Source organism: Acinetobacter sedimenti (genome assembly GCF_022601685.1).
Lineage (GTDB): Bacteria > Pseudomonadota > Gammaproteobacteria > Pseudomonadales > Moraxellaceae > Acinetobacter > Acinetobacter sedimenti.
The window spans coordinates 57,672-173,014 of the sequence record NZ_JAKUML010000003.1; the positions used below are offsets into that span (position 1 = coordinate 57,672).

Sequence of the window (115,343 nt, forward strand, 5' to 3'; positions counted from 1 at the left end):
TAGGCTACAATTTTAGTGAAAATGTATCAGGCTTTTCCGAATATGTGTATCGCAAACAAGAAAGCCAACATTATGAGTCAATGATCAATACTGGTGTGATGTGGATGGTTAATGACCGTTTTCAGCTTGATGCGATGATTGGTTATAGCTTTAATCAGCAAAATCCACGCTTTACTGCGGGATTAGGATTTGGTTATTTATTTTAAGCATTTGAGATAAGAATGCTTAGATGACTTTGAAAAGAACATTGATAAAACATATTTCAATGTTCTTTTTTACTTTGCAGTATTGTTTTTTTTCAAGGAATAAGAAATTGTCGGCACTTCGGAGTTTTCTTTTTTTTCTGATCACGTGTATGTCACTCTTTGTGACTACACACAGTTTTGCTGAAGAAAAATTCCTACCTGCCGAGCAGGCTTTTCCACTGCAAGTACGTTCAATCAGTGAATCAGAAATCCAATTGCAATGGACGATTTCTCCAAAATATTACCTCTATCAACATCAGTTCGCTGTCGATATAAAAAAACAAAAAAATGCGCAAGTCGAAAAAGTAAAAGTCGATCTTCCACCTGCCGAAGATAAACATGATGAATATTATGGTGATACCAAGGTTTATCATGATGCGGTGTCTTTCAAGATACAAGCTGAACCAAATTCGACCTACCATGTAAGGTTTCAAGGCTGTGCAGAAGCAGGTTTGTGTTATCCGATCAGTCAAAGCACTTTTCAAACTGATGCAATGGGCTTGGTATCACTCGATCAAGAAAAGCCATCAGCTCAACAGCCGTCATTGTTTGAGCAATCAAATCAAGGTGGTTTACTCAGCACAGTAACGCAAAATGACTCAAGCCAAGATGCTTCCAAAAGCGACCTAGTCAATGATGAAAGTGCGAATATTCAGACCGTAGCAGAAGATGAGCAATGGACAGCACGACTACATGATCAGAATGTCTTTTGGAGTATTTTAATCTTCTTAGGATTGGGGTGTTTATTAGCATTTACACCGTGCTCTTTGCCGATGTTGCCGATTCTATCTAGTTTGCTGATTCGTGAGCATGTAGGGGTGCGAGCAGGAGCGATTAGCATTGTCTTTGTTTTGGCGATGGCATCTGTCTATGCCTTGCTTGGCGTGTTGGCGGCGAGCGCCGGAAGTAACTTACAACGATGGTTACAACAGCCTGCGGTATTAATTGCCTTTGCTACAGTGTTTGTGATTTTTGCATTGAATCTGTTTGGTGTATTTGAGCTCAAACTTCCACAAAAATGGTCAAATCATCTCGATCAATTACAAGGGCGACAAAAGGGTGGCACATTATTGGGTGCAGCTTTGATGGGCGTGTTGTCTGCATTGTTGGTTGGACCATGTATGACGGCACCGCTCGCAGGCACGCTTCTCTATATTTCCCAATCACAAAACCTCATTATCGGTGCTGTTTTATTATTTAGCCTCGGTGTGGGAATGGGGATTCCATTGATCATTCTGAGTCTGATTGGTCAGAAAGCGATGCCAAAACCTGGGCAATGGATGCATCGGATTCGACATGTTTTTGCGTGGGTCATGCTCGGTTTGGCGCTATATTTTGTACGACCATTATTAAGCGCTGAGCTGTTCTATATATTGATGCTTATTTTGACGCTTTTGGTGAGTGCTTATCTGCTTTACTTGATTTGGGAGAGTAAAGCGAAAATTAGACTATTATTTATAGCGACTTTGATTGCGGTGCTTGGTTTTGGAGTATGGCAAGCACAGACACTCTATCGTCTATACACGACCGCAGAAATGAATTGGCAAGTGGTGAAAAATAAAACACAGTTTGAGCAGGCACTCGAAGATGCAAAAGCAACTGGTCAGCCAATCATCGTTGATTTGTATGCGGACTGGTGCATTGCCTGTCAGCCGATTGAACGTAATATTTGGACGAATCCAGATGTTCAGCAATCATTAAAAAATGTGCAAAAAATCAAACTCGACTTATCTGAGTTTGATGCAAGCCATCAAGTGATTTTGAATGAATGGCAGATGCTTGGTCCACCAACGGTTTTATTTATTTCATCGAATGGGCAAGAGTTACGACCGCAGAGATTGACAGGGAGCTTTAACCAACAGGAATTGCTACAGCGTCTTCAGTCTGATCAGATAGTACAATAAGATTGCGTCCGAGTCGTTTTGCTTGATACATCGCCTCATCAGCTTGTTTGATTGCTTGTCGCATACTTTGATTGTGGCAGACTACGGTTACTCCGAAACTTGCAGTGATATTGATATATTTTTGTTGGTCAGTACTAATCGCAAGCTGTTGAATAGATTGTTGACAGCGTTTTGCGAGTTGCATGATGATATTTTTATCGGCATCTTTCGCTAGAATAATAAACTCTTCACCACCATAGCGCCCGAGGATATCGGTCTGACGGACATTTGATTGTAATGCGGCTGCAACTTCAGTAAGTACCTCATCTCCCATGAGGTGTCCATACTCATCATTGATCCGCTTAAAATGATCTAAATCTAAAATGATAATGCCGTAGCAGAGGTTCTTTTGTAATTCTAGCTTATTCGCAATATTCACAAGTTGTTGATTAATGTTACGACGGTTATTCACTTTAGTCAGTGGATCAATCAGGCTCAGAGATTTAAAAGACTCCTCACGGTGACGCCATTGATGAAGCACGAGGCTAAACATTGCAAAGCAAACTGCGACTACAGGTACGCCAAAATACAGCATGCTTAAACACCAAAATGAGTTGCTATACGGCGAGTTGTGCATACCGGGAAAATCGAAGAGCGGTGCGTAGCTAATCTTTCCTTCGAGGGTAATAGTAACTAAATAAAAAATAATACCAATTGCTACGATAACCACAGGATAGATCACTTTGGCTTCAAACATCAGTAAACCAAGCGCAATCACACTAATCAGAACAACTGCTGTGGCGGGGCTCATGACACCAGCAATATAGGCATCCCATAATAAGAAAAGCGCAAAAGTGCCAGTACATAAATAAATAAGAAAGAGATGCCAGCGCTTTTTTTGTGCTAAATATGCGCAAAGCACGGCTAAGAGCATATAAATAAATATGTATACAAAATTGACATATAAGCTTAATTTTAAAAATGGCAAATTTACATACTGATGTAGACTTGGCGAAGCGATAACAAATATTTTCCAAAATAACCAGATCGAGTGAACACCACATGCTAAACAGAGCATGAGCATACATCTTTGGATAGGGTTCCAATTGATGATCGGTGTGGAGCGCATCAAGGTGAGTGTACCTTGATACGATGATCTGCCAAACATTTGTTATACTTCCTGCAAATAGCTTAAATTTTATAATGAATATTAGGAGGCGCTTAGTAAAGCATGACTATCGAGTTACATTCTTTAACATTACCGACTGTTTAAAAAAACGTCAACCTTAATTTATTTTATTAGATAATATTTTAATGGATAGTATTCTGTAAGCGTATGAAAATATCCATTATTTACTGCGCTTACAAATCTGAAGTTGCTGTCCTTTTAAGGTCGAATGTCCGCCAATCCAAAACGGTCGATTGCTTTCTCCATGACCAAACCAATCTGCTTGAAAAAGTGGGATTACAAGCGAATCACAGTGCTCTGCAAAAATATTCATTAAATCGTGTGGCACATTCTTTTGAGGGCATTGATGAAAATCCCCCATCACAATCGCTTTAAGTTTGGTTGTATCAATACTTTGCAATAGCTGAACGAGTAAACGCTCCAGCCGATAAAATGGCTCGCCGACATCTTCTAATAAAAGAATACTGTCTTGTTTTAACTCCAATGCCCATGGTGTGCCTTGTACACTACATAGCGTTGCAAGATTGCCGCCGAGAACCACGCCTTTGATTTCGGTCGCCTGTTGAGAAAACGTATTATAAGGGCTCACAGTATATTGTTGAGGCATTTCCCCAAGCATTGGGTGCAGTAATGCCAATACTTCTTGTGCGTCTTTTGAAATTGGCATGACTTCATTGAGGTTTTTACTGGCAATTTCTTGGAAAACTGGGGCATGTAAGGCATGACCACCTTGCATCGCAATATAGTTAAGTAGCACGGTACTGTCAGAATAACCAATCAAAGGTTTACCCAGTAGCCAAGTGTCAAGATGCGGTAAAAGCTGTGCTGAACCTGTGCCACCACGTCCGAACCAAATCGCATCAATGGACGGCTCAAGACACGCTTGCTTGAGATCTTCAAGGCGTTCTGCGACCGAACCTGCAAGATAACGATGCGAGGCGAAAATATTGTTTGAGAGTTCAATATCTACATCAAGGTCTTGCATTTGTTGCTGTGCAAAAAGGATTTGATCTTGATCGACACATGCACTTGGTGCAATCACTTTGATTTTCATCATCGCTACTCAGTAATGGATTGGTGCAGTGTGCCATATTTTATTGGCTAAAAGGTATTTAGTTAAAGATTCATCCGGAAGTGTTATGGCGAAAATAGTAGTTTGCTTTGCTGATAAAAAAACTCACGATCATGGTGCAATGAGTATAAAAAGCGTCTAAAAAGCAACCTAAAGTAGAGAAACATCAAAAACAGAAATATAAAAATGGCTAATTTTAGAAGGTTTACAAAAAAGATGACTGCAAAGTTTATGTGTTTTAAATTTTCATTAACTTATTAAATATCTATAAAAAACAATTGTTAAAGCTGATTTTGAAAGGTGTTGTATGGCATTTCAACTTTTTCACCTACAAGAAGGGTGATCCTGACCATTGACAAAATATTCTAAGATTTAAAATTATTATTTGCATTTAAGTTATTGAAAATAAATAAGAAAAAATTAAATTTTTGAATATATTTGACACAAATGTTTAAAGTGTTCCAAAAAAACGACTTCATTGAAATTTTATATATGGTATTTTTTATCGAAATAAAGGGTGGCAATTGCCAATTAAATCATATTAAAATCGCAAACCAAATATGAATATGGGGGAAGTATCCTGTACTTATCCAGTATGGTTGATACTTTGACTAAGCAAAATTAGCTTGAGGAACGCTCATGCAGATCGGAATCCCAACCGAAACCATCACGAGTGAAAACCGTGTGGCAGCGACACCAGAAACAGTAAAAAAGTTGACTTCAGCAGGTCATACCGTAGTTGTACAACGTGGAGCAGGTGTAAAAGCTGCTTATGTTGACAGTGCGTATGAACAAGCAGGCGCAACCATTACCGACAATGCTTATCAAGGCAGCCAATTGATTTTGAAAATCCGTGCACCACAAGGTGACGAGATTGCACAAATCGAATCAGGCGCAAGTGTTGTTGCATCTTTTGACCCGTACCGTAATCCAGAGCTTGATCGTTTTGCAACGCAAAACGTGTCTGCGTTTGCGCTTGAGTTATTGCCACGTACATTATCACGTGCGCAAAACATGGACGTATTGTCTTCTCAAGCCAACTTGTCAGGTTATAAGTCTGTATTGCTTGCGGCGGCTGAATACCAACGTATGTTCCCAATGTTGATGACTGCGGCAGGTACAGTAAAACCTGCTCGTGTTGTAATCATGGGTGTAGGTGTTGCTGGCCTGCAAGCCATTGCAACTGCGAAGCGTCTTGGTGCCGTTGTTGAAGCGACTGATTTGCGCCCAACAGCAAAAGAGCAAGTAGAATCACTTGGTGGAAAATGGTTAGACGTGCCAATGTCGCCAGAAGAACAAGCTCGTGCCGATGAAGCTGCGAAGAACGGTTATGGTTGGACACCAGGTGAGCAGTACATCAAAGATCAAGCAGCAGTGGTGGATAAGGCTGTAGCGAACGCTGATATCGTGATTACCACAGCATTGTTACCAGGTCGTAATGCGCCTCGTTTGGTTCATGGCGCAACGGTTGCCAAAATGAAACCAGGTTCAGTGATTCTAGACATGGCAGTGGAAACTGGCGGTAACGTCGAAGGTTCTGTAGTGAATGAAACAGTGACTACGGACAATGGTGTGAAGATTTTGGGTATTCCAAATATTCCATCAACTGTATCGACTGAAGCATCTGCGCTGTATGCACGTAATATTTTGAATTTTATTGATACTTTGTTTGATGAAAACAAAAACATCAAAATCGATCTTGACGATGAAATTCAAAAAGCATTATTGGTTACACATGGCGGCGAAGTGCTGCTCAAACGTGGTTAAGGAGAGCTCTCATGGTTGAAACGATTACAATTTTCGTCCTTGCCATCTTCGTAGGTTACTACGTCGTTTGGGGTGTTACGCCTGCTTTGCATACACCGTTGATGGCGGTCACCAATGCCTTGTCATCGATCATTATCGTTGGTGCAATGATTCAAACTGTCGGTCTACCTGCGATCGGTGTTGATGGTACAGTGGCATTTCAAAGTATTAATGCAGTGAGCATCTTAGGTGCGATTGCGGTATTTCTTGCAAGTATTAACATTTTTGGTGGCTTCGCAGTGACTGCACGTATGCTAGAAATGTTTAAACCAAAGCAAAAGAAGAAAGAGGGCTAATCCATGGAATTTATTCGAGAGTATGCGGATTGGTTCTACCTGATTGGTGCCGTCCTATTTATTTTGACTTTGCGTGGTTTGTCGGGTCCTAAGACTGCGATTCAAGGGAATCGCTACGGGATGATCGCAATGGCGATCGCTGTATTGACCACATTCTTTGTTGCAGATAATCCAGTAATTTGGATGATCGTTGGCGCAATGGTGCTTGGTGGTATCGTTGGTATTGCTCGTGCTCGATCAGTGCCGATGACACAAATGCCCGAAACGGTTGCTTTAATGCACTCATTGGTCGGTTTGGCTGCGGTATTGATTGCCATTGCTGCGATCTTGCATAACAACAAACTGCTTGAAATCGGTGCAGACGCATTGACTGCAAACAACATTAATTTCCACGCAATGAGCAAAGTGCATTTGTTCGAATTGTTTGTGGGTTGTTTTGTTGGTGCGATTACCTTTACTGCGTCAGTCTTTGCTTATGGTAAATTGGCTGCGAAGAAATGGGCAAAAACCATTTCAGGTGCATGGGTAAAACCTGTCCAAGCAATCATCTTTATTGCGATGTTGGCGTGCGGTTTCTACTTCTTTAGCACAGGCAATATGAATGCATTCTGGGCAATGACTGCATTGGCGTTAGTCTTCGGTTGGGTGTGGATTGCACCAGTCGGTGGCGGTGATATGCCAGTGGTTGTATCGCTATTGAACTCATTCTCTGGTTGGGCTGCGGCAGGTATTGGTTTTACATTAGAAAACAATATGTTGATCGTTGCAGGCTCACTGGTTGGTTCATCAGGTGCGATTCTGTCTTACATCATGTGTAAAGCAATGAACCGCTCAATCATCAATGTACTCTTTGGTGGTGCAATGGGTGGTGCGGTAGCGGCTTCTGCGGACCAAGGTGAACAAGTCCAACGTAACTATCGTTCAGGCTCAGCAGATGATGCAGGCTTCTTGATGTCGAATGCGGATAGCGTGGTGATCGTACCGGGCTATGGTATGGCGCAAGGTCGTGCACAAAACGCAGTGAAAGAATTGTGTGAAATTCTAAAAGAGCAAGGTGTAAAAGTACGTTTTGCGATTCACCCTGTAGCAGGTCGTATGCCTGGTCATATGAACGTCTTGCTTGCAGAAGCTGATGTAGCTTATGAAGACATCTTGGAAATGGACGAGATCAACTCTGATTTTCCTGCGACTGATGTGGTGCTGGTTATTGGTGCGAACGACGTTGTAAACCCATCTGCAAAAGACGATCCAAGCTCACCGATCTACGGTATGCCGATTCTTGAAGCACATAGAGCACGTACGATCATGGTGATCAAGCGTTCGATGGCGACAGGTTATGCAGGTTTGGACAATGACTTGTTCTATAACGAAAAAACCATGATGATCTTCGGTGATGCCAAGAAAGTTGTTGAAGATATGACTAAAGCAATCAATGGTACAGGTCACTAAGCCGAATCCAAAGATTAAATCTTTATTGATTGCGTATTAAAAAACCACCTTCGGGTGGTTTTTTTATTGACACAGTAAAATCTGGCTGAATGGGCAATGTCATGATTAAAGATATGGGCTAACCATTTCCATCGACTGCATATACAGACGTTCAGCCAAGCCTTTATTTGTGGCATGACGAGATTGCCAATTTGGCATATGTGCACTGACATATTCGCCGTTTTTATTTTCCCACTCTACACTAATCGCCATGTCTTCGATAAGCTTAGCAGGTATAGATGTTGGTACTAAACCAAGTTGTAATGCTTTATGTGCCAAAGTTGGAAGCTCACGATAAATATCAGAATCTACGCCGCCGGGATGTAGAGCATTGTTGGTAATCGTGCTTCCCGCCAACTGGCGAGCTAATTCATGGCTAAAGAGTAAATTGGCAAGTTTCGACTGTCCGTAGAAGTACAAAGGGTTATACAGTCCTTCGCCGTGAAAGGTCTTTGGTTTGATATTGCCCATCCAATGTGCAATTGATGCAAGATGAATAATCCGAGCTTTGGGTGCATTAGATAATACGGGTAGTAGCTTATGAGTGAATAGGAAATGCCCTAGATAATTCACACCAAATTGTTGTTCAAAACCATCTTGGGTAAGTTGTTTTGATTTGGCGAACAACCCTGCATTATTGATTAATACATCCAGTGCGCCATACTGCTCGGCGATATCATTTGCAGACTGCTGAACTGATTCAAGACTGTTGAGGTCAAGCGTTACGATGTCAACCTGACCTTGTCCGAGCGTTTGGAGTCGCACTTGAGCAGTTTTAGCTTTATCGGCATTTCTGCACGCTAGAATGACATGCTGATCTTGTTTGACGAGACGTTCAGCTGTTGCGTAGCCGATACCAGTATTGGCACCTGTGATGAGAATTTTCAAGAGCGACTCCATGGTAAAAAATAGGAATATTATTGTTTTGCCTGAGCGAGCATATAGTGCAACAAATCTGACAATCATTCATGTCAAATTCGATAAAATATGTGAAAAAATGTTTAATTATAAAATTGAAATATAAATATCAAAGTGTGATAAAAGGCACGAAAATAATAGTTTATGTAAAATAAATTCAAGCATATGATTTTTATGAAATAATTCCACCAAAGTTGGCATTAAGCTTGCATTTGCATTTTCCATATTTATTTTAATCTGGGGTTTTTAATGAAAAAGTATCTCTCATTGATCTTATTACTTTTTCCAATTTTGGTTCATGCGGAAAATGAAGTGCAAATCTCTAATGCTGAACTAAAACTCATGATTGATAGTGCGTGGGTTGTACTATGCGGTGTGCTTGTATTCTTTATGCAGGCAGGTTTTGCGCTAATCGAAAGCGGTACAGTACGTAGTAAAAATACCGTCAATGTCTTGATGAAAAACTACATAGATGCCTGTGTGGGTGGTCTAGTTTTTTGGCTCATCGGCTTCGGTTTAATGTTTGGTGTGAATCCAACTGGTTGGGTTGGTTTAAGCCATTTTGCACCAAATAGCTTGGACGGTTGGCACTGGACGATGTTGTTTTTCCAAATGATGTTTGCAGCAACGGCAACTACCATTGCCAGTGGTGCAATGGCTGAGCGGATTCATTTCATCGGCTATATCGTTTGCACCATATTTGTCAGTGCACTGATCTATCCAATCTTCGGTAGTTGGGCGTGGGGAAGCTTATTTGAAGGTGCGGGTTGGCTCAAGTCGATGGGCTTTATCGACTTTGCAGGCTCAACAGTGGTGCATTCGATCGGTGGTTGGGTGGCATTGGCAGGGGTGATCATTCTTGGACCACGCTTAGGGCGGTTTGGTCGTGATGGCAAACCGCATCATATTCCAGGACATAACCTTTCATTGGTGGCGCTTGGTGGCTTTATTTTATGGCTATCGTGGTTTGGATTTAACGCAGGCTCAACCGTCGCAGCAGATGTGAGCATCGGTAAAATCGCACTGAATACACACCTTGCTGCATGCGCAAGTGCGGTGGCATATATGTTGTTGGCACTAATCCGTGGCAAAGCCATTTTGCTGACCATGACCATTAACGCTTCACTGGGTGGTTTGGTTGCGATCACTGCAGGCTGTGCCACGATGTCGCCATTATTCTCAATCATCACAGGTTTGGTTGCTGGTGTTGTTGTGACATTTTTACCGATGCTTCTTGAGAAGTTAAAAATTGATGATGCAGTCGATGCTTTCACCGTCCATACAGGTTGTGGTATTTGGGGGACGTTGGCGGCAGGTTATTTCCTAGAAACAGATATGTTTAACCTCTCTCAACTTGGTGTGCAAGCAATCGGCGTAGGTGCGGCAGCAGTGTGGGGCTTTGGTACAGCGTTGGTGATGTTTTGGGTCATGGACAAAGTGCTTGGTGGACTGCGTGTGTCGAAACAGCATGAGCAACGTGGCTTGGACTATACCGAACATGCGGAATTGTCCTACCCAGAATTTCAACAAGATGTGCTTGCAGATTTAGACGAAATCACCAAGCGACATTAATTGTTGAGCCTTTTTAAAAGCGTAAATCAGATCAATTGCAAAAGTGTGGATGATCAAACGCCATTCACACTGCATCGAATTAGGAATTGGAAAAATGGGTTGGACTATGACTTTGGATAATGATCAGCGTAGTATCGTGCAGCGTATACTCGCCAAATATTTGGATGGACAGGCTCTCGATCAGGCGGTGGAATTGTGGCGCTATCAATACAGCAAAAAACCTTTGCAAGAGTTGAATTATTTTGTTTTTGAAATTGCAAATAGTTCAGAGTTGCGCAGTAGCCGAAAGCAGATTGTGCATGATCTTCAACATGGCTTAGAACTTGACGTACAGCAAAATTTAAACCATGAGCCAATCCCGCAGTCCTCGCCACAAAAAACTCTAGCCACTGTATCTAGTAATAATACTCAGCCTCATCACGATGGAATAATTAAGACTGCAGATCAAATCGCAATCAACGAATTATTTCAGCAGTTACTTCAATCCTTGAAAGGGCAAAGTGAATTGATTGTCGTGCTACAAGAGCATCTGCAAGGTAGTCAAATCACACCGCAATATCAGCATGCGTTTATTCATTATGTGCAAACAGGAGAAGGCTTGGTTGAGCAGTTTTATCTCAAGGACGTATTACGTCAGGTGATTAATACCTTGTATACGGTGATGTGTGATTATTTTGGACCGATGAAATCAGATCGCTATATGGCGCAAGCCGTGGCACAGATTGATCAGCAGTATCCTGCAGTGATGATTAAGCAGTATTTGTAATTAACTTTTCAAGTGATTGGAAGCTTAGCTTGCCAATAAGTTGAAATTCAAAATTTGGATTTTCAAATAAAAAAAGCGACGAACTGATTAAAGTGTCGTCGCTTTTAGATACTGAAAGCTAAAATAAATAACTGCTTAGCTAAACTGTTCTGTAACAGCTTCAGTGCGCCATAGGCTTTCAAGATCGTAAAACTTACGTGCGGTTGGTAACATCACGTGTACCACAACGATGCCAAGATCAATCAAAATCCACTCGGCATCACGCTCACCTTCAACGCCGATCGGGCGGAAGCCAGCTTTTCTTGCTTCTTCTGCGACATTGTCGGCAAGTGCTTTGACGTGACGAGTTGATGTGCCACTCGCAATAACGATGGCATCAGATACACTGCTGATAGTTGAAACATCGAATTGAATAATATCTTTTGCTTTGACATCAAGTAGTGCATCTTGCACGACTTGTAAACAACTTTGAACTTGTGAAGATTTGGAAGTGAGAGAGTCAACAACATTGTTTGATGTGGGCGACGGTTCGATATTCATGGGTGATGAAAAATCCTGAAATTGAGTCACTATCCACTATAAGGGCATTGCGGTGAAAAATCAATTCAACAATATTGACTATTAATTCAACATTTATTCATCTTTTTGATAAGCCATCATGCTGATCGAGCGCGAATCAGCATGATGTGTAAAATTTTTAAACTCTCTAACTTCAATACTTCATGCAGTTTTTGAAGTTTTTTGAGATTCACTATTGTTGATCACTTAAGCCTTAAAAGCACAAAAATCGCTTTCGCAAGCGAAAGCGATTTTTGTGTGGCACTTGGAGGGCTGTCGCCCTCCAAACCTCCCTTCTTAAAATCAATAACTTAAAAATTGCCCGAAGTATAATAAATCAAATCTCGTCTTGCACCGCCTGTATCGCCGTCAAGGCAATTGTAAACACAATATCATCGACCAATGCACCACGAGAGAGATCGTTCACAGGCTTGTTTAGACCTTGCAACATTGGTCCAACGCTCACCACGTTGGCAGCACGTTGTACGGCTTTGTAGGTGGTGTTACCTGTATTTAAATCAGGGAAAATAAATACGTTGGCTTGACCTGCAACTTTAGAATCAGGCGCTTTTTGCTTGCCGACACTTTCTACCGAAGCGGCATCGTATTGCAATGGTCCATCAATCAATAAGTCTGGGCGACGTTGCTTGGCGATTTCAGTCGCTTCACGCACTTTATCTACATCTGCGCCTGTACCTGAGTCGCCTGTAGAGTAGCTTATCATGGCGATACGAGGCTCAATGCCAAACGATTTTGCCGAGATTGCAGACTGAATGGCAATCTCTGCCAATTGCTCTGCATTTGGATCAGGATTAATCGCACAGTCACCGTAAACAAAGACTTCATCAGGTAACAACATAAAGAAAATTGACGACACGAGGGTATAATCAGGCGCAGTTTTAATCAACTGAAATGCAGGGCGTACTGTATTGGCAGTGGTATGGATTGCACCTGAAACCAAGCCATCGACTTCACCGAGTGCTAACATCATTGTGCCAAGAACGACGGTATCTTCAAGCTGTTGTGCTGCTTGTAGGGCATTGAGTTTGCCTTTGCGTCGCTCCACCATTGGATCGACATATTTGTCACGAATGGTATCAGGATCAATGATTTTGAGATCATCGGGTAAAGTGACGCCACGTGCTTTGGCAACTTCTTGCACTTCTTCGGGCTTGGCGAGCAGTACGCACTGTGCAATGCCACGTGTCTGGCAGATCGCAGCAGCTTCTACGGTGCGAGGCTCTGAGCCTTCGGGTAACACAATGGTCTTTTTCGCAGCAATGGACTTCTGTACCAATTCATGACGGAACGCAGATGGCGAAAGGCGACTTTTGGTCTTGGCTGTGGTTGTCGTACTTAGCCAATCAAAATCAATATGACTCGACACAAAGCGAGTCACTTGCTCGGCACGTGAAGTATCAGTGATTGGAATTTCATTGTCGATATGATCAATCATTGCCAAAGTTTGTAGGCTATCCATATCAGTGCGCATTACAGGTAGACCTGTGCGTAAAACTTTTTGCGAAAGCGTCGGTAAAGTGACATCTTGCATTTTGCTGTCAGTGAAAATCACCCCTGCAAGCGGAATGTCACTCAGTGCTGCCACGCCACATGCCAGTGCTACATCAGTACGATCGGCAGAAGTGACGATAAGTTCACCTGCTTTAAAGCGTTCTAGTTCATGGTCAATACGACGATGAATCAGCGCAGTATTTTGCACACGACGTTGTTCGGCTTCGCCTTCATTGAGCCACTGCGCTTGAATGGCATTGGCAATGTCTAAGGTGCGAGGAACACTCAAAGTTGAGCTAAATGGAATCATACCGATAATGGGTAATTTTTCACTACCGAGTAGTGGTGAAAATTTTTGTAATTCTGCGCTAAATGTTTTGATTTCATCTGTGAGGCGTAGCGTTTGATCAGTCGTGAGTGGAATCTGCGCCGTATCAGGTGCTAAGCCTCTGGTACGCATAAATAAAATGCCAGCGGTACGAGTCGAAGCATTGCCACCAAATGGGTTGAGGTGGTTTTCTATATTTTCAGCAGTTTGTTCAGCATTATTGATGTCTGCACCACTCACTAGAATCACCTGTGCATCAAGTGCTTGTGCCAGTGCGACATTGAGCTGTGTGGTGTAGCTTTGATTTGGATTGGGGACTAAGCCTTCGACGATCACCACTTCATGATCTTTGGCGACTTGACGGTGAAGGCTTACGGCTTCTTCGAGCAGTTCATCCATTTCACCGATACTGACCATATGTTGGGTTTTTTTATAATCAATCGGTGGTACTTGGTGGCGTTGATATAGACTAGAAATAATGGTTGAAGTGCGACTTTCATTTTTACTTTTTTCTTGTGCAAAGGGTTTTAAAAAGTTGGCTTTGACTCCGATGCAATCAAAGGCGTGGATCATGCCTAAACAAGCAGAAGTCAATCCGATGCCTTCTGCTGTTGGAACGAGTAAAAATGTTTTCATGCGGTGTATCCTAATATTTTTTTCATGTCTAAGGTTGTTTTAAATCAAATTAAAACACATTTTCACCCAATGCAATTTGACGGGTTTCATTGGCAATGCGACCTTCTTCATCGGTCGGAATCACCCAAATTTGAGGACCTGTGTCGTCGTCAATACGAATCTCTTTGGCGCGTGTAGCATTATTTTCGGCATTTAAACTCAAGCCAAAGTGCGGTAGCGAGCGAATCACTTTTTCACGGATAAAGCCTGAGTTCTCACCAATACCACCTGTGAAAATCAAACCGTCAAGCTTCGGTAGGGCACAACTCATCGCAGCCATTGATTTCGCCAAACGATAAACAAAAACATCAATGGCGATTTGAGCATCTTCATTGCCTGACTCGGCTGCTTCAACCAGTGTGCGCATGTCATTGGACAAATTGGATAAACCGAGCAAACCACTTTGTTTATTCAGCACTTGGTCGATTTTGGCAATGTCCCAACCGAGATTGATATTTAAGAAGAGGTGCAAGCTTGGATCAACATCACCGCTACGTGTGCCCATTACCAAACCTTCGAGTGGTGTTAAACCCATACTGGTATCAAGGCTTTTCCCATTCCATACTGCACAAGTTGAGCAACCATTACCGAGATGGGCAACGACCCAACCACCTTGATTTTTTTGACCTGCAAGCGTTGATGCACGTTCACTGACATAGGCATGACTTGTACCATGGAAGCCATAACGGCGGATGCCATGCTCTTGGTAAAGATCACGTGGTAGCGCATAGAGGTGTGCCTTCTTTGGCATGGTCTGGTGAAATGCTGTATCAAATACAGCGACTTGCGGAAGGTCAGGGTACAGCTTCATCGTCGCATCAATACCAATCAAATTGGCAGGATTGTGCAATGGAGCAAGATTGGAAATATTTTTAATATCTTGAATGACTTGATCGTTAATGACCTGTGCTTGCGTCATCGTTCCGCCATGTACTACACGGTGTCCAATCGCATCAAATTTGAAGTGGCTGATACGTTTCATCGCAACTTCTAAGGCTTGCGCATGATCGGCTTGCCCGAGTTCTACTTCAAATTTTTCTTGGCGGTTTTCTTGCGCATTATAGGTCAGCCCTGAAATACGAGCGTTAGGTGTGCCCAAATTTTCAGCCAAACCATAAAGACGATAATCATAATCTTGAAGAATTAGCGCATATTTGATGGAAGAAGAACCGCAATTGATGACGAGAATATTTGACACGAGCAAATCCTGATTGATTTAAAACATTGTTATTGATTTACAAAACTTTCACATTCGATCACGTAGTCATCGAACTTTAATCCTGCTACAGCGTTAACCTCACTCGCAGTACTATTTGTACATCTTCGTTTGGTTGCCTTGTATCAGAAATAAATTTCTTCGACTATATAATGAATTGGGAGTTTGGTGGGCAATAATCAGCTTTGAATTGTATATATTTTTTAACGACTTAAATTATGCTGTTTGATGTGTCCTTTGAAATAAAAAACAGCCGACATATCAGTCAGCTGTTTTGTTTCTTTTTTCAAGAATAAGGTGCGTTATTGACGAATTTGTCCATCGCCGAACACGATCCACTTCTGTGAAGTTAATCCTTCTAAACCGACTGGACCACGAGCATGGATTTTATCGGTTGAGATACCAATCTCTGCGCCCAAGCCATATTCAAAACCATCGGCGAAGCGAGTTGAGGCATTGACCATCACTGAGCTTGAATCGACTTCAGCGATAAACTTACGAGCTTTGGTGTAGTTCTCTGTCACGATTGCCTCAGTATGATGTGAGCTATACGTGTTGATATGTTCAATCGCTTCATCAAGATTTGACATCACTTTAATGGCTAAGATTGGTCCTAGATATTCGGTGTACCAATCTTCCTCTGTCGCAACAGTGATGTGATCGCCCAAGATTTTACGAGTGATTTCACAGCCACGAAGTTCGACGTTTTTCTCCGCATACAGCTCTGCTATACGAGGTAAAAACTCCTCGGCGATTGGTGCATCAACCAGTAAAGTTTCCATCGCATTACATACGCCATAACGATGTGTTTTTGCATTGAGCGCAATTGGTAAAGCTTTTTGCAAATCTGCTTCACGCTCAACAAAGACGTGACAGTTGCCATCCAAGTGCTTAATCACAGGAATGCGAGCTTCTTCGGTAATGCGAGCAATGAGCCCTTTACCTCCACGAGGTACGATTACATCGACATACTCAGTCATTGTGATCAAGTGACCAACAGCTGCACGATCAGGTGTATCAATCACTTGAATCGCATGTTCAGGTAGTCCAGCAACGTTCAAACCATGTTGAATCGCTTGAGCAATTGCTTTATTGGATTCTAAAGCTTCTGAGCCACCACGCAAAATAATCGCATTACCTGATTTTAAAGCGAGTGAGGCAGCTTCTAAGGTGACATTCGGGCGAGATTCATAAATCATCCCAATCACACCAAGCGGTACACGCATTTTACCTAGTTGAATTCCCGACGGACGGTAAGCCAAATCGGTAATGACGCCGATCGGGTCTGTAAGGTTGATGACGTCTTTTAAGCCAACAAGCATCGCTTTGAAGCGTGCGGGGGTAAGCTCAAGTCGATCCAATAGTGCGCTATCGAGTTGCTTTTGATGTCCGTTATCGACATCGACTTTATTGGCAGCCAAAATCTTTTGTTGGCTATCCTCTAAAGCGGTGTAAATTGCTGATAATGCATTGTTTTTGGCATCTGTTGCAAGGCTTGCCAACTGGCGTGAAGCCTGACGTGCTTGCTGACCGACTTGGGTCATATATGCCTGTATTGAATCACTCATAACTTACCTAAAGTTGTTAAAAAAGAATGCCTATTCCATCGGCTGAATAGTCATTGTACAAACCTATGGCAAAGATTACAAAGTGCATATTGGTAGAAATCTTTGTAATCGCCGTCAAAAAAACGAAACAATTTAGATATTGATTATGTTATAGTAAAATGAAATATAAAACCGCAATCTGCAATTCTATTGAAATATGGATATTTATCAATGGTTTATGTTGGCGGATAATGAACAAAAATAGACCTAAATTTACGCTGAGATGGCGTTAATTGAAGGGGAATAACGTGTGTGCACTGTCGCACATATGTGTCAGGAGGGCGCAATGAACAGTATTGCTAAGGATACGGCAAAAACGCAAATGGAAATGAATCCCGATGAATTTTTTCAAGAATATCATCGAGATGTGTTTAAGCAAGCACCGATTGAATTTTGGCTAGACGGTTGGAAGATCGAATATCTTGCAATTGCAGATCCAAAAACCAAATACAACACGCCAATTATTATCATTGGTGGTGCTTTTCAAAACTTTAATTCCTACAAATATTGTGTTGAGCAACTATTCCATAGTGGTCCTGTGATTTTGATTGACCTGCCTTCGATGGGTTCAAATCAACAAATCTATAACCGCAATACAGGTGCCTCAGCTGCAACTTTAGAGCTTGCGGATTTATCATTCATGCTTGGGCAGTGGATGGATGCAATGGGCATCAAGAACATCTCTGTAATGGGTATGTCACTCGGTTCGGTTGTGGCTTCACATTTTGCCGATCAGCGCCCTGAACTCGTTGATCGTATGATCTTGATGGGTGTGATGCAAAAGACTCGTCCGAGTTGGCGCATGATCATGGAAGAATCTTTAAAACTCATGCAGGAAGGTCGTATGCAGGAGTTTGGTCAGGCGGTGATTTTATATTTGGTCAATCATGCAAAATTTGACAAAACGAGAATGTCGCCAACAGCAAAGCGTTTATTCTTTCAACAAATGGCAGAATTTACAGCGACAGAACAACTCCGTTACGAGATCAATTGTAATCGGTTGCTCCGCTTGAAAAATGTCCCGATTCCAACTTGCAAAGTATTAGTCGCAGCAGGGCAGTACGATAGTTTTACTTTACCTTTTGAAAATGCGCAATTTGCTTTGCAATGCCCAAATATGGAGTTTGCATTAATTGCCAATGCAGACCATGTGCCACAGCTTCAACGTCGTAAAGAAACCATGCAATTGTTTAGTACGTATATGCGTGGTGAGCCGATTCAAGAGTTGGACGGCATTATTCCGATGAGCCGTGCGCAAATGCACTTGATGGAACGTCGTGGTGAAGAGCGGATTATTGTTCAGCAACCCAATACTATCATGACGCATCGTCACTCTGAGCTTCAGGCGAATGTCAAAATCGTCAATATCAACTTCTTTGGTGTGTTGATCGAAGTCCAAGAGCCAAATAAGACACAAGAAGTTGGGCGGTATTCAAGAGATATGTCATTGCATCTACGAGATGAGCAAGGTGAATTTACCATTGAATGTTTGATCTTTGAAATGAAGCAAAATCGCCTGCGCATTCTATTTAAGCATGGTAGCTTTGATGTGGCGGATCGTTTGTTGCAATATGTACAAACACAAAAAGAAGCTTTGCTCAAGCACTAACTCAATCTTAAAAATTCAATAGCAGAAACAACTTGTATTGTTTCTGCTTTTTTATTTATAAACTTGAATTCTCGATAGTTGCTTGTACAAACCAAACAAAATCACCTATATGCGCTTCTACTTCAGTTTTATCGGATTGACTTGGTTGTTCGATATAAACCTTTTCATAGCCACAATCTTTAAAGAAATCTTTCACTTCCTGCGGTGAAGTAAAATGGAAACTAAATGCACTGCGAGAAAGAAAACGTAGTAGCTGACTACTTTTCCATACCACTTGCGCAAAACGATGATTCACAGGTTCAGGGCAAAGGTCAGTCAAATAGTAAAACTTCGGAAAGGCTTTACCATGATCCGCCAAAGCACCCCATAATTGTGCCAACATGTCTTTATTAAAATAATTGACTAAACCTTCGCTGATCACAACAACAGGTTTATTGCTATCGAGCTTTTCAAATAGCTTACGAATTTCAGGCGTAAATAAATCGACTGCCATCACTTCAGCATCAGCTTGTCCTGCTTTGTCGAGCGCATCTCGTTTGGCTTTTGCCATATCAGGTAGATCCACTTCGATGTAGCGAAGTTCGGGGAATTTGCGTCGAAAGCTCCAACCACGAGGGGAAAGACCAGCTGCGATTTCAATAACCTGAATGTCAGGCTGTGCTTCGATGAGTTTTAATAATGCTTCGTCGATCAAAACATGGCGCTGCGTCAATGTTCTACGAATACTTCCACCGATAAAACGCTCTGACCATACTTCGAGTGGGTGAAGTAATGTCGTCAACCATTTGCCTTTTTTTGTGGCAAAAGCAGGATGAGAGATACCCATCAAATACCACATGTAGCCTGTATAGTGTGCGGTAAAAGAAATATGACGATGTTCCGAAAGCTGTTGTTCGCTCATAGCAGTTCCAGTTTGCTTAAAATTGAGTTGCTTTAAATCTTGTTGTTTTATGCCAAGTTGCAAATACAAGCTTGTTGCATGATACGATGATTGGCGTCCTTGCCAATGTAAAGCTTTTAGGTAAATTGTTCAATTTCATTTTTTACCGAAAAGGCTGTTGCTTTTTGCCAAATTGCGTTAAATGTAATCCGATTTTAAATCAGTTGCTGAATTTGATCTTTTGCAGTTTGCCATGTTTTACCTAGCGCAATCTGCGTGTCAATTTTCCACTGTTCAGATTTTGCTTGCTCAGTATTGAGCGCAGGAATTTTGCCACGCATGCGTTCTAATCGAGCTTGATTTGGCCGTGCTAAGGTTTGAATGCCATCTAATGCAATACATGCCGCTTGACGGTCATTGCAGACCAATCCCATATCACAACCTGCTTGCAATGCAGCTTGAATACGTGCATCAGCACCACCTGCAACGCAAGCAGCTTGCATAGATAAATCATCGGAGAACAACACGCCATCAAAACCAAACTGGCCACGTAATATTTGTTGTATCCAAAATGGTGAAAAACCTGCAGGATTTGGATCGACGTTTTCATAGATCACATGCGCAGGCATGATCGCATCAAGTGATGGCATGAGTGCTTTAAAAGTCGTCATATCATTCGCTTCAATCTCGGCAAATGAGCGTGAGTCGATCGCCGCGGCAATGTGTGAATCTGCTTTGACAGAGCCATGTCCTGGGAAGTGCTTTCCTGTGGTTGCCATGCCTGCATCTTTCATCCCCTGCATAAACGCATCAGCTAGCAAAATGATAATTTCAGGATTCTCTGCAAAAGCACGATCACCGATGACATCACTAATATCATTAATATCCAAAACAGGTGCAAAACTAAAATCAATCCCCACAGCCAAGACTTCTGTTGCCATCAACCACGCAGTTGTTTTTGCTAAAGCAATCGCTTGTTCAGGTTGTTCTAGATAAAGTTCGCCGAGTCTGCCCATCGCAGGGAGTGCACTAAAGCCTTGTGCTTCTTTTAAGCGACGCACTCGACCGCCTTCTTGATCGACGGCAATCAAAATGTCAGGGCGGATTTGGCGCATATGATCGGTCAATGCGCGCACTTGCACAGGAGATTCGATATTGCGAGCAAACAAAATCATGCCACCAACTTGAGGCGCTTGTAAGAGTTCGATATCTTCTTGAGTTAGGGTGGTGCCTTCAATATCAAGCATCAATGCGCCAATGGTCATGGTGGTTGTGTCCTAGTATTTGGTCAATTCATTGTGATAGATTAAACGGTGTAAATCATCAGAAAACAATGTGTAAAAAACAAAAAAATTATGCAATGTTTTTTTACATTTACGATATGGATAGTATGTTAAAACTAAGTCACTTGCTTTTGCAAATATAGCTTTTGTAAATATTGGGTTTGCAAATTATCACTGCAAACTTCATTATAGAATTCTATATTTAATGACACGTGAAGTGTCTGCATTGCAAATAGAAGAATTGATGGTGTACACGGCGATCATGCCAAGAGGAATACGAATTATATTATGAAACTACAACATCTTGCTTGTGCGGTAGCGCTTGCCACTGGTGGCTTATTCTTTACTCATGTTGTGACCCAAGCGATAGCAGCGACGGAAACCACAACCGTTCAAGGCGTGATTCAACCGACCCAAGAGCAGGCGTTGGTTGCACGTCAAATGGCGACATTGGTAGATCGTCAACATTATTTGCCAATGCGACTGGATACCAAAACTTCTAATAAAATCTTTGATATGTATATCGACAGTCTAGATCCAGACCATGCACTATTTTTACAAAGTGAAGTCGATCAACTTCGTCAGCAATATGCTTCAGGCTTTGGTTTGGCATTAAAAACAGGTAATTTGAAACCTGCATACGATATTCATGCAATGTATCGAGAGCGTGTCAAAGGCTACTACGACTTCATGTTGGCAGAGCTGAAAAAACCACAAAACTTAAAACAGCCTAATGAAACCATCAATACAGATCGTGAAGAAGCGCCATTTTTTAACACCCAAGCAGAGCAACAAGCCTATTGGAAAAAGGTGATCGTTTCTCAGCTGATTACGCTTACGATTACTAAAGAAGAAGAAGCCGCAAAGCAAAAAGCCTTAAAAGACAATCCTGAGCTTGCAGCAGGTGAAAACCTTGCGCCACCAGAAGATTTAACTCCAGTAGAAACTTTGACCAAGCGTTATACACGTCAGCTTGAACGTATCACTCGTCTAAAAAGTGATGATGTATTAGATCGTACTTTGAATGCAATGCTTGCAACTTATGATCCGCATAGCAACTATTATCCACCTGTCGATGCGATGGAGTTGAATCGTCAGACTACACTTCAGCTCGAAGGGATTGGCGTCACGATTCGCCCTGAACGTGGCAATGAAGACTACACCAAGATCGAAACCTTAGTCGAAGGTGGTCCTGCGAGTAAAACAGGGCAAGTCCGTTCTGGTGATCGCATCTTGGGTGTGGCACAAGAAGGCGAGTCGATGGTCGATGTAGTCGGTTGGTCGAGCCAAGAGCTTGTTGGTATCATTCGTGGTAAGCGTGGGACTAAAGTGACTTTAAAATTAGTCGCAGCAGGAGCACCATCGAGCCAAGCACGCCTTGTCACGATTACTCGTGATGTGATCCAAGAAGAAGATTCGGGATTACGTACTCGTGTGGTCGAAGTCAACTATCAAGGGAAAAAGCAAAAAATCGGCGTGATTGAGATTCCATCTTTTTACTTAAACTATCGTGCACGTCGTGAGGGTGGAAACTATCGTAGTGTGTCAGAAGATACAGCGAATGCCTTGATTAGCCTGTCGAAGAAAAAGGTCGCAGGGATTATTGTTGATTTGCGTAATAACCCTGGTGGCTCATTGGAAGAAGTGGCGAAAATGCTTGGACAAGTCATCAAAGATGGTCCAGTGGTACAAATCCGTGATGGTAACGGCAACGTCAATATCTTTGAAGATACCGATGGTGGAGAGCAACTCTACGGTGGGCCTTTGGCAGTCATGGTCAACTTGGCTTCTGCATCTGCCAGTGAAATCTATTCTGCGGCAATTCAGGATTATGGTCGTGGCATCGTGATCGGTAGTACCACTACAGGTAAAGGCACAGCACAGATTCAATTGGATAGCCTTGCCTATGGTCAGGCGACTTTGACACAGCGTAAATTCTACCGTGTTACAGGTGGTAGTACGCAAAATAAAGGCGTAGTTCCAGATATTAAACTGATTGATATTTATTTCGAGCAGTTTGGTGAACGTGAATCGAAGAATCCGCTTGAATGGGACACCATTCCAACGGCAGCATTTAAGCGTGAAGGGATGGTTCAACCGTATATTCAAAGTTTACAGCAAGCATCTGATCAACGTCGTGCGACTGATCCACAATTTAAGTATCTAGATACTTATGTGGGCTTGGCGAAAGAAACTGCAGATGAAAAAGTGCTCGCTTTAGACATTGATACCCGTAAAGCCAAGATCCAAGCTTTAGAGGCAAAAACTTTGCAAGCGGAAAACATCCGACGTAAAGAAACTGGACTTGCGCCGTATCCAAACTGGGAAAGCTATCAAGCATCGATCGATGCACGTAGTGAAGCACGTGCCAAGATGAAAGCGGCAAAACGTCCACCACTACCGGAAGAAGAAGCTTTTGTTACCGAATCTGCTAAAATTCTGCTTGATATGATTGTGGCGCAGAAGTCAGGTCAGCAATAGTTTGATGTAAAAAATGCCCTATATAGGGCATTTTTTATAATAACGTAGGCGATTCAGATATCAGTTTTTGAGAAGTTTTCTATGGTTGAAACTAAAATTTCTGAATAAAGAAAAGTTTTTCTTATTGCCAAATTTTGTAAATTGATATAAAAAACTTGCGTTTTAATAGAGGCTTGTGCAACGCTATGGTTGCGTAAGGGGTGAATCATGACGACTGACTATACCGTGTATTGGGTTTTAGGCTTAATTATTTTATTTTTATTGGGCTCAATCTTTGGTCTAAAAGTTAGCCCAAGAGAGAAAGCACTGGGATTGTTACGTGAGCGTGCACGTAAGATGAGTTTGCATCCTCGTTTGATTCCTGCGCCTGAGTGGACGGGGATTGCGAAGGCTTCTGAAACTCGTGCCAGTATGGTGGCGTATTACAGCATTCTTGTGCCTGAAGGGAAATTTCCATTGCTTCGAATGAAAGTCAATGAGCAGACCCTTGAAGTTGTCACAGGTGACCCAAAATTTAATGGGCAGTCCATAGATATAAAAGGTATTTATGCGATTGATATGCAGGCGAATTGTGTCGGTGCATTTTGGGATGAATCTGCTGACTTTGCAGGTGAGAAACTCGAAGCATTTAAGCAATATTTACAACAGTTGGCAACGCAAGCAAGTTAAATATTTTTTTATTTTAGATTAAGATATTTTAACCTTTTATTATTTTTTGAGGACATTGACGAATTATGGCGAGCACAGCGAAATCCACTTCAGCAAGTAAAACTGCGACAAGTGGGGCAAAAGGGCGTTCACTGGTCATTGTGGAATCTCCTGCTAAAGCCAAAACCATTAATAAATATTTAGGCTCGAACTTTATCGTCAAGTCGTCGGTTGGTCACGTCCGTGATTTACCTACAGGGGCGAGCAAATCTAATGATAAAAAAACTGCCGAGAAGAAAACCAGTCGAGCAAAACAAACACCTGAGGATAAAGCACTCAAGGCGCAATCTGCATTAGTCAAGCGCATGGGTGTTGATCCTGAGCATGATTGGATTGCGCAATATGAAGTCCTTCCGGGTAAAGAAAATGTCGTTGCTGACCTGAAAAAACTTGCCAAAGATGCTGATGCAATCTATCTCGCAACGGATTTGGATAGAGAGGGAGAGGCGATTGCGTGGCACTTAAAAGAAGTCATCGGCGGTGATGATAGTCGCTATCATCGTGTGGTGTTTAACGAAATTACCAAGAATGCTATTCAAGAAGCCTTTAAAGTCCCAACACGCTTAGATACCAATCGAGTCAATGCACAGCAAGCACGTCGCTTCCTCGATCGTGTGGTCGGCTTTATGGTGTCGCCATTATTGTGGGAAAAAGTTGCTCGTGGCTTATCCGCAGGGCGAGTGCAGTCTGTGGCAGTCAAACTCGTGGTCGAGCGTGAGCGTGAGATTCGTGCCTTTGTTCCTGAAGAATATTGGCAAATCTTTGCAGATACCTTGCGTAAGAAAGATGACATTCGCCTTGAAGCGGTCAAGCAACATGGCAAAACTTTAAAACTGCAAAACAAGCAACAAACAGATGCAGTTTTAGAAGTTCTAAAAAATGCTGAATTTAAGGTCAGCAATCGTGAGGATAAACCAACTCGAGTCAATCCGAGTGCGCCGTATATCACCTCGACGCTACAACAAGCGGCGAGTACCCGTCTTGGTTTTTCCGTGAAAAAAACCATGATGATGGCACAGCGTCTCTATGAAGGTGGTTTCATTACTTATATGCGTACAGATTCGACGTTCTTGAGTGATGATGCCGTGAATATGGTACGCACCCATATTGAAAGTAGTTATGGTGAAAAATATCTGCCTGCCAAGCCTAATCGTTATGGCAATAAAGCAGGCGCACAAGAAGCGCATGAGGCGATCCGTCCGTCAAATGTGGCATTGGTCGGCGCTGAACTTACGGGTATGGAGCGAGATGCACAACGTCTCTACGATCTGATTTGGCGTCAGTTCGTGGCGTGTCAAATGACACCAGCGGAATATTTATCATCGACGCTTTTGGTTGATGCTAATGGTGTTGAGCTCAAAGCCAAAGGCCGTACTTTAGTATTTGATGGCTTTACCAAAGTGCGTGGTCAGAATAAATCTGATGATGATGTGCTTTTACCTGCGGTAAAAGTCGGTGAAGTTTTAGACTTACAAAAACTCGATCCTTCACAGCACTTTACCAAACCACCTGCACGCTTTACCGAAGCATCATTAGTTAAAGAATTGGAAAAGCGTGGTATTGGTCGCCCATCGACCTATGCAGCGATTATTTCCACCATTCAAGATCGTGGCTATGTGAAACTGGAAAATCGTCGTCTGTTCGCAGAGAAAATGGGCGAGATCGTCACCGATCGCTTGGATGAAAGTTTTAATAATTTAATGAATTATGACTTCACCGCAGATTTAGAAGGTCAACTTGACCGAGTGGCAGTGGGGGAGCGCAATTGGAAAGAGCTGTTAGACAGCTTCTACGGTGATTTTAAACAGCGTCTTGATACCGCAGCCAGTGAACAAGGTATGCGTCGTAATGAACCTGTGGAAGTACCGGACGTACATTGTCCGACCTGTGAGCGTCCGATGCAGATTCGCACAGGGACAACTGGTGTGTTCTTGGGTTGTTCAGGTTATAACTTACCTCCGAAAGAGCGTTGCAAAGGCACGGTGAATCTTGCCCCAGTCGAGTCGCTAGCAGTGTTGTCTGATGATGACAATGCCGAAACGGAAGACTTACGTGCCAAGAAGCGTTGTTCGATCTGTGAAACAGCGATGGATAGTTATATTCTTGATGGCGGACGCAAGCTCCACATCTGCGGGAACAATCCAGACTGTGCAGGCTATGAAGTTGAAACTGGCGAATTCAAAGTCAAAGGCTATGATGGCCCAACCATTCCGTGTGATAAATGCGATGCAGAAATGCAATTTAAAACAGGGCGTTTTGGACCGTATTTTGCCTGTACCAACTGTGACAATACCCGTAAAGTCTTGAAGAATGGACAACCTGCACCGCCACGTGCCGATCCAATCAAAATGGAAAACTTACGCTCAACCAAGCATGATGATTTCTTTGTACTTCGTGATGGTGCGGCTGGTCTGTTCTTGGCAGCGAGCAAATTCCCTAAAATCCGTGAAACACGGACGCCAAAAGTCGCTGAAATTCGTACTGTTGCCGATCAGCTCGATGAAAAGTATCAGTATCTCCTCAAAGCGCCTGATACCGATCCAGAGGGCAATGCGACCATCATCAAGTTTAGCCGTAAAAACCAAGCGCAATATATCGCTTCGGAAAATGCGGAAGGCAAGCCAACGAAATGGTCGTTGATCTTTCAAGATGGCAAATGGATTGAAGGGAAATAAGCGACAATTTTTTGAGGATAGTACATGAAGAAACTTGCTGTACTGATTGATGCGGATAATGCGTCTTACAAATCCATTGAAGCGATTATGGAAGAGGTGGCGAAGTACGGTATAGCAAGTGTCAAGCGTGTTTATGGCGACTGGAGTAGTGATACTCTCAAGCATTGGCGTGAAGTATTATTACCGCATGCAATCACACCTGTTCAGCAATTTGCTTATACTTCGGGCAAAGATGCTACGGATATGGGATTGATCATTGATGCGATGGATTTGCTGTATAGCGGTGCTTTAGATGGATTCTGTATCGTCTCGAGTGATAGTGACTTTACGCCTTTAGCGTCAAGAATTCGTGAAAGTGGTTTGCTGGTTTACGGTTTTGGACGTAAGGCGACCAAAGAACCTTTTGTCAAAGCCTGTGATAAGTTTATTTATGTTGAAAATTTAATTGAAGAAAAAGCAGAAATACAGGATGTCAGTTTTAATGCGATCAAAACATCCGAAACAGAGAAAATAACACCCCAAAATGAAAAAAATATTGTTGCTAAAACTGCCCCAACTTCAAATACTCCTGCTCAGCAAACAGTTGTTGATCCTGCAACTTTAAATTTGATTTATCGTGCGGTTAAAGAAAATGCGGATGATAATGGTTGGGCAAATCTTTCTTTGGTTGGACAATATATTTCAGCAATCAAACCAGACTTTGATCCTCGTAATTATGGTCGTGCTAAACTTTCTAGCTTGATTAAACTGTTAAACTTATTTGAAACGAAGATTGATGGCACACAGATGTATTTGCGAAAGCGTAGTTTTAGTACATTTGTCAAAATGATTCAAAATTCAATATTAAAAATTGATGAACAAAATTGGGTGGATATTTCGAAAGTGGTTGAGCAATTGACGCAGTCGGATCCAGATTTTAATATTGAAAATTATGGATATACGGAGTTGGAAGATGCGATTCATGCCATTCATAACGGTTGGCTTGAGTTTTCTGAAAACGGCAAGCAAGTGAGAGTTACTCGAAATATGCCTTGATTAAGAATCAAAGAATGAAAAAAACAAAGCAAAAATCCCCCAACTGGAAAACCCTACGCATTGGCATTCTTTTATTCGTGCTGATCGTCGTGGTAAAAGGTGTATGGCAAGATAATAATCAAGATTGGCGTAAACCAATCTTCGTTGCCTTATATCCAATCAATGGTGATCAAACTGCACATTCCCAAAACTATATCGCCAAGCTAAAAGAACAAGATTATTTACCGATTGTCGGTTATCTTCAGAGTGAAGCGGAAAATTACCAGCAACCTGTGCAGTTTTATTTTAAGCTTGGTCAAGAAGTCAAAGTATTACCACCTGCTTTACCAGAAGGGAAGTCGGTATTCTCGGTGATGCTGTGGAGTTTAAAATTCCGCTACTACACTTGGCAACAACAGCAAGAGTTAGGCATTAAGCCGAATCTGACCTTATTCCTCAAATATTATGATCCTGCGGTACAACGAGAGCTCAAACATTCGACAGCATTACAAAACGGACGCATGGGTATTGTAAATCTGTTTGCCTCGGATAAGCAGAATGCACAGAACCAAATCGTGATTGCGCATGAGATGCTTCATGCTTTTGGTGCGACTGATAAATATGATTTATCCACAGGACAGCCGATTTATCCGCAAGGCTATGGAGATCCACAGCAATCACCTCGCTATCCTCAAAAGACCGCAGAACTCATGGCAGGACAAATCGCACTATCTGAGCAAAAAAGTAAAATGGCGGAGAGTTTCCGTCAAGTGGTGATTAATACGGATACCGCAAAAGAAGTCGGTTGGCTAAAGCCCTAATTGCTTTACTTTGTAGTCGTGTGTTTGCTTAAATTCAATTTTCAATCTGATCAAAACTCTGAGCCGAGCCATGTTTATCAAAGCTATCAAACGCAATTATGACAAAATCGATCAAGACCAAAGCATTGCCGATGAAGATAAGGTTGATGCACTGTTGATGAAATTAGGCGGTGAATATCTCGTGAGCCGAGAGGATCGTGTCTATATCTTCGAAAAAGATGGGCTCAGTGCAAAATTCGATGCAAAGCATGCTCGTGCGTTTCACTTCAAAGAATATATTTGCAAGGACATGAATAAGCTATTTCATGGATTTTAAGAAAAGGTCCATTAAATTAGCTTTTTGCTGTAACGATGACAATTAAAGACCTATTGCTGTCTTGCCACATCACCATTTAAGACTTCAGGCAAGTCCAACACCTTCACATCAATGCTTTCGAGCGCAGTCGGTTTCGCTGTCACTAATGCAAGCCAAGTATTATTTTCTGTAGCGATTACATTGACCACTTGTACATCATTATTCAGATTTTCTGCAACTGCTGGCGTATCCCCTTGACCTTGAATGAGGTGCAACCAATGCTTCGGTTTTGCCTTAAACCACAATCGTGCAATGATTTCCTGACCCAAATAACAACCCTTGTCATAGTCCACACCGCCACGTTGATGTAAACGTAATTCTTGTGGTTGGAAAAGGTGTGACGTATCTTTTGTGATCCACGCTTGACCCTGTTCAATGGCATTTTTTTGCCATGCCTGCACATCGGTTTTTAGACTTTCATCTGTGCTAAACGTAGTTTGACCGTCAATGATCGCAGGGAATATTGCATCACTTGGCTGTAAAGTCGCTTTAGAAAATGCGCCGAATTTTTTTACATGTAAGGCAAATTCTTCTGCCAAATCCTGTGCAATCACAATAAAAATCTGCTCAGCACTGACTCGCTTCAACCACAATCCAAAATGAATTCGACCTTTTAGATCACAGATCGCAGTCGTTTGATAATGGTCGTTTGATAGCTTGCTGACATCAACAGTGACCTGACCTTGTAGGAATTTTTCGGCATCTGCGCCAGTGTATTCGAAGTGAGCAAACTCAAGTGTAGCCAATGACATAGGACATTCTATTTTGATTATGGGAGTGAGCTATATCATCGCTGATTTTGCAAAAAAAATCATCCCGATTTTAAATTGTGAATAATTATTCATAAAATTTGTTTCAAAATGTTTCTAATTCTTCATTTTTCACATTAAGTAAATGAAATATATAAGATTTGGGAAATGGACTTTCGAGAGCGTACAATGGCTATCAAATTATCAAACATTTTATCCATCACAAGTTATCAATGGAACGATACCCAGCTATGAATAATGCATACCGCAAAACTCTGCCAGGCACTTCACTCGATTATTACGATGTACGACAAGCGGTCGAGGACATCAAAACAGGTGCTTACGATTCGCTCCCATATACTTCAAAAGTGCTTGCCGAACAGTTGGTTCGCCGAGCTGAACCTGAACAGCTCACGGCATTTTTAACGCAAATTATCGAAGGTCGTCAGGATTTGGATTTCCCTTGGTATCCTGCCCGTGTGGTGTGCCATGATATTTTGGGACAAACCGCTTTAGTCGATCTTGCAGGCTTGCGTGATGCGATTGCCGAGCAAGGTGGCGATCCGTCAAAAGTCAATCCTGTGGTGCCGACACAGCTCATTGTCGATCACTCGCTGGCTGTGGAATATGGCGGTTTCGACCCTGATGCTTTTGAGAAAAACCGTGCCATTGAAGATCGTCGTAATGAAGACCGTTTTCATTTTATCGAATGGACCAAAACAGCGTTTGAAAATGTCGATGTGATCCCTGCGGGCAACGGCATCATGCACCAAATCAACTTGGAAAAAATGTCGCCAGTGGTGCAAAATCGTGATGGTTTGGCTTATCCAGATACCTGCGTGGGGACAGATTCGCATACGCCGCATACCGATGCGCTCGGTGTGATTTCGATCGGTGTCGGTGGACTGGAAGCGGAAAATGTCATGCTCGGCCGTGCCTCGTGGATGCGTCTACCTGACATTATCGGTGTGGAGTTTGTTGGACAACGTCAAGCAGGCATTACAGCAACTGATATTGTTTTGGCGCTGACAGAATTTTTGCGTAAAGAACGTGTCGTTGGTGCATATTTAGAATTCTTCGGTGAAGGTGCGGACAGCATGTCAGTTGGTGATCGTGCCACGATTTCCAACATGACGCCTGAATACGGCGCAACCGCAGCGATGTTCTACATCGACCAAAACACCATTGATTATCTCACCCTGACAGGTCGTGAAGCTGATCAAGTGAAACTGGTCGAGCAATACGCCAAAGAAATTGGACTGTGGGCATCCGAGATGACACAGGCGAAATATCCTCGTGTGCTCCGTTTTGATCTGTCTAAAGTCACTCGTAATATCGCAGGGCCGTCTAATCCACATGCGCGTGTATCAACTGCTGATTTAAAAGCAAAAGGCATTGCAGGTGTTGTTGAAAATCGTACCGATGGTTTAATGCCAGATGGTGCTGTGATTATTGCTGCAATTACTTCATGTACCAATACATCAAACCCACGTAATACCGTTGCCGCAGGTTTATTGGCACGTAAAGCCAATGAATTGGGCTTAACACGTAAACCTTGGGTGAAATCGTCTTTTGCACCAGGTTCGAAAGCAGCTGCGCTTTATCTTGAAGAAGCAGGTGTATTGACTGATTTAGAAAAACTCGGTTTTGGTATCGTGGCGTACGCATGCACCACCTGTAATGGCATGTCAGGCGCATTAGACCCAGCGATTCAACAAGAAATTATTGACCGTGACTTGTATGCGACTGCGGTACTATCGGGCAATCGTAACTTCGATGGACGTATTCATCCACATGCAAAACAAGCCTTCCTCGCATCTCCACCGTTGGTTGTGGCTTACGCGATTGCAGGAACGATTCGATTTGACATCGAAACGGATTCGCTCGGTAATGACAAAGACGGCAATCCGATTTACCTGAAAGACATTTGGCCGTCAGATGAAGAAATTGATGCGCTGGTCAAAGAAGCGGTAAAACCTGAACAATTCCGTCAAGTCTATATTCCAATGTTTGATCTCGGTGAATCGGAAAAATCAGACAGTCCACTCTACGACTGGCGACCACAAAGTACCTATATCCGCCGTCCACCTTATTGGGAAGGGGCTTTGGCGGCACCACGTACATTGACTAATATGCGTCCGCTTGCGATCTTGCCTGATAACATCACTACTGACCATTTATCTCCATCGAATGCCATCGTGTTGGATTCGGCGGCAGGGGAATATTTGGCGAAAATGGGTGTACCTGAGGAAGACTTCAACTCCTATGCGACGCATCGTGGTGATCACCTGACAGCACAACGTGCGACCTTAGCCAATCCAAAACTCTTCAATGAAATGGTGGTGCGCTCGGACGGCACGATCAAGCAAGGCTCTAAGGCACGTGTTGAACCTGAGGGTGAAGTGATGCGCATGTGGGAAGCGATCGAAACCTATATGAATCGTAAGCAACCGCTGATCATCGTGGCAGGGGCGGACTATGGTCAAGGCTCTAGTCGTGACTGGGCGGCGAAAGGCGTGCGTCTAGCAGGGGTTGAAGCGATCGTGGCGGAAGGCTTTGAGCGGATTCACCGTACCAACTTGGTGGGTATGGGCGTGTTACCGCTTGAGTTCAAAGCGGGCACGGATCGTAAAACCTTAAAGCTAGACGGCACGGAGCTATATAGTGTGATCGGGAATATTGCACCACGTTCGACCTTAACACTGGTGATTGAGCGAGCGACGGATGATGGTAAAAATCAAATCATCGAAGTGCCTGTGACCTGTCGATTGGATACCGAAGAAGAAGTGTCTGTGTATGAAGCGGGTGGTGTGTTGCAACGCTTTGCGCAGGATTTCTTGGAAGGGAATGTGGCTTAACTAAAACTGCAAATTGGATTTTAGCCCTGTCATAAGATGGGGCTTTTTCTAGTTTTGATTCTTATAATTTCCAATAACTTTTATAGTTTTAGGTGCTTGTATTTTTAACATTTCGCACAGTTAAAAATGTTTAAAGCATCAAATTTTCTATCTTTTCCCTCTTTTTAGCAATATTGGATTGTAATGTACCAAGTTGATGAGCAATGTTAAATTGAGTGGGCTTTGCCTTTTTTGGGGAAAATTAAACAATCTATCAATAGTTAATAAAGTTATTGATAAATATTCTTCATTGTATTGTCTAAGGGATAAGTTGGTTTTGACATTGTTATCTTATTTCAGAATTATTTTTTCTTAGGGTAAATAAAATATATTTGTAGATAGTATTCTGCGTCAAAAAAGTGTAATGTTTATTGAGTATTGCTTTTGAGGGATTATGAATGAGAAAAATTCTGAATATTAGTATATCTGCTTTTTTATGTGCGTGTTCGACAACACCAATAACTTCGGTTAGAAATATTCCGCAAATTGAAGACAAGGATTTTCAGTATTATATAGATGCTGATGTACAAGCTAAGTCTAGATTGGATAGTCCAAAGCGAGCTCAAAGAGAAGATAACTGGGAAGAAACTCAGCAGAAAAATTGTCGTATTTTTGCGGCATCCGAATTTAGAAAGCAAGACCCAACCGTTAAATTTTATTGGGATGGCGAGTGTAAAGATGGCTATGCTTATGGTTTAGGTCGAGAGTTTTCTATTGGTAAAAATACTTATATTGAATCCATTGGGCTATATACAGGTGGGAGAGTTATGCCAGAATATTATTATGATTATTTTGAAAAAAATAAGACTATTACATTTCATGGTCAATCAAATTATAATCAATCTCAGTATATGGATTTTAAAAATGTATTATTTTTTAAAATAATGTTGGTTGAAAATAATATGCTAGTAAATACAATGGAGTTGCATGATATAGAAAATAAAAATTTTTATAGAGTAACAAAATTTCCTGACGTTGGTCATATAACTTATGATTATATTAGTGGTGGTGGTTTAAGTATTTCTAATTGGAAGTTGAACGATTCACTGGTTGATTCGTTTAGTTCTATTGGATTTGGTTCTGATAAAATATCTATTTTTGAGTGGGTGAAATATAAAAATCAAACTGGTGAGTTATATGACACAAGAGTTGTACCCAAAAAACTTGTTAGACCACCTAATAATCTGATAAATTTAGTAGATGAGAAGTTGAGCTATTTAGATAAAAAATTAAAAAATCATGATGATGCACAAGTAAAGTTTTTAAATTTATCATTTAAGATGGTAGATATATATACTCAAAAAACTTGTGCATCTGGAAATTATTTGAAAGAGGTAGGAAAACAGAATTATTTTGAAATTTGTTCGCCATATAAATCCTTGAATAGACTAAGTAACCAAATTGAACAAGGTCTAGCTTATGGCAATCAATTAAAAAAACAAAGGCTAGTACAAGTAGAGCAATTTGCTGTTCAAGACAGAATTAATGCTGAAAGATTTCAACAGCAAAAGGCTTCTAGTAAGGCATCTTTTGGAGATGTAATGAATGCTATTTCTCAAGTGGCAAATACTATGGCTGATGGTTATACTCAAAGAGCAAATATGTATAGCAATATGAGTAATAGTTTTAGCCAAATGCCATCAATGAATATACAGCCAATCCGACCACAAAGACAGTCATATAGTATTGTTGGTAATAGTATATATGGCTCAGATGGTTCTTCTTGCACAAAAATTTCAAATATTGTGCAATGTAGATAGGTGAACTTATAAATTATCGATCAATATTGTTTATTCAATAGATAATAAAAGAGTAAGTGGATTACCTCGTTCCATTGCTGTGCGGTGGAATGCCAAACTGTTTCAAGGTAAGACGTAGAAACAAAATCAAAGACTCGTTGTGCCATCAAACGGATTAAACAACTTTACTCCAAAGTCTTTAAAGTCAGCGATAGGTCAAAACACTTTACAATCATATCGCTGTATCACCTCATCATTCGACATCAATATACAATGATGATAGTTAGCTTGGGTAATCAACATTCGATCGAAAGGGTCTTTATGAATGAATGGCAAATCCTTTAAACCCAATGCAGATTGAGCGTTGTAATCTAAATACTCAAAGCCGAGTTGATGGACGAAATCGAGTAAATCACCATCTATCTGTAGTTTGCCAATCGAACACTTAATCATTAACTCCGCAATACTAATGCTACTGACAAATATTTGATTTGCTGAGTTTTCCAAAGCATGGATTTGTTTTTCTGAGAGCTTTTCAGGCGCATGCAAAGCCCATAACAAAATATGTGTATCAATCAATATGCGCATAGCAAAAATCTACGTTGAAACTCAATGGAAAAATGAAATCTAAGGCTCTATCTGCGAATCATAAAAAGCATCTTGTTCATCATCAGTCGTGCTTTTGAACAAATCGTCATCATAATGAATCTGACCTTTGGCAATGCCAAGCTGACGTTTCACTGGCTTTTGATGTGGAATCAGATCAACTAAAGGCAGATTATTTTTGGCAATTGTGATTTTTTCGCCATGATAAACACGTTCGATAATTTGAGATAAATGCGCTTTTGCTTCGGCGAGATTAATAATCATTTGAAAGACCTCAATTGAGACTTTTGAAGTGTTGTTACTATTTTAATCACTGTTGGTCAAGTTGGTCAAGTCGAGTTTAAGGACTAAAAAACCACCAGTTTCCACCAGTGGTTTTCACATATTTAGCGTTCTATATTCAAGTTGCAGTTTAGAAATACCAACCAATATTCAGGTTAAAGCGCGTATCCCAGTCGTCCGCACCTTGCGTACCAATACCGCTACCACCTGCGAAATACATATTTTTCCCTGCGATCACATCGAGATAGGTGTAAATCCCACCTTTGGCAAGCATACAGCCTGTGACATTTTGCATGGATTCATCATTGCCGAGATCGTTGTCCGATGTGCCTTTGATGTGGGTAAAGTCGTTATAGCAAGTTGCAGAGTCAATGAAGCGGTTATTGATCGGGATTTCACGAGAAATATTGAGAATGCCGACACGACCTTTGCTTGCGATATCCGAGGCAAAGTTAAAACCTGAAATGGCAATCGTACCATCTTGAGTACCGATATCTGCAGTTTCGTCATATTCATATTGAATGCCTTGCGCTTTGACTTTCCACAGACCAAATTTTGCTTCGGTGTGTAGCGCAGCAGCATAACGATCGGCTGTTTCAGCGTTATTACTGTTGTAGATACGACCGATTTCACCCGATACGCCGACATTGAAGTTGTCATAGTTTTTAATGAAACGTGCGTTGATTTGACCTGCTTCTTCGTTGGCTGCAAGATTTGTCCCATCACCTACGGTATAGTAACCACCCTTTGCGCCAACGGTTTCATCAGCGACATCGAAAGAGTAGCGATTGAAGTCGCTTGAGGAATATTCTGACTCGTGGAAATAGGCTAAATCAAAACTATAGTCGTCGCCCTGATGTTTCCACTTGATCCCTGTATCGTAGTCATCTTCAAAGCCGAGATAATACGCACCTGAGAACCAAAATGAGTTGCCGATATATGGCGCTACGCCAAAGGGTACAGCGACCACACCGACTTCGACTTGATTTTCGGGATTCACATTGAAGCCGATCAGTGCATGATGGATTGTGTCAAAGTCCTGTCCACGATAGAAACGATATTGTGCATCTAAATACCAATCTTCATATGTTGCATCGACATCTAGCGCAAGTAGTTCTAGATCAAATTCACCATTACGGTTTTTTGAAGTTTGGTCATAATCTTTGATGCCATAGTTGACACGGACAGCACCGCCAATATCTACAGTTGGTTTTTTAACTTCAAGATCGTTTGCATACGTAGGCATACTTGATAGTAAAGCGACTAGAAGTAATGGGATTACCAATGTGGTGAAGTGCTTTCTGAAGTGGAAATGATGTTGTGTGGCAATATTCATTAGCGGATCTTCCTTGACATTGGATTGTCTATAAGTGACTTAATCAGCCTTTGCTTTCCGTAGCACATAGGGCAAAAGTGAAACACCTTACTGCAAAAAATGAACAATACAGCGAATCTAACTATGATAAAAAACAATTGCTTAGATTAGAATATGTGATTAACTTAACATATTGAACTGCACATGAGTAGTTTTGAGGGGTTGGATGGTCAGATCGTCATCAATAGAGATGCGGAAAAAACCTCTAAAAGTAGGCAATGAGGATTTGCGAGGATTGCTTAAACTGTTCATCTCCTTGATAAAAGCGTATAAATAAATATGAACTGTAGCTCACCCCAGGAAAACTTCTCAGAGAAAAATTTATCGCAGGAATATTCACTACAGGAAAACTAGCATGGAAACAATATTAGGCTTATGTATCGGTATTGGCTTGAGCGCCGCCTGTGGCTTTCGAGTATTCGTACCGCTGTTGGTGATGAGCATTGCCACGATTACAGGTTGGTTTGAGCCTGTACAGGGCTTTGAATGGTTGGCGATGCCTGCAGTCTGTGTGGCGCTTGGCTTTGCGACAGTTTGCGAAATCGGGGCGTATTATGTGCCGTGGGTGGATAACTTATTAGATACGATTGCCACGCCTGCTGCGATGATCGCAGGGACATTGGCGACGATGGCGGTCAGTAGTGGCGAGATGTCACAGTTCGCCAGTTGGGCTTCGGCGATTATTGTCGGCGGCGGTACAGCAGGTGTAGTGCAAGCCAGCACAGTGGCGGTGCGTGGTGTATCGACTGCGACGACAGGTGGTATAGGCAATCCAGTGATTGCGACTGGAGAATGGATTGGGGCGATTGTTTTATCAATATTGTCATTGATCACGCCTGTATTGGTGGTGATTTTAGTTTTCTTAATTCTCGTTTTGGTGGTGCGTTGGGTGCGCCGTAAAAAGCGGGAGAATCTTGCAGGGTCAATTTAAATTTAAAAAACGAAGGGCATCCAGTGAATATTAAACTACGTCAATTATTATTAATTATATCAACGGCATTTTTGACTGCACCAGTTGCTTATGCCGAAACGCCACAACCGACAGCTGAACAAGTCAAACTGGTAAAAGATCAGGTTAAATACACAACCTATATTCCCAAGTCTTATGTGCTGTATGAAGCAGTCGAAGGCGATCTAAATAAAGATGGCAAATCAGATGCGGTACTCATCATTAAAGGTACTGATCCTAAACAGTGGGTAGACCATGAATATCGTGGCAAACTCGATCGGAATCGTCGTGGCATTATTATCTTGCTGAACCAAGGTGTTAAAAATCAGAAAACCCAATACAGCAAATATCTGCAAAACCTCGACTGCTTTAGCTCAGAAAATGAAGAGGGTGGCGTGTATTTCGCACCTGAACTTTGGGTGGAGATTAAGAAAGGCTTACTTGATATTCATTATGCACATGGACGCTATGGCTACTGGCGTTATCTCTTCCGTTTGCAAGATCAAGATATGCGCCTCATTGGTTATGATGATTCAAATAATTTTGGACCATATATCAAAAGTGAAACCAGTATTAACTTTTTGACAGGTCGTAAGGTTTATCGGAAAAATATGAATGAGACAGTCGATGATGATGCCGATCCAAAGTTTAAAGAAACATGGCAGAGTTTTGATCTTGAACCAATCTATTTATCTAAAATCAAAGACTTTGATGAGATTGATTTTGGGATTTCTGATGTTGAAAATTAAGACGTTTACAAATCATCATCTTGTGGAGTGAATGATTAAAGGTGAATAAAAATGTCAAAACAAAACAATGAACTCATCGACATATTAAAAACACGTTTTGAGCAAAATATGCAACGCCACCCAAACCTTGATTGGGCAAAAGTTGAAGAAAAACTGCTTGTGCATCCGAAAAAGCTAAAAGCCTTGCAAGCGATGGAAGATACAGACGGCGAGCCTGATGTCATCGGTTTTGATGCAAAAAATAATGAATATCTCTTTGTCGATTGTAGTGTGGAAAGTCCCAAAGGTCGGCGCAGTCTGTGCTATGACGCAGAAGCCTTAGCCGCTCGAAAACAGCATCAACCTGCTGATAGTGCTGTAAATCTTGCCAAGAAAATGGGTATCAATCTACTCACCGAACAACAGTACCGAGATTTACAGCAACTCGGTGAATTTGATCTGAAAACATCGAGTTGGATAGATACACCACAAGCAATTCGTGCGCTTGGTGGTGCGTTATTCTGCGATCGCCGTTATGATCAAGTCTTTACTTATCATAATGGCGCAGAGTCGTATTATGCAGCTCGTGGCTTTCGAGGGATGTTGCGAGTATAAATTGCGGTTATAAAATTGATTGAAAGAATCATAATAAGGGGAACATGATGAAAAAATTAGCCTGTGTATTACTGCTCAGTTTGATGGCGACAAATACCTTTGCCATGCCTGAATATCGTACGGAAATGCAAGAGCGATTGAAGGCATCAAAAAAGCTGAGTTTTGATTTTGAGAGTGGTATTGCTGTAGGGCGAGTGCTCGGTTTGTTTGAAAATTATTTTGGAAATATCAATATCATCTATGATCCAAAAGTTGATCAAGATAAAGAAATCACCATAGACACAGGATTTAATAATGGTTTGGTAACTTTCGAGAAGGTTTTGCATAGGGCAAATTTGCAATATCAAGTCGTTGGTCCAAATACGATTAAGATTTTACCGAAATAAAATCGCATCAAAGCAAGCCAATGCTTTGCGTAATTCTCAAAATACCTACCGTCTAAAAATGCTAAACTGTAGCCATTGATCTACATATTTTGAGAAATAGCCAATCCATGACGATCCAGCGTCTACTCGATGAACTCAATTCTGAACAATATCAAGCGGCAACCACCACAGCGCAGAATGCACTGATCTTGGCGGGTGCAGGCTGTGGCAAGACCAAAACCATTGTCGCTAGAGCGGCTTATCTGATCAGTCAGGGTGTCCCTGCCGAGCAGATTCAGATCATGACCTTTACTCGCCGTGCTGCCAGTGAGATCGTGACTCGGGTCGAGCAATATTTGGGTGTGCAGGCGCAGGGTTTGCGTGCTTCAACTTTTCATACCTTTTGTTTGGGGATTTTACGGCGTTATGCCAAAGCCTTTGGGCTTGGACAGTTCAATGTGATTGATCGTGATGATCAAATGCTGATGTTTCGTCTGCTCAGAGGTAAAGAAAAAAAGAATGAATTACCTAAAGCAACACAACTTCTTGATGTCTATTCATTTGCTCGTAATACCCAAAGCAAATTGAGCGAAGCACTCGTCAAGCAACTGCCTGAAATGCTGGAACAAAAAGAAAAAATTCTCACTATCATGAGAGCTTATGAAACGCAGAAACGTGAACGTGGCTATCTCGACTATGATGACATTTTGGAATATGTGGCGAAATATCTAAACCATTCCGAAGCGTTGGTCGATCAAGTCTTGCACCGTTGCCAATATTTACTCGTCGATGAAATGCAAGATACTAATCCTTTGCAATGGTTATTGCTCAAGCCCTTTATTGGCAAAGCACATCTGTTCTGTGTTGGTGATGATGCGCAGTCGATTTATGGCTTTCGAGGTGCAGATTTTCAGAATATTCATGCTTTTAAAGAGCGTGTGCCTGATGCGAAAGTCATGACTTTGGCTCGCAACTATCGCTCAACGCAAGAAATCCTCGACCTGTCCAATTGGATGTTGAAAATCAGCCCATTGGATTATCAAAAGCAACTGCTTGCCTATCGTGGCGAAGGCATTGCGCCTGCGCTACATACTTTTGCCAATGAGTTCGAAGAAGCCAATTGGATTGCACAAGATTTAAAAACACGCCTTCAACACGGCGCAACGTGGCAACAACACATGATCTTGGTGCGTTCGAGCTTTGCAGGGCGACAGATTGAAAGTGCTTTGGTGGCTTCGGACATTCCTTATCAGTTCATCGGTGGCGTGAAACTGCTTGAATCAGCGCATGTTAAAGATGTGCTGAGTATGCTTCGCATTGTTGCAAACCATAAAGACGAATTGGCGTGGATGCGCTTTCTCACCCTGTGGGATGGTGTGGGTGATGTCGGCGCAAGTCGCCTTGCCAATGACTTTTTACAGCAGGATAATTTGTTAGGCTGTTTGGAAAAATTAAAGAAATTCAGCAAAGTACCTACGCAAATTGCAACGATCTTTCAGCAATTGCTCGATATACAACATCTAGTTAAACAAAGTCTTGAAATGGCATTAAATGCACTGCAAGAGCAATTGGAAAAAAATTATCAAAACAAAGACTGGTCACGTCGTAGCCGAGATTTTGATTTAGTGAAACAACTTGCGGAACGGCATATGAATGTGTCGGCATTTATTGAAGAATATGTGATTGAGCCGATTTCACATAGCGAAGTTCAACGTGCCAAGGATCAAGATGTGGTGACATTAATTACCATTCATTCGGCAAAAGGCACCGAGCGAGAAGTCTGCTATGTGGCGAATGCTTCAGTGGGGCAGTTTCCTCATGCACGTGCCCAAGGTCAGTTCGATGAAGTGGAAGAAGAGCGTCGAGTGCTATATGTGGCACTGACTCGTGCGCAAAATGAGCTGATCGTGACTCGGCAGAATCTATTCACATGGACCAAAGACACGATAGATGCGGAAGGGCGACCAATCGTCGGCTATTTTTTCTCTGATCTGCCGCCAAAACTGTGCCGTGAAACTTTGCATCGTCGTGGTAGCCAACGACAGAAGACGTGGACATTTGAACGGGAAGACAGCTTGGGTAAACCAAAAATCGGCATTGATTTTGATTAAACGATTTGCTTGAGATATCGTGTTGATTGCATTGAAATGGAACAGATTCAAAGTATCTTTCAAGTTTTTTTATCTGAATTCCTTTAAACTATCTGACAATCTCATCGGCATTTAAAATCTTGCTCCCGGTAAAATTATATTTTGGAACACATCATGAAAATCTTAGTACGCAACCTTGAACGCTCAATTACCGAGGTAGAGTTACGTGAGCTGTTTGCACCATTTGGTACGATTGAGTCTGCGGTGATCGTGATGGATGCGGATAGTAAAAAATCCAAAGGCTTTGGCTTTGTCGAAATGCCACATGCTCGTGAAGCAATCAAAGCAATCAAAAGCCTAAATACTTTAAAAGTCAAAGGTATGGGGATCCGTGTCAAGTCCGCAGAAGATGCAGCCAAGGATTAAGCAAATCTTTTGAGCTAATGTGATTTAATCTCAATTTTTAAAATGTGAATATTTTTGAAGGTGTTGCCATGTCCCGAGTCGCTCGTTACCACGCCGATCGTACCAATCAAAAGCTGTACTTTGCCCGTCTATCGTGTCAGCAAGCAGAGCAACTCGAACATGTTCAGCAAATCCAAGCACTACGTGAATCGGCGGTATTTCATTTGCAAGGTGCGGTATTGGCGTTTTTGCAGGAATTGGTGCGTTATTATCGGTTGAATGAAATGCGCCCGACACTGCAAAATGTCGAACAGCACATGGCGGATCGTGGACAAGTATCGCCTGAGATTCAAGTCTTAAAAAAACTGAGCCAAGATGGCTTTTTAGCCGAATTAAATCGTGCCTATCGCATGTGCCAGTATGCACCTGAGCCTGCCGATCCTGAACCAGAAGATGAAACTTCCTCGAATCTCATCATCAAAGTCACACAAAGCCCGCAAGCATGGCTTCCAGATACCAAAATTCTACGTGAATGGCATCGTGATCTGACCCAGTTGATTGATGGTTTTCGTAATGAAATGGTTGAATTTTGAACCGTTCTACATAAAGCACTTGAAATTTATGACGTTTAGTCGCATTAATAGAGTATGGTTATTTTTTATGGCTAAGCAGTCGGTCAACGCTGAATTTGTTGGATCAGTTGTGTGAAGCGTGGATTACGTTGCATTGTAGGAGGTTGCGTATGTCAGTTGAAGAATTACAAAAGCTATTAGGCACCCAAGAGGAAACTGTTCTTGAATTAGTTCAGTTGGATGATGGTGCGCTTGCATTACGTGCGTCAGGCTCAGATCAATCGCCATTGGTGCGCATTGAATTTAATGATGATGTGCGCAAGCTACTCGGTGATAATGCGGGCACAGTTGCACAGCACATGGTGCAGGCGGCGATCTATGGTGTGATGGAACAACAAATGAATAAATGGCATGCCAATGTGGTCGATCAAAAGCCACAACACTATAGTTAATTGTATTGATGTAAAATTGATGTGAAAATATTAGCTGAAAAATTGAAAAGGTGCAGATTGCACCTTTTTTGTTTTTTGGACAGTTCCCTTAAAATGATGAGTTAACTGAAAGATTAATTATCTAAAGAATTAGTGTGTAGTTTGATGCACACGTTCGATATGCGTCAAAATATCTCCAGTGATATTTTTCGCCATTTCTTCTTGAGCAAAATAAACCTGTCCAATGTTTTCTTCACGAAGCACTTTTGCTTCTTCAACACTTTCAGCGCCGACGATGATCTGTAGTTGTGGATTAAGATGTTTAGCAATATTTACAATTTGGTGAATATCTAAAATATCCATCGTGCGGAGCACTAGCAGGCGTGCGTGCATAATGTGCGCTTGAATCAAGACATTTGGATCGGTTGGTTTCCCTGATACCGCAGCAATGCCTTTCTCGCGCAACTTCTCGACTACTTCACGGTTTTGATCGGTGATCACTACTTTTATATTCTGCGCTTGTAATTGATCTGCAATGTGGCGACCTGTCGGTGTGTAGCCAACAATGACCACCTGATCACGCAGATTACTCTGATCAACCTCATCGGGAAGCATAGCGAGTGGATCGCCACTACGCTCAAGTAAGCGTGCCAAATGAGAGCGTTCACGTATCCAGCGTTGGATCGGTTCAATCGCCGTAAAGATAAATGAATTAAGAGAAATAGAAATTAAAGCACCTGCTAAAATCAGATTTTGTGCTTCAAGAGTGAGTAACTTTAACGCCACACCAAGCGTTGCAAGGATAAAGGAGAATTCGCCGATTTGCGCCAAACTTGCGCCAACCGTGAGTGCCGTGTTCAGCGGATAGCGGAAGAACAGCACCAATGCCATCGCTGCGATCGTTTTACCAATCATGATGATGGCAACTACAGCAAGGATATGCAAAGGCTCTTCGATGATAATACGAGGATCAAACAACATCCCCACCGATACGAAGAATAGAATGGCAAAAATCTCACGCAGTGGTTGGGTTTCTTCTTCAGCACGGTGACTAAAGTCGGACTCCTTGACTACCATCCCTGCGAAGAATGCACCAAGCGCCATAGATACGCCAAAGATTGCATAAGAGCCATAAGCTATGGATACGGCTGCAGCAACCACCGTCAAGGTAAATAGCTCACGAGAACCAAGTCGTGCGACAAACTGCATAATCATTGGCACAAGACGTTTACCCACGATGAGCATAAATGCGATAAAGCCAGCAACCTTGAGTAAGGTGATACCAATCGTTAGCCAAATATTTTGACCATTATCTTCGGCTAGACTGACACCGCCAAGTAAGACTGCTGTGGCAGGAAGTAAGACTAAAGCCAACACCATCACCAAGTCTTCAACCAAAAGCCAACCGACAGCAATCTTGCCATTGACCGAGTCGAGCAAACCACGATCGCCCAATGCTTTGAGTAAAACGACAGTACTTGCACATGATAGGCTTAAACCGAAGACCAATGCCGAGCCAAATGACCACCCCCAAAGCATCGTGACAGCAATACCCAAAATGGTTGCCACAGCGATTTGCAATATTGCACCGGGGAGGGCAATCCGTCGTACTTGTATTAAGTCCTTTAGGGAAAAGTGCATGCCAACGCCAAACATCAGGAACATCACACCGAGCTCAGCGAGCTGATTGGCAAGGTGGATGTCGCCCACAACACCCGGTGTATTCGGGCTAATGATAATCCCTGCAATCAAGTAACCAATGAGTGGCGGAAGTCGTAGACGTGCAGCGATATAGCCAAAAATCAAAGCCAAGCCAAAACCAACGGCGAGTAAGATAATCAGGTCTACATCATGTGGCACAGCACGCTCCAAATAATATTGTCAATAGAAATAGATGTTTAAGAGAGATAAAGCATAAATAATGCCAAAATTTATCGCTTAAAGTATAGCAAACAATGCAAATTTCAGGCATAAAAAAACGACTCATCGAGAGTCGTTTTTTATCGAAACTAAAATTATTTGATTTTAGCTTCTTTGAAAATCACGTGTTGACGGATTTTTGGATCAAATTTTTTGATTTCCATTTTTTCCGGCATAGTGCGTTTGTTTTTCGTAGTGGTATAGAAATAACCTGTACCAGCAGTTGAAACTAGGCGAATCTTATCACGCATGGCAATGGCTCCTTAGATCTTTTGACCTTGAGCGCGAAGATCAGCTACAACCTTCTCGATGCCCAATTTGTCGATAATACGCATACCTTTGGTAGAAAGACGAAGACGTACAAAACGCTTCTCAGTTTCTAACCAAAAACGGTGGTGGTGCAGGTTCGGCTCGAACCGGCGCTTGGTTTTGTTGTTTGCGTGCGAAACGTTGTTACCAACGATTGGACGCTTGCCGGTAACTTGGCAAACCTTAGACATGGTGAACTCCATTGATTAAGCCGAACAATAAATGGTTTGTCAGGCTTGTCAGTCAATAAAACTAATAACTCTGGAAAATGAGTAACTCTATAAAATTAGAGTAACTTAAATTTGTAAGGGGCGTTTTATACCAAATTTTAGCTCAAAACACAAGCACGCCCCGAAAAAATAAGACATAAACTGCATTGATAGTTTATGTCTTAATCAATCTTCAAAAATCTGTCATAAATAAAGCGTACTCCCTCCAAAAATGACAGATTGAAAATTTGTGCGGTATTTTAGCGACGCAAAAGTGTTTTGTACATGATCTTGTGAATCGGTTTGTTAAACGGCGGCAAGATCATTTTGAAGGTATATAGCTTCGGTTTTGACATCATTGAGCGTTCGTGTGAGAAGCCAAAGAAGCCTTCTGGACCGTGATATTTGCCCATACCTGATGCACCCACACCACCGAATGGTAAGTCATCTTGCGCAACATGAGTCAATGCTTGGTTGTTACCAAAGTGACCTGAGTGTGTATTTTGCGCCAAGTATTCGGCACGATCTTTGTTGAAGTCAAAATAGTACAAGGCTAATGGACGTGGGCGGTCATTAATAAAGTCAATTACTTCATCAATATTGTCATATTCAAAGATCGGCATGATTGGACCGAAAATCTCATTTTGCATGATTTGCATATCAGGCGTGACATTGGTTAAGAATGTCGGTGCGACTTTGCGTACATCATGCAGAGTTTCGTGTTTTGGGTTGATCTCAATGACTTGTGCGCCATGCGCGGTGGCATCTTCTAAGTAACCTTGTAGGCGACGATATTGCTTATCGTTGATGATCGAGGTGTAGTCTTTATTGTCACGAATCGTTGGGTACATATGTGTGACAAATCTACGGAAACTTTGCACAAACTCAGCTGTCTTGCCACGTGGTAAGAATAGGTAATCTGGTGCAACACATGTCTGACCTGCATTCCATAACTTTCCTGCAACGAGGCGTTGCGCAGCATCTTTGATCGACATTTCAGGATGGACGATGGCAGGTGACTTGCCACCGAGCTCCAATATCACTGGAACAAGGTTTTCTGAGGCAGCACGCATCACTGTTTTGCCAACGTCGGTTGAGCCTGTAAAGATCAACTTATCAAAAGCTAAATGGCTGAACGCATCAGAGATTGCACCACCACCATTAATGACAGAAACCAAATCACTTGGAAAAACTTCTGCCAAAGCTTTTTGCAATAATGCACCAAACTTCGCTGAAGAGCTTGAGATTTTGATCATGGCGTGGTTGCCTGCAGCGAGTGCGCAGATCAATGGTCCAACAGATAATAGAAGCGGATAATTCCACGGCGCAATGATCCCGATCACACCAAGCGGTTGGTATTCTACCCATGCTTTGGCAGGGTGGTGAATGTGTCCAACTTGGCGTTTCGATGGCTTCATCCATTTTTCTAAATTTTTTGAATAATAATGAGTTTGCTCAACACAAGTCAGTACTTCACCAATCTTGGTTTCTGCGACAGCACGATTGCCATAGTCTTGTGAGATTGCTTCGGCAATGTCATCTTGATATTTCAGTAAGACTTCACGTAGATTGGTCAAACGATCAATACGCTCAGCAGCAGTTGGCAATTGATGACGGCGATAAGCACGCTTTTGCTCTGCAAGTATGTCATGCATTTCTTGGATTTTGTCTGATCCAGTGTTACTGAGGCTTTTGTTGAGGCTGTTCATATCTTTGTGGCTATATTGACTATTCGTTGCGCTATTTTTAGAGTAAAAGCTCTAAATAGTCAAGCAATATCCGATAAGCTATGATAGATTGGACTTGTGATGCTGATTTTACGATTCAAATTTTGTACATTTGAATCGCTGTAATAAGGCATCTACAAGGATTGTGCTATATTGCTCGGCGCTTATTTGAGATTTTCTATTACGCTTCTTTTTATCAAATTTTTTTGAATTTAAAAAACTTTGTATTAAAGGATGAATGAAAAATCGAATGATCGGTCGGTGTAGTAGGTTGTAGTGATTTAAATTATCTAGAAAAGATGATGTTGAACGATTAAGGATAAACGGTTGAAAGCGTCTAAAACCAAGGAAAGAATTTTACAGACCAGTTTGGCTCTTTTTAATGAAAAAGGAGAGCGAGCGGTCACGACCAATCATATCGCCTCTGAGCTCGGCATCAGTCCTGGCAATTTGTACTATCATTATCGCAATAAGCAAGAAATCATTCGGGCTTTGTTCGATCAATATCGTCAAGAAACCGTTGATGTGTTGAATATGCCTGAAGGGCGAGATTTGACGAGTAGTGATAAAATTCAATATTTTCAGTCGTTAAGCAAGCAACTGTGGTCGTATCGCTTTTTACACCGTGATATTCATCATCTCATTGAGGCGAATCCCGAATTTCAAAAGCTTTATCCGATCTTTGCCAGTCAAGTGATGAAGCAAGGGCAGAAAATTTATCAGGGTTTTGTCGATGTTGGCTTGATGGAAATGACACCGCCTGAGATCGAAGCACTAATTATCAACTTGTGGATTGTACTTACCAATTGGTCAAATTTCCTCTATATGTCAGGGCATCTAAAAGATGATAAAGATTCTGAACACTTGGTATGGCAAGCCTTGCGTCAGATGGTGTTTTTAGAAGGGCCTTACTTGCGCGGTGAAAGTCGTGAAACTTATGAACAGTTACTCGGCAATATGGGCGACTCAAACTTATTTGCAGTATTGTCTAATTCACCTACAAAAATTGCGGATTCTGACTAAAACACGCATCAATTGCGGATTTGCATGAAAAAAAGCGGTACACTAGCGCAATTTTTAGCATGTTGTGATGTAACTAAGCCATGAATATGTTTACCGAAAATACGGCACGTCTTTTGATTACTTGTGAAGATCGTCCTGGCATCGTACAGGCGGTTTCAAGCTTTCTATATCATCAAGGTGCCAATATTACTGCGCTTGATCAATATGCGACCGAAGCGCAGGGCGGACAATATTTCATGCGTGTTGAGTTTGAGCTCGATCACCTTGCGACTCGACTTGATACATTGACCTCGACTTTTGGAAAAAATGTTGCTGATAAATATGCAATGGAGTGGAAGCTTAATAGCGTCAGTGACGTGAAGAAAGTCGGTATCTTGGTATCCAAAGTTGACCATGCTTTGCTTGAGCTGTTGTGGCGTCATTCTCGTGGTTCATTGCCTTGTGAAATTACCCAAGTTATTTCGAACCATGAAACACTGCGAGATAAAGTTGAACGCTTTGGTATTCCATTCCATGTCGTTCCAGTCGATAAAGATAATAAAGTTGAAGCCTATGCCAAGATCGACGAGATGATGCAAGGCAATGATCTGTTGGTACTTGCACGGTATATGCAGATTCTTAGCGAAGACTTTGTAGAGAAATGGCCACAAAAAATTATTAATATTCACCATTCATTCTTGCCTGCCTTTGTCGGTGCAAATCCATATAAACAGGCACATGAAAAAGGTGTGAAATTGATTGGCGCTACGGCGCACTATGTCACAGCTGATCTTGATCAAGGACCAATCATTGAACAAGATGTGGAGCGTGTGAGCCACGACTACAGTATCGAACAGTTGCGTGAGCTCGGTGAAGATGTAGAGCGTAATGTATTGGCGAGAGCGGTACGTTGGCATCTAGAAGATCGTGTCATTGTCGATGGTAATAAGACGATTGTTTTTGATTAAGTTTTTACACTTTTATCATCACGTTTCTTAGAAATATTTAGAAAAAGCACAGCCGAGGTTGTGTTTTTTTATGCTTGTAAAAAGAGAAAATACAATAAAAAGGTTGAAAATGAAAACACTTCTCATTTATCATTAGGCAACTTTTATTGAAGCAACCGATGGTGAGGATCGCAATCTTACATCGGTTGAATTTTTTGTGACATATATTAGGACATCTTAGATGGGTCAATCATCTATCGGATCTTCTCCCAATCCAAATCAGACACCACCAAGGCAATCTCCGCATAAGCAGAAAGTGATTGGTGTAGTGATCGGTGTGTTGGTATTGCACGTGGGTGTGCTATGGGCGCTTGCCAATATGCCACCGATGCAGCTTAGACCAATCGAACCGACACCGCCTGTAAAGGTTAAGTTTGTGAAGATTGTTGAAAAGCCTGAACCGAAGCCAGAGCCACCGAAACCAAAACCTGAACTGCCGAAGGAAAAACCAAAGCCGAAGAAAGTTCAGATTGCAGAAAAGCCGAAAGAACCGCCGAAGAAGAAAGAGAAAGTCCAACAGGTGAAAGAAAAAGCACCTGATAAAAAGGTAGAGATTCCACCAGCGGAAACAAAAGTGACCACATCTACTTCAGTTAGAGAAACGGTCAAAGAACAGCCGAAAGAAGAGGTGAAAGCGCAGCCTAAAGTAGACACTTCTCCACGAAACTTGGGCGATGCAGCGAGTGTGGCGTGGAAAAGTAAGCCGAAGCCACGACTTAAAGCAAAAGATTTGGAAGATGTGACTAATCCGATGGTAGTTGTTCGTATTGATGTCGATGAAACAGGTCGAATCAAGGCGCAGATCAAGCAATCAAGTGGTAGTCCAAAGGTAGATAAAGAAGTGATTCGTGCTGTACAAGCTGCTCGCTTCCATCCATATACCGAAAATGGTGTCGCAATGCCTTTTTATGCAGAGCAACCATTCCAATTACAGTAAAACAGCCGCAGGGCTAAAGCAAATTAGTTGAATTTAAGGAGTTCCTCATGAACTTTTCAGTGTATTGGCAACATGCAGATGCGGTAAGTAAGACTCTATATTTTATCTTACTTGCGATGTCGATCATCACATGGACATTATTTATCATCCGTGTTTTGGGTACTCGTCAGCTCAAGCAAAATGCCAAGCAACGTATGCAAATAGTTTTGGATAATCTACAAGCACGCTTGACTGGTATTCCATTTGAGCAACGTAAAGCAGCGGCAGAGCAAGCGATCTTGCAACAGATGTCACGTGAAAAAACTGATGCGGATAAAGGTGTATCTGTACTGGGTACGATTGCTTCAATTGCACCATTTGTTGGTTTGTTCGGTACAGTGTGGGGAATTTTCCATGCGCTCGTTGCTGTCGGTAGCAGTGGTCAAGCAGGTCTAGCGCAAGTGGCAACGCCAGTCGGTGAAGCATTGATCATGACAGGTCTAGGTTTGGCTGTAGCGATCCCTGCGGTATTGGCATACAACATCTGTGTACGTCAAAATCGTGCTTTGGCACATGACTTACATGATCATGCACATGGCTTGTTGATCGATACGATCTTGCAAGATAAGAAAACGACACAAACGGCGCAAACAGATACGACCAATACGCAATTTGCTGGAGGTCAAGCATAATGGCATTTTCTTTAGGAGAAGAAAATGATCAAGGCATGACGGAGATGAATCTCATTCCGTTGATCGACATTATGCTAGTGTTGATGATCATTTTCCTTGTAACTGCAACGGTTGCGAATCCGTCGATTCCACTCACCTTGCCAAAAACAACTGCGGAAATCCAAGAGCCACCGCCAAAAGCAATCAATGTCAATATCACAGCTGACAATCAAGTTGCTTGGAATGATCAAGTCATTTCATTAGATGAATTGGCAAAACGCTTGTCGGAAGCTGGTTTAGCAGAACGTAAGCCTGCCGTAATGCTTAAAGCAGATAAAGATGCAAAATATGACACAGTGGCGCAAGTGATGTCACGTGCCAGTGAAGCAGGTCTTGCAGATATCTCATTTGTTAGTGATAACTAATAGATATCAAGCCATATAAAAAACAGGACGCTAAATGCGTCCTGTTTTTTCATCAAGTTTCTAAACTTTTTGAATAAATAGATTACGATCAAAACGATACTGCGGGAAAAACACGCCATCTTTGGCACGTTCGCCTGCACCAATTACCATTACAGGATGTTGTTGGCTATTGAGTCCTAAGATCTTGCGCACCATTGGCTCATCGAAACCTTCCATCATACAACTATCAAAACCATAAGCACGGAAAGCCAATACCAAGTTTTCACAAGCAAGCGCAGTGGTTTTACTCGCCCAAAGTTTTGCATCGGCAGCGTTAAAAGCAGAGACAGGCAATTGCTTATCTAGAGCTCGTGCAGCAGTAAATGCAACTCGCTTAAAGTTGCCTAAGGCATTGAAATAGCCTGTCTTGTAGTTGTAGGGAATGAAGCGATAATATTTCTGTACCGCAGGTGGTGTTTCAGGAAAAGGAAATTCACTCAAGTTGCGCTTTGCCATATCGTCTAGTCGGTCGGTACGTGCCACGCAGACAATCAATTCCGATGCAGTCTTTGCAGCAAGCTGACCTAGACAAGCTTTGACTAAGGCTTTTTTCTTTGAAGGATTTTGCACGACATAGAATGTCCACGGCTGTAAATTCGATGAGTTTGGTGCAAGTAAAGCCAAATCTAAACAAGCATCAAGTACATCTGCAGGAATTGCTTTATCAGTGAACTTACGCACTGAACGGCGACTTTCAACCACTTTACGGAAGTTTTCCACATCAATGTCTTGAGGTGCAGGCTCGAAGTAACGCTTCTTCTCATTGCTTTCTGGGTGGTTAGACAATGGGTCTTGAGTCGATTGTTTTGGCATGAGATATGATCTTCCTAAATGTACGTGACGAATATATTTGGTTATTGGGTCGAGTGATGAAAAAGCAATTATAAAACATTATTAAATCGAATCAGTTTTTAAATAAGTTAGGATACTTCGCCTGCAGTTTAAAAAGTTTTGGTGGAATCGAAAAGTTGCAATAACCTTGCGTTGGATTGCGTGCGTAGAAATTTTGATGATATTCCTCCGCAGTATAGAAGGTTGGTGCAGGGCTTAGCTCAGTTACGATATTTAATCCTTCAGCTTGCAGATTGGCAATTTTCTGTGCGGAGATTTCTTTTTGTTTTTCATCTAAATAAAAAATCACCGAGCGATATTGTGTGCCGACATCATTGCCTTGACGATTCAATGTGGTTGGATCGTGCGTTGCAAAAAACACATCCAATAGCAGATCAAAACTTAATTCGGATTCGTCAAAGTCGATACGTATCACTTCGGCATGACCTGTAGCACCTGTACAGATTTGCTCATAGCTTGGATTGGCACGTTGTCCGCCTGCATAGCCACTTTCGACTTTATGCACGCCTTTGACATGTAAAAAGACCGACTCTGTACACCAAAAGCAGCCACCACCAAAGATTGCTTGTTGCATGTGAATTTTCCCAATTGTTTATTTATTTTAGTTGTAAATGATCTAGGGTGAGAGTGCAAAGTGATTTTGTAAGTACATCCAGAAAAGTTGCAACAGACCTTAATCGCCTTTCGGCAAACCTGAACGAATCATTCGGGAAAAGTTTGCGCTAGATTGATCTTTGCCTTGCTCGAAGTGTTCTACTTTTGGATTGATATGCGCCATGTTCATCCATTCTACAAGGCTGTAACGATGATCAAGTGCATTCTGATCGTAGAGATACGACGGTAATCGTCCTGATAGAATGACCCGATAGTCCACTGGCACAGGGTCGATGTGATTGACCATATCAAAGATGATGGTGGTGCAGTTACTAAACAAGGTATTGTACCAACGTGGCTCAGTGGCGAGGGATTTACCTTGCTCAAGATAAGAGAGGAAAAGTTGTTTTAATTCGGCTTTAGGTAGATTGTTTATCGGGTAAATATATACGCGTTCATGGCGAATATTGCTGCGAGTATAGATAATGTCTTTTTCATCCGCAGGGACAATGGCGAGTTCATATTTACGAAAAAATCCACCAATACTGGAAAAACTTTCATGTTGTTCTTTGCGAATTTCAATGGAAAAAGTCAGATGTTTTAGATTGCCTGTATCATCTTCAAAATCAAAACTCATCAAAGTATGTGCAATATCATTGCCTGCCCAGTAGGACAAAATCAGATTGGCACTTTTGAGTTGTGAAAGGTCGTACTGACGAGTTTGCCAACGCACATTATAGTCGTCCTCACTGCGCCAAACAAAATCACGGACATTGTGAATAGTGATCTGATCGCCATCACGTTGATAGTCCAAAATCTTTGCCACTTCAGGATTCCAAACCCGATCATTGCGTGGTTGCATGTCGAAGTACCACGCTAATGCCATCGAAAAGCACACCAAATAAATTAGAATGTCGGTGCGACGTTGGAATACGGCTTGGCTAAAATAAATCCCTGCGATACTACCAGAGAGCAACAACCAAAAACCGATAATAAAATAAATCGCTAATCGCCCAAACGGCTGATGAATCCACAATGCCAAACACAGCCAAGCACTCGACAGGATAACGAAGAGATAAAAAAAGCTATGGAGCAAAGCGAAGAAAATGCTTTTGCGGAATTTATCGAAGTCGATGTCGTTCATTTTTGATTTAGGCGAATCAAATCAGCAATGCGAGTCTTAGCACAGATTATCTTGACGTAAATACTGTGCAAATTGAAAGGCAATATTATCTTTTGCACTAAGGTGATCACTGGAATGGCTTAACACAAATTGCTCAGGAATCGCAGGGTAGAAGGCATCACCTTGTACATCAAGCGCAACGTGTGTGAGCTCCAAGCGATCGGCAATATCCAAAGTTTGGGTGAAAATCTCACCACCACCGATGATAAATAAAGATTTCTTTTCCACTTGGGCAAGATCAAAACTGGCTTGTTCCAGTGCGCTATCAATCGAATTCGCAATACGTACACCATCGTGTGACCAATTCGAATCACGAGTAATCACCCAGTTAATACGATTTGGAAGCGGACGACCCATCGACTCAAAAGTTTTGCGTCCCATGATCACGATACCGCCTTGCGTCACGTGTTTGAAGTGTTGCAAATCTTCAGAAATATGCCACGGCAATTGGTTTTCTTTACCGATACATTGCTTCTCATCGCAAGCAACGACATGGACGACTTCGATATTTTGATATGCCATAGATTTTATCTCATCTTCCCTAATTTTTATTTCATTTTAACTTTCAGCAAATGAGGCAGAAATTTTATACTGCCACCGCTGCCTTGATCGCAGGGTGTGACTGATAGTCTACAATTTCAATATCTTCAAATTTAAAATCAAAAATATGATCAATTTCAGGATTTAATTTTAACTGGCAAAGCGGTAGTGGTTCACGGGTTAATTGTAATTTTGCTTGTTCAAAATGGTTGCTGTAGAGATGCGTATCGCCACCTGTCCAAACAAAATCACCGACACCGAGCCCACAGACCTGCGCAATCATATGAGTAAGTAGCGCATAGCTTGCGATATTAAACGGTACGCCTAAGAACACATCAGCACTGCGCTGATAGAGCTGACAAGACAATTTCCCATCTTGAACGAAGAATTGAAATAGCGTGTGACATGGTGGCAGTGCTACTTGACTTGCTTCATTCGGATTCCAACCTGACACGATCAGACGGCGAGAGTTTGGATTGGTTTTGATCTCATTTACCAACCAAGAGATTTGGTCAAAACCGTCAGAATTGTAAGAGCCATCTGCCTTTTTCGTTGCGCCAAAATTACGCCATTGATGACCATAGACAGGACCTAATTCGCCCGCAGGTCGTCCAAATCGAGCAGTCTGTTCTGCGGTAGACCATTCATCCCAAATCGACACTTTATTATCTTGCAGATATTGCACATTGGTATCGCCTTTTAAAAACCAAAGCAGTTCGATGACGATCGAGCGGAAATGTACTTTTTTTGTGGTGAGCAGTGGAAAACCTTCAGACAAATCAAAACGCATCTGATGACCAAACACCGAGCGAGTCCCTGTGCCTGTACGGTCGCCTTTATCTCCGCCTGTTTGCAGAATATGGTCAAGAAGGTTGAGATAGGCTTTCATAATCAATCCAATATTTTGATGTCGTAATGCGTTCCAAAAATGACAAATCCACCATTTTACCGATGCAGGCAATGATGAAACATCAACAGAACTTAAGCAGTTTATACTAAAGTTCGGGACTTTTTAAGGGTAAATCGAAGTGATAAAAAAAAGCTCAAATATCATCTATTTGAGCCACATTGATTGGTTCATCTGTCTTTTTAAGAACGTACATTCCAATCATAAATCTTACGTTGATAGGCATACCAATACATCCAAATGCCAATCAAAATCATTGGTAAGCTTAAGAATTGTCCCTTACTCATCCATCCGATGAAGAGTACGCCATTGTCAGGCTCACGGAAGAATTCAATCACAAAGCGAGCCAAGCCATAACCCATGAGGAAGACTGCTGATACCGCCATGCGAGGGCGAGGTTTTGAACTAAACCACCACAATACGATAAACAGAATTAAGCCTTCACACAAAGCTTGATACAACTGAGAAGGGTGACGAACTAAAGCCGATGGATCCGTTGGGAAAATCATGCCAAAAGGATAGTTTGGATTAGTCACTTCACGACCGTATAGCTCAGCTCCGATGAAGTTGCCTAATCGTCCGAACATCAAACCAGTCGGGACACATGGCGCAATGAAGTCTAAAGTTTCAAACCATGCTTTTTGGTATTTTCGGCACCAAAAGATCATCGCCAACATCACACCAATAAAGCCACCGTGGAAGCTCATGCCACCCGTCCAGACTTGGAACAGCCAAATCGGATTGTCTAAAAACTGCTGAAATCCGTAGAACAAGACGTAGCCAACACGACCACCAATCACTACACCGAGTGCCCCGAAAAAGATCAGATCGGACACCATTTCTGAGTTCCAACCCTCACGTCGCTTGGCACGATAAGTTGCCAATCCCCATGCAAATAAAAATGCCAAAAGGTACATCAAACCGTACCAATGGACTTTGACAGGTCCTAAGGATAAGGCAACAGGATCAATGTTTGGATAAGTCAGCATTCGCAGAAATTCCTTTTTGTGAATATGATAAATAAATGATTGCTACCATCATTTTGACAGGAATTGTAAAGGAAAAATATGAAAAATGTTGTACATTCAATGTGTCTAATCGAATCCATTAGAGAAGTTTGAGCAATTATGTGTATTGTGGCATTGGCGTGGCAGAGCATTGACGAGTTTCCGTTATTATTACTTTCCAATCGAGATGAGTTCTATCATCGTCCGACCAAACAGCTTCACTACTGGCAAGATGATCAGCTCTATGCAGGACAAGACTTAGAGCAGGGCGGCACATGGATGGGTATCACGCCATCAGGTCGTTGGGCGGTGGTGACCAATTTTCGAGAAAAGAATGATCAAAAATTTTCTACCTCACGAGGTGATTTAATTCGTGATTTTTTAACATCCAACTTAGCGCCATTGCGTTTTGCACAGCAACTCGAACAAACTCAGAATAATTATGCAGGCTTTAATTTGATCTTGGGTGATCAACGTCAAGCGGTCTATATGAGCAACCGAGGGGAAGCACCGCAAGTCTTGGCTCGTGGCGTCTATGTGGTGTCCAATGGTTTGATGAGTGAACATTGGGAAAAAACTGCATACTTACGAAAACGCTTTACCCAAGAGTTTTTACCACTACTGCAACAACCTAATTTTAAAAATGATTTTGATGTTGGACAGCAAATCTTGCCTGTGGCGTGGGATGTGTTAGAAGATCAACGCAAAATCGAAACGGATAAATTGCCAAATACAGGGATTAGCTTAGAAATGGAAGAATTGCTTTCTTCGAGCTTCATCCAAAGTCCTGTCTACGGCACACGTTGTTCTAACTTTCTACTCATCCAAGAGCAAAAAAATCACAAACAATTTCAATGGTGGGAAAAAACGCAATATGGTGAAAAACTGGGTGAAGTTGTTAAAGTGGATGTGGATTTGAGTTAATCATTTTTTTATGCGTTCAATAAAACCCTCCCTTAAGAAAGGAGAGAGCAACATCAAATTAAAAAAGCACGCGAAATTTAGCGTGCTTTTCTATGGATTTGAACTATTGGGAATTAACCTGCGATCACGCCACCATCATCACGAGTGATCACGACGGTAGCTGAACGTGGACGTGCGGTTGAGTTTGTACGATCGGTTTGCGATGCAGGCCAGTGGCTGGTTGGTGCGTCAAAGCTTGCCGAGCGTTCACCTGGATGTTGCACATTGATAAAGATTGCTTTGTGGTCAGGTGTAGTGGTTACACCTGTGATCTCACATTCTTTAGGACCAGTGAGGAAGCGACGTAGATTGTCATCAGTGACTTGTGCGCCAACGATGGTGGTTTGACCGTTTGAGGTGGTTGCTGTTGTGCCATCACCTACTTCACCCGGTAGCGCCGCCAGCATCATACAGTTTGTGGTATCGGTATATGCACCGTCATCTGTTTGAAGCCATAGTACACCACGTGTATCGAACCACATGCCATCTGGGCTAGAGAGATCGTTTGCATCAGTCAAGCCAGATAAATTGATTGTTGGATCCATTGCCGCTTCTGCGCCGAATAAATAAATATCCCAAGCAAATGATGTTGCCGAGGTCATGTCATCTGCTTCACGGAAACGAATGACGTGACCGTTAATATTACCTGCTAGATCGCCTTCATCAGCATAGTTGCGTGGGTTGGCTGCATCGGTTGCATAGTTATTGCCACGATTAGAGTTGTTGGTGAGGGTGACGTAGACTTCACCATTCATTGGATTGACTGCACACCATTCTGGACGATCCATCTTAGTTGCGCCGACTGCATCGGCAGCAAGACGAGCAAATGTCACCACATCTGCTTGTGAGCCAAATGGATAGATAGTATTTGATTCATCTAAGCCATTTTTGCCATAGGTCAATTCAACCCATTCACCTGTGCCGTCATCATTGAACTTGGCAACATACAAAGTGCCGTTGTTCATGTATTTGTCACCTGCGCTATAGCCACCATTGATGTCGCTATTGCTCCACGTTGCATCAGATACAAACTTGTAGATGTACTCGCCACGTGAGTCATCGCCCATGTAAAAAGCAAGCGGTTGCCCTTCAATGGCACGGCTAGAACGACAGTCTTCATGCGCAAAACGACCGAGTGCAGTACGTTTCACAGGATTTACCGAGCGGTCGAATGGGTCGATTTCAACAATCCAACCAAAGGTATTTGCGCTATTACGGTAATCTTGAGTTGCATCACCTGCGATCACAGATGAATTCCAACGGTCGAAAAGATCTTGCTCATTGGTGCTCGAAATCGCTGATTCCCAACCATAACGAGAAGATGCTTTTTGTTTTAAGCCATAACGATTAAGCGCAACGACTTCTTTGGCACTGCGTAGCGCATCATCGCCATCGTTACGAACGAAGTAGCCAATAAAGTTTTCTTCTGTTGTGAGGTAAGTCCCCCAAGGTGTATAACCATTACCACAGTTGTTATGTGTACCACGTGTCTTGGTACCATTTGATGAATAAGCAGTGCGGACTAAGTCTGAATTTCGTACTGGGCCTGCGATATCCATCTCCGTTGATGCAGTGATACGACGGTTGAAGTCAGAATCTTTTTTGATGGTCACAGCTTGGGTGGTTTCATCTTTTTCAAGGTGAATCACAGATACACCGTGCGAGTTCATTTCACGAAGAACTTCATCTTCTGGACGACGACCTTCAGCATCAACTTGCGGTCCTGCATTGTGCAAGAAAGTTTGGTTGATGTATTCATGATTCATCACCAATAAGCCTTGCTCAGAAACATTGGCATCGTATTTGCCACTTGCCAAACCAAAAAAAGTCATACCATCGTGGCAGTCACCTGAACGAAGCTCAAAGCTTGCACCTGACGGCACGTTATTATCATTCCAAGCAGATTCAGTTGCGTTCAATGGATCACCCAAAGCATACAGCACAGTTGCAGTATAGCCTTCTGGGACAGTCACCCAATCATTCAAATTCTTATCAACTGCTTTAAAGGTCAGGCTTTCAGGGCGTTGGTTGGTTGGTTCTTCTGGTATTGGTTCTTCAGATGAATTGTTGTCGTCATCGCTACAAGCGACAAGGCTTGATGCAAGTGTCAAAGCCACCGTTGCCGATGCAGTTTTTTTAATTAAACTACGACGTGAAATATGATGTTCTAAAATGTCACGAAAGTGAGGATTGTCTGAGTTGTTGTTATCTAACTCTTGGTCTTCGAAGTATGGTGTACGCTCGGTCATGATGATTCCCTGGCAAGTGCATGTTAAGGTAAAAAATGTTTTAGCTTAGGCTACGCAGGGAATATTTCAGTGCGGTGAAGTTTTCTTTACAAAGTGATGAATTGGGAAAAATATATTTATGAAAAATATCTAAAAAAATCAAATTTTTGTAAATTAAAAGTAATATATTTTTTAGGGCGTTTAAGCCGGATTTATATAATCCAACAGTCATCCATGTTGTTAAATTAATCTACCACTTTACGCTTTTCAATCAATTTACCAAACAACAATCCCAATTCAAAAAGCATCCACATCGGAATCGCCAACATCAACATCGAAATCGCATCAGGCGGCGTAGCAAACATTGCCACAAAGAAACAACCGACAATGATAAAACGACGTTTTTCAATCAAATCTTGCGTGCTCACCACACCAATCATGATTAACAATAAGGTCGCGACAGGTATCTCAAAAGTCAGCCCAAACACCACAAAGAGTTTTAAACAAAAGCTGAGATAGCTATTGATATCGGTCATCGGTGCGACGGTTTCGGGAGATACATGGATAAAAAAACCTAAAATCGCAGGTAAAGTAATAAAATAGGCAAAAGCAATCCCGATATAAAACAAGCTGATACTAGCAATAAGTAAAGGGAGAGCAAGTTTCTTTTCACGTTGATACAGCGCAGGTTTGAAAAATGCCCAAATTTGATACAACACATAAGGCATGGCAATCATAAATGCCAAAAAGAAATTCAGCTTAAACGGTGCCATGAATGTCGCTGTCACATCAGTGGCAATCATTGATGAGGTCGAAGGAAGCTGTGCTCGAAGCGGTTCAGACAGCAGTTGATACGTATCATTGGCAAACGGCAATAATGCAAAAAACAGTACCAAAAGCGCAATCACCATTTTGATGAGATGACCACGCAGGATCATTAGATGTTTAGTGATTGGCATACTGTCTAATGCTTCTGCTCTGTTATCTAAACCGATTTGTGAGGTGTTGGTATTGGACTGTGTCATATCGAATACTACATTTTAATGATGATTGGTGTGGTATGGTATGGCTAGGTTGAATGGCTAGACAGCATCTTGATATTCAAAGGTGACGCATTTTGCACGCTGTAGAAACTGCATTTGAAATGGAATATTTAAGCAGTATTCAGTGCAATATTGATATGAACGATCTACAAGTTTATTGGCACTGATTGACGTATTGACCGTTTGTTTAAGCTCAACAATGTCATCACTCACCAGTTCGCCATTACCCACAATAGGTGATTTAAATGGCATCAGTTTTTGATGCTTGGCTTGCTCATATTGTGCTTGCATCTTGGCTTCTAGTTCTTTGATGCGTTGCATTTCTTGTTGCATTTGTGCTTTGAGCTCAGACATCCGTAGTTCACGATCAATGTCATTTTGTACGCTATTGACCGTGCGTTTCAGCTTGCCATACCAACGCCCTGCGAAGCGTGCAGCCTCAGGCAGTTTGTCAGGGCCTAACACGATCAGTGCGACCACAGCAAATAAGAAAAGCTCGGAAATTCCCAAATTAAACATGAGTGTTCTACTTGATTTTGCTACGACAGCGAGTAGCTAAAGTGGTTTAGCTATTTTGCTGTGCTTTAGATTCAGTACGAATCTCTTGTGTAGTCGCTTCGTGCTCGAGAAGTTTTTGTTCGTCGTCGTCACGGACTGATTTTTTAAAATCCTTGACCGCACCACCAACGTCTTTGCCGATATTTTTCAGTTTGGATGTACCGAACAATAAGATGACCACGATTGCGAAAATCAAAACATGCCAAATTGATAAGCCAGCCATGTGACTACTCCATAGTATTCCTCTAATTTGGCACTATGAAAACAGTCTGCGATGACATCAATATGACAGAAATATTGCAGTTTTAAGACAATGGTCTTTGTAGGAATTGATTCTTGTGGAAAAAAGTCGAGTTATTTTTCTTTCGGTTCAGGTGGTGTCATACCAAACTGCAAATAGGCTTGATTGGTGGCAATACGTCCACGTGCGGTACGCATCACATATCCTTGCTGAATCAAATACGGCTCAATCACATCTTCCAATGTACCACTATCTTCCGCCATGGCTGCCGCTAAGGCTTCCACACCCGCAGGACCACCATCGAAACGCTCTAATAGCATAGACAGATAACGACGATCTAAAGTATCTAAGCCATCTTTATCGACATTGAGCATATCGAGTGCTTTATGCGCCATCTCTTGGGTGACTTCACCTGTGCCTTTTACCTCGGCATAGTCACGCACACGACGTAACAGACGATTGGCAATACGTGGTGTGCCACGAGAGCGACGAGCGACTTCATGTGCACCGTCTTGGGTAATCGGTAAATCCATCAGCCGAGCGGAGCGAAGTACGATACTGGTCAAATCTTCCACCGAATAAAATTCAAGGCGTTGCACAATGCCGAAGCGATCACGCAGTGGTGAGGTCAATAAACCTGCACGAGTGGTTGCAGCGACCAAAGTAAATGGCGGTAAATCCAGTTTAATCGAACGTGCCGCAGGCCCTTCACCGATCATGATGTCGAGTTGGTAATCCTCCATCGCAGGATAGAGAATTTCCTCAATCACAGGGGAAAGTCGATGAATTTCGTCAATAAAGAGTACATCGCCTTCTTCAAGATTGGTCAACATCGCCGCCAAGTCGCCTGCACGTTCTAGTACAGGGCCCGAAGTGGATTTGAGATTGCCACCCATTTCCCGAGCGATAATATTTGCCAATGTAGTTTTACCCAATCCAGGAGGACCAAAAATCAAGGTGTGATCCAATGCTTCGCCACGACCACGTGCTGCGCCAATGAAGATTTCCATTTGCTCACGTACTACAGGCTGACCGACATAATCGGCAAGCGAGGTCGGACGGATGGCACGATCAAATTGATCTTCTGGTTTTTCTAGTCCACTGATTAAACGGTCTTGCATGAGGTACTCAGATTTTGGCTTTTAAGTATAGTAAAGGGTAAAGCATTTTAGTTAAATTTATTTCATCATAGATTTGAGCGCAGCACGAATCAGTCCTGCGCTATCGTCATGTTCTGATTTTACCGCAGCAATGGCTTTTTGGGCTTCGGCAGGTTTATAGCCAAGACTCACTAATGCTGACTCAGCTTCTGCCACAGGCGAATCAGGAATAAATTGAATGCGTTCTAGGCTACTTACACCTGAGCTTGTGCTACTCGTACCAAGTGCTTTTAGGCGATCACGAAGCTCAATGATCAGGCGTTCTGCGGTTTTTTTACCAATTCCGGGCACTTTGACCAAAGTATTCACATCTTCATGCTCGATACAATGAATTAGCATCTCAACGCTTAGACTAGATAAGATGCCTAAAGCCATTTTTGCACCGATGCCGTTGACTTTGAGCAGGGTGCGGAAAATCAATTTATCCTGTAGTTCGCTAAAGCCATACAATTGCTGTGCATCTTCACGCACTACGAAATGCGTCCAAAGTGTGACGGTTTCGCCACGTTTGAGTTGGCAAAATGTGGAAAGGGGCGTATCGACTTCATAGCCGACACCGCCGACATTGAGGATAACGGTAGCACCTTCGAGGTGTTGGATTTCGCCAGTAAGTGAGCCGATCATAAATATTCAATTCTAAAAAATTAAAAAAAAGTGGTTACTTAAATGTTTTCCAATTTAAGCAATGTATTTAATAGTCGATACAGTGCCAAATTCACCGTGTGTTTACAATAGCCCCACTTTATTTCCCTGTAACTCTTGCGAAATCGCATAAGCCTGATGATCAGAAAACTTACTAATCACATCTAAAACTTGCATGACATTTTGGAAATAATCCTCGCCAATCTGAATTCCCAAACTATTGAGAATAATCATCAAGCGCTGTTCTTTAAAACTTACTCGACGCTCAGGATCAGTCAGTGGAATAAACGCATTGAGCAAGTGTTGTACGCTGGCATGTGCCAATAGCTCCAAATCGGCTTTATGACGATGATTGAAAATTTTCGTGCGTGCTAAATCTTTGGCTTTTTGAATGCCGTGCGCAATGTCGGCACTGCAATAATGTAACAAACCATGTGGCAATTCTCCAGCGAGCAATTGATCATGATGATTGGCAAATGCAGTGGTCACTTCATCGACCAAGCGTTTCATCGCTCGACCACGTAGCGCCGCAATTTTTTGTTGCCAAGAGGTATTTTGCCCAAGCTCCTCAGGCAGACCATAGTCGGCAACCAGCTCGGTAAAAATCGGCTCAACTTCTTCATAGCTCAGCATATTGAGGATAATGCCATCTTCTAAATCAATCAGCGCATAGCAAATATCATCGGCAGCTTCGAGCAGATAAGTTAGCGGATGACGGCAATAATGATATTCACCGAGTTGAATTAGTCCAAGCTGTTCAGCGACCAATTGCAACACATCTTTTTCGGTACGATAACAGCCAAACTTCGGTCGATGATGATTCGGTGTACGGTCTGTATCATCAATGATTTTGCTGAGCCACGGATATTTCAGATACGCGCCAAGCGTGGCATAGGTCAGGCGCATCCCACCATCATTCGGATGATAATCCAGACGAGACAGGACTCTTAAACCTTGCGCATTGCCTTCAAACTGACGCAAATCTGCCCATTGTTCTGAGGTAAAAAGATAGGGTTTATTCAGATAGGTTTGATCAAACCAATCTCGAATCGCATATTCACCCGCATGCCCAAACGGTGGATTGCCAATATCGTGCGCCAAACACGCCGCTTGAATGATCGCACCCACATCGGCAGGGCTAACCCAAGATGGCAGATGTTTTTCGATTTTCTCCGCAGCCAGCATCCCGAGCGAACGGCCGATACAAGATACTTCGAGGGAATGCGTCAGGCGAGTATGAATGCCATCGTGCTGAGTCAATGGGTGGACTTGGGTTTTACGATTCAGTTGTCTAAAACTTTGTGAAAAGATGATGCGATCATAATCTTTGTGAAATGGGCTACGCGCTTGTTCTGATGTGCTTTTTTTACTGCCAAGTCGGGATGCAGCGAGTAAGTTGACCCAATTCATTTGTGTTGTCATTTTCTATAAACTCTCATTTCATTTCTTTTTTCATCTCAGCACATCATGCCATGCCTTGCGGTAAAATTCATTAGTATGGCGACTTCATTTGTCGTTTTAATGTGGTACGCACCGAGGGATTAACGTTTTTCTGATCGACAGATTAATGACAAAAAAATACTGTTGTCGGCATGGCAACCGACATCAGCTTGAGGAAAAGCTTAGAATGTTTTGAATTTTTTTGAGTCTATTTTTTAATCTGTTTTTTTAATCTAGTTTTTTAATCGAATGTTTAGGCTTATTTCTGCACTGGTGCTTTCTGGGTTTGCGCTTTTTGTTCATTTTTCAAGATATGTACGGTGGCTGTACGCCCAGCGACAAAGGCAAGATTGTTGGCAGGCACTTCATCCAAAATGATTTTCACAGGAACACGCTGTGCCAAGCGCACCCAGGTAAAGGTCGGGTTGACGTTGGCAAGTAGGGTCGAGCTGGTGCTGCGTTCACGATCTTCGATGCCTGTAGCAATACCTTGCACATGACCTTGATATTTGTGGGAATCGCCCATGAGCTGAATGCTGGCACGATCACCAACATTGATTTTTGCCAGTTTGGTTTCTTCAAAGTAGCCGACCACATACATTTGTTTACGGTCAATTAATGCGGCGATGGCGGTGCCTGTTTGTACATAATTGCCTTTTTTCAAGGAGAAGTTTGATAATGTGCCGTCCGCAGGCGCAACCACTTCAGAGCGATTCAGATTGAGTTTGGTAAGATCAAGATTGTTTTCTGCAACCAGTACCAAGGCTTTTTGCTGTTCAACACTCGCCACGGCTTGTTCGAGTGAGGCTTGCATTTGACTGTATTCGGCATGCGCTTGGTCACGTTCTGCATAGACTTGATCTTGTTCTTGCTTTGATATTGCGCCTTGCATCAGATCGCCGTAACGATTGGCAGTTTTGTCTGCGAGTTTGATGCTGGATTTGGCTCTATTGATGTTGGCTTTGGCAACACTCACTGCAGCATGGGCTTGGGCGAGGCTGGATTTGGCTTTGGCAAGATCAGATTGTGCTTCTTCGACATCGAGTGCACGGCGTGATGTGTCGATTTTAAATAGCACTTGTCCTTGCTTGACCACTTGGTTGTCTTGGACAAGGACATCAGTGACCAGACCCGCCACATCAGAGGAGACATTAATCACATCGGCACGTATCCGACCGTCACGTGTCCACGGCTCATTGTTGTAATAGCGCCATAGGTGAAGCACGGTAAAGATCGCCAATAACACCACGAGCCAAAAGATCAACGGACGTAGCCATTTTTTTAGATCAAAAGAAGTGTTGTTGCTCATGAATGTTGTCCTAAATCAAATCGGTTGCCATATAAAAAATGAAAAATATTGTGTGAATCAATGCATGCTAATGCAGAAAAAACTGATAAATCGCATGCACGACAAACAGACACACCACGTACCAACACAGATAAAAAATATTTGGGTAAAGAATCCAGCCCCGTTGTTCTAAACGATCCACCCAACGACTGCTGATTAAATATAAAATATAGGCCAAAGCCACCTGAATCAGGAGCACAGGCACGTACACCCCGTAAAAATCAACTTCACTCATGCCACACCGCCTTGAAATGTTGTTTGGCTTGCTTGAGTTGCGCTCGGTGTTTCGGGCTGGTGTGTGGTCAGGGCATACTGCAAATTATTGATACTCATGGCGAGGCGTTGTTGTTGCCCAGCAGTGACAGCATCGGATTGTTGCCAGTGGTAGTTTTGCTGTTGCAAATTGGCAAGCATTTCGATCAGGCGCTGGTAATGATAGTGGCTAGGGGAGTACATTTTGCTCTGTGCTGAAAATTCATCGTCAAAGGCTTGAATCAGTTGTTGAATGTCCGCTTGGATCAGTGCAGGGGTATCAGGATGCGCTGCAACCTCACTCAAACGGGTCAAGTCGATCGCCACGCAACTTTCAATCAATACATCTTGCATGGCATATTTCAGTTCGCTTGAAGCGACCATTTTGGTATTGAGTAATCCAATGCGATCGACCATACGGCGCAAATAAATTTTGTAGGCGGTGCCAAAGCGCAAATGAATCGCACTGCGCATCCCTTGATAATGCTGATGAATTAATCGTTTAGCAGTCATGTCAGGCGACATCGCACGGATAAAGTACAGCGCCAATACGGGAATAATTGGACCAAACAAACCTGCCAATGCCGCATCAATCGAAGGCAATGGTGAGATTTGGTAATGATTTTGCAGATTCAGCGCCATAATCACATTGATGGCGATCGGCAGTCCAATTCCTGTCAGTGGCGGATGAGGAACTAAGCATAAGGCATAAATCATGACAGGTGCGAGCACTAGTGCCAATTGCAAAAATGTCTTCACATCAGGCAGGATAAAAAACAGATAGAAGAAGGTAATGATCGTCGCATATAGCGTACCCCGTAAAAATATCTTTAATAGCGGGATCGGATCATCTAGTGCCGTGAGAATGCAAGCAATGACTGCTGCCATTTGCGCCAACATATAACCATATTGCCACCCAGAATAAATCCAAATCGAAAAACCAATCATAATTGATGCGAAAGCAGCAATCGCACCACGCACCGCTACGCCGTGATCACGATGTAGACTCGGGTAACGGGTAGACATCGGGGCAATAAACTCGGGAATCTTGCGCTGACCTGCTTGAATCAACTGCCAAATCACTTTGACGTTGTAGACATTTTGCATAAAGTGGCGCAGATCCATTTGCAAACTGGCGAGCGCCGTGCCTGTGTGCGGAAAGCGCTGCGAGAGTTGCTGAAATGCATCTGCTAGATGTTGCGGAAATTGAAAAGCACGCAGTTGATCCAGCGCAATCGGTTGTTTTAACTCAGTAATACATTGATCGGCAAGCGATTGTAATTCAGGACTGAGATGTGGGTCGATGTGTCTCAGTTGATTGACCCGTTCCGAGATCGCCACCATGTTGATCAATTGCAAAGAAAATTGATGCAACATTTCTTGTAGTGGCTTGGTCATGCCCTTGAGGCGACCTTTTTCGTAGTTGAGATGTACCGCTAAACCATGTAAATCATTGGTATCACGGTTGATCGCCGAAAGCAGTTGCACTACATTTTGGCTAGGCTGTGCCGATTTTCCATCTTCAGTGGTCTGATTGCTGTCCGCAAAAATCTGCTGAAAAGCATGCTCAGTATCGCTCAGTGCTTTTTGCACCCGCTGCTGTATCGCATCGCCGATATGTAGCGGAAAAATCGTTGCCGAGACCACTGCGGTGCAGATAATCGCAATGGAAATTTCCAGTACACGACCTAAGGCGATATCAAAGATGCTGTAAGTATTGATACTAAAAATCGCATTACACGCCACCATCACACAACTATATCCCGCCAACATAAACGCATAACTTCGTGGCGTGCGATCCAGCATGGAAATATACAGACAAAACCCCGTCCAAATCGCCAAAACCAAAGTGAATAGTAACGGGGTATTGATCAAATACGGTGTAATCACGACCGCCACCGCAGCACCCACAAAAGTACCAGCGAGTCGATATAAGGCTTTGGAGGAGACCATGCCTGAATACGGGTTGGCGATGATAAACACCGTACCGATCGCCCACATTGGATAGAGTAAGTCCAAACGAAATGCGATATACAAGGCGAGCATACCTGCAACAAAGGTTTTGCAGGCAAAAATCAGGTCGACCTTACTCGGACGAAAAGCCAGTAATGGTTTGATCAATAACATGAAAGTGCCGTGGCGAGTACAGAATACTTGGCTGAACTGTCGAGCTTTGAATGGTGATCGGCAGTAAAAGATAGATTCTGAATCTTTATGAGATAAAATTTGCATGTATTTTGAGCTTTTATTTTTATAAAGTCAATGAAATATCTTTATGTGATAAATTTATTGATTTAATCTTTAATTTGTTGCTTAAATCTTGCGTCAATTTTGATAATGTGAATAATTAACCGAATTGAATAATATTTAACACATCCTGTAGCCAAACATCAGTAATTACGCTACAAGTAAGTTGGAGTGCGCTGTGAGTACATCGAGTTTTGCCCGTATATTGATGATTTTGGATCTTTTTTCTGTCCAGCGTCCTGTCATTGATGTGGATGATATCTGCAAAGAGCTTGATGTATCGAAGCCGATGGCGTACCGCTATCTGAAAGAATTGGTCGAAGTTGGCTTGTTGAAAAAAGCGCACCATCAGGTTGGCTCTTATGTGCTTGGCTCAAAGGTAGCGCTGTTGGATTATGTTGCTCGAGAAAGCGATCCGTGGGTACAGCTGTGCATTCCGCAGATGCGAGAAGTGGTTAATCGTACTGAAATGTTGTGTTTAATCACGGCATTAGAGGGCAAGAGTTGTATTAATATTCATCATGAATCATATCGTAATGAGGGCTTGGTCTATGGTCGTGGTTGTCCGCGCGCCTTGTCGGCTGGATCATCGGCAAAGATCATCTTGGCAAATCTGACTAAAAAACAGCAAATCGAATATTACCAATATCTCTCAAATGATCTGCTCGAAAATGGTTTTGCGAGTTCTGAGCAGGAATTTATCACCAAGCTCAGACAAATCAAAAAGCAGGGCTACTATGTTTCTCAAGGCGAGTTACATCCTGATTTTTCCAGTATTTCCGTACCGATTCGATACTCGAATAAAGAAGCACCGTGGGCGATGTCCGTACTTGCCTCGACCAATCGCTTTGAATTTGTCGATACGCAGAAAATTGTGGAAATGCTCAAACGCAGTACGGATTTGATTGAACAACAAGCCCTACAGATCGAAACTGATATTAATTACAACATTGAAGCTGAAAAATAAACTAGAACAATTCCATGAAATTGGAATTAATTGCCCACTGTCGCTAGCTGAAAATGTCGATTCGCAGTAGAATATGACTCTTCATTTTTGCCGTATTGTCACAGATATTTTCTTTGTCACAATCTTAGTCACATTGCGCAGGTTCAAAAGACTTGCCGTGGAGCCAAAATCAACATGTTTATCGTGGCCGGTGCGTCTGCACATTCTGCTTTTAAGCAAGCTCAATTACTCTCTCGCCTCTCGTCAATTGATACTGTCCAAAGTGTGGAAAGTCAATGGGTTTACTTGTTTGATCAAGCCTTAAATGATGAAACTTTGCAATCGGCAAATGCGCTGTTAAACGACAGTCAAATCTTTGCGCTTCGCCAAACTGAAAACGATGAAGTACAAGTTTTGGTGACACCTCGTGTCGGGACGATTTCGCCGTGGTCATCAAAAGCAACTGATATTTTTAAGAACTGTAATACACCAGTACATCGCCTAGAACGTGGCGTGCTATACACGTTGAAGGGTGTATCAAGCGTTTCGAATGCGTTGAAATTGGCGCTACACGATCGCATGACTGAAAGCGTGTTTGATCAGATTGACGATGCCAAAGCATTATTTGTGGAAACAGCACCAAAACCATTAAATAGCATTGATATTCTTGGGCAAGGTAAAGAAGCCTTAGTTCAAGCCAATCGTGAATTTGGTTTTGCACTTTCTGATGAAGAAATTGATTATTTAACTGATGCGTTCAATAAGCTCGGGCGCAATCCGCATGACATCGAATTGATGATGTTCGCACAGGCAAACTCAGAGCATTGCCGTCATAAAATCTTTAATGCACAGTGGACAATTGATGGTGAAAAACAACCACTTTCATTGTTCCAAATGATTAAAAACACCTATAAAGAATCGCCAACGGACGTTCTGTCTGCTTATAAAGACAATGCCTCGGTGATCGTAGGTTATGACACCATGCGCTTTTATCCAAAAGCGGATGACAATGGTCAATATGTCTACAAATACAAGAGCCAAGCAGCACACATCTTGATGAAGGTGGAAACCCACAACCATCCAACAGCGATCTCACCATTTGCGGGAGCTGCAACAGGTTCGGGCGGTGAGATCCGTGACGAAGGCGCAACAGGTCGTGGTGGTAAACCCAAAGCAGGTTTAACAGGTTTTACCGTATCGAACTTGAATATTCCAGGTTTTGAACAACCGTGGGAAGACAACTATGGCAAGCCATCTCGTATGGCATCACCGTTACAAATCATGATTGATGGGCCTTTAGGTGGTGCAGCATTTAACAACGAATTTGGTCGTCCAAACTTAAACGGTTATTTCCGTACTTTTGAACAAAATGTCAATGGTGAAGTGAAAGGCTTCCATAAGCCGATCATGATCGCTGGTGGTTATGGCAACATTCGCCCTGACCATGTAGAAAAAGATCCCATACAAGAGGGTGATTTACTGATCGTGCTTGGCGGACCTGCCATGCTGATTGGTCTTGGCGGTGGTGCAGCGTCTTCTGTCGATAGTGGCACCATGGGTGAGAGTTTAGATTTTGCTTCGGTACAACGTGAAAATCCTGAAATGGAACGTCGTTGCCAAGAAGTGATTGATACCTGTTGGCGTTTAGAAGATGCCAATCCAATCGTATCGGTACATGATGTCGGTGCGGGCGGTATCTCCAATGCCATGCCTGAATTGGTCAATGACCATGAGCTCGGTGCGGTGCTCAATCTGCGTAAGATTCCATCGCTTGAACCGGGTATGTCTCCGATGGAAATTTGGTCGAATGAAGCGCAAGAGCGTTACGTCTTGGCGATTCGTCCAAGTTCGTTGGCGCAGTTTGAAGACATCTGTGCCCGTGAGCGTTGCCCATTTGCGGTATTAGGTGAAGCAACTGAAGCACGTCATTTGACCGTTGAAGATCCGTTATTTGAAAATAATGCGGTGGATATGCCGATGCAGGTCATGCTTGGCGGTACACCACGTATGCAACGCAGCTATGAAACAGTGACTCGTCAAGGCAATGACTTTGATGCGTCGAAAATTGATTTGAGCGATGCGATTTTCCGTGTGCTAAAAAATCCAACCGTGGCGTCTAAATCATTTTTGATTACCATTGGCGACCGTTCGATCACAGGTATGGTTGCTCGTGATCAGATGGTCGGACGTTGGCAAGTGCCTGTCGCAGATGCGGCAGTGACCACCACCAGTTTGCAAGGCTTTACAGGTGAAGCGATGGCAATGGGTGAGCGTCCACCCGTGGCATTGCTTAATCCTGCGGCATCGGTACGTCTTGCGGTGGCAGAAGCAATTACCAATATTGCTTCAGCAAATATTGAACAACTCAGCGACATTAAACTGTCTGCAAACTGGATGGCAGCCGCAGGACAAAAAGGTGAAGATCAAGCCTTGTATGAAGCGGTGAAAACTGTGGGTATGGAAATCTGTCCTGCGCTTGGTATCGCTATTCCTGTGGGTAAAGACTCGTTGTCGATGCGTACCACATGGCAAGATGATGGCGTGGATAAATCAGTCACTTCACCTGTTGCAGGTGTGATGACGGCATTTGCGCCTGTGAACGATGTGCGTAAAACATTGACACCAGAATTAAAATCAGGCAGTGAATCGGTATTGGTGCGTATTGATTTATCCAAAGGTCAATTCCGTCTTGGTGCATCGATCTTAGCGCAAGTCTATAAAGCGATCGGTACAACTGCCCCTGACGTGGATAGCTTTGATGATCTGAAAGCATTCTTTGCCTTAATTCAAGATTGGAATAATCGTGACTTGATTCAAGCCTATCATGACATTGGTGATGGTGGTGTATTGGCAACCGTGGCAGAGATGATGTTCGCATCTCGTTTGGGGGTTGCGCTGGAGCCACAAACAATTGAAAGCTTATTCGCAGAAGAAATTGGTGCAGTCTTACAAATTAAATCTACAGATTGGGAAAGTGTACAAAGCGAAATTGCCAATTCTAGCTTAAATGATGCCATTTCATTACTTGGTCAAGTGAATCACAATGATCAATTGACGGTGAATGGTTTGAGCTTTGAACGTGTTGCACTACAACAAGCATGGTCAGAAGTGTCGTATCAAATCCAACGTCTACGTGACAACGTGGACACCGCAGATCAAGAATTTGCTTTGATTGCCGATACAGATCATCAAGGTTTGATCGCCAAACCGACCTTTGATTTAAATGAAGCGATTGAAGCGTCCATGATCAATGTACGCCGTCCAAACATGGTGATCCTGCGTGAACAAGGCGTGAATGGTCATGTGGAAATGGCTGCTGCTTTTGATAAAGTTGGCTTTAATACGGTCGATGTGCACATGAGTGATTTACTTGCAGGTCGCATTAATCTTGATGATTTTGAAGGTTTAGTGGCGTGCGGTGGCTTCTCATATGGTGACGTACTCGGTGCAGGCGGTGGCTGGGCGAAATCCGTGCTGTTCAATGCCAAGTTGCGCGATCAGTTTCAAAAATTCTTTAATCGTGATGAGACTTTCAGCCTCGGTGTCTGTAATGGCTGTCAAATGTTGTCACAACTTGCACCATTGATTCCTGGTGCTGAGCATTGGGGACGTTTCCACCGTAATACATCGGAAGTCTTTGAAGCACGTAGCGTCAATGTTCGTATCGAAAAATCAGCGTCTGTACTTTTGGATGGTATGCAAGGTTCGATCTTACCGATCGCTGTGGCGCATGGTGAAGGGCGTTTGGTCGCAAATGCAGAAAATCTTGCAACACTAAATGCGAACAGCCAAGTAGTGATGCGCTATGTGGATAGCCAAGGCAATCCGACACAGCATTATCCACTCAATCCGAACGGTTCACCTGAAGCAATCACAGGTCTGACTTCGCTCGATGGTCGTGCAACGATCATGATGCCACATCCAGAACGTAACTTCCGTGCGCTACAACATTCTTGGAAGCCTGAGGATTGGCAACAAGACGGTGCATGGTTGCGTATGTTTAGAAATGCACGACGTTTCTTGGGTTAAATATATTGTAAATGACCATAAAACCATCGGCAGGTGGTTTTATGGTCTTGTTTGCTTTGGCGTTTTTGATTGTCTATTGGGAAAATAAATAGCGCAATTCACCAATGTCAGCGCAAGTATAAAATCTCGAGCTGATTGATTTAGCTCGATTATTTTTTGATTTTACAGCGTTGAATACGAGTTTAATTGTCTACCAAAGGCTGACTCACCAAAAAATCAGGTGGTGTCAAAATGGTATCTCGGATTTCATTGGATAATTCAGGATAGTCCAAAGTGTAGTGCAAGCCACGAGATTCTTTGCGCTGCATCGCACAACGCACAATCATTTCAGACACTAAAACCAAATTACGCAGTTCGATCAGATTTTTACTGACCTTATAGCCTTGATAATATTCTTCAATTTCTCGTTTCAGCATTTCGATACGGTGCAAAGCACGTTCCAAGCGTTTGGTTGTACGCACAATACCGACATAGTTCCACATCGAAGTGCGCAGTTCATCCCAGTTTTGAAGGATGACGACATCTTCGTCAGGATGTTCTACTTGTGAGGCATCCCAAGGATTGACCTGATCGAACCGAGGTGCATTGTCGATTTGGGATTGAATATGCTTGGCTGCGCTCATGCCATAGACAAAACATTCTAAAAGGGAGTTGCTCGCCATGCGATTGGCACCATGTAAGCCAGTCGAGGAAGTTTCACCAATCGCATACAATCCTGCAATATCTGTTTCACTATGCTGATCGACGATCACGCCACCACAGGTGTAATGCGCTGCGGGAACCACAGGGATCATATCTTTGGTAATGTCTATGCCTAACTCAAGTAAGCGTGTATAAAGCGTTGGGAAATGTTCTTTGACAAAACTTTCGGGTTGGTGGGTAATATCGAGCCAGACATGACGTAGACCAAGACGCTTCATCTCATAGTCAATTGCACGAGCCACCACATCACGTGGAGCAAGTTCGGCACGTTCATCAAAACGAAGCATAAAACGCTCACCATCAGGCAAGCGTAAATATGCACCTTCACCACGCATCGCTTCGGTAATTAAAAACGAGCGAGCTTTAGGGTGGTAAAGACAGGTTGGGTGGAACTGATTAAATTCCATGTTGGCAATACGACAGCCTGCACGCCATGCCATGGCAATACCGTCACCAGTCGCAATGTCGGGATTGGATGTATAAAGGTAAGCTTTCATGGCACCGCCACAGGCGAGCGCAGTAAATGGGGCTAAAAATGTTTTGACTTCGCCTGTTGTTTCATCCAACGCATAAACACCAATTGCACGATTTTCAGAATGTTCTATCTGGGCTTTTTGTGTGGTGATGACATCGATCGCCACCACATTTTCAAATAAATGAATATTTTCTTTTTCTTGAGCACGTTCAACTAAGGTGGTGGAAATCGCTTTGCCTGTCGCATCAGCAGCATGAATGATGCGGCGCTGTGAGTGTCCACCTTCACGAGTAAGGTGTAAATTCTCATGTTCATCTAAAGTGAACTGCACACCTTGCTTGAGTAGAAAGTCAACGGCATCTTGCCCGCCTTCAACGGTGAATTTAACCGCATCTAAATGACATAAATGACCGCCTGCAATCATAGTGTCATCTATATGTTGTTCAATCGAATCCGTTTGATCGAGCACAGCAGCGACACCGCCTTGAGCATAATACGTGCTCGCATCGTTTAGATGGGATTTTGCCAATACAGCGACTTTATAATGTGGTGGTAGTGAAAGCGCTAAGGTTAAACCCGCACCACCACTACCGATAATGACGACATCGAATTGCTGAGAATGTTGCTGGGTGAAATTCATACTTGAAGAAGTTGAGTGTAAAAAGTGCTTTAAGATACTACAAAGTGCTTGCAATATGCACTGAAATTAATCGATAAGAGTTATTTATCGATTAAATGGTGAGTGATATAGTGAAAGGTTGTGTGCTTTGTCATATTTTTGAAAACATTTCGTTACGGTAACTCGAGCCTAGTCGTGGTAAAAACGTCAGCTTATTTGAATGTTGTTGATTTGGTGTTAGGCAAGAGTGAGCGAAAGCAGTTGGCTTTGTAGCTGTATAGCGAAGAGTGTATTGGTGGTTAGGTTATAATGTCAGACAATTCAGAATTTCAGCTCAAAAGATTGCCTCGATTTAAACCACGTGGCGGTATTGAGGTAATGTATGCCTCTATTCGTGCATTGTTTTTGCGAGAGTTGCAAACACGATTTGGACATTATCGTATTGGCTATGTTTGGGCGTTGCTTGAGCCTGCGTTAAATGTAATTTTTATGCTTATCCTATTTGGAGCGATTGTTAAGCGAGTTTTACCAGGGATTGATTATACAATTTTTTTGCTCAATGGAATTTTGCCCTATTTTGCATTTATGCGCTCTGTAACGCAGTCTATCCCCGCAATTGAGGCAAATAGAGGGTTGTTGAGTTATCGCAATGTCAGACCAATAGACACCGTAATTGCTCGAACTGGTTTAGAGTTTGTACTTTATTTTGTTTGCTATCTCTTGTTATCAGCAGTGATGTTGTGGATTGGTTTTTCTATAAGTTTCTCTTTTATCCCGACTTTGTTGTTCTATTGGTTATGCCTTATTGGTCTGACATTAGGTGTGGCAAGTATTATGATGGTGGTTGGAGAGTTAAGTAAAGAAATTGGAAAATTGGTGAGTTCTGTTTCCATTATTCTTTACTTTATGTCTGGAGCAATGTTTCCATTACATTTCGTCCCCGAACAATATTTGAAGTATTTTATGTGGAATCCTTTGGCACATTTATTTGAGCTGATGCGAAATGCAGTATCGCCAAATTATCATGTGGTTCAGGGTGCAAGTTTAGGCTATGTTTTAATTTGCATGCTTGTAGTTTTATTTTTAGGTCTGTTGTTAAATCAGTCTTTGTCAGAGAGGTTGATGAAAACCAAATGATTGAGCTTAAAAATATTACCAAATCTTATGCAACGCCAAAAGGTCGTCATTTTGTTTTTAAAGACTTAAATGCAACCTTGCCAGAAGGTAAAAGCGTTGGATTGTTAGGCAAAAATGGTGCGGGTAAAAGTACCTTGTTGCGTATTATTGGTGGTATTGATTTTCCTGATAGTGGTTTTGTGAAAACTGCTAAGACGATTTCATGGCCTGTGGCGTTGGCTGGAGGATTTCAGGGGAGCTTAACTGGTCGACAAAATGTACGCTTTGTCGCAAGGTTGTATGCTTCAGAAAAAGATGTTCGGCAAGTGGTTTCATTTGTTGAAGAGTTTGCCCAACTAGGGAAATATTTTGATATGCCAATCAAAAGTTATTCTTCTGGGATGCGATCTCGTTTGGGTTTTGGTTTAAGTATGGCATTTGATTTTGATTATTATTTGCTTGATGAGGTGGGTGCGGTCGGCGATGCCGTATTCCGTAAGCGAAGTCAGGCATTATTGGATGATTTGAAGAAAAATTCGAATATTATTATGGTTTCTCATGATCTGAAGGATTTGATCCGTAACTGTGATGTAGGCTTTGTTGTGCAAGATGGTCAAGCACGATATTTTGAAGATATTAATGAAGCGGTAGAGGTTTATAAAGAATATGCGCTGGGTAAACAATAATCGTTCTGCGCTGCAAGCGTATCTTCTTATGGTGGTTATTCCACTGATTGTAATTGTTTTGTACTTGTTGTTTTTTGCTCAGAATCGTTACTTGACGGATGCTACAGTTATCGTTAAACAGGTTGGTGAAATTAATACTGATGCTTCGAGTACGGGGCTTGGTGCTTTGCTGGGAGTGAGTAATACCAGTATTGAAGATTCTCAGTATTTGAAGGAGTTTATTCAATCTCGAGATTTGGTGGAGAAGCTAGATCGTGAGATGGATTTGCGAGCTGCATTTCAGGGTGATGGTGTTGACCCAGTTTTTGAATTACCAGAAGATGCCTCAAAAGAAGAGTTGGTTGAATACTATAATAAGCGTGTCAAAGTGAACTTGGATGAACAGACGAATCTATTGCATATTTCTACAGAGGGCTTTAGTCCAAAGTTTTCTTTAAGGCTAAATCAGCGTATTTTGGCGGAAAGTGAAGCGTTTATTAATGATATTTCTCAAGATGTGGCTAAAGATCAATTGGTCTTTGCGACTGATCAGCTCAATGAGGCTTTGGAAAATCTAACACAATCCCGCGAAGCATTAATTAGCTATCAAAATGAAAATCAAATGTTTGATCCTTTGGCACAAGCTCAAGCTGTTGCGCAAATAGCAGCTCAATTGGAGTCTAATCTTGCTCAGCTTCGTACTGAAGAGCGTACATTACTGAGTTATTTGAACCCGACTGCACCACAAGTTGTGGCATTGAGAAGTCAGATTAAATCTGTTGAAAAGCAGATTCAAGATGAGAAATCACGGCTTACATCTCCGAGTAATTCTGCAAAGCTCAATCGAAGTGCAGCGGACTTTGAAGGTTTAAAGGCTCAGGTCGAATTTAATACTGACCTTTATAAATTGGCATTGGGATCTTTAGAAAAAGCCAGGCTTGAAGCTGCAAGAAAGCTTAAAAATGTGATCGTGATCACCAGTCCAAGATTGGCTCAAGATGCACGATATCCACGTGTTTGGTATATTACTTTTAGTGCATTTTTACTATTAAATTTATTATTTGGCATCGTGATGTTGGTGCGCTCAGTGATTCGTGAGCATAAGGAGTAAAGTTGATGAAAAAGAAGTTTCTAGCCACGATTTTGGCAAGCCAAATCAGCTTCGTTTATGCGGCGACAGACTCTGCGCTATTGCCAAGTGATTACGAGATTAGTTCTGGACCGAGTAGTTCTGCAAGTCAGGCTGTTGATGCGATTGCAAATGAAGAACAAGCACAGGCTGCGGCAATGTTGCCTTCGAGCTCAGTGCTTAATCTCGGAAATACAAATACTAAATACAATCAAGTTAATGGTCGTATGTTTGGTGCGCAGCTGTTTAAAGGTGCTTTTGCTTCTAGTGCTGGAAGTACTTTCAATCAAAGTTATGTGATAAATCCTGGTGATAATATCAATTTGCGACTTTGGGGTGCATATCAGTTTGCGGGAAGTTTAACTGTTGATCCGCAAGGTAATATTTTTGTACCTAATGTTGGTCCAGTTAGGGTTGCAGGAAGCACAAATGGAAATTTGCAAAATTTAATTGAGCGAAATGTTCGACGTGTTTATGTGTCTAATGTTGGCGTGTATGCGGCACTTGAGCAGGCGCAACCTGTCAAAGTGTTGGTGACGGGTTTTGTGAATCAACCAGGTGCATATGGTGGCGTGGCGAATGATACAGTGCTCGCATATCTTGATCGTGCAGGTGGAGTTGATCCCGAGCGTGGTAGCTATGTGGATATTCAAATTCAACGTAATGGTCAGATGATTCAGTACGTGAATCTTTATGACTTTCTTTTAGCGGGGCAAATACAGCCTTTTTCATTTAAAGATGGTGATGTCATCGTTGTGGCGCCTCGTAAGCATACTTTTAGTGTGAGTGGAGAGGTATTTAATCCGTATGATTTTGAATTTAATGTTGATCAACTGACGGTGTCACAAGCCTTATCTGTGGCAAAGCCGAAACCAGGTGCAACCCATGTCAGTGTTAGTCGTCGTCAAGGTGCAGAATATCGTAGTGAATATTATGCGATTGCTGATGCACAAAACGTGGTTCTCCAAGATGGTGATGTGCTGAGCGTTACTGCTGATCGCTATGCGGGTACCATTCAAGTGCGTATCGAAGGTGCGCATAATGGTACACGGGCTTTAGTTCTACCCTATGGTGCCAAGCTTTCTGAAGTGTTGAAGCAGTTACAGCCAAATCAACTTTCTCAAGTCGAGGATTTGCAACTTTTCCGACCTAGCGTTGCTAAGCGTCAAAAAGAAATGTTGAATGTTGCACTGGATAAGCTTGAAGAGGCAACGTATTCGGTACGCTCTTCGACTAAAGAAGAGGCTGCATTGAGATTACAAGATGCTCAACTAGTCAAACAGTTTGTCGAGAAGGCAAGACAGGTTGAGCCGAAAGGACAAGTCGTATTAAATCCAGAATCTTTCTCTAATGTGATTTTAGAGCAAGGTGATGTGCTTAATATTCCTGAGAAAACATCTGTCATTATGGTACATGGTGAAGTGATGTTCCCAAATGCAGTCGAATGGCAGAAGAATATGTCTGCACGTGATTATATCAATCAAGTTGGTGGTTTTACACAGAAGTCGAATAAGTCAAAAGTAATCGTAGTGCATCAAAATGGTGAGTCAGAACTCGTTAACTCCAATTATCGACTTCATGAAGGCGATGAAATTATGGTTCTACCCAAAGTGTCCTCAAAGGGTGTTGAGGTTGCACGTGGCCTAACGCAGATTTTGTATCAGATTGCGATAGCTGCAAAAGTGGCATTGGATTTGTGATTTTTTAGATTTTTATACAGGTGAAACGTAATGACTAACGTGTCGTTAATTATATGTTTGAAGTGTGAATCTTTCGAGTTTTATAAAGAAAGATTAGATTTAAGAAAAGAACTACATTTGGATGGTATAGAAACAATAGTTGTGAATGATGGTAGTTCTGAATTAGCAACTTTAGAAATAGAAAGTTATTGTAGTGAAAATGGCTATAAATATTTATATTTAAATACTAGGGATTTACAGTTCTCATTATCTAGAGCTCGTAATGCTGGTATTCAAGAAGCTAATGGCGAATGGATTGGTTTTGAAGATGCGGATTTGGTGTATTCAGTAGATCACTATATTAAAATAAATAATGTTTTAAATAATCTAAAGGATACCCCTTTTAATTTTATTACAGTACCAATTATTTATCTTAAAGAAGAAATTAGTAATAGTATTAAAGAGATTGGAACTATTGATGATTTTGTTCCTAAGATACTTAATGCGCTACATTTTGAAGACCCAAAGCCTAATGATGATAATGTGATTATAGAGTCATTTGCTCAATCAACTTCAGTTATTTTTGCTAGAAAAAAAGAGATATTGAGTATTGGTGCTTTTGATGAAGATTTTTCAGGCTGGGGGGGCGAAGATCGTGATTTTGCTTTCAAGCTGCTACTCAATAATAAGCAATTAGAAAAACCTTTGCATTTTGAAAAAACCTATGCTCAAAATTTAAATGACGTGTCTGCATTTGAGGGGTGGAGGTCATTATATAAAGTGATTGGAACGTATATGCAGAATCTAGGAATATATGGATATCATTTATTTCATGAAAAACTTGAGTGGAGAACGGATTTTTCAAAATTAAATATTGATTTGGCGAAAGAGAAGGCATATCAATACACTAAAAAAAATATTTTACCGATGCAGTACGATAAAAAACGTAAAGTACAATTGGTATTGGGATTTAATCCTCATATATATAATTTGCAAATAATCGATACTTTGCCAAATCCATATTTTATAGAAGAAAATGGGAAAATTCTTCCTGATAAGTATATTGAAATGATCAAGCATTATGATGCTGATGCTATTATTCTTTGGAACCCTTATGGAACACCTTGGAGGCTTTCTGTTTATAAAATATTGGTAGAGCAAGGATTTAATGTTATTGTCGCTGAAAGAGGTGCTTTGCCAAATTCAATTTATTATGATCAAGATGGTTTATGTGTGGAAAGTACTAGCTATGATGAAATACATTGGAATAGAGAGTTAAGTGCTGAAAATAGAGATATTGTTGAAAATTATCTAGCAGATCTACGTTATGGTGTGAATGCTTTGGAAAAGCAGGCAAACCGATGTGGTGCTGCAATGGTTCGCATTAAACTAAATATCGATAAGAAAAAAGTTCTGTTTTGTCCTTTACAATTATCCGATGATACTGTGACAACATATTTTTCTGAACCAGATAGAGGTTATTCTGAATATTTACAAGAGTTGAGAAAAATTTCAACTTCACTGCCAGATGATTGGGTATTGGTATATAAAAATCACCCATTGTCATTGGAGAAGTTTGAATGCATTAATGCAATTTGTGCAGATAATTTCCACATTAATGATCTGATTGAGTTAAGTTCTATAGTCAGTGTTTTTAATTCAGGGGTTGGCTTGATTTCACAAGCGTTTATGAAACCTGTTCTTTATTATGGAGCGTGCTTTTATAAAATCGATGGGGTTAACTTTGAGTTTATTAATGCTCAGTCCGTGTTGAAATTATTAAATAACTTAGAGCCGATTAATGGTGAGAAAGTAAGAAGATTTTATTCGTATTTGATTAATGAGTTTTATAGCTTTGCATCGTGGGATGCTGTTTTGGTGAAAAAGAATAGTATTTCTAAGGTCTCTAAGGCATCTAATATTGAATATCATATCGTCAGAATTCCTGGGTATCCAGAAAACCATTTTAATATCAAGGTTTTTGAGATGAAAAAATCAATCTTATTTAATAATTATAAATTTTATGATTATAACACTCGAAATAAAAAACCAAATGCTGGTGGAGATGTTAAGAAAATAGTTCACAATTCAATAGGAAAAACTCAGTTAGATAATAGTAAAAAGACAAATATTGTAAAGAAAGTGTCCAATAGAAAGTTTTTGACGAAGTTTAGAAAGTTAAAAAACAACCCGTATGCTTTTTTTAATGATGCGAAGAATCAAAATCTTAGAAAGTTAAGAGTTTTATTTGAATAAGTTGTAAAATAGAAACCCCTGCTGATATTTTGGTGTATTTTATCTTCTATCACAGGAGTTTCTATTTTAAATTAATTCTTTACATTGGTCTGCTGTAAGTTTTATGAACATCAATAAGGGTATGAACTAATGTGCTTCTTAATTCAAAGTTAAAGTTTTTTGACTATGTTGAGAATGTTTTTACTTTTAAATCGTATCAGCTATTAACTTGGATATTCTCATCATATTTTTGTTCAATACTTGAGTAGAATGCTGGCCTTCGATATTCAATCTGAGTAAAGGCTCTGTATTTGACGCTCGGATATTGAATCGCCAATCTCCAAAATCGGCAGATACGCCGTCTGTATAATCTAAAGTTGGATTTTGATAAGAAAAGTACTCAATTACATTGTCTATCGCTTTTTGTGTGTCTGCGACCTTGAAGTTAATTTCACCACTGCATGGATATTTTGAAATCATGTCATTAACGAGGGTAGAAAGCTTTTCATCTTTTTTGGATAGTAAATCAATGACTAGTAGCCACGGAATCATACCACTATCACAATATGCGAAATCCCTAAAGTAGTGATGTGCACTCATTTCCCCACCATAAATTGCATTTTCTTGGCGCATTACCTCTTTAATATAGGCATGTCCAGATTTTGATTGCACGGCAGTTCCACCATATTTTGAAACGATTTCAATGGTATTCCATATCAGGCGAGGGTCATGCACGATTTTTTCATTTGGGGATTTGCTTAAAAATGCAGCAGCAAGTAAGCCCACAATGTAGTAGGCTTCTATAAATTTGCCATTTTCATCAAATAAGAAGCAGCGATCAAAGTCACCATCCCAAGCTATGCCAAAATCTGCTTGATGCTTAATGACTGCTTCACTCGTTACACCTTGATTTTCGACCAAGATAGGATTTGGAATACCATTTGGGAAGTTTCCATTTGGTTCATGGTGTATTTTGATAAATTTTATAGGCACATTTTGAGCAATAAAGCGTTGTTCAATTTCATCAATCACATGACCCGCTGCGCCGTTACCTGCATTCACTAGTAACTTAAACGGTTTTAGTTGTTTCAAGTCAATATAAGTCAATAAATGATCAACATATTCAGAAAGAATATTGTATTTGGCTGTTGAGCCCTTTTGTAACGGGGTTTTAAAATTTCCTGATTCTGCAATGCTTTGAATTTCCTTTAGACCAGTTTCAATGCCAACTGGGCGGGCATTTTCTTTGACAAGCTTCATGCCGTTATAATTTATCGGGTTATGACTTGCTGTGATTTCGATGCCACCCTGCACATCAAGGTGAAATGCTGCAAAGTAAACCTCTTCGGTACCAGTCATTCCTAAATCTAGAACATCGACACCAGCATCATTGAGTCCTTGAATTGTTGCTTGCTTTAATGACTCACTACTCAAGCGAATATCGCAACCAACGGCGATAGTTTTTGGTTGATACATGTCGCCGTATGCTCGACCAATGCGATATGCAATCTCTTCATTCAACTGTGTACCTAATTCACCACGGATATCATATGCTTTTATACAGTTGATTTTCATTCGGATTCCTTGCAAATCATTTTGGTGAATTCGGTAATATAGACAAGATTTATTTAATCTGATGCGCTATGCTTTACATTAACTTAAATTTGAAAAAATTCTAGTGCATAGTATAAGGCATTACCAAAATATGTTAAGGCAAAGTGAGCTTTTATGAGTGTAAAAAAAGCAATTTTACCCGTAGCTGGGTTTGGCACACGACTATTACCTGCTAGTAAGTCGATACCTAAGGAAATGATCACAGTAGTTGATCGACCTGCGATTGATTATGTTGTTCAAGAGGCAGTTGAGGCGGGCATTGATACGATCGTGTTGGTTAATCACCCTGCAAAGCAAGCCATTGAAAACTATTTCGATCGAAATGCCGAACTTGAGTCATTACTTGAAAAGAAAAATAAAACACAATTGCTTGACGAAATTCGATCAATCGTTCCTGCACATGTGACAGTCGTTGCAGTGCGTCAATCTGCACCACTTGGCTTGGGTCATGCCGTGCTTTGTGCTGAAAAAGTGATTGGTGATGCGCCTTTTGCGGTGTTGTTGCCCGATGTATTGGTTGATTCACAAACGGAGAATAACTTGACACAAATGATTGCACAATTTGCTGCAAATGAGTGTTCTCAAATTATGGTTGAGGATGTTGCGCCTGAACGTGTAGATCAATATGGGATTGTAAAGCTTTCAGAAGAGAATGGTGTGCAATCGAATCAAATTGTTGAATTGGTTGAGAAGCCAGCAGTCGGACAGGCTCCTTCAACACTTGCAGTGGTTGGACGCTATGTATTTACGCCACAAATATTTAAGTATTTAAAAGAAACGACAACTGATAAGTCGGGTGAAATTCAGCTTACAGATGCTATGGCAAAGCTATTGAATGAACAAAAGATACAATCATTTACCCTGCAAGGTGATACTTTTGATTGTGGTAGTAAAATTGGTTATCTCAAAGCTGTTGCACACTATGCTTTGCAACGAGATGAGCTAAAAGATACGTTTCGTGCCTATCTCAAGTCGATTCTTTAGCACTCTACAAAGGATTGTTTTTTAATTTATGCATATTCAGATCGTTGGTGCTTCAGTCAATGCTGTAGCGATGGTTTACCACTTGTCAGAAGTCGGTCATCAAGTGTATTGGCTGATTGGGGATGAACAACTGCAAAGTTTGGTGGCTCAGCAGGCAACAATTTTCAATGATCAAACGCTTAGCCGACAGATCTATCAGCATATTGCAAATAAACAGCTGAGCATATTGCAGAATGTCAAAGGTAAATCTCCTGAGATATGTGTATATGCATTAACATCTCAGCAGTTTGATGAGTTTCGGGAAAATGGAATCCAAGAGGAGATTGATCATTCGCAACTAGTGATCAACTATTCCCATCTTGAAATGGGTACAACCGAGATTTTTCAGCAAGTTACTGGTGCAAAACAGATTGTTTACATTCCAGACTTTTTACAAGAAGGCAATGTAATCAATAGTTTTCTGACACGTAGTTTAATCGTTGGCTGCGAATCCGATGAAACAGTTAAACGCCTTGTGCAGGAGGTTTTCCGTCCAATCTTCCCATTACCCACACAGTATAACTTTATGTCGATACGCGCAGCTGAATTTACTAAGTTATCTATTTCAGGTTTTTTGGCAACCAAAGTCAGTTTTATGAATGATCTATCCAATGCAGCAGAAGCGTTGGGTGTGGATATTGAGGAAGTGCGAATCGCGATGTCCACGGATACACGAATTGGTGAGCAGTATCTTTATCCAGGTTGTGGTTTTGGCGGTGGTAATCTGACACGAGATATTTTGACACTCAAAGAAGTCGTTCAGTCAACGGGTAATGTAAATGGGTTGTTGAATAAGATTTGGGATATTAACGAATACCAAAAAGAGATCATCTTTAGAAAGCTATGGAAGCAATTTGATTGCCAATTGAGTGATAAGGTGATTGGTTTTTGGGGGGCGGCCTTTAAGCCAAATACCAATAGCCTCGCACAAGCACCAATTTTAAATATCTTGGAAGCATGTTGGGCTCAGGGGGCTGTGGCGAAGGTACATGATCCGAGTGCTTTGGAAAATTTAAAAGCACTTTATCCTGACCAAGAGTTACTCATATTATGCGATGAACCCTATGATGCGACACAAGGCGCTGATGCACTGTGTTTGATCACTGAATGGAAGCAATACTGGAGTCCAGACTTTTTGCGTTTAAAACAGAATATGCGACAACACAATTTGATTGATGGGCGAAATATCTATAATCCTCATTTTGTTCGAGAGCAAGGTTTTCGCTATATAGGAATTGGTCGTTAAAATGTCTACTCAAGCCCATCATCAACTTCACACTGAGTCCAAGCTACTAGAACTTGCTTTAGACTTTCAAAGTAGACATTTAAATGATTTATTTGCTGAAAATGGACATCGATTTGAACAGCTGAGTGTGGAGCATCAAGGTTTATTTATTGACTTTAGTAAGCAACGGTTAGACCAAACGGTTATTGCATCACTGGTTGAACTTGCTAATGAGAAAAAACTTGACGAATGGATCAAGCGACTTTTTTCAACTGAAGCAATTAATCATACCGAAGATCGGAGTGCCATGCATTGGGCACTTAGAATGCCAAAGCTGAATGATCCAAGTGATCCAAACTTTGACGTTAATCAAAAAGTACATCAACAACTTGATCGGATGTCGGAGATCGTCCATCAAATTCGACGTGGGCAGTTTCGGGGAGCGACTGGTGAGAAAATTACTGACGTGGTCAATATCGGCGTTGGAGGCTCAGATCTTGGACCGTTAATGGTCTGTCATGCTTTAGAGCAATTTGCAACGATTGATCAAGTGCGTGTGCATTTTGCCTCGACGATGGATGGTAGTCAGCTAAGCCAAATCGTGCGCAACCTGCGACCGGCTTCAACGCTTTTTATTATTTCCTCAAAATCATTTACCACGATTGATACATTATCCAATGCGGATACAGCAAAAGCATGGTTGTCTGAAACTTTAGGGATGAATCCTTTAGTTTTACAATGCCACTTCATTGGTGTGTCGAGTAGCACGGAAAAAATGACGGCGTGGGGCATTGCCGAGAAACTCCAGTTAAATCTTTGGGAATGGGTCGGTGGTCGCTATTCATTGTGGTCAACAATAGGATTACCGATTGCAATCTCAATTGGAATGGAAAACTTTAAGTCTTTGCTTGAAGGTGCTTATGAGATAGATCAGCATTTTCAAAATGCAGCATGGGACAAAAATCTACCTGTGCTTTTGGCTTTAATTGGTATCTGGAACAATAACTATCTAAATATCCACACCCATGCGATCTTGCCCTATGATGGTCGATTAGAGTATTTAACTTCTTATTTGCAACAGTTAGAAATGGAATCTAATGGGAAGTCTGTCAATCGAGCTGAGCAATTTGTACGGGGATCAACCTGTCCGATTATTTGGGGGGAAGTTGGACCCAATGCGCAACATGCGTTTTATCAATTGCTACATCAAGGCACGGTGACAGTTTCGACCGATTTTATGATTGCAAAACAGCGCTATCACGAATCATCGGGTCAGCTTGAATCTGAACATAAGCTTGCGTTCCAACAGCAACATCAATTGTCCATTGCAAACTGTTTAGCCCAATCTCGACTTCTTGCTTTTGGAAGTCATGCTGTGGCAGGGGGTTCCGACATGCCTGCGTACCGACAATATTCAGGGAATAAACCGAGCACAACCATTGTGATGCCGTCATTAAGTCCATATTATTTGGGGGCGCTTGTTGCGCTGTATGAGCATAAAGTATTTGTACAGTCTGTGATTTGGGATATTAACCCTTTTGATCAATGGGGTGTTGAAATGGGGAAGATCATCGCTCAAGATCTAATGCCAATACTTACAAAACATGATGAAAGTCATTTGGTAGATCAATCGACTATGGGTTTGATTGATTTATTCTTGAATTGATTTGCTGTAGAAAATATATGTTAGTTACATCCAAAGGTATTTTAGAAATAAAGGGCTTGCCACAATTGATTGGTGAGCCGATACAGTATTTTCGAAGTTTTAATCTTTCTAATAAAGCTACGCATCGAACTGTTGCAGGTTGGGGGCGTAAAAACAGTTTTTTTTGCGCGCAAAAATATGCGCAAAAGCATGATTTGCAACTGATATGTTTAGAAGATGGTTTTATTCGATCCATAGGACTCGGTAAGGATAACTATCCGCCACTATCCATTGTTTACGATAAAGCAGGTATTTATTTTGATGCAACACAAGCATCTGATTTGGAAGGTTTAATTGAACACTCTGAGAGTGAGGATGATAATCAACGCGCTGAGGCGCTCATCGAAACGATTATTAGTTCAGAAATTACAAAATATAATTTAAATTTCCAAAAAATCAACCTTGAGAAGTTTCAGGGTCAAACGAATATTTTAGTGATTGATCAAACATTTGGTGATCAGTCCATTGCTTGTGCAGGAGCAAGTCAAGCAAGTTTTCATAAGATGCTTGATGTGGCTATCAGTACTCATCCTGATGCGAAAATTTGGCTTAAAGTACATCCCGATGTGATTGAGGGGAAGGCGAAAGGGCATTTTCATTTGTCGGATCTAAAACAATATCCTCAGGTTGAATTATTTGCCGATCATGTCAACCCAATAGCGTTATTAAAGCAAATGGATGAGGTATATGTGGTCAGCTCACAAATGGGCTTTGAAGCATTGCTTTGCGGGAAAAAAGTCCATTGTTTCGGTGTGCCGTGGTATGCAGGTTGGGGGGTGACTGATGATCAGTATGCACCTTTATCAATATTGGCGGAGCGTCGGCAGATGAGCCGAACGATTACCCATTTATTTTCAAGTGCTTATTTGAAATATGCACGGTATATTTCGCCAGTGACGGGGAAGCGATGTGAATTAGAAGATTTACTTGAATTGTTTAAAGTGAATGTCACAGCACAAAAAGAGCTTCCAAATCGATTAGTTGCTTATGGATTTTCACGTTGGAAAAAGCGATTTTTACCGCAATATTTACATTTTCCGAATCTAATGCTTTGTTTTAAAGCTTTGAAAAAGCCAAATCGAGATCAGCAAGTAATTGCGTGGGGGAAAAAAGCACGCCAGTTAAAGGATGATGGTTTTCAGAACGTAACTACAGTCGAAGATGGTTTTATTCGCTCCAGTGGTTTAGGCGCCAACCTCATTCGACCATACTCATTAGTTTTTGATGATGTCGGTATTTATTATGATGCCACCCAACCTTCTCGCTTAGAGTTGATTTTAAATCAAATACACCTGAATCAACACCAAGTAGAGCGCAGTGAAAAGCTGATTAAACAGCTCATACAACTTGAGATCAGTAAATATAATATCGGTGAAAGGAAAAAACTCATCCGACCACAGTATGATCGGGTGATATTGGTCACTGGACAGGTCGAAGATGATGAGTCAATTCGTTTGGGTAGTTTAGATATTAAAACCAATTTGGATCTGCTTAAACATGTGCGAGACACAAATCCGCATGCTTATATTATTTATAAACCGCACCCTGATGTACATGCAGGTCTTCGCTTAGGCAAAATCCAAGATCAAGATTTAAAGCAATATGCAGATGCCGTGGAATTGGATGCATCTATTGTGGAGTGTTTTGATATTATTGATGAACTACATACCATAACCTCTTTAAGTGGCTTTGAAGCACTTCTTCGCGGCAAGACAGTATATTGTTATGGGGTGCCATTTTATGCGGGGTGGGGGCTAACGATAGATGTGGAAGCGAATACACGACGAACAAAAAAACTAACCCTATCTGAGTTGGTGTATGGGGTGTTAGTCGAATATGGGACCTATAACTTACCACAAACGGATAGTTTTAAATTGGCGAGAGTAAATGTCGAAGATGTTGTTGGGCAGTTGGTGTATGAGCGGTCACAAAATGTAAGTTCGCCTAAACTGCAGTCGACTTTCGCAAAAATACGTGCAAAAATACTATATGGCTAGATTTTTGTAACATTTTTTAATTGTTCGGACTTTTAATTTGAAACGCATCTGTATTCAGATTTTTGTGTGTCTAGTGCATCTTTAAATTTAAAGTTTATGAGGAGTGAGAATGTGTCTTTGCATATTCATCAATTGATGAAGTCGCAGCGTATTTTGCTCCTTCAAGGGCCTATGGGTAACTACTTTACTCAGCTTGCTAGATGGTTAGAGTTTCACAATAAACAATATTATAAAGTCAATTTTAATGGTGGTGATTGGTTTTTTTCACGAGGTCTAAATAATTTAAATTATCGTGGGAAACTTTCATATTTTGATGATTGGTTAATTTCTGAAATAAAAGATAAGCAGATTGACGCAATAGTGTGTTTTGGTGATTGCCGTTTTTATCATCGTATTGCAAAGCGTGTGGCAGTAGAGTTAAAAGTTGATTTTTTTGTCTTTGAAGAGGGCTATGTTCGTCCGAACTACATCACTTTTGAGCAAAATGGTGTCAATGATTTTTCTGATTTTCGAAATTTTTACGAATCCTCAGATCAGACGATTCCTGACCTGCCTTTGCCTGACCACCCACAAGAAGTTTATCCGAGTTTTTCTTTTTTAATACGCACAGCGATTACTTTTTATTTGATGTGGGTATTGTGTACTTTTCTTTATCCGCATTATCGTCATCACCGTATGATTCGGCCTACCTTCGAAGTTTTTTATTGGTTCAGAGCTGGGGTTCGTAAGCTGATTAATAAGCAAGTTGATACACATAGGTTTCTGAATCTAATTCAACATCATACGGATCGTTATTATATTGTGGCGCTACAAGTGCATAATGATTCGCAAGTACAAGTCCATAGTGATTATGTTGATGTGCGGGACTTTATTCAGGAAGTCACTGCATCATTTGCAAGCCATAGTGATGATCTACAACATTTAGTGTTTAAGCATCATCCAATGGATCGTGGTTACCGACATTATGGAAATTTGTTGCGTGAGCTGGCAAAAGAGTATGATTTGGAGGGGCGAGTTCATTATGTTTGTGATGTGCATCTCCCAACATTGATGAAGCATAGTTTAGGGATTGTAACTATCAATAGCACCACAGGGATTCAAGCGCTTCATCATGGGAAACCGGTGATTGCTTTAGGGCGCGCAATTTATAATTTGCCAAAACTCACCTTTCAAGGTGGCTTAGATCAATTTTGGAAAAATCCAGGTCGAGTTAATCGTCTTCATTATCGTCGTTTTCGTTATGCTTTGGTGCATTATTCTCAGCTCAATGGTGCTTATTATGGACAATCCCCTTGGATGAAGAATTATGATGAGAAGCGTCTAGAAAACCGTTTTAATTATACGGTTGGTGGTCATACGAACAAAGAAAAGCTACGTATAGTTAAGGACTAAACTTGAGTCAATTATTTGAAATCCCACAACAGGTCGAGGAAAAACATTTAGATCAATTGGCTCATGTGAATAATGTACAGTATGTGTCTTGGATGCAAGATGTGGCATTAGCACATTCGCAAACTTTAGGTTTGGGATTAGAAGATTATCTTCGATTAAACCATGCGATGGTGGCAAGTGAGCATCATGTTAAATATCGTAAAGCCTGTTTTGCAGGTGACGAGTTGGTTTTACGCACGTGGCTCGGCGAGCAAAATGCCTTTTCATCCATACGCCATTATATTTTCTATCGTGCCATAGATCAGGCGATTGTATTTCAAGCGCATACCTTGTGGATATGTGTTGAAATATCCACAGGTCGCCTGAAACGTCTTTCTCCGACTTTTAGTCAAGCCTATCAACCATTAAATCCCAATATTGATCCTTATCATTTTGACACTCTATAAATCGGTTTTTGGGATACTAGGCGTGAAGATGATTCGCAATCCTTGCAATGTCTGTATCAATGTCAGTGCTTTTTGATTATACTGCGGTCTGCTTTTATCATCGTCAAAACCCATTCTAATCATTTGTTTTTGGTTTTGTTCAAGTCTCATTAGATATATTTATTTGGTTGTTTAAGGTCATTCATGGCAGCAGTTAAAAAATCCACGCCAATTGGTCAAATTCGCAATTTCTCAATCATCGCTCATATTGATCATGGTAAATCGACCCTTGCCGATCGTTTTATTCAAATGTGTGGCGGTTTACAAGATCGTGAAATGCAAGCGCAAGTCCTTGATTCAATGGATATTGAACGTGAGCGTGGTATTACCATTAAAGCAGCATCAGTGACCTTGTATTATAAACATCCGAATGGTCAAGAATTTCAGCTCAACTTTATTGATACGCCAGGACACGTCGATTTTTCATACGAAGTGTCACGCTCGCTAGCAGCCTGCGAAGGTGCACTTTTGGTAGTTGATGCTGCGCAAGGTGTTGAGGCACAATCGGTTGCAAACTGCTATACCGCAATCGAACAAGATTTAGAAGTTTTACCGATTTTAAATAAAATTGATTTACCGCAAGCTGAGCCTGAGCGTGTTATCCATGAGATTGAAGAAATCATTGGGATTGAAGCAACCAATGCGCCGACCTGCTCTGCGAAAACGGGGCTTGGCGTAGATAGTGTTTTAGAGCGTTTGGTTGAAGTGATCCCTGCACCTGTAGGTGATCGTGATGCACCGTTACAGGCGTTGATTGTCGATTCATGGTTTGATAGCTATCTGGGTGTCGTGTCTTTGGTCCGTATCAAAGAAGGGCGAATCCGTAAAGGCGACAAGATGTTGGTTAAATCCACAGGGCAGGCTCATGTGGTGACCTCTGTAGGGATGTTTAGTCCAAAACATACCGAAACAGACTTGCTTGAAGCGGGTGAAGTAGGCTTTGTCATTGCGGGGATTAAAGATATTTTTGGTGCGCCAGTTGGTGATACCATTACTTTGTCAAATACACCGCAAGTCACTGCTTTACCTGGTTTTAAAAAGGTCAAACCACAGGTGTATGCAGGATTATTCCCGATTGATTCCAGTGACTTTGAACCGTTCCGTGAAGCGCTACAAAAATTACAAATTAACGATTCTGCGTTATTTTTCGAACCAGAAAGCTCTGATGCGTTGGGTTTTGGTTTTCGCTGTGGCTTCCTCGGCATGCTACACATGGAGATTGTCCAAGAGCGTTTAGAACGTGAATATGATCTTGATCTGATTACGTCTGCGCCAACGGTGATCTACGAAGCGGTCACAAAAAAAGGCGAAACCATTTACATCGATAGCCCATCAAAAATGCCTGATGGCTCAACGCTTGAAGATTTACGTGAGCCAATTGCGGAATGTCATATTCTCGTGCCACAAGAGTATTTGGGCAATGTCATGACCTTATGTAATGAGCGTCGTGGTATTCAAAAAGACATGAAATTCTTAGGTGCGCAAGTATCGATTACCTTTGAAATTCCGATGGCGGAAGTGGTGATGGATTTCTTTGACCGTTTAAAATCCTGCTCTCGTGGTTTTGCGTCACTTGATTATAATTTTGTGCGTTTTGAAAGTTCGAGCTTGGTCAAAGTTGATGTGCTTATCAATGGTGAAAAAGTCGATGCTTTGGCAATGATCTGTCACCGTGACGATGCGCGTCATCGTGGTATCGCATTGGTTGAAAAAATGAAAGACTTGATTCCACGTCAGATGTTTGATGTGGCGATCCAAGCGGCGATTGGTTCGCAAATCGTGGCACGTTCTACCGTTAAAGCGATGCGTAAAAATGTCTTGGCAAAATGCTATGGCGGTGACGTCAGTCGTAAGAAAAAATTGCTTTCCAAACAAAAAGAAGGCAAAAAGCGTATGAAGCAAGTGGGTAGCGTGGAAATTCCACAAGAAGCTTTCTTAGCCGTTCTCCAAGTGGATAAAAAATAAGGTGCAGCATGGATTTTGATTTTAACTGGATACTGGTTCCGGCAACGCTGATTTTCTTCGGCATTTGGTTGTTAGACAAGTTGGTGTTGAAACAATATCAACAGTTGAAAGAAAAGAAACAGGCTGCATTGCAAGCGGATCAGAACATCCAGCAGCAACAACACAATTTTGAACAAGTCAAATCGAAATATCCACAGTTGACCTTGTCAGAGTCTGTCACCAGCCCGGATGATCCAGTCGATGTGACGCAAGCACGCGACCAACTCAGTCAAGCCAAAGGCGATGCGGTACGTGCGCATGCCACGCATGATGCGCATAAAGTCAATCCAATCATCAATTGGGCCTATGACTTTTGGCCTGTATTGGCAGTGGTTTTAGTGGTGCGTTCGTTCTTGTTTGAGCCATTTAATATTCCATCTGAGTCGATGAATCCGACCTTGGAAACGGGTGATTTTATTCTCGTGAATAAGTTCGCTTATGGCGTACGTTTGCCATTGGTAAACACCAAAATCATTGATACAGGTGCACCTGAGCATGGTGATGTGGCGGTGTTCCGTTATCCAGTTGATCCAAGTATCAGTTATATTAAACGTATTATTGGCTTACCTGGTGATACCATTTCTTATCAAAAAGGTGAGTTATTCATCAATGGTGAAAAGCAGTTTTCTCAAAAAGGTAATGAAGTCAATTTGCCTGTACATTATCAAGATGCATCGGGGCAACAACAAAAAATCATCGTGGATGCACAGCAGTGGGTGGTGAATATTGCATCACATCGATTTATCACGCAATATATCAAGGCAAGACAATCAGATGGCATTGCTCAGCAATTCATTCAGCAATACCAACAAAAAGCACCGCTATCACTTGAGCAAAATTGGGAAGTGACTGTACCAGAAGGTCAGTATTTTGCGATGGGTGATAATCGTGATCAAAGTGCAGACAGTCGCTATTGGGGATTTGTTCCAGAAGCAAACTTAACGGGGAAAGCGACCTATGTGTGGATGCATAAAGCACCGGGATTAAATTTACCGAGCTTTAAGCGCAATGGCAGTATTCCATAATCATTGCGATAGATCCGAGCACATGGGTCAATAATAAGGAATAGAGGTCAACAATGAAAAATCAACGTGGTGCATCATATTTAGGGATTTTCTTTGCTATCATTTTATTTGCTTTGGCAGCGAAAATCGCAGTAGCAGTTTGGCCAGCATATTGGGATGATCGTATTATCAATTCTCAAATTGAAGAAGCTTTAGCGACCTTGCCTAAAGATACAACGCAGAATAAGTTCAAACAAGATTTATCACAACGCTTAGAAATGAATAATATTCGTGATATTAAAGTTGATGATATTCTTCAAGTCACCAATACCGCAGGTCTTGCTGTGAAAAAAGACTATGAGGTACGTAAACCATTTTTGATGAATATGTCACTATTGATGACATTCCAAAAAGATTTTGATCAGAGGTCTGTAAGTACAGGTGAATGATCCACGTTTAATGTCGAGATTGGGTTATCAGTTTCGGCAGATTGATTTATTAAAGCTGGCGCTGACGCACCGCTCGGTGAGTCAGCGTCATAATTATGAACGCCTCGAATTTTTAGGGGATTCATTACTTGGTGCCATCATTGCACAGTATTTGTATGCTCGATTTCCCAAAGAGAAAGAGGGGAATCTGACACGTATGCGTGCCACACTAGTGCGTCAAGAGTCATTAGCCAAGATTGCCAAAGATCTACAACTCAGTAAATCATTGATACTCAGTACGGGTGAGTTGAAATCAGGCGGTCATCATCGTGAGTCAATATTGGCTGATGTGGTCGAGTCGATTCTTGGAGCGATTTACTTAGATAGCCAAGATTTTGATCAATTGCAACAGATCGTCTTGCAATGGTATGCGCCATATCTTGATCAGATTCAACCGACCGAACAACTGAAAGACCCAAAATCACGTCTTCAAGAGTGGTTGCAGGCACATAAGTTACCTTTACCGAAGTATGATGTGATCGATATACAAGGCGATGCGCCGAATCAGCATTTCACCATACTATGTGAAGTTGAAGGTATGGATGGTATGAAAGGTGAAGGAGCAAGTCGTCGATTTGCTGAACAAGCCGCAGCAGCGGAAATTTTAAAACGATTGGAGCAAGCCAAATGAGCACCGAAGATCAACACGCTTCTGGCGAACAAGACATTATTAATCAATTTTTTAATGATGAAAAAAAGCCGATTCCAAGTGATTTTCGTAGTGGATTTGTGGCGATTGTTGGTCGCCCGAATGTCGGTAAATCCACATTAATGAATCATTTGCTTGGTCAAAAACTTTCGATTACCTCTCGTAAACCACAAACCACACGCCATAAAATCATTGGTATTGATAGTCGTGAGCATATGCAAGCGGTCTATGTGGATACGCCAGGAATGCATAAAAAAGAAGTGCGTGCCATCAACAAAATGATGAACAAAGCAGCGCATTCGGCACTGCGTGATGTGAATCTTGTGTTGTTTGTGATCGACGGACAGAAGTGGACACAAAATGATGAGTTGGTCTTAGAAAAACTCGTCAACGCCAGCATGCCTGTGATTCTTGTCATCAATAAAGTAGATACTCTTGAAGACAAGAAGGCGATTTTACCGCTGATTGAGCAACGGACAAAGTTGATGCAATTTGCCGAGATCGTCCCTGTGTCAGCACTTCGAGGTTCAAACCTCGATCATTTGCGTGATACGATTGGTCAATATTTACCATTCTCACCGCCACTGTATGCGATGGATCAAGTCACCGATCGTTCTGAACGTTTCCTTGCCAGTGAGGTGATTCGTGAGAAAATCATGCGTCAGCTTGGTGAGGAGTTGCCATACGATCTGACGGTACAAATCGAAAGCTTTAAAATCGAAGAACCTGTTATTAATCCAAAAACAGGAAAATTAAAAGCAGCGTGTACGTATATTGATGCGACGATTTTTGTCGAGCGTCAGGGTCAAAAAGCTATCGTGATCGGTGATAAAGGCAAGAAGCTTAAACAAATTGGTATGGATGCACGTGCTGATATGGAAAAAATGTTTGAGCAAAAAATCATGCTCACGCTTTGGGTGAAAGTCAAAGGCGGTTGGTCTGATGATGAGCGTGCCTTGAAAAGTTTAGGCTATAGTGATATTTGATTTGAAGCCATATTTGTTCAGGAAAACAAGATGAAAGTTTCATTATTGTTGGTGTTTTTAAGTGTATTTGCACTGCAAGGCTGTATTCATAAAGTCGTGACTGTCCCAGTTAAAGTGGCTTACAAAACCACCAAAGGTGTGGCGAAGGGTACGGCAGCGGTTGCAGGTGCGGTGATTCCAGATGGCGATGATGAAGACGACAAGGAAAAAGATTAATTTTTCATATACTTGGGTTGTTGTGGCGCAGCAATCTATCTAGCGCAATGTATCCATTTGAATAATGTTCTATTGATTAGGAACTCTTGAGGTAATCAGCAAAGCCATGATGCGAAATCAATCCTTAACAGGCTTTGCGATTCATCAACGGCGCTATCGTGAGCGCAGTTATATTTTACATTTTTTTAGTGAAGAGTTTGGGCGTGTTGATGGTGTAACTCGTCAGCAACCGCCTGCGCTCTATCATCGAACTCAGCTTCAAGCAACTGGTAAATCAGAATTAAAAAACTTTAGCCAAATCGACGTTCAAGGTCAGCCTTTTTATTTGCAGCAAAAAGCCTTGTTTGCGGGGTTTTATCTCAACGAGATTTTATTAAGATTAATGCCACCCGAAGAACCAATGCCTGAAACTTATCAAGCTTATCAATCGACATTGGAACAGCTGAAAAATCTCTCAAAAGATGATCCCAAAGATATGCAATTGAAATTGATCTTGCGTCAATTTGAACAAGTGTTTTTGCAAGAACTTGGTTATGCGATCGACTTTAGCCAAGATGCCAATGGACAGGATATTGCGCCGATGGTGTATTATCAGTTTATCCCGCAAGAAGGTTTTGTGATTGGGCAATATGGTCAAAATTTCTTAGGGCAAGATTTATTGAACCTTGTACAAATCGAGCAAATCAACTCGGAAAATGTGAGCTTACTTGCTAAACTATATCGACTAATTCTGACGGAATTATTGGGGAACAAACCGCTAAAAAGCCGTCAACTTTGGGTGAGTCAATTGCATCAGAATTAATTTGCATAAGCATCATACGTCCAATTTTATGCGAAATCATTAATTCACATCGTTAATAGGATATTTTCATGGCAGCACTTTTAGGCGTCAATATCGACCACGTTGCAACACTTCGCCAAGCACGAGGCACGATTTATCCTGATCCTGTCAATGCGGCGTTGATTTGTGAGCAAGCGGGTGCGGAAGGCATTACCTTGCATTTACGTGAAGATCGTCGTCATATCCAAGATGCTGATGTCTATCGTATGCGTCCACTTTTAACCACACGCATGAATCTTGAAATGGCGGTGACTGAGGAAATGCAAGCGATTGCCCTTGAAGTGATGCCACAGCATGTCTGTCTCGTGCCTGAGCGTCGCCAAGAAGTGACGACTGAGGGCGGTTTGGACGTGGTCACACATTTTGAAAAAGTCAAAGCAATGACACAGGCTTTAGTTAAAGCAGGCATTGATGTGTCATTGTTTATTGATCCAGATGCGGCGCAGATTGATGCTGCAATCCGTTGTGGTGCACCGACCATTGAGATTCATACAGGCGCTTATGCTGATACGACAGGTGAAGCACAACAACATGAATTGACACGTATTCAACACGCCGTGCAGTATGCAGAAGGTCGTTTAATCGTGAATGCAGGGCATGGACTCAATTTGGAAAATGTCACGCCGATCGCAGCATTGCCACAGATTCATGAGCTAAATATTGGTCATGCCATTATTGCAGATAGTGTGTTTGTTGGCTTGGCGCAAGCGGTGCAACAGATGAAAGCTGCAATTCACGCTGCACGTTAATTCATTTTCCAAATTTCAATTAAATAGTTTTTCCTATGTCTGATGATTTAAAGCACGCCAATGATTTAAGCAGTCGTGGCTTAGACAACCTTATGCAACCTGTCTACGATTACCTCGGTTGTCGTACACCGCAGGCATGGTTAGATGCAGCGACTGAAAATTTAGAACTACTGATCCAAGATCATGCCAACTGTGAAAAGAAAGCGGCTGGTACTGCGATGAATCTGATGTTTCGCTATAGCTTTTTTACTGATTTGCAAGTCAAATTGGCACAATTGGTGCGTGAAGAAATGTTGCATTATGAGCAAGTGCTTGAGTTTATGGCGAAGCGTGGGCAGGCATGGAAAGCGGTGAGTGCAGGGCGTTATGCAGGTGGCTTACGGAAAGAGATTCGTACCTATGAGCCTGAGGCGTTGGTCGATATATTGATTATTGGTGCGTTTGTGGAAGCACGTTCTTGTGAGCGTTTTGCTGCTTTATCACCGATCGTGGATGAGGAGCTTGGGCGTTATTATCGTTATCTGCTCAAGTCCGAAGCACGACATTTTGAAGATTATTTAGCACTGGCAAAAGATGTGGCGACCACTGCCGAAATGAAAAATCCTGATGAAGACATTGCCCAGCGTATTGCACATATCCGACAAGTGGAAGCGGATTTAATTCAAAGTCCAGACAAACAATTTCGCTTTCATAGTGGCGTACCCGCTTGATTGTTTCAGTTGAAACCTTATCCTTTGTATGCTGAAAAATCAGTTTACAAATTAATGAATAAGGATTTTGCAAGCAAGCTGACTTTGTTTTAAAACTATTTAAATCGAATTTATTTTAGTGAGTTTAAATAGGGAGAGTTCAATCATGGCAGGATGGTTTGAAGTCGATAAGGCAAAAGACGGACAGTTTAAATTTGTGCTCAAAGCAGGTAATGCAGAGATCATTCTCACCAGTGAGCTCTACAAAACCAAAGCTTCTGCGATGAATGGTATTGCTTCTGTGCAAAAGAATAGCGGTGATGATGCACGCTTTGATCGTAAAGTAGCAAAAAATGATAAACCATATTTCAATCTGAAAGCGGCGAATCATCAGATCATTGGTACAAGCCAATACTATGCCAGTGAAGCATCACGTGATAATGGTATTGAATCTGTGAAAAAGAATGGTTCAAGTGAAACGATTAAAGATTTAACGGTATAATTTCCTGTAAAAAATATGAAAAAGGTTTCTACGGAAGTCTTTTTTATTTTAAAGGATAAATATGACAAAAACTTGGAATCGGTTTCAACTCGCACCAGCGATTGCGACGTTTATCATCATTAGCTTTCATATTTTATTTTTCTTAGATGATCCGCTTCAGTTTCTCATTGGCTCAATTACACCTTAAATTATTTTTCCGATGTTGGCGCTCATGTGTGTTGCATTGGTCGTGGGCTATGTGATTGGTATTATTCCTGCGTATTCGACTTCAAAAATATTTTATAAGTTGTTAGGTGATCCACAGGAAAATATGCATCGAAGTCACTATCTCAAGTGTGGTGCTTTGGCGACTTTGCTGTGGTCGCCGTTATTGATTTTGGTGTATATGGTATTCCGATTGTATTATTTCTTTTGATTGTAGTGCTTCCAACGACGCTAATTTGTGCAGAATTAGAATCGCAAGCAAGAAGAAAATCGGTACATGAATTAGAAAATTAATACGATGAGTATTGTCAAAAAACTGTCATCAATTGATCATGAAATGGTCAAATACCAAGTTTAATATCGCAGAATAAGAAAACCAACTTGGACAGATGAATGACCAATCAATCAGCAATTGTGCTGGATTATGCGCAAGCAAAGTTACAACAGAATAAAAATCAACAAAATGAGTCAAAGCTTCCTGCACGTAAGTTGCGTATTGCTATCGTCACTGAAACTTGGCCACCTGAGATTAATGGTGTATCCCTCTCCGTAATGCAACTCACCAAAGGTTTACAACGTCGTGGGCATAAAATTTTATTAGTTCGTCCACAGCAAAGTGAAAAGAATCACAGCTTCTACCCAGATCAAGAATGCGTGGTACGTTCGCAGTCGATTCCAAAATATCCGCAGATGCAATTTGGCTGGCCACAGATTTTTAAAATCGGTCAGGCACTGGATCAATTTAAAGCAGACATTGTGCATATCGTGACTGAAGGACCGCTTGGATTGGCAGCACTCAATCAAGCCAAACTGCGCAATATCCCGATTTCGAGTGGATTTCACTCGTCATTTCATGATTTTAGTCGTTATTTTGATATGGCATTTTTGGTTCGACCAGTACGTCAATATCTAAAATGGTTTCACAATCAAACTGATCTCACCCTTGTGCCAAGTGAAGATACGCGTCAAGTGTTAAAGGATGAGTTTGGGTTGCGTTGTCCGATGCGAATTATTAGTCGTGGTGTCGATAATCAGCGCTTTAACCGCAACTTGCGTAGTTCAGGTCTACGTCGTCAATGGCAAGTGGATGACAATACTACGGTATTGCTGTCGGTCGGACGAGTTTCCCCTGAAAAAGAAGTACCATTTATTCTTAAAAGCTATCAAGAACTAAAAAAACATCAACCACAACGTAAGCTAAAAATGGTCGTGGTCGGTGATGGTCCAATTCGTGAAGACCTAGAAAAACAATATCCCGATATAACCTTTATGGGTGCGCAGATGGGTGAAGCGTTGGCAATGTGCTATGCCAGTGCGGATGCGTTCTTATTTGCCAGTGAAGTCGATACCTTTGGCAATGTGGTACTTGAAGCCGTCGCTAGTGGATTACCTGTGTTGGCATACAACTATGCGGCACCTGCGTTGATGGTTGAACATGGTCGTACAGGTTGGTTGCTTCCTTTTGCGGACAAACTAGCATGGCAAAAGGCGTTGCTGAATTTACCATCGTTGAAAGACTTGGCGCGCATGGGACAGATTGCAGGGAATAAAGTCGGTGATTGTGGTTGGGATCGACCAGTTGCAGACTTTGAGGACGCATTATTACACTATGCGAAAAAACCAACCATGTACTTGCAGTTTTAAGTAATGTTTAGGAAGTCAAGAGTTCAGATTTGAAGATGAGATTAAAAATAAACCACGGTGCGATAAAAGCGTGATCGCACCATCAATATGAAAAACAGTCAATATTTATTGACATCAATACTAGGAGTAGTCGCATGAATAAAATGAAAATTGCGCAAAAAGCGATACTAGATTGGGATTTGAGAGGTTGTGTTTACCTCAATCATTGGTCGTCACATCAGTATGTGGCAAAGTTATTTAAAGCGGTAAGTCGTCTTGGTGATGGCGCATTTTGGTACATCATGCTTGCCATCGTCTGGGGCATGAATGGCTTGGCTTACTTTAATCAAGTGATCTATATTGTCCTTGCAGGCAGTATCGGGACGCTGATTTATAAACTCTTAAAACGTCATACGGTACGTCCCCGACCATATCAGGTGCATCAAGTGATTAGTTTGGGCGAGCGACCATTAGACCACTTTAGCTTCCCATCGGGACATACTTTGCATGCAGTTTTGGCATGTACGGTGCTTGGCAGTATTGAGTCGGTGTTGTTGGCGATCATGTTGCCATTTACCATTTTGGTTGGCTTATCTCGGATGATCTTGGGCTTGCATTATCCGACGGATGTGATCGTTGGAGCGAGTATAGGTTTCGTGGTGGCAATGTTGACTTTGTGGTGTGCGCCATTCTTAGGTATTGTGCTTTAAGCCATGTGAGCCAATCCATCAAATCATCAAGATAAAAAGTGAATCACTGGTTTGATGAAGCTTGTTTTGATGTGGGATAAACATTGCGTCTGCGCTGAATTTTGTTAAAGTAGCCTGCATTGATCTCGTAAATTAACTTTGTATATAGAAATAAAGGCTAAGCTATGGCACTCCGTTGGACAGATTCGATTGATATTGCGATTGAGCTTTATGAAGCGCACCCAGATGTCGATCCGCAATATATTCGCTTTACCGATTTGCATGCTTGGATTTGTGCATTACCTGACTTCGAAGATGATCCAAACAAATCCAGTGAAGGTATTTTAGAAGCTATTCAAATGGCATGGATTGACGAAGCACGTTAATTACATTGGTGAAAGCCTTTCGTGCCAGATGACGCAATGATACATCTGCATTTTGTCGAAAAAGTACAGGCTGAGGCAAAATCAGGACAATTGGCACTATATCTTGCGCCCATCGCTCGTATATAATGCGCCAAATTTTTCGTTTTTATTATCTAGTTCTTAGACATTTAAGGAGCCAATCATGGCGATTGAACGTACTTTATCTATCATCAAACCTGATGCTGTAGGCAAAAACCACATCGGTGACATTGTTGCACGTTTCGAAAAAGCTGGTCTCAAGCCAGTTGCAATGAAATACAAGCAGCTTTCTCAAGCTGATGCGGAAGGTTTCTACGCAGAGCACAAAGAACGTGGTTTCTTCAATGACTTAGTTGCATTCATGACTTCTGGTCCTGTTGTTGTATCTGTACTTGAAGGCGAAAACGCTGTACTTGCACACCGTGAAATTTTGGGTGCAACAAACCCTAAAGAAGCGGCTCCTGGTACAATCCGTGCAGACTTTGCGGTAAGCATCGACGAAAATGCTGCTCACGGTTCTGACTCAGTTGCATCTGCTGAGCGTGAAATCGCTTACTTCTTTAATGCAGACGAGATTGCAGCTCGTACGCGTTAATTCGATCGGGATGGTGTTTGTATAGTGCGTCTTGCCTAGCAAACAAATCTCATCGTGATAAAGCTAGATCAGTGTTATACTTATCTAGCTTTTTTGTTTTTCACTAGGGTAAACGGTGAAAAACGGATATAATTTGCGCCCTCGATTTATCCTTCAATATTTTTATTGATCACTTTCATTTATCGCTCCTCATATTGCATGGCAGGTTTTGCATGAACACAGCTCAATCTATTTCTACGCTTGCGCAAGATGCGACTGTGCAGAAAAAAATGGTGCAGGATCAAGCTGTATCAAAAACAGTGCAAACGAATTCCTCAAAAGCCAATTTGTTGGGTATGACACGTGCTGAGCTAGAAGCTTTTTTTGAAAAAATCGGTGAGAAGAAGTTTCGTGCAGGACAGGTGATGAAATGGATTCACCAGTTTGGCGTGACTGATTTTGAAGAAATGACCAATATTTCAGGCAAACTTCGGGAAAAGCTGGTCAATATTGCAGAAATTCAAGCGCCTGAAGTGGTGCATCGTCACTATTCCAAAGACGGCACACGAAAATGGGTATTCCGTGTAGGCGATGGTGAGGGCTCTTTGGTTGAAACAGTTTTGATTCCTGCCGAAGACAAAACAGGCGCACGTAAAACCTTATGTATTTCATCACAAGTAGGCTGTGCATTAGATTGTTCATTTTGTTCAACGGGCAAACAAGGCTTTCAACGTGACTTAACCCCTGCGGAAATCATTGGTCAGCTTTGGGTGGCAAATCAATCTTATATGGAAGACGTGCCTGTTGGTGATCGTACTCGCACCGTGACCAATGTGGTGATGATGGGTATGGGTGAACCATTACTGAATTTTGATCCAGTGGTTGCGTCGATGTCGTTGATGCTTGATGACTTTGCCTATGGCATGTCTAAGCGTCGTGTGACTTTATCGACTTCGGGTGTGGTGCCGATGATTGATAAGTTGGCTGCGACCATCGACGTTGCATTAGCGATTTCACTGCATGCGCCAAATGATCCACTGCGTAATGAGCTTGTACCGATCAATAAAAAGTATCCGCTAGAGCAATTGATCGCAGCTTGCCAACGCTACTTGGCAAAAGATGGTAATGAAAGTAGTCGTAAGCACATTACCATTGAATATGTCATGCTCGATGGTGTGAATGACAAACCTGAGCATGCGTTACAATTATTAAAACTATTAAAAGATTTACCAAGTAAAATCAATTTGATTCCGTTTAATCCATTTCCACATGCGCCTTATGGACGGTCGAGTCGCAATCGCATTATGGCATTTCAAAAAACTTTGTCAGATGCAGGATTTGTCTGTACCATTCGTCAGACACGTGGCGACGATATTGATGCAGCATGTGGTCAGTTGGTGGGGCAAGTTGCAGATCGGACACGTCGTGCTGAGAAATGGAAGCAGAAAATTGCCAGTCAGCACAATGAAATTTTAAGAACACAAAGTGATTCATAACGCATTGATATGATGGAAATGTGAGTCACAAGCGATGAAAATATTGAGGTCTTTGTTTGAATGATGGTTACTCGTTTTAACCCAAAGGGACAAACAGTATTAAAGTCTACATTAGGTGCGGTTGTTATCAGTGCTTTGATCGTGATGTCTGGCTGTGTAACCACGACACCTGCGACCCGACTTGGGGAGAAAGATCCTGAAAAAGCAGTACAACTGCGCACACAACTGGCGGCAGAATATATCCGTACAGGTGAGTTGGATAAAGCCAAACAAGAGCTTGATCAGGCGTTAAATACAGATTCACGCTCTGTCGAAGCCAATTTGATGATGGGTGTCTTGCTACAGCAAGAAGGTAGCCCGACCAATATGGCAAAAGCAGAAGAGTACTTTAAACGTGCAATTTCCATTGATGGGACCCATGCCCAATCACGAAATAACTATGGAACGTACTTGTATCTTCGTGACCGTTATCCTGAAGCGATTGCACAGTTCAAGGTGGCAGGGGCGACCTTAGGCTATACACAGCGTTATGCAGCACTTGAAAATTTGGGTCGTACCTATCTTAAGGTCGGTGACAATGCCAATGCGGAACAAGCCTTTACCCAAGCCTTGCAAGCAAATCGTGACTCATTGATTGCACGCTTGGAGCTTGCAGAATTGCTTTATTTCCAGCAACGCTTTACATTGGCGGGGCAGATGTATGAAGATTATATCCGCTACACAGGGCAGACCAATCAAGGCGCGCGAGCACTTTGGATAGGTTTGCGTCTAGCACGAGCTCGTCATGATGATTTAGGCATGCAGGTTCTTGCCAATCAATTGCGTGCACAGTTTCCTGATAGTCAGGAATATAAACGATATTTAGAGTTAAAACAGAGTTCTGAGGCGGTATGGAAATAGATACGAATACACCCAAAAATAGTTCTTCTAAGCCTTCGAGCATAGGCAGTGCACAGCGTCCGGGTGAATATTTGCGTCAAGTTCGCATGTCGCAAGGAAAAGAGCTGTCTGAAGTAGCACAAGAGCTAAAGATTTCGGAAAAGCAGTTAGTGGCATTAGAAAAAGATGATTATCAGTCTTTGCCACAAGCGCCTTTTATCAAAGGCTATTATCGTGCTTATGCAAAGTTTCTCAACGCAGATGCTACAGCACTGATTCAACGCTTTGATGAAATATACAGCACTGATACAGGCTTAACTTCAAGTCATACCTTAAAAGATTCTCCGATTAAGTCGATGGGACGTCTGACTCGTGGCAAACGCCGTGGCTCAAATACGTGGCTGAAACGTATTGTCTTATTGCTATTGATCATTGCGGTGGTGTGGGGACTTTGGTCGTTAGTTTCAAAATGGATGAGTAAGAATAATCAAACTCAACCTGTAGATAATGCAAATGGCGTAGAAATCATTGAATTTGATTCAGCAGGTGTGGGTGCGACCACAGCATCGGGTACTGGTGATCAGTTGCTATTGGATTTTATTCGCCCAACGTCAGTGATGATCCAAGACGCATCGGGCAATACTTTGGCGCAAGGTCGTCAAAGTGAAAGTTTGACATTATCAGGACAGGCACCTTTTAGTATTCGCCTTGATGATGCACAAGCTGTAAAACTCAAATTAAATAATGAAGATATCGCATTAACTAGCTATACCAATGCGAGCGGTTCTGCTGACTTTAGATTGTCACCATAATTGTGAACAATACAAAGCGTCATTTGTGAGAAGGTAAGTCATCATGATCGTCAATCCAATTCAACGCCGACCAACACGTAAAATCCGTGTTGGTTCGGTCTATGTCGGTGGTGATGCGCCAATCTCTGTACAGACTATGACCAATACCGAAACTTGCGATGTCGATGCGACGGTTGCGCAGATTCAACGCTGTGCTGACGCAGGTGCTGATATTGTTCGAGTATCAGTGCCGACTATGCAAGCCGCTGAAGCTTTCGGAAAAATCCGTAAGCAAGTCGAAGTGCCATTGGTCGCAGATATTCATTTTGATTATAAAATTGCCTTAGCCGTTGCCGATCATGGTGCGGATTGTTTACGTATTAACCCAGGCAATATTGGTTCAGAAGATAAAATCCGTGAAGTTGTTGCAGCAGCACGTCATCATGATATTTCCATGCGTATTGGTGTCAATGCAGGTTCATTAGAAAAAGATTTGCAAAAGAAATATGGCGAGCCGACAGGTGAGGCACTGCTTGAATCGGCAATGCGCCATATTGATATTTTAGACCGTTTAAATTTTCATGAATTTAAAGTCAGTGTCAAAGCATCGAATGTGTTTCTGACCATGGATGCGTACCGTCTATTATCCAAACAGATTGATAATCCACTGCATCTTGGTGTCACCGAAGCAGGGATATATCGAACAGGTACGGTCAAATCAGCGATTGCACTCGGTGGGCTACTGCTCGAAGGCATTGGCGATACCATGCGTATTTCACTCGCTGCTGAGCCTGAAGATGAAGTGAAAATTGGTTTTGATATTTTAAAATCATTAAGTTTACGTTCTAACGGCATTAATTTTATTGCTTGCCCAAGCTGTTCACGCCAAGAGTTTGATGTGATCAGAGTCATGCAAAAGCTTGAAGAGCGTCTGGAAGATGTCCGTGTACCAATGGATGTATCGGTGATTGGTTGTAAGGTCAATGGACCGGGTGAAGCCAAAGAAGCGGATATCGGTGTGGTCGGTGCAAGTCCAAGATCATTGGTCTATCAAAATGGTGAAAAGAGTCATTTGATTGATACTGATCAATTGGTCGATGAAATTGAAACTATGGTGCGTCATCGGATTCAACTCTCCGAAGAAGCGAAAGCGAAAGAGATTATCCGCACCAGTTCTAAGTAATTTAGATCTTTAATGAAATAGTTCATGAAGGTCGTTTATTGAAATAGCGTATTTAAAAGTGTGTTAAACAGATCATGAGTTCAATTGTTGCAATTAAAGGGTTTAACGATTTTCTACCCAACCAAACGCCTGCTTGGCGCAAGCTAGAAGCACATTTATCGGCTTTGATGGATGCGTACGGCTATCAGCAAATTCGTTTACCGATCGTTGAACAAACCAATTTATTCAAGCGTTCGATCGGTGATGCAACCGATATTGTCGAAAAGGAAATGTACACCTTTTTGGACAAAGGTAATCCACCAGAATCATTGACTTTGCGTCCAGAAGGTACAGCAGGGTGTGTGCGAGCGATGCTTGAACACAATTTACTGCGTGGTGCGACCCCTCGTGTATGGTATGTCGGACCGATGTTCCGCTATGAAAAGCCACAAAAAGGACGCTATCGTCAGTTTCATCAGTTTGGTGTAGAAACATTTGGTGTTGCTACACCTGATATGGATGCCGAAGTGATCTTGATGACAGCACGCCTTTGGCAACGTATGGGCGTGGCGGACAAAGTACAGCTTGAACTGAATACTTTGGGCGAGGTCGATGAGCGCACTGAATATCGTAATGCTTTAGTTGCGTATTTAGAGCAACACAAAGAAGCGCTAGACGAAGATTCACAGCGTCGTTTAAGCACCAATCCACTACGTATTTTGGATTCAAAAATTGAATCGACACAAAAGATTATTGCCGATGCGCCGAAGTTACATGACTTCTTAAAAGAAGACAGTCTGAATCATTTTGAACAGCTCAAACAATATTTGACTGATGCAGGGATTCAATTTGTCATCAATCAAAAACTCGTTCGTGGCTTGGATTATTACAACAAAACCGTCTTTGAATGGACAACGACACATCTTGGTTCGCAAGGTACCGTCTGTGCAGGTGGTCGTTATGATGGCTTGGTTGGACAGCTTAAAGGCAAGGCGGATCAATCTGTGCCTGCGGTTGGTTTTGCCATGGGTATGGAGCGTTTGCTACTCTTGCTCGAACAGCAACTTACTGAATCTGCGACGGACTGCGATGTGTTTCTATTGGCTGAGCCTGCATATCAAGGTAAAGCATTGGTACTTGCTGAGCAGTTGCGTGATCAGTTTGAACAGGTACAATCTTCAATTCGCCTAAAAACAGGCTCGCAAGGCAGTATGAAAAGCCAAATGAAAAAAGCCGATCAATCAGGTGCAAAATTCGCCTTGATTTTGGGTGAGCGAGAATGGCAAGATCAACAGGTTTTGGTGAAAAACTTGCAGACTGCGGATCAGCAACAGATTGCAATCGCTGAGCTTGCATCATTTTTAACCGCCACTTTTGGCAATTAATGTTTTTTCTCGCTAGGTTTTTCTTAGCGTAGCGCCCAAATGGGTAAAGGATAGATTCATGGTAGCAATGACTGACGAAGAACAGAAAGAACAGCTCAAGTCGTTTATGAAGCGTTACGGCTCGCCAATTATTATTGGTGTGCTTTTGGCGCTGTGTGCATTTTTTGCATGGCAGTGGTGGAATAAGAAACAAGCGATTGAGGCGAGTAATCGTACTGCGCAGTTCCAAGAAATTCTGAATCAACAAGAGAATGCCAGTAGCGATGATGCAGCCTATAAAAAGTTGCAGGCGGATGCCAATACGTTAATCAAAGAAAGTCCTGATAGTGTACAAGCCTTACAGTCGCAATTAGTGCTTGCAAAGTTGGCTTATGATAAAAAAGACTATGCTAATGCAACGAAGATTTTGACAAATGCACAAACTAGCAAAGTTGATGATGAAGGCTTAAAAGCGATCGTGAATGTGCGTTTGGCATATACGCAAATCGAGCAGAATCAGCTTGATCAAGCGTTAAAAACTTTAGATCAAGTGAAATTGGAAAGCTTTATCCCATCGGTGGAAGAAGCACGTGGTGATATCTTTGTCGCGCAGAAAAAAATCGCTGATGCACAAAAGTCTTACAAAAAGGCATGGGATGTCTTAGTAGAACGTAAGCAAGTCCGTGAATTATTACAAATTAAATTGGCAAATGTTGGCGTAATGGTGGAAGATCCTGAAATTGAAAGCCCAATTCTAACGCCTGCTCAAGGTGCTACTCCAACCGTGAGTAGTGTCGAAGCAGAAAGTGCTGAGAATGGAAACACCACGACTGAAAATACTGCGAGTGAGTCTTAAGACATGAAAAATATGATCAAACTTCCTTTTGCTACAACCGTCTTGTCTTTGGCATTGATTGGCTGTGCCAGTAAAGGTGGGATCAAAGTCGAAGAGGCGAAGCCAAATCCATTACCAAAGATTCAAGCGACTCAAGCTTTAAATAAAGTATTTTCGAATACCGTATCGTCGAGTCCGAAACATGACACGCTACACTTACAGCTAGATCGTGCCAATAATGTGTTTTATAGCGCAGACCCTGATGGTGAAGTTGCTGCATATGATGGCAAAAAACAACTTTGGGAAGTGCGTCCAACCAAAGACTTAACTGCAGGTGTATCTGTTGGTGGCAATGTGGCTGTAGTTGGTAGTCGTCAAGGTAAACTGATTGCCTTGAATGCACAAACTGGCGAAACGCTTTGGACACAACAACTTTCAGGTTCAATTTTAAGCCCGTCGTTGATTGAGCAAAATCGTGTGGTAACGATTACCAATGATGGTACAGTCTATACGCATGATGCAGAATCAGGGCAAATGGTGTGGACATTTGACTTGCCAAATACACCGCTGAGTGTACGTGGTTATGCGATGCCAACTTTACTGGATAGTCGTACTGTGGGGATTGCCACAGCGAATGCGTATGTTTATGCGCTTGACTTGATCACAGGTGTGCCTCGTTGGCAACGTCGTGTGGCAGTGAGCGAAGGACGTGGAGATATTGCACGTTTAGTCGATATTGATAGTCGTCCTGTCGTTGTCGATGGCAATATGGTCAGCGTGAGCTATCAAGGTCAAGTGACAGTGGTTGATTTAGCTTCGCAACAAGTACGTTGGACAGAGAAAGCGAGTAGCTTGTCTAGTCCTGCTGCAGACTCAAGTGCAGTCTACGTTGCCAATAGCGATGGACGCTTAGTCGCATATAATCTCGCAGACGGTGCAAAATTGTGGGAAAATGATCAATTGTTACATCGTGGCTTGAGTAATCCAGTGTTACTTGGTGGCGTTTTGGTTGTTGGCGATTATGATGGTGTATTACATTTGATCGACCCGATCACAGGTCAGCTTCATGGTCGTGCTGAAACTAAAGGGCAAGTACACAACCTACGTGTTGAGGACGATTTGCTTTTTGTTTCAACGGACAAAGGGCACTATACAGTTTGGCAAAATTTGGTGAATTAAGCTTCAACAAATTCAAAAAAGCCACAACTTGAAATTCTTTAAAATGCGTTTGATCAAGCAAAAGATAGATCAAACGCATTTTAACATTTTGTTTTTAAAAATTTTTAGCGTGTTAAATAGTTTATGAAACCAGTCATCGCACTTATTGGACGTCCTAATGTTGGGAAATCCACGCTTTTTAATCAAATCACCAAGAGTCGTGATGCTTTGGTTGCGGACTTTGCAGGCTTAACACGTGACCGTAAATATGGCGATGCAAGCTATCAAAACAAATCATTTATCGTGGTCGATACAGGTGGTATCGGTGAAAGCGAAAATGGTATTGATGCGTACATGGCAGAGCAGTCACAAACAGCAATCAATGAAGCAGATATTGTTTTATTTGTCGTTGATGCTCGTGCGGGCTTGCTTGCATCTGATGAGCAAGTGGCAAGAGAGTTACGTACTTTAGGCAAGAAAGTTTATCTCGTTGCCAATAAAGTCGATGGTACACATGCCGAAGCCGCTGTTGCAGAATTCTATAAGCTAGGGCTCGGTGAACCAATCCAAGTGGCAGCGAGTCATGGGCGTGGTATTGCGCAAATGCTCGAAGATGTCTTGGTCGATGTACCTGAAGATGAAAATCCTGAAGAGCTTGATAAGCAGACAGGGCTTCGCTTAGCAATGATCGGTCGTCCTAACGTAGGTAAATCGACTTTGGTAAACCGCTTGCTTGGTGAAGAACGTGTTGTGGTTTTTGATATGCCCGGTACGACACGTGATTCGATCTATATTCCTTTTGAGCGTAATGAACGTCAATATACTCTAATTGATACCGCAGGTGTACGCCGTAAAGGTAAGGTGGATGAGTCGATTGAGAAGTTCTCAATTGTCAAAACCTTGCAAGCGATCAAAGATGCGCATGTGGTCGTAATCGTCATTGATGCAAGAGAAGGCATTGTTGAGCAAGATTTGCACCTCATTGGCTATGCGCTGGAGGCAGGTCGAGCGATGGTCATTGCCATTAATAAATGGGATGGCATGAGCGAATATGAGCGCAAGCAAGTCAAGATGGACGTTGAACGTCGATTTGATTTTATTCCGTGGGCGAAGATTCATCTGATTTCTGCTTTACATGGTACAGGTGTTGGTGATTTGTACCCATCAATCCATCGTGCGTATGAATCGGCAAATCTCAAAGTCAGCCCTGCAAAACTCACGCAAATCTTGAATGATGCAACCGATCAACATCAACCGCCACAGGTGCAAGGTCGCCGAATCAAAATGCGCTATGCGCATATGGGCGGACAAAATCCACCGACCATTGTCATTCATGGGAATAAAGTGGATAAAACGCCTGCGGACTATCGTCGTTATTTGGAAAATGTATTCCGTAAAGTGTATAAACTGGAAGGTACACCAGTACGAATTGACTTCAAGACTTCTGCGAATCCATTTGAAGGACGTAAGTCACAACTCGATGAGCGGACTGCGGCACGTCGTCGCCGCTATGTACAGAAGTTTAAAAAGGCTGAGAAAAAGTACAAGCGCTAAGTGCTACATCAGGCTTTACATCGCAAGGTGAAGCTAAAAATACAATTTTGAAAAACCAAGCTTTTGCTTGGTTTTTCATTTTCGATTTATTTTATTTCGAGATGTTTTCTACAGCTTGTACATGTTCTCGAATTGTTCATAATAAAAGCATTATCTTGATCTTTTTGATCAATTGTACCGTAAGGCATATTTGTTATTTTGCCATTGGCACAAGATTTTAAAACACGTAATCTAAGCATCAATGAAGAATATGTTGATGAATATTGCTTAGGTTTATAAAACAAAATATAACCAAGTCGTCAGCACAATGAGATAAAGCAAGGCAATGATATGAGTGTGTATATCCCACAAAGTCGTCTAATAAAATCTACAGAGCAGCAGTTTCTCTTTTCTGCAAGGCTCGATGCAAACTTAAAAGCATTTGCAGGACATTTTCCAAATTGCCCAGTATTTCCAGGTGTGGCACAAATTGCCATGGTTAAAGCGATTGTCGATGAACATTTTGCCAATTTCAAAGATTTAGATCGTATTGAGCAATTGCGTTTTCAGGGTTTTATTTTCCCTGAGCAAGATATTTTTATTCAGATCGAGCCACAAGATCATAGTATCCAGTTTAAAGTGACTAATGCGATGCAAGAGGCATTGGCAAGTGGTCGTATGATGTTTAAAACACAGCTTGCCACACAGCAACGTATTCAAAATACAGTCGAAACTTCACATGAATTGATGCACTAATTCACGTTCCATCGCCATACATAACATTAGAAAGACATTTGCATAAAATCTTTAGGTTTATTGATAATGAGTAAAGACGCAGGTTTAGTACTTGATCCACAGAAGGTTGCACAGCTTCCACAACATGCGGAATATTATATTCCGCACCGTGCGCCGATGCTGTTATTGGATCAATTGGTCACGGTGACAGAAAAAGGCTGTATCGCAAAGCTCAAGATCACCGAACAACTTCCTTTTATGCAGGCGGAAGGTTTGCCGAGTTGGGTCGGTATAGAGATCATGGCGCAGACCATTGCCATGTATGGTGGTGTCGAACAACGACTGAATGGTAATGAACCGAAATTGGGCTTTTTACTTGGTGCAAAGAAATTTGATATGGCACAGGAATTTTTTGCTGTGGGTGAGCAGTTGACCGTTGAAATTCAACTGAGCTTTTTAAACCGTCAGAAGATTGGTATGTTTGAATGCAAAATTACGACCGAGAAAGGTGTTTCGACGGCATCGTTATTGGTGGCACAGCCTGATGATACTTCAAGTGTCTTGCCGATGTAGTCATGCTTCAATAATGCTTGAGTTTTACAAGTATGAGCATGCAACCATCACAGTGAAGTTGTAAAGTTGCACGCTTTCAATTTCCAAACTAAATTTTCCTTATCAGTTTAGTCGTGCATCTTTTATCTTAAGTATGAGTGCGTCCAGTGCGCACTTAGGATAAACTGCTTATCATTTCTCCCAAATTCAAGCAGAGATTTTTACTGTGGCGAATCATGATGATGCGCAGTTAGCACAGCTTAGCTCAACGCATTCTACCCCAACGATTTCTACCAAAATCAGTCCACGTTTAGTTTGGTTAGGCTTTAGACAGCTCTTGCCAATTTCTTTCTTCGTGGTGCTATTTGGCTGTGCTTTTGGTTTAGCTGCCGTACAAGCGCAGTTGAGTAACCCAGAAATCGTTTCTATGAGTGCTTTGGTCTTTGCAGGTGCTTCGCAGTTTGCAATGTTGGATATGATTCAAGGTACGGCGATTCCACCCGTTCCACTGATCATTACCGTATTTTTTATTAATGCACGGCATATCTTGATGGGTGCGGCGCTTTATCCGTGGCTACGCCAGCTCAATCCAGTGAAGCGTTATAGCATTTTACTGCTACTCACCGATGCCAACTGGGCATATGCACAGCAAGCTTTTCAAAACAAAATGTCGGGTTATGGCTTGCTCATTGGTGGCGGTATTGCGCTGTGGTTGACGTGGCTGTTGGGGACTGTGCTTGGTATGTATCTCGGCGGTATCGTTGCGCATCCTGAACGATGGGGCTTAGATATGGTCATGGCGTGTTTTTTACTATCAATGGCCACAGGTGGTAAGCAAGACATTCGCATGATGACGATTTGGGCTGTGGTATTTTGTGCTTCGATTTTGGCGTATTTGTATTTACCAAAGAACATGCACGTCTTGGTGGCAAGTTGTATTGGTGGTGTGATTGGTATGTTGTGGAAGGAAAACACGACTCAGAACGACTCTACTATTAATGAGCATAGCGAGGCGCAAGATTAATCATGTTATCAATTTTGCAAACCTCAAATATGACTGTGGTCATCGTGATTATGGCAGTCGTGACACTGGCGACCCGTTGGGGTGGTGTATTTATCATGTCATACATTCCGCTGAGTGATCGAGTACAGCGTTTTATTCAGGCAATGTCGGCTTCGGTATTTATTGCCTTAATCGCACCGATCATGTTAGAAACGGATACGGCAGGGCGTTTGGCGTTGATCACGACTTTTGTATTGATGCTTGCGTTGAAGATGCCGATTGTTGCGATGAGTTTAGGTATTCTTGTTGCGGCGATGAGTCGGCAGTTTTTCTTTTAAAGCTTTGCCAAAACGATAAATAAATAGACAGCTCTCCATGATTTATTTACATGTGCAGTCCTTAGATCACATAGTAGGCGAAGCGCCTACAATGGCACGCCGTCGCATGGATGATTCACAACGTGCAGAGCTGCGCTTGTATCAAAGAAGTTTGATTGCACAAGTGACGGGTCAAACGATTGAGCAACTTCAGATCGAAGCTAACGATTTCGGGAAGCCGATTTTAAAATTTACAAATCAATTTCAGTTTAATCAATCGCATAGTCAGCAGAGCTATGTGATGGCAATCAGCGATGAGATTGCGCATATTGGTGTGGATATTGAGGATTTAAATCGTCAGGTACGCTTTGAAGCCTTAGCAAAACATGCTTTTCACCCTGAAGAAATGCGGATGTGGCAAGCTTTAAATTACGATCGAGCCTTTTGGTTTAAAGTGTGGACGATCAAAGAAGCGGTACTGAAAGCGCATGGTATGGGGATTCAGCTATCTTTAAATACGCTGAATACTCATGCTCATCCGACGTGGGATTTTGGCGTGGTAGAGCATGAATTATTAGGCAGTTTTTATTATCAAAATATTGTCATGCCTAATGCGATGTTGACGGTGGCGTATCCCAGCGCACATTCCATTCAAAAGATAAAATGGTTT

106 protein-coding genes and 2 pseudogenes (2 of these 108 cut by a window edge) are annotated in these 115,343 nt (G+C 41.9%); 73 read left to right on the forward strand and 35 right to left on the reverse strand.

The genetic code is table 11. The annotated features are described in order from the left end of the window. Both MKI79_RS02285 and dsbD read left to right on the forward strand, forming a co-directional pair. A protein-coding gene (locus MKI79_RS02285) for a transporter (RefSeq protein WP_241570452.1) crosses the window boundary here: on the forward strand, window positions 1-206 show its 3' end. 613 nt of this gene lie to the left of the window's left edge; 206 of the gene's 819 nt are visible here — the last part of the coding sequence; the start codon falls outside the window, past its left edge; its stop codon occupies window positions 204-206. Between the two features lie 149 nt (window positions 207-355). Next, window positions 356-2,149 carry a protein-disulfide reductase DsbD gene (dsbD, locus tag MKI79_RS02290; RefSeq protein ID WP_241570453.1) on the forward strand — a complete coding sequence of 598 codons (1,794 nt, stop codon included), beginning with the start codon at window positions 356-358 and terminating at the stop codon, window positions 2,147-2,149. On the opposite strand, the gene MKI79_RS02295 is transcribed toward dsbD, so the two are convergent. Next, entirely contained in the window at window positions 2,097-2,939 is an 843-nt protein-coding gene (locus MKI79_RS02295) for a GGDEF domain-containing protein (protein WP_241570454.1), read from the reverse strand. The genes dsbD and MKI79_RS02295 overlap by 53 nt on opposite strands. Before the next feature lie 538 nt (window positions 2,940-3,477). Continuing rightward, on the reverse strand, window positions 3,478-4,374 hold the full coding sequence (locus MKI79_RS02300; protein ID WP_241570455.1) for an LD-carboxypeptidase: 897 nt from the start codon (window positions 4,372-4,374) through the stop codon (window positions 3,478-3,480). Window positions 4,375-5,028: 654 nt separating this feature from the next. Here MKI79_RS02300 and MKI79_RS02305 point away from each other — a divergent pair. From MKI79_RS02305 to MKI79_RS02315, 3 genes are read left to right on the forward strand one after another with little or no spacing between them, the layout of a single operon-like run. Next, window positions 5,029-6,156 (forward strand): Re/Si-specific NAD(P)(+) transhydrogenase subunit alpha, encoded by a 1,128-nt coding sequence (locus tag MKI79_RS02305; protein ID WP_241570456.1) that lies wholly within the window; start codon window positions 5,029-5,031, stop codon window positions 6,154-6,156. Between the two features lie 11 nt (window positions 6,157-6,167). Then, the gene (locus MKI79_RS02310; protein WP_241570457.1) at window positions 6,168-6,491 is read left to right on the forward strand and encodes a proton-translocating transhydrogenase family protein; all 324 of its coding nucleotides are present in this window, start codon (window positions 6,168-6,170) and stop codon (window positions 6,489-6,491) included. Between the two features lie 3 nt (window positions 6,492-6,494). Beyond that, window positions 6,495-7,940 carry an NAD(P)(+) transhydrogenase (Re/Si-specific) subunit beta gene (locus tag MKI79_RS02315; RefSeq protein ID WP_241570458.1) on the forward strand — a complete coding sequence of 482 codons (1,446 nt, stop codon included), beginning with the start codon at window positions 6,495-6,497 and terminating at the stop codon, window positions 7,938-7,940. A gap of 105 nt (window positions 7,941-8,045) precedes the next feature. On the opposite strand, the gene MKI79_RS02320 is transcribed toward MKI79_RS02315, so the two are convergent. Further along, window positions 8,046-8,867 carry an SDR family NAD(P)-dependent oxidoreductase gene (locus MKI79_RS02320; protein WP_241570459.1) on the reverse strand — a complete coding sequence of 274 codons (822 nt, stop codon included), beginning with the start codon at window positions 8,865-8,867 and terminating at the stop codon, window positions 8,046-8,048. A gap of 279 nt (window positions 8,868-9,146) precedes the next feature. On the opposite strand from MKI79_RS02320, the gene MKI79_RS02325 reads away from it, so the two are divergent. Together MKI79_RS02325 and MKI79_RS02330 are read left to right on the forward strand one after the other, a co-directional pair. Further along, window positions 9,147-10,469, forward strand: a complete 1,323-nt coding sequence (locus MKI79_RS02325) for an ammonium transporter (protein WP_241570460.1) — start codon at window positions 9,147-9,149, stop codon at window positions 10,467-10,469. Between the two features lie 94 nt (window positions 10,470-10,563). Next, on the forward strand, window positions 10,564-11,235 hold the full coding sequence (locus MKI79_RS02330; RefSeq protein ID WP_241570461.1) for a hypothetical protein: 672 nt from the start codon (window positions 10,564-10,566) through the stop codon (window positions 11,233-11,235). Window positions 11,236-11,370: 135 nt separating this feature from the next. Here the strand turns inward: MKI79_RS02330 and rsfS are convergent, their stop codons facing one another. The 4 genes from rsfS to MKI79_RS02350 form a co-directional block, all read right to left on the reverse strand. Beyond that, window positions 11,371-11,775: a ribosome silencing factor gene (rsfS, locus tag MKI79_RS02335; RefSeq protein WP_241570462.1), complete on the reverse strand. Its 405-nt coding sequence runs from the start codon at window positions 11,773-11,775 to the stop codon at window positions 11,371-11,373. Between the two features lie 355 nt (window positions 11,776-12,130). Further along, window positions 12,131-14,269: a phosphate acetyltransferase gene (gene pta / locus MKI79_RS02340; RefSeq protein WP_241570463.1), complete on the reverse strand. Its 2,139-nt coding sequence runs from the start codon at window positions 14,267-14,269 to the stop codon at window positions 12,131-12,133. A 49-nt stretch (window positions 14,270-14,318) separates the two neighbouring features. Further along, on the reverse strand, window positions 14,319-15,512 hold the full coding sequence (locus tag MKI79_RS02345; RefSeq protein WP_274619059.1) for an acetate/propionate family kinase: 1,194 nt from the start codon (window positions 15,510-15,512) through the stop codon (window positions 14,319-14,321). A gap of 314 nt (window positions 15,513-15,826) precedes the next feature. Then, window positions 15,827-17,092: a glutamate-5-semialdehyde dehydrogenase gene (locus MKI79_RS02350; RefSeq protein WP_241570465.1), complete on the reverse strand. Its 1,266-nt coding sequence runs from the start codon at window positions 17,090-17,092 to the stop codon at window positions 15,827-15,829. 325 nt (window positions 17,093-17,417) lie between these two features. Between MKI79_RS02350 and MKI79_RS02355 the strand changes: the two genes are divergently transcribed. Next, on the forward strand, window positions 17,418-18,740 hold the full coding sequence (locus MKI79_RS02355) for an alpha/beta fold hydrolase (protein WP_241570466.1): 1,323 nt from the start codon (window positions 17,418-17,420) through the stop codon (window positions 18,738-18,740). Window positions 18,741-18,795: 55 nt separating this feature from the next. On the opposite strand, the gene MKI79_RS02360 is transcribed toward MKI79_RS02355, so the two are convergent. Then, on the reverse strand, window positions 18,796-19,641 hold the full coding sequence (locus tag MKI79_RS02360) for a class I SAM-dependent methyltransferase (RefSeq protein WP_241570467.1): 846 nt from the start codon (window positions 19,639-19,641) through the stop codon (window positions 18,796-18,798). Window positions 19,642-19,835: 194 nt separating this feature from the next. Further along, window positions 19,836-20,885, reverse strand: coding sequence for a beta-N-acetylhexosaminidase (gene nagZ / locus MKI79_RS02365; RefSeq protein ID WP_241570468.1), 1,050 nt, complete (start codon window positions 20,883-20,885; stop codon window positions 19,836-19,838). Window positions 20,886-21,191: 306 nt separating this feature from the next. Between nagZ and MKI79_RS02370 the strand changes: the two genes are divergently transcribed. The 6 genes from MKI79_RS02370 (at window position 21,192) to MKI79_RS02395 (ending at window position 28,918) form a co-directional block, all read left to right on the forward strand. Continuing rightward, the gene (locus MKI79_RS02370) at window positions 21,192-23,384 is read left to right on the forward strand and encodes a carboxy terminal-processing peptidase (RefSeq protein ID WP_241570469.1); all 2,193 of its coding nucleotides are present in this window, start codon (window positions 21,192-21,194) and stop codon (window positions 23,382-23,384) included. A gap of 207 nt (window positions 23,385-23,591) precedes the next feature. Next, window positions 23,592-24,053 (forward strand): ammonium transporter, encoded by a 462-nt coding sequence (locus MKI79_RS02375; RefSeq protein WP_241570470.1) that lies wholly within the window; start codon window positions 23,592-23,594, stop codon window positions 24,051-24,053. Window positions 24,054-24,118: 65 nt separating this feature from the next. Further along, the gene (topA, locus tag MKI79_RS02380) at window positions 24,119-26,767 is read left to right on the forward strand and encodes a type I DNA topoisomerase (protein WP_241570471.1); all 2,649 of its coding nucleotides are present in this window, start codon (window positions 24,119-24,121) and stop codon (window positions 26,765-26,767) included. 24 nt (window positions 26,768-26,791) lie between these two features. Further along, on the forward strand, window positions 26,792-27,802 hold the full coding sequence (locus MKI79_RS02385; RefSeq protein ID WP_241570472.1) for an NYN domain-containing protein: 1,011 nt from the start codon (window positions 26,792-26,794) through the stop codon (window positions 27,800-27,802). A 14-nt stretch (window positions 27,803-27,816) separates the two neighbouring features. Then, window positions 27,817-28,602, forward strand: a complete 786-nt coding sequence (locus MKI79_RS02390) for a hypothetical protein (protein WP_241570473.1) — start codon at window positions 27,817-27,819, stop codon at window positions 28,600-28,602. Between the two features lie 70 nt (window positions 28,603-28,672). Continuing rightward, a complete protein-coding gene (locus MKI79_RS02395) occupies window positions 28,673-28,918 on the forward strand; it encodes a hypothetical protein (protein ID WP_241570474.1) in 246 nt (81 codons plus the stop codon). A 50-nt stretch (window positions 28,919-28,968) separates the two neighbouring features. On the opposite strand, the gene ygfZ is transcribed toward MKI79_RS02395, so the two are convergent. Next, the gene (gene ygfZ / locus MKI79_RS02400; RefSeq protein ID WP_241570581.1) at window positions 28,969-29,703 is read right to left on the reverse strand and encodes a CAF17-like 4Fe-4S cluster assembly/insertion protein YgfZ; all 735 of its coding nucleotides are present in this window, start codon (window positions 29,701-29,703) and stop codon (window positions 28,969-28,971) included. A gap of 254 nt (window positions 29,704-29,957) precedes the next feature. On the opposite strand from ygfZ, the gene acnD reads away from it, so the two are divergent. Both acnD and MKI79_RS02410 read left to right on the forward strand, forming a co-directional pair. Beyond that, window positions 29,958-32,564: a Fe/S-dependent 2-methylisocitrate dehydratase AcnD gene (gene acnD, locus MKI79_RS02405; RefSeq protein ID WP_241570475.1), complete on the forward strand. Its 2,607-nt coding sequence runs from the start codon at window positions 29,958-29,960 to the stop codon at window positions 32,562-32,564. A gap of 437 nt (window positions 32,565-33,001) precedes the next feature. After that, window positions 33,002-34,363 carry a hypothetical protein gene (locus tag MKI79_RS02410; protein ID WP_241570476.1) on the forward strand — a complete coding sequence of 454 codons (1,362 nt, stop codon included), beginning with the start codon at window positions 33,002-33,004 and terminating at the stop codon, window positions 34,361-34,363. 195 nt (window positions 34,364-34,558) lie between these two features. Here MKI79_RS02410 and MKI79_RS02415 read toward each other — a convergent pair whose 3' ends face one another. The 3 genes from MKI79_RS02415 to MKI79_RS02425 form a co-directional block, all read right to left on the reverse strand. Beyond that, the gene (locus tag MKI79_RS02415; RefSeq protein ID WP_241570477.1) at window positions 34,559-34,930 is read right to left on the reverse strand and encodes a type II toxin-antitoxin system VapC family toxin; all 372 of its coding nucleotides are present in this window, start codon (window positions 34,928-34,930) and stop codon (window positions 34,559-34,561) included. Window positions 34,931-34,969: 39 nt separating this feature from the next. Further along, window positions 34,970-35,212 carry a type II toxin-antitoxin system Phd/YefM family antitoxin gene (locus MKI79_RS02420; RefSeq protein WP_092619165.1) on the reverse strand — a complete coding sequence of 81 codons (243 nt, stop codon included), beginning with the start codon at window positions 35,210-35,212 and terminating at the stop codon, window positions 34,970-34,972. Between the two features lie 148 nt (window positions 35,213-35,360). After that, window positions 35,361-36,566 (reverse strand): hypothetical protein, encoded by a 1,206-nt coding sequence (locus tag MKI79_RS02425; protein WP_241570478.1) that lies wholly within the window; start codon window positions 36,564-36,566, stop codon window positions 35,361-35,363. Window positions 36,567-36,960: 394 nt separating this feature from the next. Between MKI79_RS02425 and MKI79_RS02430 the strand changes: the two genes are divergently transcribed. From MKI79_RS02430 to MKI79_RS02465, 8 genes are all read left to right on the forward strand, one after another. Beyond that, window positions 36,961-37,536 carry a DUF4126 domain-containing protein gene (locus MKI79_RS02430; protein ID WP_241570479.1) on the forward strand — a complete coding sequence of 192 codons (576 nt, stop codon included), beginning with the start codon at window positions 36,961-36,963 and terminating at the stop codon, window positions 37,534-37,536. A gap of 23 nt (window positions 37,537-37,559) precedes the next feature. Further along, a complete protein-coding gene (locus tag MKI79_RS02435; protein ID WP_407651533.1) occupies window positions 37,560-38,303 on the forward strand; it encodes a hypothetical protein in 744 nt (247 codons plus the stop codon). A 51-nt stretch (window positions 38,304-38,354) separates the two neighbouring features. Continuing rightward, on the forward strand, window positions 38,355-38,897 hold the full coding sequence (locus MKI79_RS02440; protein WP_241570480.1) for a DUF4256 domain-containing protein: 543 nt from the start codon (window positions 38,355-38,357) through the stop codon (window positions 38,895-38,897). A 47-nt stretch (window positions 38,898-38,944) separates the two neighbouring features. Further along, window positions 38,945-39,283 carry an STN domain-containing protein gene (locus tag MKI79_RS02445; protein ID WP_241570481.1) on the forward strand — a complete coding sequence of 113 codons (339 nt, stop codon included), beginning with the start codon at window positions 38,945-38,947 and terminating at the stop codon, window positions 39,281-39,283. Between the two features lie 107 nt (window positions 39,284-39,390). Continuing rightward, window positions 39,391-41,373 carry an ATP-dependent helicase gene (locus MKI79_RS02450; protein ID WP_407651534.1) on the forward strand — a complete coding sequence of 661 codons (1,983 nt, stop codon included), beginning with the start codon at window positions 39,391-39,393 and terminating at the stop codon, window positions 41,371-41,373. Between the two features lie 153 nt (window positions 41,374-41,526). Next, complete coding sequence (locus tag MKI79_RS02455) at window positions 41,527-41,778, forward strand: RNA recognition motif domain-containing protein (protein ID WP_241570482.1); 252 nt, start codon at window positions 41,527-41,529, stop codon at window positions 41,776-41,778. A gap of 68 nt (window positions 41,779-41,846) precedes the next feature. Continuing rightward, a complete protein-coding gene (locus MKI79_RS02460; RefSeq protein ID WP_241570483.1) occupies window positions 41,847-42,350 on the forward strand; it encodes a DUF6586 family protein in 504 nt (167 codons plus the stop codon). 149 nt (window positions 42,351-42,499) lie between these two features. Then, complete coding sequence (locus tag MKI79_RS02465; RefSeq protein ID WP_241570484.1) at window positions 42,500-42,781, forward strand: hypothetical protein; 282 nt, start codon at window positions 42,500-42,502, stop codon at window positions 42,779-42,781. Between the two features lie 129 nt (window positions 42,782-42,910). Here MKI79_RS02465 and MKI79_RS02470 read toward each other — a convergent pair whose 3' ends face one another. The 4 genes from MKI79_RS02470 to MKI79_RS02485 form a co-directional block, all read right to left on the reverse strand. Next, window positions 42,911-44,620: a cation:proton antiporter gene (locus MKI79_RS02470; protein ID WP_241570485.1), complete on the reverse strand. Its 1,710-nt coding sequence runs from the start codon at window positions 44,618-44,620 to the stop codon at window positions 42,911-42,913. Between the two features lie 155 nt (window positions 44,621-44,775). Continuing rightward, entirely contained in the window at window positions 44,776-44,931 is a 156-nt protein-coding gene (gene rpmG, locus MKI79_RS02475; RefSeq protein ID WP_003654787.1) for a 50S ribosomal protein L33, read from the reverse strand. A gap of 12 nt (window positions 44,932-44,943) precedes the next feature. Continuing rightward, the gene (rpmB, locus tag MKI79_RS02480; RefSeq protein ID WP_092619282.1) at window positions 44,944-45,180 is read right to left on the reverse strand and encodes a 50S ribosomal protein L28; all 237 of its coding nucleotides are present in this window, start codon (window positions 45,178-45,180) and stop codon (window positions 44,944-44,946) included. Between the two features lie 278 nt (window positions 45,181-45,458). After that, window positions 45,459-46,907, reverse strand: coding sequence for a coniferyl aldehyde dehydrogenase (locus MKI79_RS02485; protein WP_241570486.1), 1,449 nt, complete (start codon window positions 46,905-46,907; stop codon window positions 45,459-45,461). Between the two features lie 345 nt (window positions 46,908-47,252). Here MKI79_RS02485 and MKI79_RS02490 point away from each other — a divergent pair, with 345 nt between their 5' ends. The 5 genes from MKI79_RS02490 (at window position 47,253) to MKI79_RS02510 (ending at window position 50,946) form a co-directional block, all read left to right on the forward strand. Then, window positions 47,253-47,948: a TetR/AcrR family transcriptional regulator gene (locus tag MKI79_RS02490; RefSeq protein ID WP_241570487.1), complete on the forward strand. Its 696-nt coding sequence runs from the start codon at window positions 47,253-47,255 to the stop codon at window positions 47,946-47,948. Window positions 47,949-48,028: 80 nt separating this feature from the next. Next, window positions 48,029-48,895, forward strand: a complete 867-nt coding sequence (purU, locus tag MKI79_RS02495) for a formyltetrahydrofolate deformylase (protein WP_241570488.1) — start codon at window positions 48,029-48,031, stop codon at window positions 48,893-48,895. A 220-nt stretch (window positions 48,896-49,115) separates the two neighbouring features. Beyond that, a complete protein-coding gene (locus MKI79_RS02500) occupies window positions 49,116-49,871 on the forward strand; it encodes an energy transducer TonB (protein WP_241570489.1) in 756 nt (251 codons plus the stop codon). Window positions 49,872-49,918: 47 nt separating this feature from the next. Then, a complete protein-coding gene (locus MKI79_RS02505) occupies window positions 49,919-50,542 on the forward strand; it encodes a MotA/TolQ/ExbB proton channel family protein (RefSeq protein ID WP_241570490.1) in 624 nt (207 codons plus the stop codon). Beyond that, window positions 50,542-50,946: an ExbD/TolR family protein gene (locus tag MKI79_RS02510; protein WP_241570491.1), complete on the forward strand. Its 405-nt coding sequence runs from the start codon at window positions 50,542-50,544 to the stop codon at window positions 50,944-50,946. Before MKI79_RS02505 ends, MKI79_RS02510 begins: the two co-directional genes overlap by 1 nt. A 60-nt stretch (window positions 50,947-51,006) precedes the next feature. Here the strand turns inward: MKI79_RS02510 and MKI79_RS02515 are convergent, their stop codons facing one another. The 6 genes from MKI79_RS02515 to lgt all read right to left on the reverse strand — a co-directional run bounded on the left by MKI79_RS02515 (window position 51,007) and on the right by lgt (window position 56,050). Further along, the gene (locus MKI79_RS02515) at window positions 51,007-51,798 is read right to left on the reverse strand and encodes a nitroreductase family protein (RefSeq protein WP_241570492.1); all 792 of its coding nucleotides are present in this window, start codon (window positions 51,796-51,798) and stop codon (window positions 51,007-51,009) included. Between the two features lie 91 nt (window positions 51,799-51,889). After that, window positions 51,890-52,411 (reverse strand): peptide-methionine (S)-S-oxide reductase MsrA, encoded by a 522-nt coding sequence (gene msrA / locus MKI79_RS02520; RefSeq protein ID WP_241570493.1) that lies wholly within the window; start codon window positions 52,409-52,411, stop codon window positions 51,890-51,892. A gap of 99 nt (window positions 52,412-52,510) precedes the next feature. Next, window positions 52,511-53,575, reverse strand: a complete 1,065-nt coding sequence (locus MKI79_RS02525; protein ID WP_241570494.1) for an Lnb N-terminal periplasmic domain-containing protein — start codon at window positions 53,573-53,575, stop codon at window positions 52,511-52,513. A gap of 36 nt (window positions 53,576-53,611) precedes the next feature. After that, the gene (locus MKI79_RS02530; RefSeq protein WP_241570495.1) at window positions 53,612-54,136 is read right to left on the reverse strand and encodes a dihydrofolate reductase; all 525 of its coding nucleotides are present in this window, start codon (window positions 54,134-54,136) and stop codon (window positions 53,612-53,614) included. Between the two features lie 64 nt (window positions 54,137-54,200). Continuing rightward, window positions 54,201-55,043 (reverse strand): thymidylate synthase, encoded by an 843-nt coding sequence (gene thyA / locus MKI79_RS02535; RefSeq protein ID WP_241570496.1) that lies wholly within the window; start codon window positions 55,041-55,043, stop codon window positions 54,201-54,203. Between the two features lie 200 nt (window positions 55,044-55,243). Then, complete coding sequence (gene lgt / locus MKI79_RS02540; RefSeq protein ID WP_241570497.1) at window positions 55,244-56,050, reverse strand: prolipoprotein diacylglyceryl transferase; 807 nt, start codon at window positions 56,048-56,050, stop codon at window positions 55,244-55,246. 138 nt (window positions 56,051-56,188) lie between these two features. Here lgt and MKI79_RS02545 point away from each other — a divergent pair, with 138 nt between their 5' ends. Beyond that, window positions 56,189-56,992: an NRDE family protein gene (locus MKI79_RS02545; RefSeq protein WP_241570498.1), complete on the forward strand. Its 804-nt coding sequence runs from the start codon at window positions 56,189-56,191 to the stop codon at window positions 56,990-56,992. 113 nt (window positions 56,993-57,105) lie between these two features. Here the strand turns inward: MKI79_RS02545 and MKI79_RS02550 are convergent, their stop codons facing one another. The 10 genes from MKI79_RS02550 to MKI79_RS02595 all read right to left on the reverse strand — a co-directional run bounded on the left by MKI79_RS02550 (window position 57,106) and on the right by MKI79_RS02595 (window position 68,070). Continuing rightward, window positions 57,106-59,280 carry a PhoX family protein gene (locus MKI79_RS02550; protein WP_241570499.1) on the reverse strand — a complete coding sequence of 725 codons (2,175 nt, stop codon included), beginning with the start codon at window positions 59,278-59,280 and terminating at the stop codon, window positions 57,106-57,108. Window positions 59,281-59,504: 224 nt separating this feature from the next. Continuing rightward, a complete protein-coding gene (tatC, locus tag MKI79_RS02555; RefSeq protein WP_241570500.1) occupies window positions 59,505-60,284 on the reverse strand; it encodes a twin-arginine translocase subunit TatC in 780 nt (259 codons plus the stop codon). A gap of 57 nt (window positions 60,285-60,341) precedes the next feature. Continuing rightward, on the reverse strand, window positions 60,342-60,821 hold the full coding sequence (gene tatB / locus MKI79_RS02560) for a Sec-independent protein translocase protein TatB (RefSeq protein WP_241570501.1): 480 nt from the start codon (window positions 60,819-60,821) through the stop codon (window positions 60,342-60,344). 46 nt (window positions 60,822-60,867) lie between these two features. Continuing rightward, complete coding sequence (tatA, locus tag MKI79_RS02565) at window positions 60,868-61,083, reverse strand: Sec-independent protein translocase subunit TatA (protein ID WP_241570502.1); 216 nt, start codon at window positions 61,081-61,083, stop codon at window positions 60,868-60,870. 131 nt (window positions 61,084-61,214) lie between these two features. Then, window positions 61,215-62,222, reverse strand: coding sequence for a Holliday junction branch migration DNA helicase RuvB (gene ruvB / locus MKI79_RS02570; RefSeq protein ID WP_241570503.1), 1,008 nt, complete (start codon window positions 62,220-62,222; stop codon window positions 61,215-61,217). A gap of 57 nt (window positions 62,223-62,279) precedes the next feature. Then, window positions 62,280-62,885 carry a Holliday junction branch migration protein RuvA gene (gene ruvA / locus MKI79_RS02575; RefSeq protein WP_241570504.1) on the reverse strand — a complete coding sequence of 202 codons (606 nt, stop codon included), beginning with the start codon at window positions 62,883-62,885 and terminating at the stop codon, window positions 62,280-62,282. A 102-nt stretch (window positions 62,886-62,987) separates the two neighbouring features. Then, window positions 62,988-64,325, reverse strand: coding sequence for a deoxyguanosinetriphosphate triphosphohydrolase (locus MKI79_RS02580; RefSeq protein WP_241570505.1), 1,338 nt, complete (start codon window positions 64,323-64,325; stop codon window positions 62,988-62,990). A 277-nt stretch (window positions 64,326-64,602) separates the two neighbouring features. Continuing rightward, a complete protein-coding gene (locus tag MKI79_RS02585) occupies window positions 64,603-65,652 on the reverse strand; it encodes an HlyD family secretion protein (protein WP_241570506.1) in 1,050 nt (349 codons plus the stop codon). Window positions 65,653-65,719: 67 nt separating this feature from the next. Continuing rightward, complete coding sequence (locus MKI79_RS02590; RefSeq protein ID WP_092617255.1) at window positions 65,720-65,926, reverse strand: DUF1656 domain-containing protein; 207 nt, start codon at window positions 65,924-65,926, stop codon at window positions 65,720-65,722. After that, a complete protein-coding gene (locus MKI79_RS02595; RefSeq protein WP_241570507.1) occupies window positions 65,923-68,070 on the reverse strand; it encodes an FUSC family protein in 2,148 nt (715 codons plus the stop codon). Before MKI79_RS02595 ends, MKI79_RS02590 begins: the two co-directional genes overlap by 4 nt. A gap of 298 nt (window positions 68,071-68,368) precedes the next feature. Here MKI79_RS02595 and MKI79_RS02600 point away from each other — a divergent pair, with 298 nt between their 5' ends. Then, window positions 68,369-69,157, forward strand: a complete 789-nt coding sequence (locus MKI79_RS02600; protein ID WP_241570508.1) for an IclR family transcriptional regulator — start codon at window positions 68,369-68,371, stop codon at window positions 69,155-69,157. A gap of 174 nt (window positions 69,158-69,331) precedes the next feature. Continuing rightward, complete coding sequence (purL, locus tag MKI79_RS02605; RefSeq protein ID WP_241570509.1) at window positions 69,332-73,165, forward strand: phosphoribosylformylglycinamidine synthase; 3,834 nt, start codon at window positions 69,332-69,334, stop codon at window positions 73,163-73,165. A 182-nt stretch (window positions 73,166-73,347) separates the two neighbouring features. Here purL and nadB read toward each other — a convergent pair whose 3' ends face one another. Further along, entirely contained in the window at window positions 73,348-74,982 is a 1,635-nt protein-coding gene (nadB, locus tag MKI79_RS02610; protein ID WP_241570510.1) for an L-aspartate oxidase, read from the reverse strand. 288 nt (window positions 74,983-75,270) lie between these two features. Between nadB and MKI79_RS02615 the strand changes: the two genes are divergently transcribed. From MKI79_RS02615 to MKI79_RS02635, 5 genes are read left to right on the forward strand one after another with little or no spacing between them, the layout of a single operon-like run. Beyond that, window positions 75,271-76,098, forward strand: coding sequence for an ABC transporter permease (locus tag MKI79_RS02615; protein WP_241570511.1), 828 nt, complete (start codon window positions 75,271-75,273; stop codon window positions 76,096-76,098). Continuing rightward, entirely contained in the window at window positions 76,095-76,763 is a 669-nt protein-coding gene (locus tag MKI79_RS02620; protein ID WP_241570512.1) for an ABC transporter ATP-binding protein, read from the forward strand. The genes MKI79_RS02615 and MKI79_RS02620 overlap by 4 nt, the downstream gene beginning before the upstream one ends. Further along, the gene (locus MKI79_RS02625) at window positions 76,744-77,853 is read left to right on the forward strand and encodes a capsule biosynthesis protein (protein WP_241570513.1); all 1,110 of its coding nucleotides are present in this window, start codon (window positions 76,744-76,746) and stop codon (window positions 77,851-77,853) included. Before MKI79_RS02620 ends, MKI79_RS02625 begins: the two co-directional genes overlap by 20 nt. A gap of 5 nt (window positions 77,854-77,858) precedes the next feature. Next, complete coding sequence (locus MKI79_RS02630; protein WP_241570514.1) at window positions 77,859-79,571, forward strand: polysaccharide biosynthesis/export family protein; 1,713 nt, start codon at window positions 77,859-77,861, stop codon at window positions 79,569-79,571. 30 nt (window positions 79,572-79,601) lie between these two features. Further along, window positions 79,602-81,806 carry a glycosyltransferase gene (locus MKI79_RS02635; RefSeq protein ID WP_241570515.1) on the forward strand — a complete coding sequence of 735 codons (2,205 nt, stop codon included), beginning with the start codon at window positions 79,602-79,604 and terminating at the stop codon, window positions 81,804-81,806. A gap of 186 nt (window positions 81,807-81,992) precedes the next feature. Here MKI79_RS02635 and MKI79_RS02640 read toward each other — a convergent pair whose 3' ends face one another. Continuing rightward, window positions 81,993-83,360 carry a phosphohexomutase domain-containing protein gene (locus MKI79_RS02640; RefSeq protein WP_241570516.1) on the reverse strand — a complete coding sequence of 456 codons (1,368 nt, stop codon included), beginning with the start codon at window positions 83,358-83,360 and terminating at the stop codon, window positions 81,993-81,995. A gap of 153 nt (window positions 83,361-83,513) precedes the next feature. Here MKI79_RS02640 and galU point away from each other — a divergent pair, with 153 nt between their 5' ends. From galU to MKI79_RS02810, 36 genes and pseudogenes are all read left to right on the forward strand, one after another. Next, a complete protein-coding gene (gene galU / locus MKI79_RS02645; protein ID WP_241570517.1) occupies window positions 83,514-84,383 on the forward strand; it encodes a UTP--glucose-1-phosphate uridylyltransferase GalU in 870 nt (289 codons plus the stop codon). Between the two features lie 28 nt (window positions 84,384-84,411). Beyond that, window positions 84,412-85,668, forward strand: coding sequence for a nucleotide sugar dehydrogenase (locus tag MKI79_RS02650; RefSeq protein WP_241570518.1), 1,257 nt, complete (start codon window positions 84,412-84,414; stop codon window positions 85,666-85,668). Window position 85,669: 1 nt separating this feature from the next. Continuing rightward, the gene (gene pgi, locus MKI79_RS02655) at window positions 85,670-87,313 is read left to right on the forward strand and encodes a glucose-6-phosphate isomerase (RefSeq protein WP_241570519.1); all 1,644 of its coding nucleotides are present in this window, start codon (window positions 85,670-85,672) and stop codon (window positions 87,311-87,313) included. A gap of 17 nt (window positions 87,314-87,330) precedes the next feature. Continuing rightward, complete coding sequence (locus MKI79_RS02660; protein WP_241570520.1) at window positions 87,331-89,349, forward strand: capsular polysaccharide biosynthesis protein; 2,019 nt, start codon at window positions 87,331-87,333, stop codon at window positions 89,347-89,349. Window positions 89,350-89,460: 111 nt separating this feature from the next. Beyond that, window positions 89,461-90,741 carry a capsule biosynthesis protein gene (locus tag MKI79_RS02665; RefSeq protein WP_241570521.1) on the forward strand — a complete coding sequence of 427 codons (1,281 nt, stop codon included), beginning with the start codon at window positions 89,461-89,463 and terminating at the stop codon, window positions 90,739-90,741. Window positions 90,742-90,743: 2 nt separating this feature from the next. Beyond that, window positions 90,744-91,187 carry an acyl-CoA thioesterase gene (locus tag MKI79_RS02670; protein ID WP_241570522.1) on the forward strand — a complete coding sequence of 148 codons (444 nt, stop codon included), beginning with the start codon at window positions 90,744-90,746 and terminating at the stop codon, window positions 91,185-91,187. A gap of 183 nt (window positions 91,188-91,370) precedes the next feature. Then, window positions 91,371-93,191, forward strand: a complete 1,821-nt coding sequence (gene lepA / locus MKI79_RS02675) for a translation elongation factor 4 (RefSeq protein WP_241570523.1) — start codon at window positions 91,371-91,373, stop codon at window positions 93,189-93,191. Window positions 93,192-93,199: 8 nt separating this feature from the next. Then, a pseudogene (locus tag MKI79_RS11730) lies at window positions 93,200-93,286 on the forward strand (signal peptidase I); the annotation flags it as partial. A 234-nt stretch (window positions 93,287-93,520) separates the two neighbouring features. After that, window positions 93,521-94,255 (forward strand): annotated as a pseudogene (gene lepB, locus MKI79_RS02680) (signal peptidase I); the annotation flags it as partial. Between the two features lie 53 nt (window positions 94,256-94,308). After that, entirely contained in the window at window positions 94,309-94,683 is a 375-nt protein-coding gene (locus tag MKI79_RS02685) for a DUF4845 domain-containing protein (protein ID WP_241570524.1), read from the forward strand. Window positions 94,684-94,693: 10 nt separating this feature from the next. After that, complete coding sequence (rnc, locus tag MKI79_RS02690) at window positions 94,694-95,353, forward strand: ribonuclease III (RefSeq protein ID WP_241570583.1); 660 nt, start codon at window positions 94,694-94,696, stop codon at window positions 95,351-95,353. Next, a complete protein-coding gene (era, locus tag MKI79_RS02695; protein WP_241570525.1) occupies window positions 95,350-96,357 on the forward strand; it encodes a GTPase Era in 1,008 nt (335 codons plus the stop codon). The genes rnc and era overlap by 4 nt, the downstream gene beginning before the upstream one ends. Window positions 96,358-96,387: 30 nt before the next feature. Beyond that, a complete protein-coding gene (locus tag MKI79_RS02700) occupies window positions 96,388-96,573 on the forward strand; it encodes an NF038104 family lipoprotein (protein WP_241570526.1) in 186 nt (61 codons plus the stop codon). A 106-nt stretch (window positions 96,574-96,679) separates the two neighbouring features. Continuing rightward, window positions 96,680-97,375 (forward strand): DNA repair protein RecO, encoded by a 696-nt coding sequence (recO, locus tag MKI79_RS02705; RefSeq protein WP_241570527.1) that lies wholly within the window; start codon window positions 96,680-96,682, stop codon window positions 97,373-97,375. A 68-nt stretch (window positions 97,376-97,443) separates the two neighbouring features. Then, complete coding sequence (gene pdxJ / locus MKI79_RS02710) at window positions 97,444-98,163, forward strand: pyridoxine 5'-phosphate synthase (protein WP_241570528.1); 720 nt, start codon at window positions 97,444-97,446, stop codon at window positions 98,161-98,163. Window positions 98,164-98,198: 35 nt separating this feature from the next. Beyond that, complete coding sequence (miaE, locus tag MKI79_RS02715) at window positions 98,199-98,873, forward strand: tRNA-(ms[2]io[6]A)-hydroxylase (protein WP_241570529.1); 675 nt, start codon at window positions 98,199-98,201, stop codon at window positions 98,871-98,873. Window positions 98,874-99,018: 145 nt separating this feature from the next. Next, window positions 99,019-99,354: a YegP family protein gene (locus MKI79_RS02720; RefSeq protein WP_241570530.1), complete on the forward strand. Its 336-nt coding sequence runs from the start codon at window positions 99,019-99,021 to the stop codon at window positions 99,352-99,354. Window positions 99,355-99,415: 61 nt separating this feature from the next. Beyond that, window positions 99,416-99,541, forward strand: a complete 126-nt coding sequence (locus tag MKI79_RS11650) for a hypothetical protein (protein ID WP_274619060.1) — start codon at window positions 99,416-99,418, stop codon at window positions 99,539-99,541. Between the two features lie 24 nt (window positions 99,542-99,565). After that, window positions 99,566-99,769 carry a hypothetical protein gene (locus MKI79_RS02725; protein WP_241570531.1) on the forward strand — a complete coding sequence of 68 codons (204 nt, stop codon included), beginning with the start codon at window positions 99,566-99,568 and terminating at the stop codon, window positions 99,767-99,769. A 182-nt stretch (window positions 99,770-99,951) separates the two neighbouring features. Beyond that, entirely contained in the window at window positions 99,952-101,202 is a 1,251-nt protein-coding gene (locus tag MKI79_RS02730) for a glycosyltransferase family 4 protein (protein WP_241570532.1), read from the forward strand. 134 nt (window positions 101,203-101,336) lie between these two features. Continuing rightward, window positions 101,337-101,891 (forward strand): phosphatase PAP2 family protein, encoded by a 555-nt coding sequence (locus tag MKI79_RS02735; RefSeq protein ID WP_241570533.1) that lies wholly within the window; start codon window positions 101,337-101,339, stop codon window positions 101,889-101,891. Between the two features lie 164 nt (window positions 101,892-102,055). Then, window positions 102,056-102,256, forward strand: coding sequence for a Fe-S cluster assembly protein IscX (iscX, locus tag MKI79_RS02740; RefSeq protein ID WP_241570534.1), 201 nt, complete (start codon window positions 102,056-102,058; stop codon window positions 102,254-102,256). 181 nt (window positions 102,257-102,437) lie between these two features. Next, on the forward strand, window positions 102,438-102,869 hold the full coding sequence (ndk, locus tag MKI79_RS02745) for a nucleoside-diphosphate kinase (RefSeq protein WP_241570535.1): 432 nt from the start codon (window positions 102,438-102,440) through the stop codon (window positions 102,867-102,869). 269 nt (window positions 102,870-103,138) lie between these two features. Continuing rightward, on the forward strand, window positions 103,139-104,344 hold the full coding sequence (rlmN, locus tag MKI79_RS02750; protein WP_322111809.1) for a 23S rRNA (adenine(2503)-C(2))-methyltransferase RlmN: 1,206 nt from the start codon (window positions 103,139-103,141) through the stop codon (window positions 104,342-104,344). Between the two features lie 60 nt (window positions 104,345-104,404). Next, a complete protein-coding gene (pilW, locus tag MKI79_RS02755; RefSeq protein WP_274619061.1) occupies window positions 104,405-105,244 on the forward strand; it encodes a type IV pilus biogenesis/stability protein PilW in 840 nt (279 codons plus the stop codon). Next, window positions 105,235-106,035 carry a helix-turn-helix domain-containing protein gene (locus tag MKI79_RS02760; RefSeq protein WP_241570536.1) on the forward strand — a complete coding sequence of 267 codons (801 nt, stop codon included), beginning with the start codon at window positions 105,235-105,237 and terminating at the stop codon, window positions 106,033-106,035. The genes pilW and MKI79_RS02760 overlap by 10 nt, the downstream gene beginning before the upstream one ends. A gap of 43 nt (window positions 106,036-106,078) precedes the next feature. Further along, complete coding sequence (gene ispG, locus MKI79_RS02765; protein ID WP_241570537.1) at window positions 106,079-107,197, forward strand: flavodoxin-dependent (E)-4-hydroxy-3-methylbut-2-enyl-diphosphate synthase; 1,119 nt, start codon at window positions 106,079-106,081, stop codon at window positions 107,195-107,197. 74 nt (window positions 107,198-107,271) lie between these two features. Further along, on the forward strand, window positions 107,272-108,561 hold the full coding sequence (hisS, locus tag MKI79_RS02770) for a histidine--tRNA ligase (protein WP_241570538.1): 1,290 nt from the start codon (window positions 107,272-107,274) through the stop codon (window positions 108,559-108,561). A 58-nt stretch (window positions 108,562-108,619) separates the two neighbouring features. Next, window positions 108,620-109,396, forward strand: a complete 777-nt coding sequence (locus MKI79_RS02775) for a YfgM family protein (protein ID WP_241570539.1) — start codon at window positions 108,620-108,622, stop codon at window positions 109,394-109,396. 3 nt (window positions 109,397-109,399) lie between these two features. Beyond that, complete coding sequence (gene bamB, locus MKI79_RS02780) at window positions 109,400-110,554, forward strand: outer membrane protein assembly factor BamB (protein ID WP_241570540.1); 1,155 nt, start codon at window positions 109,400-109,402, stop codon at window positions 110,552-110,554. A gap of 123 nt (window positions 110,555-110,677) precedes the next feature. After that, a complete protein-coding gene (gene der, locus MKI79_RS02785; protein WP_241570541.1) occupies window positions 110,678-112,087 on the forward strand; it encodes a ribosome biogenesis GTPase Der in 1,410 nt (469 codons plus the stop codon). Window positions 112,088-112,417: 330 nt separating this feature from the next. Next, a complete protein-coding gene (locus MKI79_RS02790; protein ID WP_241570542.1) occupies window positions 112,418-112,822 on the forward strand; it encodes an ApeI family dehydratase in 405 nt (134 codons plus the stop codon). 66 nt (window positions 112,823-112,888) lie between these two features. Beyond that, window positions 112,889-113,374 (forward strand): ApeP family dehydratase, encoded by a 486-nt coding sequence (locus MKI79_RS02795; protein WP_241570543.1) that lies wholly within the window; start codon window positions 112,889-112,891, stop codon window positions 113,372-113,374. A gap of 205 nt (window positions 113,375-113,579) precedes the next feature. After that, a complete protein-coding gene (locus tag MKI79_RS02800; protein ID WP_241570544.1) occupies window positions 113,580-114,377 on the forward strand; it encodes an AzlC family ABC transporter permease in 798 nt (265 codons plus the stop codon). Between the two features lie 2 nt (window positions 114,378-114,379). Beyond that, entirely contained in the window at window positions 114,380-114,694 is a 315-nt protein-coding gene (locus tag MKI79_RS02805; protein ID WP_241570545.1) for an AzlD family protein, read from the forward strand. A 91-nt stretch (window positions 114,695-114,785) separates the two neighbouring features. Further along, window positions 114,786-115,343, forward strand: the 5' portion of a protein-coding gene (locus MKI79_RS02810) for a 4'-phosphopantetheinyl transferase family protein (RefSeq protein ID WP_241570546.1). 3 nt of this gene lie beyond the right edge of the window; the window shows 558 of its 561 coding nt (coding positions 1-558); the start codon lies at window positions 114,786-114,788; the stop codon falls past the right edge of the window.

Bases quoted from the DNA above. Each gene is read 5' to 3' on its own strand.
- MKI79_RS02305 (WP_241570456.1), top strand. From the start codon at position 5,029: ATGCAGATCGGAATCCCAACCGAAACCATCACGAGTGAAAACCGTGTG.
- pdxJ (WP_241570528.1), top strand. From the start codon at position 97,444: ATGGCAGCACTTTTAGGCGTCAATATCGACCACGTTGCAACACTTCGC.
- galU (WP_241570517.1), top strand. From the start codon at position 83,514: ATGAGTGTAAAAAAAGCAATTTTACCCGTAGCTGGGTTTGGCACACGA.
- purU (WP_241570488.1), top strand. From the start codon at position 48,029: ATGAATATGTTTACCGAAAATACGGCACGTCTTTTGATTACTTGTGAA.
- tatA (WP_241570502.1), bottom strand. From the start codon at position 61,083: ATGGCTGGCTTATCAATTTGGCATGTTTTGATTTTCGCAATCGTGGTC.
- MKI79_RS02580 (WP_241570505.1), bottom strand. From the start codon at position 64,325: ATGACAACACAAATGAATTGGGTCAACTTACTCGCTGCATCCCGACTT.
- ruvB (WP_241570503.1), bottom strand. From the start codon at position 62,222: ATGCAAGACCGTTTAATCAGTGGACTAGAAAAACCAGAAGATCAATTT.
- rpmB (WP_092619282.1), bottom strand. From the start codon at position 45,180: ATGTCTAAGGTTTGCCAAGTTACCGGCAAGCGTCCAATCGTTGGTAAC.
- MKI79_RS02730 (WP_241570532.1), top strand. From the start codon at position 99,952: ATGACCAATCAATCAGCAATTGTGCTGGATTATGCGCAAGCAAAGTTA.
- rpmG (WP_003654787.1), bottom strand. From the start codon at position 44,931: ATGCGTGATAAGATTCGCCTAGTTTCAACTGCTGGTACAGGTTATTTC.
- MKI79_RS02360 (WP_241570467.1), bottom strand. From the start codon at position 19,641: ATGAGCGAACAACAGCTTTCGGAACATCGTCATATTTCTTTTACCGCA.
- MKI79_RS02330 (WP_241570461.1), top strand. From the start codon at position 10,564: ATGGGTTGGACTATGACTTTGGATAATGATCAGCGTAGTATCGTGCAG.
- lgt (WP_241570497.1), bottom strand. From the start codon at position 56,050: ATGCTGACTTATCCAAACATTGATCCTGTTGCCTTATCCTTAGGACCT.
- MKI79_RS02465 (WP_241570484.1), top strand. From the start codon at position 42,500: ATGTCAGTTGAAGAATTACAAAAGCTATTAGGCACCCAAGAGGAAACT.
- pta (WP_241570463.1), bottom strand. From the start codon at position 14,269: ATGAAAACATTTTTACTCGTTCCAACAGCAGAAGGCATCGGATTGACT.
- pilW (WP_274619061.1), top strand. From the start codon at position 104,405: ATGATGGTTACTCGTTTTAACCCAAAGGGACAAACAGTATTAAAGTCT.
- MKI79_RS02790 (WP_241570542.1), top strand. From the start codon at position 112,418: ATGAGTGTGTATATCCCACAAAGTCGTCTAATAAAATCTACAGAGCAG.
- MKI79_RS02415 (WP_241570477.1), bottom strand. From the start codon at position 34,930: ATGCGCATATTGATTGATACACATATTTTGTTATGGGCTTTGCATGCG.
- MKI79_RS02760 (WP_241570536.1), top strand. From the start codon at position 105,235: ATGGAAATAGATACGAATACACCCAAAAATAGTTCTTCTAAGCCTTCG.
- MKI79_RS02485 (WP_241570486.1), bottom strand. From the start codon at position 46,907: ATGAACAGCCTCAACAAAAGCCTCAGTAACACTGGATCAGACAAAATC.
- topA (WP_241570471.1), top strand. From the start codon at position 24,119: ATGGCGAGCACAGCGAAATCCACTTCAGCAAGTAAAACTGCGACAAGT.
- MKI79_RS11650 (WP_274619060.1), top strand. From the start codon at position 99,416: ATGACAAAAACTTGGAATCGGTTTCAACTCGCACCAGCGATTGCGACG.
- lepA (WP_241570523.1), top strand. From the start codon at position 91,371: ATGGCAGCAGTTAAAAAATCCACGCCAATTGGTCAAATTCGCAATTTC.
- tatC (WP_241570500.1), bottom strand. From the start codon at position 60,284: ATGACACAGTCCAATACCAACACCTCACAAATCGGTTTAGATAACAGA.
- MKI79_RS02805 (WP_241570545.1), top strand. From the start codon at position 114,380: ATGTTATCAATTTTGCAAACCTCAAATATGACTGTGGTCATCGTGATT.
- MKI79_RS02295 (WP_241570454.1), bottom strand. From the start codon at position 2,939: ATGAGCCCCGCCACAGCAGTTGTTCTGATTAGTGTGATTGCGCTTGGT.
- MKI79_RS02630 (WP_241570514.1), top strand. From the start codon at position 77,859: ATGAAAAAGAAGTTTCTAGCCACGATTTTGGCAAGCCAAATCAGCTTC.
- MKI79_RS02315 (WP_241570458.1), top strand. From the start codon at position 6,495: ATGGAATTTATTCGAGAGTATGCGGATTGGTTCTACCTGATTGGTGCC.
- MKI79_RS02310 (WP_241570457.1), top strand. From the start codon at position 6,168: ATGGTTGAAACGATTACAATTTTCGTCCTTGCCATCTTCGTAGGTTAC.
- MKI79_RS02430 (WP_241570479.1), top strand. From the start codon at position 36,961: ATGGAAACAATATTAGGCTTATGTATCGGTATTGGCTTGAGCGCCGCC.
- MKI79_RS02390 (WP_241570473.1), top strand. From the start codon at position 27,817: ATGAAAAAAACAAAGCAAAAATCCCCCAACTGGAAAACCCTACGCATT.
- era (WP_241570525.1), top strand. From the start codon at position 95,350: ATGAGCACCGAAGATCAACACGCTTCTGGCGAACAAGACATTATTAAT.
- recO (WP_241570527.1), top strand. From the start codon at position 96,680: ATGATGCGAAATCAATCCTTAACAGGCTTTGCGATTCATCAACGGCGC.
- MKI79_RS02685 (WP_241570524.1), top strand. From the start codon at position 94,309: ATGAAAAATCAACGTGGTGCATCATATTTAGGGATTTTCTTTGCTATC.
- miaE (WP_241570529.1), top strand. From the start codon at position 98,199: ATGTCTGATGATTTAAAGCACGCCAATGATTTAAGCAGTCGTGGCTTA.
- MKI79_RS02615 (WP_241570511.1), top strand. From the start codon at position 75,271: ATGTCAGACAATTCAGAATTTCAGCTCAAAAGATTGCCTCGATTTAAA.
- tatB (WP_241570501.1), bottom strand. From the start codon at position 60,821: ATGTTTAATTTGGGAATTTCCGAGCTTTTCTTATTTGCTGTGGTCGCA.
- MKI79_RS02410 (WP_241570476.1), top strand. From the start codon at position 33,002: ATGAGAAAAATTCTGAATATTAGTATATCTGCTTTTTTATGTGCGTGT.
- bamB (WP_241570540.1), top strand. From the start codon at position 109,400: ATGAAAAATATGATCAAACTTCCTTTTGCTACAACCGTCTTGTCTTTG.
- MKI79_RS02370 (WP_241570469.1), top strand. From the start codon at position 21,192: ATGAAACTACAACATCTTGCTTGTGCGGTAGCGCTTGCCACTGGTGGC.
- MKI79_RS02325 (WP_241570460.1), top strand. From the start codon at position 9,147: ATGAAAAAGTATCTCTCATTGATCTTATTACTTTTTCCAATTTTGGTT.
- nagZ (WP_241570468.1), bottom strand. From the start codon at position 20,885: ATGACCATTGGCGCATTGATGCTTGATATTGAAGGCACCACCCTAACT.
- MKI79_RS02515 (WP_241570492.1), bottom strand. From the start codon at position 51,798: ATGCCAAAACAATCGACTCAAGACCCATTGTCTAACCACCCAGAAAGC.
- MKI79_RS02595 (WP_241570507.1), bottom strand. From the start codon at position 68,070: ATGTTATTGATCAAACCATTACTGGCTTTTCGTCCGAGTAAGGTCGAC.
- MKI79_RS02420 (WP_092619165.1), bottom strand. From the start codon at position 35,212: ATGATTATTAATCTCGCCGAAGCAAAAGCGCATTTATCTCAAATTATC.
- MKI79_RS02450 (WP_407651534.1), top strand. From the start codon at position 39,391: ATGACGATCCAGCGTCTACTCGATGAACTCAATTCTGAACAATATCAA.
- ispG (WP_241570537.1), top strand. From the start codon at position 106,079: ATGATCGTCAATCCAATTCAACGCCGACCAACACGTAAAATCCGTGTT.
- MKI79_RS02530 (WP_241570495.1), bottom strand. From the start codon at position 54,136: ATGGCATATCAAAATATCGAAGTCGTCCATGTCGTTGCTTGCGATGAG.
- rlmN (WP_322111809.1), top strand. From the start codon at position 103,139: ATGGTGCAGGATCAAGCTGTATCAAAAACAGTGCAAACGAATTCCTCA.
- MKI79_RS02505 (WP_241570490.1), top strand. From the start codon at position 49,919: ATGAACTTTTCAGTGTATTGGCAACATGCAGATGCGGTAAGTAAGACT.
- MKI79_RS02300 (WP_241570455.1), bottom strand. From the start codon at position 4,374: ATGATGAAAATCAAAGTGATTGCACCAAGTGCATGTGTCGATCAAGAT.
- MKI79_RS02550 (WP_241570499.1), bottom strand. From the start codon at position 59,280: ATGACCGAGCGTACACCATACTTCGAAGACCAAGAGTTAGATAACAAC.
- hisS (WP_241570538.1), top strand. From the start codon at position 107,272: ATGAGTTCAATTGTTGCAATTAAAGGGTTTAACGATTTTCTACCCAAC.
- MKI79_RS02500 (WP_241570489.1), top strand. From the start codon at position 49,116: ATGGGTCAATCATCTATCGGATCTTCTCCCAATCCAAATCAGACACCA.
- der (WP_241570541.1), top strand. From the start codon at position 110,678: ATGAAACCAGTCATCGCACTTATTGGACGTCCTAATGTTGGGAAATCC.
- purL (WP_241570509.1), top strand. From the start codon at position 69,332: ATGTTTATCGTGGCCGGTGCGTCTGCACATTCTGCTTTTAAGCAAGCT.
- MKI79_RS02355 (WP_241570466.1), top strand. From the start codon at position 17,418: ATGAACAGTATTGCTAAGGATACGGCAAAAACGCAAATGGAAATGAAT.
- MKI79_RS02650 (WP_241570518.1), top strand. From the start codon at position 84,412: ATGCATATTCAGATCGTTGGTGCTTCAGTCAATGCTGTAGCGATGGTT.
- MKI79_RS02350 (WP_241570465.1), bottom strand. From the start codon at position 17,092: ATGAGTGATTCAATACAGGCATATATGACCCAAGTCGGTCAGCAAGCA.
- iscX (WP_241570534.1), top strand. From the start codon at position 102,056: ATGGCACTCCGTTGGACAGATTCGATTGATATTGCGATTGAGCTTTAT.
- MKI79_RS02625 (WP_241570513.1), top strand. From the start codon at position 76,744: ATGCGCTGGGTAAACAATAATCGTTCTGCGCTGCAAGCGTATCTTCTT.
- MKI79_RS02795 (WP_241570543.1), top strand. From the start codon at position 112,889: ATGAGTAAAGACGCAGGTTTAGTACTTGATCCACAGAAGGTTGCACAG.
- MKI79_RS02440 (WP_241570480.1), top strand. From the start codon at position 38,355: ATGTCAAAACAAAACAATGAACTCATCGACATATTAAAAACACGTTTT.
- MKI79_RS02395 (WP_241570474.1), top strand. From the start codon at position 28,673: ATGTTTATCAAAGCTATCAAACGCAATTATGACAAAATCGATCAAGAC.
- MKI79_RS02525 (WP_241570494.1), bottom strand. From the start codon at position 53,575: ATGAACGACATCGACTTCGATAAATTCCGCAAAAGCATTTTCTTCGCT.
- rsfS (WP_241570462.1), bottom strand. From the start codon at position 11,775: ATGAATATCGAACCGTCGCCCACATCAAACAATGTTGTTGACTCTCTC.
- MKI79_RS02460 (WP_241570483.1), top strand. From the start codon at position 41,847: ATGTCCCGAGTCGCTCGTTACCACGCCGATCGTACCAATCAAAAGCTG.
- pgi (WP_241570519.1), top strand. From the start codon at position 85,670: ATGTCTACTCAAGCCCATCATCAACTTCACACTGAGTCCAAGCTACTA.
- MKI79_RS02720 (WP_241570530.1), top strand. From the start codon at position 99,019: ATGGCAGGATGGTTTGAAGTCGATAAGGCAAAAGACGGACAGTTTAAA.
- rnc (WP_241570583.1), top strand. From the start codon at position 94,694: ATGTCGAGATTGGGTTATCAGTTTCGGCAGATTGATTTATTAAAGCTG.
- MKI79_RS02635 (WP_241570515.1), top strand. From the start codon at position 79,602: ATGACTAACGTGTCGTTAATTATATGTTTGAAGTGTGAATCTTTCGAG.
- MKI79_RS02510 (WP_241570491.1), top strand. From the start codon at position 50,542: ATGGCATTTTCTTTAGGAGAAGAAAATGATCAAGGCATGACGGAGATG.
- MKI79_RS02620 (WP_241570512.1), top strand. From the start codon at position 76,095: ATGATTGAGCTTAAAAATATTACCAAATCTTATGCAACGCCAAAAGGT.
- ndk (WP_241570535.1), top strand. From the start codon at position 102,438: ATGGCGATTGAACGTACTTTATCTATCATCAAACCTGATGCTGTAGGC.
- ruvA (WP_241570504.1), bottom strand. From the start codon at position 62,885: ATGATCGGCTCACTTACTGGCGAAATCCAACACCTCGAAGGTGCTACC.
- MKI79_RS02775 (WP_241570539.1), top strand. From the start codon at position 108,620: ATGGTAGCAATGACTGACGAAGAACAGAAAGAACAGCTCAAGTCGTTT.
- MKI79_RS02735 (WP_241570533.1), top strand. From the start codon at position 101,337: ATGAATAAAATGAAAATTGCGCAAAAAGCGATACTAGATTGGGATTTG.
- msrA (WP_241570493.1), bottom strand. From the start codon at position 52,411: ATGCAACAAGCAATCTTTGGTGGTGGCTGCTTTTGGTGTACAGAGTCG.
- thyA (WP_241570496.1), bottom strand. From the start codon at position 55,043: ATGAAAGCCTATCTCAACCTTCTTGACCATATTCTGCAAACAGGCGGA.
- MKI79_RS02585 (WP_241570506.1), bottom strand. From the start codon at position 65,652: ATGAGCAACAACACTTCTTTTGATCTAAAAAAATGGCTACGTCCGTTG.
- MKI79_RS02545 (WP_241570498.1), top strand. From the start codon at position 56,189: ATGTGTATTGTGGCATTGGCGTGGCAGAGCATTGACGAGTTTCCGTTA.
- acnD (WP_241570475.1), top strand. From the start codon at position 29,958: ATGAATAATGCATACCGCAAAACTCTGCCAGGCACTTCACTCGATTAT.
- MKI79_RS02640 (WP_241570516.1), bottom strand. From the start codon at position 83,360: ATGAAAATCAACTGTATAAAAGCATATGATATCCGTGGTGAATTAGGT.
- MKI79_RS02700 (WP_241570526.1), top strand. From the start codon at position 96,388: ATGAAAGTTTCATTATTGTTGGTGTTTTTAAGTGTATTTGCACTGCAA.
- MKI79_RS02445 (WP_241570481.1), top strand. From the start codon at position 38,945: ATGAAAAAATTAGCCTGTGTATTACTGCTCAGTTTGATGGCGACAAAT.
- MKI79_RS02425 (WP_241570478.1), bottom strand. From the start codon at position 36,566: ATGAATATTGCCACACAACATCATTTCCACTTCAGAAAGCACTTCACC.
- MKI79_RS02375 (WP_241570470.1), top strand. From the start codon at position 23,592: ATGACGACTGACTATACCGTGTATTGGGTTTTAGGCTTAATTATTTTA.
- MKI79_RS02660 (WP_241570520.1), top strand. From the start codon at position 87,331: ATGTTAGTTACATCCAAAGGTATTTTAGAAATAAAGGGCTTGCCACAA.
- MKI79_RS02385 (WP_241570472.1), top strand. From the start codon at position 26,792: ATGAAGAAACTTGCTGTACTGATTGATGCGGATAATGCGTCTTACAAA.
- MKI79_RS02455 (WP_241570482.1), top strand. From the start codon at position 41,527: ATGAAAATCTTAGTACGCAACCTTGAACGCTCAATTACCGAGGTAGAG.
- MKI79_RS02590 (WP_092617255.1), bottom strand. From the start codon at position 65,926: ATGAGTGAAGTTGATTTTTACGGGGTGTACGTGCCTGTGCTCCTGATT.
- dsbD (WP_241570453.1), top strand. From the start codon at position 356: ATGTCACTCTTTGTGACTACACACAGTTTTGCTGAAGAAAAATTCCTA.
- nadB (WP_241570510.1), bottom strand. From the start codon at position 74,982: ATGAATTTCACCCAGCAACATTCTCAGCAATTCGATGTCGTCATTATC.
- MKI79_RS02725 (WP_241570531.1), top strand. From the start codon at position 99,566: ATGTGTGTTGCATTGGTCGTGGGCTATGTGATTGGTATTATTCCTGCG.